Below are 115,343 nucleotides of genomic sequence, written 5' to 3'. Positions count from 1 at the left end.
CAGAACCTGGGCTGGCCGCTCAACGTGTTCACGACGGGCGACGCGAAGGTGTTCTACGGGGGCACCTACTCGCCGCCGGTGCCCGTTGACGGGCATCCGTCGTTCCGGCAGGTGCTCGACGCGGTGTGGGAGGCATGGACGGCTCGGCGCGGTGAGGTGGAGACTCTGGCGGGCGAGGTGGCGGCAGCGGTCGGAGCCGCGGGGGCGGCCGACACGGGCCCCGACGTCGCCCTCCCCGGCGCCGAGGCGCTCGCCGGAGCCGTCGGCGAGCTGCTCGAGTACGAAGACACGCAAGACGGCGGGTTCGGCGGAGCACCCAAGTTCCCGGTGGCACCCGTGCTGCGCTTCCTGCTCGCGTCGCCGGCACCGGGGGCGCGGGAGCTCGCCCACCGCACGTTGCGGGCGATGGCGGAGTCGCCGCTGCGCGACGCGGTGGAGGGCGGGTTCTTCCGGTACGCCACCCGCCGCGACTGGAGCGACCCGCACTACGAACGGATGCTCTACGACAACGCCCTGCTGCTCGACGCGTACACGATCGCGTGGGCGCAGGACGCCACGCCCGAGGGCAGCTGGGCCCGCGACACCGCCGCGGGGGTGGCCTCGTTCCTGGTCTCGGTGATGCAGTTGCCCGGGGGTGGTTTCGCGTCGGCGCAAGACTCCGAGAGCACCGTCGACGGGCGCCGCGTGGAGGGCGGGTACTACCTGCTCGACGCCGCCGGCCGCGCGCAGCAGAGCCCGCCGGCGCTCGACGAGAAGGTGCTCACCGGCTGGAACGGGCTCGCCATCTCGGCACTCGCCCGCGCCGGCCTCGCGCTCGACGACCCGGCGCTCATCGCCGCCGCCCGGCACGCCGCCGACTTCCTGCTCGCCGAGCACATGCGGGGCGAGGTGCTCGTGCGTGCCTCGGTCGACGGTGTGGCGTCGGAGGCGCGCGCCACCCTCGAAGACTACGGAATGCTCGCCGAGGGCCTGCTGCGGCTCGGTGCTGCGACCGGCTCGGTGCGGTACGCGGAGGCGGGGCGGATGCTCGTCGACGCGGTGCTCGACGCCGGCTTCTCGGTGCCGGGCGGGGGCGACCCGGTGCTCGGGGCACGGGGGCTCGCGGTGGAGCTCGACCCCTCGGAGGGGGCGTACCCCTCCGGGTCGAGCGCCGTGTGCTCGGCGGCCCTGCTGCTGCACGCGCTTACCGGTCGGCGCGAGTACCGGTCGGCGGTGATATCGGCGGTCTCGCGAGTGGCGCCCCTGGCCGTCACCCGCCCCATCTCGTTCGGCACCACCCTCGAGCTGCTCACCCGCCTCTCCACCCCCTTCGAAGAACTCGTGCTCATCGAGCCCGACGGCGACGCCGTCCCTGCAGGCGGCGGCGCGGGCCCAGACAGCGGCGGCGATGGCGACGGCGCCCGCGAGGAGCGCGCGCCGATGGTGTCTGAGGAGACGCGCATGGCGGCCGAGGGCCTCCGCGCGGCGGTGCGCATGGCGACGAGTGATCTCGTCGCGGTCGCGAGCGAGTCCGCGGCGGCGATGCTCGCCTCGGCGGGCTTCGAGCTCTTCGCCGGCCGCACGGCCCCGTCGGGCGTGCCCACCGCCTACCTCTGCCACGACGCGGTCTGCCGCCTCCCCGCCACCACCGCCTCGGCCCTCGCGGCCGCCCGCTGACCCACCCCGCGGGCAGTTTCTTACTGACAAAGTCCGTGAAGACTGCACTCTTCACGGACTTTCTCCGCAGAAAGTGGCGGGGATGGGGTGGGCCGGGCCGGCGGGCCCCGAGCCCATTTTCTTGCGGACAAAGTCCGTCCAAACCGCATTCCCGACGGACTTTGTCCGCAAGAAAGTGGGGTGGATAGGGGACCCGGATGCGCGGGGCGGATCAGCGGGCGGTGGCGAGAGCCGAGAGGGCGGTGGTAGGGGCTCGGGAAGCCGGATGCGCGGGGCCCGTCTGGGGGGGGGGCTTCGCGCCCACGTTCTCACGGACAAAGTCCGTGTAAACCGCAGTCTTCACGGACTTTGTACGGGAGAACGTGCGCGGGGCGGGGCCGCGCACGCGCCGCGTGTAAGCGGCGCGTCAGCGCCGGGTAAGAGGCCGGGAGGAGAGTCGTGGCAGAGCGAGACGCTCACCTCGAACCTCCCGAAAGGAGACCGCATGTCGACCATGAACCCGAACGCCCGCATCCACGGCGACTGGGCCGTCGAAGCCCACGGACTCGTCAAGGTCTTCGGCGACAACCGCGCCGTCGACGGCGTCGACCTCAGCGTGCGCACCGGCACCGTCTACGGCGTGCTCGGCCCGAACGGCGCCGGCAAGACCACCACCATCCGCATGCTCGCCACCCTGCTGAAGCCCGACGGGGGCGAAGCCACCGTCTTCGGCCACGACATCCGTCGCGAGCCGCAGGTGGTGCGGCAGCTCATCGGCGTCACCGGCCAGTACGCCAGCGTCGACGAGACGCTCAGCGCCACCGAGAACCTCGTGCTGTTCTCCCGCCTCAACGGGCTCAGCCGACGGGATGCGCGCAAGAAGTCCACAGAGCTCCTCGAGGAGTTCGGACTCACAGAAGCAGCCAAACGCCCCCTCAAGAAGTTCTCGGGTGGTATGCGCCGTCGCCTCGACCTCGCCGCCAGCCTCATCTCGCAGCCGCCGCTCATCTTCCTCGACGAGCCCACCACCGGCCTCGACCCGCGCACCCGCGCTCAGATGTGGGACACCATCCGGCGCCTCGTCTCCACCGGGTCGACGGTGCTCCTCACCACCCAGTACCTCGACGAGGCCGACCAGCTCGCCGACCGCATCGCCGTCATCGACCGCGGTGTCGTCGTGGCCGAGGGCACGGCGGATGAGCTGAAGGGCTCGGTCGGCCAGGCCTCGCTGCTGCTGCGCTTGGCCGACGCCGCGAACCTCGAGCGGGCGCGCTTCGCCATCCTCGACGTGCTCGGCGTCGAGTCGGTGCTGAGCCCCGAGGCCGGGCGCGTGACCGCCCCCATGACCGACCCCGACTCGGTCACCGACCTGCTCATCCGGCTGCGGGCCGACGGCATCGCCGTCGCCGAGCTCTCGGTGCAGCAGCCCACCCTCGACGAGGTGTTCCTCGCCCTCACCGGGCACACCGCCGGAGACGGAACGGATGCTGCCGACGCGAGTCGCGCATCCGGAACCGCCGAGGGTGCCGCCCCCGGCGACGCAGCCGCCGCATCCGAACTCGAACTGGAGACCAGCCGATGACCACGACCATCGCCCCCGCCACCATCGCCCCCGGGGCCAGCCGCACCCTCAAGAACCACGTCAGCATCGCGCAGACCGTGCAGAACTCGTTCAGCATGGCGGCTCGCGGGCTCATCAAGATCAGGCGCACGCCCGAGCAGCTCATCGACGTGACGCTGCAGCCGATCATCTTCACGCTGATGTTCACGTACATCTTCGGTGGGGCGATCGCGGGCAGCATCGCCGACTACCTGCCGCAGCTCATTCCGGGCATCCTCGTGCAGACCGTGATCACCACGTCGGTCGTGACCGGCATCCAGCTGCGCGAAGACATGGACAAGGGCGTGTTCGACCGCTTCAAGTCGCTGCCCATCGCCCGCATCGCACCGCTGGCCGGCGCGCTGCTCGCCGACACCGTGCGCTACGCCATCGCCACCACGCTCACCTTCACGATGGGCGTGATCATGGGATACCGCCCGGGCGGCGGCTTCGGGTTCGTGGTGCTGGCGGGGCTGCTCGTCATCGCCTGCTCGTGGGCGATCAGCTGGATCTTCGCGTTCTTCGGCGTCATCGCCCGCAGCGCGTCGAGTGTGCAGGGCATCTCGTTCCTGGTGCTGTTCCCGCTGACGTTCCTGTCGAACGCGTTCGTGCCCGTCGACACGCTGCCGACGTTCCTGCAGTGGTTCGTGAACATCAACCCGGTGTCGCACCTCGTGACGGCCGTGCGCGACCTCGCGAACAACGGCATGTGGACGAGCGACGCGTGGATCTCGCTGCTCGGCGCCGCGATCATCGTCGCGATCTTCGCGCCGCTCACGGTGCGGGCGTACATGAAGAAGGCGTGAGCGCGGGCCGCGCAGTGCGGGTGGCGCGTGCGCGGCGTGGGTGGCGCGTGCGCGGCGCGTGCGGGCGCGGTGGCGTCCGGGCCCCGCGGTGGGTGGCTTCGAGCCGGCCTGCCGCGGGGTTTCGCTGTTTCCGTGCGGGGTTCGGCGAGGGTGGAAGTCGTCTGCGGGCGGGGTCAGTGCCAGCCCCACGACCACGGGGCGGGGGTGGCGAGAAGTGCGGCGATGCGGGCGGGCCGCTCGGCGGCGGGCACAGCTGCGGCGGATGCGCGGGCAGCGGCGAGCGGGTCGGGGGCGGATGCGCGGGCCGAGTCGAGCAGGTGGGGGCCGGATGGGGCGGCGGATGCGCGGTCGGCGGCGAGCGGGTCGGGGGCGGATGCGCCGTCGGCGGGGGCGGCGGGATGGGGGTGGGCGAAGCGGGTGAGGAGGGCGTCGAGGTGGAGGGCGGGGGAGTCCTGGCGGGCGCCCATCGACTCGGCGAGGGCGAGGAGCTCGAGGGTGAGCTCGGGGTGGAGGGGGTGCACCCAGACGGCGAGTCCGATGACGGAGGCGCCGAGCACGGGGTGGTCGACACGTCCGCCCAGGCGGAGGGTCGCCAGGGTGCGCGAACGCAGACGGCGAGCCAGCGTGAGGCGCTCTGCGGCGAAGTGGGCGGCGGCCGTGCCGCGGGCGTCGGCCTCGGCGGCGGGCGCCCCGAGGTTCGAGATGGCCATCGGGGAGGACGTGACTGCCCCGTCCGCGGCACCGGCGGCCACCGCGCGGCCGGTGGCGGTGCTTGCGTCCACCGCGCCGGCCGCCGCACCACCCAAGCCACCCGCCGCGCCACCCAAGCCACCCGCGCACGCGTCCGTGAGCGCCGCGGCGAGCAGGTGCGGGGCGTCGAGGGTCTGGGCGACGAGGGCCGCCGAGAGCACGATGAGGTACCAGGGGGAGGCGCGCATGCGCGGGGCGGAGGCGAAGGTGTCGATGGCGCGGGCGTAGTACTCGCGGGCCTCGGCGAAGCGGCCCTCGGCGCGGGCGAGCTCGGCGAGGCCGGAGTTGCCTATCGCGGCGATGTCGACGCCGTCGCTCTCACCCGGGCTCACCACGAGCCGCTCGAACACTTCTCGCGCCGCCTCGAACTCGCCCGTGGCGATCTGGTTGCTGGCGATCACCCACTCGATCTGCCGCAGGTCGTCGGCGGCGCCGAGCCGTGCGAGACCGAGACGGGCCTGCTCGGCCCAGCGCAGCGCATCCGTCGGCTCGTTGCTCTGGCTGTGCAGGGCGCCGAGCATCTGCGCGGCCATCGCCCCGCCCCAGGTGTCGTCGAGCGACTCGGCGAGGCGGGCGGCAGCACGGGCGTAGGCCACCGCATCCGCCCGGCGCCCCTCGTTCTCGGCCCAGACGCTGCCCATGATCGTGCCGAGCAGCGCGGTGGGCCGGTGCGACGAGCCCATGGCCACCTCGACGCGCGAGCGCAGCAGGTTCTCGTCTCCCGACGCCAGCAGCACGCCCGCCATCGTCGCCAGGCGCTCGTCGGCCGGCGGATGCTCGCGTACCAGACGCCTCAGCTGCGACAGCGGCCGAACCGCGAAGCGCAGATCGATCAGCAGGTTCGTCGCCACGACCACCACGAGCCCGGTCGTGAGCAGGTCGCGCCGCGACGCCTCGGGCTTGTACCCCTGCAGCACCTCGTAGACGGGCCGGCTGAACGCCAGCACCTCACTGTGCGCGCTTCGCAGCGACCAATAGTAGCCGAGTAGCGCGAACACCGACGCGACGACCTCGTCGCGCCCGGCGTCGATGGCGCGGCGAAGGAGGTCGATGAGGTTGTCCTCCTCGACGGCGATCGCCGCGAAGGTCTCGACCTGCCGAGCACCGTCGGTGTCGGGCAGCAGGCGGAGCGCCAGCCCGTCGGCCCAGCCGAACAGGCCGTCGCGCACCGCGTCTCGCCGGCCTTCACGCTCGAGCTGCTGCTGTCCGAACTCGCGCACCGTCTCGAGCATGCGGTACCGCATGCCGACCGGCCCCTCGACCATCGATACGAGCGACTGCGATACCAGCGCGTCGAGAAGGTCGAGCGCGGCGAGCTCGTCGACGCCCAGCACCGCAGCCGCGCCTTCGAGGCCGAAACCGTCGGCGAACTCGGAGAGACTCGCGAGGGCGCGCTGCTCGTCGCGGCCGAGCAGGTTCCAGCTCCACTCGATCACCGCGAACAGCGTGCGGTGCCGCTCGGGCGCGGAACGATCGCCGCCCGCCAGCAGCACGAAGCGGTTCGACAGCCTGCGCTCGATCTCGTCGATCGACAGCGAACGGATGCGCGCCGCCGCCAGCTCGATGGCCAACGGCAGGCCGTCCAGGCGAGAGCACAGCCGCGCCACGGTATCGAGGGGGAGGAGCGCGTCGGGGCGGGCGGCCGTGGCCCGGTCGACGAAGAGCTGTACGGCGGGGTCGTCGAGCTGGGCGGGGGAGCCCGGCGGGAGGGAGCCGAGCGGGGCGACTGAGGAGACAGAGGAGACAGAGGTGACGGATGCTGCTGCCGCCGCACTCCCCGCTTCACCCGCACCGCCCGCTCTCGCATCCGCACCGCCCGCTGCACCCGCTGTCGCCCCCGCGGCGGCTGCGGCGGCTGCACCCGCCCCGCCCGCTGCCCCCGCGCCGCCCGCCCCGCCCGCGGCACGCCCGAGCGGCGGCAGCGCGTAGACCCGCTCGCTCGAGATGGCGAGCGGTGTGCGGCTCGTGGTGAGCACGGTCAGCTCGGGCAGCTCGCCCGTGAGCTCGGCGCACCACGCGGCGGCCGCCTCGACGAGGTGCTCGCAGTTGTCGACGACGAGCAGGGTGCGCCGTTCGCCGAGCCGGTTCAGGATGCGCGTGCGCAGATCGGCCCGCACCACCTGGTCTCCGATGCGTCGGCTCGTCGCCACCTCTCTGATGCCGAGGGCCGCAGCGAGCGCGAACACCACGTCGTCTCCCGACCGTACACCGGCGAGTTCGACGACGACGATCGACTCGAACGCTCCGGACGCCGCCGCACGCGCGGCGAGCTCGTGCACGATGCGGGTCTTGCCGAGTCCGCCGGGCCCGAGCACGGTGATGACGCGGGAGCGGTGAAGGAGCTGTTCGAGCGCGACGAGGTCGTCGTCGCGGCCGATGAGCTCGTTGGGTGCCGCCCGCACGCCCCGCACGATCGCGGCGGGGGCGGAGAGCGTGAGACGAGAGGAGATGAGGGCAGGTGCTTCAGGCGCCTCCGGCCCCGTCGCCGTCGCCGTCGCCGATCTTCCCGCCGGGCGAGGCACCGGGGCCGGCGACGATGCGAACGCCGGCGCCTCGCCCTCCCGCCCGAGCAGCTCGAGGTTCAAGGCCTGGAGTTCAGGGGACGGGCTCGTCCCGAAAGCCTCCTGCACAGCTGCCCGGAAGTCGGCGAACGCCTCGAGCGCCTCGGTCGGCCTGCCGAGCGCGTCGAGCGCCTGCATCAGCAGCAGCCGGGCGCTGTCATCGAAGGGCGCGAGCACGGTCAGCCGCTCGGCGAGCTCCTCCGCCTCGTGGGCTCGCCCGAGTCGCACAGCCGCCGTCGCCTGGGCCATCGTGAGACCGTGCGAGGCGACCGCCGCGCGGTGACGGAGGGCATCGGCCACCGCGGTCTCGCCGAGATCGGCACCGGGCTCTCCGCTCCACAGTGTGAGCGCGTCGCGTGCGAGTGCGTGCGCTCGGGCGTCGTCGCCGTCGTCGAGCGCTGCCCGCGCTCGATCGAGGCCGAGCTCGGCGGCACCGAGGTCGATCTCGTCGGGCTCGACGCCGAGTCGGTAGCCGGAGGGCAGCGACTCGACGACCTCGTCGCCGACCGCCGCGCGCAGGCGCGACACCAGGGTCTGCAGCGCTGCCTTCGCGCCTCCCGGTGGGGAGTCGCCCCAGACCTCGTCGATGAGCTGGGTCGGGGCCAGCGGTCGGGGAGCCGCGAGGGCGAGCGCCGCGACGAGCGTTCTCGCTCGCACGCCGGCCGGCTCCAGCCGTTCGCCGGCGGCGGCGAGCACCGCGACGGGCCCGAGCACGGTCACCCGCACGGGGCCCGTGTGCCCGGTGGCGCTCGAGTGCCTGGCATCGCTCACGCACAAAGCCTAGGCGGTGCCACCGACGCGCATCTGCTCCCGCACCCCGCGCATCCGCCCGTCCGCTCCTCCGTGCACAGGCGCTGAGCAGCCTCCCGTGCGACACTGGAGGCAAGGCCGCCGAGCGGCCTCCGGACGAGGGCGCAGTACCCGGCACGCGACAAGACTGACCATCCAGGGAGTGGACTGTCATGTCATGGATCGTGCTCATCGCATCCGGTGTTCTCGAGGCCGTCTGGGCCACCGCGCTCGGCAAGTCGCAGGGCTTCACGAAGCTGTGGCCGACCGTCGTCTTCGGCGTGGGACTGCTCGCTTCGATGGGCGGGCTCGCCTATGCGCTCCGCACCATCCCCGTCGGCACCGGCTACGCGGTGTGGGTCGGCATCGGGGCCTCGCTGACCGTCATCTACGGCATGACCTTCGGCGGCGAGGGCTTCTCGCTCGTGCGCGCGCTGCTCGTGCTCGGCATCGTCGCCTGCGTGATCGGCTTGAAGCTCACGCACTGAGCCGGTGGGCGACAGCGAGCGGATGCTCGATGCGGCTCACGCGTCGCAGCCCACGCCGCCGCCACCGCCACCGCTCACCGTGGCTGCCGCGCGCCGCCCGCGTGGTCGCCGCCGCCCGCCACCCACCGCCCCCGCGGCGGCCACCGCCCACGTGGTCGCCGTCGCCCGTCGCCCACCGCCCACGTGGTCGCCGCCGCGCCGCCCCCGCGGCGGCCGTCGCCCGCCGCTCACGTGGTCGCCGCCGCGCCGCCCCCGCGGCGGCCGTCGCCCGCCGCTCACCGGGCCGCCGCCGCGCGCCGCGCGCCGCTCACCGGGCCGCCCCCGCAGCTCACCGGGCCGCCGCCGCGCGCCGCCCGCAGCTCACGCGAGCAGATACACCGCCCCCAGCGACAGGGCGGCGATCAGGGCCCACGATGCGAGCCCCACGATGAGAGCCCGCCACCCGGTGCGGGCCAGGGCCCGGAAGCGGATGTTCGATCCCAGCGCGAACAGCGCCAGCGAGAACAGGATGGTCTGCACCACGTCGGCGACCTCGAGCACGGCGCCGGAGGCGGTGTCGTCGAGGAGGGGCACGACGACGGTACGGGCCAGCATGGCGAGGATGAAGCCCACGATGAACAGGGGCACGATGGGCGGCCGCTTCGTGGCCGGGCGGTCGACGATGTCGGGGTGGCCCGCGGGCAGCGCCGCGTTGCGGGCGTCTCGCCGCCGCTCCACCAGACCCACCACCGCCACCATCGGTGCGAGGGTCAGCACCCGGGTGAGTTTCACCACGACCGCCGCGGCCAGCGCCGCCGGCCCCGCGATCTGCGCGGTGGCGACGACCTGACCGACGTCGTGCACGCTGAGGCCCACCCATACGCCGAAGTCTTCGGTCGAGAGCCCGAGCGGGATGCGCAGTACCGGCAGCACGAAGATCGCCAGCGTGCCGCAGAGGGTGACAAGCGCGATGGGCGTGGCGGTGTCGTCGTCTTTGCTGCGGGTGACCGCGCTCATCGCCCCGACCGCCGAGGCGCCGCAGATGGAGAAGCCGGCCGCGACGAGGATCGGCTGGGTGCCGGGGAGGCCGAGCAGCTTTCCGAACCACAGCGTGGCGAGGAAGGTGATGGTGACGACCAGCACGATGACGACGATGGTCTCCCCGCCGAGACCGGCGATGTCGACGAGGCTGAGTTTCAGCCCGAGCAGCACGATGCCGATGCGCAGCAGCCGTCTCGCCGCCACTGCGATGCCGGGCTTCAGCGCGCCATCGAGGAGGCGCTGCACGGCCGGGACCTGCCCGGCCACCATGCCGAGCCCCACCGCCGCCGTGAGCTGCGGCACCACGGGGAACGCCAGATGGAGGCCGAAGGCGAGCGCGGCCGCGCCACCCGCCACGAGCAGCCCGGGAAGGGCGAGCCGAGCCGCCGTCCCGCGGCTCAGCGCCACGTGGGCAACCAGTAGTGGAGGCTGAGGAACCAGGACGGAATGGGCATCGCCGTCCACACCGGCAGGAACCAGGCCGACACGAGCACGCAGAGGGCGAGGAACGCGCCGACGACGAGCAGGGCCCTGGTGCGCTGCGGTCTCGGGTCGCCCCGTGAGCCGAGTGCGAGCCCGATGACGAAGGCGAGCCCGAGGATCATGTAGGGCTCGAAGGCGATCGTGTAGAACTGGAACACCGTGCGGTTGATGTAGAGCAGCCACGGCAGGTACCCGGCGACCATGCCCATGAGGATGAGCCCGACCTGCCACTCCCGCTTCACGACGAGGCGGTAGACGAGGTAGAACAGCGCTGCAGTGGCGCACCACCAGATGATGGGATTCGCGATCGAGGTGATGTTCTCGTAACAAGTCTGTCCGCCGCAGACGCTGTCGTCGACCTGGTTCACATACATCTGCGTGGGCCGCACGAGGAACAGCCAGCTCAGCGGGTTCGCCTGATACGGGTGAGGCGAGTGCTCGTTGACGTGGTAGTTGTACACCGCCGTCTCGAGGTGCCAGAAGTTCTGCACCGCGAGCGGCACCCACGACAGCGCACCCGTCCATTCGCCGTTGTTGCTCTGCGCCCAGGTGCGGTACATGCCGCCGGAGGTGGCGAACCAGCCGGCCCAGGTGATCAGGTAGCTCACCAGCGCGAGCGGCACGAGCAGCAGGAACGTGACGGGGCCCTGCTTCAGCACGGCCGAGCTGAACCAGAACGGGATGCCGAGCCGGCGCCGCGCCAGGGCGTCGACCACGATGAGGTACACGCCGAACGCGGCGAGGAAGTACAGGCCGGACCACTTCACCGAGGAGGCGAGCCCGAAGGCCACCGCGGCCGCGAGCACCCAGGGCCGGTTCCACAGCACCGGCCCCCACTCGGGCACGGCTCCCGTGCCCTTCTCCCGTGCCGCGACGGCGGCCGCCAACCTCGTGGCGTGCCACTGCCGGTCGAGCAGCACCGCGCCGAAGCCGAGCAGCAGGAACAGCGCCGAGATGCCGTCGAGGATGCCCACCCGGCTCATGACGATGGCGTGCCCGTCGATGGCGAGGAGGAACCCGGCGATGGTGCCGAGCAGCGTCGAGCGCAGCAGCATCGTGCCGATGAGGGCGGTGAGGAGCACGAGCAGGATGCCGCAGACCGCGACCGAGAACCGCCAGCCGAAGGAGTTGTCGGGCCCGAACAGCGCCATGCCGGCGCCGATCACCCACTTGCCGAGCGGCGGATGCACGGCGAACGACGGATCCGTCTTGAACAGGTCGGCGCCGCCCGCGGCGAACTGCGCGTCGACGTCGGCGGGCCAGCTCGCCTCGTAGCCGAGGTTCCAGGTCGACCAGCCGTCTTTGACGTAGAAGGTCTCGTCGAAGACCAGGGAGTGCGGGTGACCGAGGTTGACCAGCCGCAGCACGGCGGCGAGCAGCGTGACGGCGATCGGCCCGCCCCAGCGCCAGAGGCGCTCGCGTGCCGGGGTGGCCATGAGCCGCAGCCACCAGTCGTCGAGCCGCGACCCGGTGGGCCCGGTGTAGCCGGCCGCCTCGGGTGCGGGCGACGAATCGGCGTCGGTCGCCACCTCTGTGCTCACCCGGCCATGCTAACGGGCAGAGGGTGTGCGCATCCGTCACCCGGGCATCCTGTGGACGGTCTCGGGCTGATGGGAGACTGTGGAGATGTTAGTACTCGCGGCGACGCCCATCGGCAACCTCAAAGACGCCTCGCAGCGACTCGTCGAACTGCTGGAGTCGGCGGAGGTGGTCGCCGCCGAAGACACCAGGGTCACGGCCAAGCTGCTGCGCGCTCTCGGCATCGAGAACCGACCACGCCTCATCCCGGTGCACGAGCACAACGAGCGCGAGAAGGCGGCATCGCTCGTCGAGCTCGCACGCGACGGCGACCTCGTGCTGGTGAGCGACGCCGGGATGCCCGCGGTCTCCGACCCCGGGTACCAGCTCGTCGTCGCCGCGATCGACGCCGGAGTCGACGTGACCGTCGTGCCCGGGCCCTCCGCCGTCGTCACCGCACTCGCGCTGTCGGGACTGCCGACCGACCGCTTCACCTTCGAGGGATTTCTGCCGCGGAAGCAGGGGGAGCGGCTGGCGACGTTCCGCGAGCTCGCGCGCGAGCGCCGCACCATGGTGTTCTTCGAGTCCCCCAACCGCATCGCCGACGCGCTCGCCGATCTCGCCACCGTGCTCGGCCCCGACCGCCGGGTCGCCGTGGTGCGCGAGCTCACGAAGCTGTACGAGGAGGCGAAGCGGGGCACCGCATCCGAGCTCGCCGAATGGGCTGCGGCCGGGGTGAAGGGGGAGATCTGTCTCGTGGTGGCGGGTGCGGCCGCCCTCGAGATCGACCTCGCCACCGGGGTCGAGCAGGTGCTCGAACTCGTCGCCGACGGACAGCGGATGAAGGATGCCGCGGCCGCCATCGCAGAGGCCACCGGTCTCGGCCGTCGCGATCTCTACGAAGGAGCCCTGGAGGCCCGGCAGCGCTGAGGCGCCGCGTCGAGCTCTTTCGATTACTCACGCTATTCCGACTATAGGAATAGCGTGACAAATGATGAAATCCCACCCTAAGGTGGTGCGTGTCAGGGCCGACGGCGTGCGTCTCGCCCGGGAAGGACACGATGAAGCTGCTCCGGGTCGGTCGAGCGGGAGCCGAGAAGCCCGGCGTGCTCGCCGGAGACGATTCCTGGGTCGATCTCTCCGACGTCGTCGGCGACTTCGACGAGGAGTTCTTCGGTTTGGGCGGTCTCGACCGCATCCGTCCCGTGGTGGAGCGGCGCTTGGCCTCTGGCGAAGGCCGGCTCCCGCTCGAGGGTCTCCGCGTCGGAGCGCCGATCGCGCGCCCCCACCAGATCCTCTGCGTGGGCCTCAACTACGCCGACCACGCGGCCGAGACCGGGCAGGCCGTGCCGGCGGAGCCCATCCTCTTCACCAAGTCGCCCAACACGCTGGTGGGGCCCTTCGACGACGTGCGCCTGCCGCGCGGGGCGACGAAGGCCGACTGGGAGGTCGAGCTCGGCATCGTCATCGGCCGTCGCACGAGCTACCTCGACAGCACCGAGGATGCGCGCAACGCGATCGCGGGCTACACCCTGGTGAACGACGTGAGCGAACGCGCCTTCCAGCTCGAGCGCGGCGGCCAGTGGCTGAAGGGCAAGTCGGCCGAGACCTTCAACCCGGCCGGGCCGTGGCTCGTCACCCCCGACGAGATCGACGACGTGCTGGACCTCGCGATGTGGCTCGACGTGAACGGCGTGCGCCGGCAGGACGGGTCGAGCTCGACCATGATCTTCGACCCGCTCACGATCGTGCACTACGTGAGTCAGTTCCTCGTGCTCGAGCCGGGCGACCTCATCAACACCGGAACGCCCCCCGGCGTCGGGATGGGGCTGACCCCTCCCGTGTGGCTGCAGGAGGGCGACGTGATGGAGCTCGGCATCGCCGGGCTCGGCACCCAGCGCCAGACGGTGGTCGGTGCGCGATGAGGGCCCTCGTCATCACCGGCCCCGGTCGGGCCGAGGTGCAGGAGGTCGCCCCTCCCGTCGCCGTTCCCGGCGAGGTCGTCGTCGACGTGGCCCGCGCGGGCATCTGCGGCACCGACGTCGAGTTCTTCACCGGCGAGATGCAGTACCTGCACGACGGCAACGCGAGCTACCCCATCCGCATCGGCCACGAGTGGATGGGCACGGTGACCGACATCGGCGACGGCGTCGACCCTTCGTGGCTCGGCGCGCGCGTGACCGGCGACACCATGCTCGGCTGCGGCACCTGCCGTCGCTGCCGGAGCGGCTACCAGCGGGTGTGCGCCTCGCGCACCGAGCTGGGCGTGCGCGGCGGCCGACCGGGCGCCCTCGCCGACCAGGTCGCCGTGCCCGCCACCGCCCTCCACCGCCTTCCCGACGCCGTCGACGACGCGGCGGGCGCGCTCGTCGACGTCTCAGCCGTCGGCGTCCTCGGTGGCTCGCCGGGGCTCGACGGCACCATCGCCGCGGACGCCGCCGCCCCGGGCGCACCCGCCGCCCCTCACACCATCACCACCGCAGAAGGAGCACTCCGCCGATGAGAAGAGCACTGGTCACCGGAGGTATGAGCGGCCTCGGCGCGGCCTCGGCGACGCGGTTGCGCGCCGACGGCATCGAGGTCGTGACGGGCGACATCGCCCCGGGTGCCGACGTGCACCTCGACGTCTCCGACCCCGCCTCGATCGAACGGGCGGTCGCCGATGCGGGCCCCGTCGACATCCTCATCAACTCCGCAGGCATCGTGGGGCCGAACGCCCCGCTGCTCGACACCACGCCCGAGCAGTGGCACTCGGTGCTCGCCGTCAACGTCGTGGGGGTGGCGGGGATGATGCGCGCGGTCGTGCCCGGCATGGTGGAGCGCGGCTGGGGGCGCGTGGTGAACTTCGCGAGCATGGCCGGCAAGGACGGCAACCCGAATTTGTCCATCTACTCGGCCTCGAAGGCCGCGGTCATCGCGCTCACCAAGTCGTCGGGCAAGGAACTCGCGACCACGGGCGTGATCGTGAACGCCATCGCCCCGGCCGTGATCGCCACGCCGATGAACGACACGACGGCGCCCGAGGTGCTCGCGCACATCACCAGCCTCATCCCCATGAAGCGGGTGGGCCGTCCGGAGGAGGTCGCCGAGCTGGTCGCCTGGCTGAGCTCCGACGGCGTGAGCTTCTCGACCGGCGCCGTCTACGACATCAGCGGCGGGCGCGCGACCTACTGAGTCGCGGCGGGCGGCGGCCGCGGGCGGCGGGCGCCGGGGGCGGCGGGGAGCGGGCACGCCCTGTGCCCCGCACCGCGCGCCGCGGCCCGCGGTCGCGGCACTCAGCGCGCCGCGCCCACGATCTCCACGATCTCGGGCACCCGCTCGACGAGCTCGCCGAGCGGCAGCCTGAAGGCGAGCGCGCTCACGCTCACCGCCCCGGCGACCCGGCTCTCGCCGGCCGGATGCACGGGCACCGCCACGCAGTTCACCCCCGGCTCGTTCTCCTGGTCGTCGACGGCGAAGCCGCGCGCCCTGGTCTTCTGCAGCTCGGCCCAGAGGGCCGGCACGGTCGTGATGGTCTGGGGTGTGCGGGCCGGGAGGGGCGTCGAGGGGCCGGCTCCGAGCATCCGTCGGAGGTCGGACTCCGAGCCGACGGTCTGCGCGAGCAGCAGCTTGCCGACGGCCGTGCGGTAGGCCGGGTTCCGCCCGCCCACCATCGAAGTGAGCCGCACGGCTCCGCCGTCGGGGTCTTCCTTCGCGCGGTACACCACGTCGGTGCCGTCGAGCACCGCGTAGTGGGCGGTCTCGCCGAAGCGCTCTGTGAGGGCGCGGAGCACGGGCGCGATGCGCACCGTGTCGGGCCGCGCCTCGTGGTGCCGCAGCGCGAGTCTGATGAACTCGTCGCCCAGCACGTAGCGACCGCGCTCGCTCTGGTCGGCGAGCCCCGCGCGACGGAGCGCGGTCAGCGCGCGGTGGATGGTGGGCTTCGGGCTGGCGAGCCGCTGCGCGAGCTCGTCGAGCGACACGGCGGTCGGATGCTCGGCGAGCTCGAGCAGCACGGCCAGCACCCGGTCGGCACCGACCAGGCGCTCGGGGCTGTCGCTCGCGGGTGGCTCGACGCTCATCTGCGGCTCCGTTCGGTCGATGCTCACGACGCCGCCGCCGCTCGCTCCCTTCAGACTATCGGAACCGGATTCCGGAGCTCGGGCGAGCGAGTGATCCGGTCGGACGTCGATGTCGGCGAGCGGCGCAGCGGGCCCGACGGTGGTTGGCTTGAGGGGTAACGGATGCGGGAGGTCGCGATGACGAAGGCAGTGCGGTTCGAGGAGTACGGCGGCAGCGAGGTGCTGAAGGTCGTCGAGGTCGAACGACCCGAGCCCGGGCCGGGTGAGGTGCGGGTGTCGGTCGTGGCGTCGTCGGTGAACCCGGGGGAGGCGAAGATCCGGTCGGGGGAGCTGCACGAGATGTTCCCCACCACCTTCCCCTCCGGTGAGGGCAGCGACTTCGCCGGGCGCGTCGAGCGCCTGGGCGACGGGGTGACGGGAGTGAGTCTCGGCGACGAGGGGATCGGCTTCAGCGACACCAGGTCGGCGCACGCCACCGACGTGGTGGTACCGGTCGAGAACATCGTGCCGAAGCCCGACGCCGTCACCTGGGAGGAGGCGGCGACACTGTACGTCGCCGGCACCACCGCGGTCGCCGCGGTGCGCGCGGTCGAGGTCGAGCCGGGCGACGTGGTCGTGGTGGCAGGGGCGACCGGAGGCGTCGGCGCGTTCGCCGTGCAGCTCGCCAAGCACGCCGGGGCGACGGTGATCGGCACCGCCCGCGCCGATGACGCCGACGTGCTGCGGTCGTGGGGGATCGTGCCAGTGGAGTACGGAGACGGCGTGGCCGTGCGCATCCGTGATGCGGTCGCCGCGCTGCCGGGCGGCGGCGAGGCCGGGGGCGTCGACGCCTTCATCGACACGGTGGGCGCCGGCAACGTCGAGCTCGCCCTGGAACTCGGCGTCGCGCCCGAGCGCATCGACACGATCGCCGATTTCGACGCCGCCCGAACCCACGGGGTGAAGGCAGACGGCAATGCCGCAGGCGGCGGTGCCCGCACGCTCGCCGAGCTCGCCGCACTGATCGTCGAGGGCGCCCTCACGGTGCCCGTCGACACCATCTATCCGCTCGAGCGGGTTGCCGAGGCCTACGACCACCTCGCCGAGCGGCACGTGGTGGGCAAGGTCGTGCTGCGCATGGAGTGAGCGCGCGGGCGAGCCCGGGCCCGCCGCGCGCCCGGGCTGGCCCGCCCGTCACACAAGCCGGGCCCACCCGGCCCGACCTTTAGGATGGTGAGCATGTCCGACGGCTCCTCCTTCTACGTCACCACGCCGATCTTCTACGTGAACGACGTGCCCCACATCGGGCACGCCTACACCGAGGTCGCTGCCGACGTGCTGGCCCGCTGGCACCGACAGTCCGGCGACGACACCTGGTTCCTCACCGGCACCGACGAGCACGGGCAGAAGATCCTCCGCACCGCGACCGCCAACGGCGTCACCCCGAAGGAGTGGGCCGACAAGCTGGTGGCCGAGGCCTGGGAGCCGCTGCTTCAGACCATCGACATCTCGAACGACGACTTCATCCGCACCACCGAGCCGCGGCACGAGAAGAACGTTCAGCTGTTCCTGCAGCGCCTGCACGACGCCGGTCACATCTACACCGGCGAGTACGAGGGCTACTACTGCGTCGGCTGCGAGGAGTACAAGCAGCCCTCCGACCTCGTCGACGGCACCGGGCAGTACGAGGGCGTGCTGGTCTGCGCCATCCACTCGAAGCCGGTGGAGCTGCTCAAGGAGCGCAACTACTTCTTCCGCATGAGCGCCTTCCAAGACCAGCTGCTGGAGCTCTACAAGTCGCGCCCCGACTTCGTGCAGCCCGAGAGCGTGCGCAACGAGATCGTCTCGTTCGTCAGCCGCGGCCTCACAGACCTCTCCATCTCACGCCAGACCTTCGACTGGGGCATCAAGGTGCCGTGGGACGACTCGCACGTCGTCTACGTCTGGTTCGACGCCCTCCTCAACTACGCCACGGCCGCGGGTTACGGCTACGACGAGGAGAAGTTCGCCCGCCTCTGGCCCGCCACCCACATCGTGGGCAAAGACATCGCCCGGTTCCACGCCGTGATCTGGCCGGCCATGCTGATGGCCGCCGGGCTCGAGGTGCCGAAGCAGGTCTACGGCCACGGTTGGCTGCTGGTCGGCGGCGAGAAGATGTCGAAGTCGAAGCTCACGGGCATCGCCCCCGAGCAGATCACCGACACCTTCGGTTCCGACGCGTTCCGCTACTACTTCCTGCGCGCCATCAACTTCGGTCAAGACGGCTCCTTCTCCTGGGAAGACCTGTCGGCCCGCTACCAGGCCGAGCTCGCCAACGGCTTCGGCAACCTCGCCTCGCGCGTCGTCGCCATGGTCACCCGCTACTTCGACGGTGTCGTGCCTGCCCAGGTCGAGGGAGCGGTGACGGATGCGGAACGCAGCATCCGGGACACCGAGCGCCGCGTGACCGCCGCCGCCGACGAGGCCATCGAACGCCTCGCCGTGCACGAGGCGATCGCCCGCATCTGGGAGCTCGTCGACGAACTGAACGGCTACATCACCACGCAGGAGCCGTGGGCACTCGCGAAAGATCCGGCGAACGCCGATCGGCTCGCCACCGTGCTGAACACGGCGGTGCGCGGTCTCGGCACCCTCGCCGTGCTGCTCTCCCCGGTCGTGCCCGAGGCAGCGGCCAAACTGTGGACGGCCCTGTCGGGTTCCGGTACGGTGCAGGAGCAGCCCATCCGTGCCGCCTTCGACTGGACGGGCGGGCCGCGCGTTACCCCCCTCGAGGCGCTCTTCCCGCGCATCGAGGTCGAGGCCACCGCGTGAGTTCCGCGAGCGACGCCCAGCCCTCGAGCGCGCCGAGCCCGAGCGGCGAGGGGCAGCCCGCCTTCCTGCGTGAGCGCGAGCCCTCCGACCGCACCGAGCAGGCCTACCCGCCGCTGCCCGAGGCGCTCGTGGTGCCGGTCTACGACAACCACACGCACCTCGAGATCGCCCACGGCCTCGACCCCATCGACTACCACGAGCAGCTCGACCGGGCCTCCGCGGTCGGCGTGCGGGGTGTCGTGCAAGTCGGCACCGACCTCGAGACCTCGCGCTGGTCGGCCGAACAGGCCGCCAAGGAGCCCCGGATGCTCGCCGCCGTCGCCCTGCACCCCAACGAGGCTCCCGTGTACGACGAGGCGGGCGGGCTCGACGACGCGCTCGCCGAGATCGCCGAGCTCGCCTCCTGGCCGCGCGTGCGCGCGGTGGGGGAGACCGGGCTCGACTTCTACCGCACCGGAGACGAGGGGCGGGCCGCCCAGTACCGCTCGTTCGAGGCGCACATCGAGATCGCCAAAGAGAACGGCATCGCGCTGCAGATCCACGACCGCGACGCGCACGCGGAAGTCATCGCGACTCTGCAGCGGGTGGGTGCGCCCGAGCGCACGGTCTTCCACTGCTTCTCGGGCGACGCCGAGCTGGCCGAGATCTGCGCCGAGAACGGCTGGTACATGTCGTTCGCCGGCAACGTCACCTTCAAGAACGCGGGCAACCTGCGCGAGGCGCTCGAGGTGGCGCCGCGCTCGCTCCTCCTGGTCGAGACGGATGCCCCCTACCTCACGCCGATGCCCTACCGCGGGCGGCCCAACGCGCCCTATCTCGTGCCGCACACGCTGCGCGCCATGGCGGCGCACCTCGGCACCGACGTGTCGATGCTCGCCGCGCAGATCTCGTCGAACACCGAGCTGGTCTACGGCCGCTGGGAGGACGAACCGGTGCAGGCGTCGTGAGCGACGCATCCGTGAGTCTGCTGGGGCCGGCAGAGATCCGCGACCTGGCGGCGCTGCTCGACCTCACGCCCACGAAGAAGCTCGGTCAGAACTTCGTCATCGACGCCAACACGGTGCGCAAGATCGTGCGCGTGGCGCGGGTCGAGGCGGGTGACACGGTGGTGGAGATCGGGCCGGGGCTCGGCTCACTCACCTTCGGGCTGCTCGAGGCGGGCGCGTCGGTCGTCGCCGTCGAGATCGACGGGCGGCTCGCGGCGCAGCTGCCGCTGACCGCCGCGCAGCTCGCGCCCGACGCCCTGCTCACCGTCGTGCATGACGACGCGATGCGCATCCTGTCGCTCCCCGACGAGCCGTCGAGGCTCGTCGCCAACCTGCCGTACAACGTGTCGGTGCCGGTGCTGCTGCACTTCCTCGAGCACTTCCCGTCGATCCGCTCGGGGGTGGTGATGGTGCAGGCGGAGGTCGGGCACAGGCTGGCTGCTGCGCCGGGGTCGAAGGTGTACGGCTCGCCCAGCGTGAAGGCCGCCTGGTACGGCGAGTGGCGCACGGCGGGGCAGGTGAGCCGGCAGGTGTTCTGGCCCGTGCCGAACGTCGACTCGGTGCTCGTCGGCTTCGACCGCGTGGGCGAGGGACTCGACAGCGAAGAGCTGCGGGTGCGCACCTTCGAGATCGTCGACGCCGCGTTCGGGCAGCGGCGCAAGATGCTGCGGCAGGCGCTCTCGACGCTGTTCGGTGACTCGGCTGCGGCGACGCGGGTGCTGGAGGCGGCGGGGGTCGACCCGATGGCGCGGGGGGAGCAGCTCGACGTGCACGCCTTCCTCGCTATCGCGCGCGCCTGGGGCGCTGGCGCTGGCGCTGGCGCGGGCGCGGGCGCTTAGTCGCGGTTCGAAACTGCAAGAAAGACGACGACCGAGCCGTCTATGGGCTCGGTCTTCGTCATACGTGCGGTTTCGAACGCGGACGCGTCACACGGCGTCACGGTCTTACCTTGTGTGTCGGGCGCGGCGGCGCTCCGGTCGCGTCGCCCCTAGCGTCGAAGCGTGGCCAGGTACATCGACACGATCGTGATCGGCGCGAGCGCGACCGGTTCGGCCGCCGCCTGGCAGCTGGCGGGCCGGGGCACCGAGGTCGTCGTGTTCGAGCTCGAGGGTGCGGAGGTCGCCGAGAAAGCTCGGGGTGTCTGCTCGCTCGCTCCGTTCACTGCCGACGCGCTGACGCTCAGGCTCGCTGCGGAGGCGAGGGAGCACTGGGGTGTGCTCGAGTCGCTGCTGGGCCGGCGCCTGCTCGACAGCGGGTCTGCGCTCTGGATGCCGGGGTCGGAGCTGTCCGGTCGTGCGGTCGGGGCCGGGGGTTCGGCTGACGCGGAGATCCTCGCGGCGGAGACCGCGGCGGGGTTGTGGCCGGGGATCCGGTTCGCCGGGTCGGTGCTTCACGTTCCCGGGGCGGCTCGCATCGAGGCCGGCGCGGGAGTCGGAGCGCTGCGCGGCGCAGCCGTCGCCGTCGGTGTCGAGTTCCGGTATCGCGAACGGGTGACGCGCATCCGGGTGCTGGGCGACGAGCGCGCGCTGGTCGAGGTCTGCGCGGTCGGCGCGGCGGGTGAGGCGCTCGAGGAGGTGCGGGAGTTCGAGTGCCGCCGACTCGTGGTGGCGGTCGGAGCCCGCACGGCGAAGCTGGCCGGTGGGGTGCTCGTGCTGCCGCGCCTCGTGGTGAGCCAGCAGCAGCCCGCGCGCTTCGCGGCGCGCGCCGGCGCGGCCAGCCGTGGTGCGGAGAGCGGCGGCGCGCAGATTGGCGGTGGCGGCGCGGGGAGCGGCATCGCGAGAGCCGGGGATGCGAGGAGTGCCGGCGCAGGGAGCGCCGGCGCGGGGAGCGGCGGTGCTGGGAGCGGCGGTGCGGGGGACGGCGGGCCGGTGAGTTCGGGCGCCTGGCCGATCTGGAGGCACGATCCCGTGGTGGGTGATCGGCGCAGCGGGTACTGGCGGGGCTCGGCGTGGGGTGCCCCCGCGGGGGACGGTGCCGAGGTGGTCTGGTCGGCACCCGGGGCCGCAGCGGCTCCGGATGCGGGGGTGGGGTTCCGCTCCGAGCGCCGCCGCCGCACGGCGCTGCAGCACTACGTGCGCGAGTGGCTGCCCGGGCTCGATCACGAACAGGGTGCCGAGCGGGGTGAGGTCGCGGTGTCGACGCGGGACGGGCATCCGGTGATCGACCGCGTCGGTCCCGTCACCGTGGCCACGGCGCTGTCCGACCTCGGTACCGGCTTCGCGCCCGCCGTGGGCGTGCTCGTCGCCGACCTCGCCGACGGGGTGCGTGCGCCCGCCGCGCTCTCGCTGCGACCGGACCGCCGAGCCTCCGCCTCGGCATGGGCGGCGGCGACGTCACCGTCGGCCGGCGCGACCACGGGTCGGCGGGAGATCGGATGACCGCCCCGATGGCAGGATGGGATGTCATGACCGACGCGTCCGCCCCCAGCCCGCCCCCGGTGCCGGTGCGCCTCGCCACGCTCCACTGGGGCGTCGACGGCGCACGCGACAGCGGCGGCCCGCGAGTGCTCCTCCTGCACGGGCTGCCCTCCGCGGCGGGCACATGGTGGCGCATCGCCTCCGAGCTCGCCGACCGCGGCTGGAGCGTGACGGCCCCCGACCTCCGCGGCCACGGCCTCTCCCCACGATCGACCCGCTACCGCCTCACCGACTACGCCGCCGACGTCCTGGCCCTGGTGCCCGGCTCGGCCGGCTCCGACGGAGGCGCGCCGGGCGCGGCCGCGCCCACGGGCCGCCCGTGGGATCTCGTCGTCGGCCACTCCCTCGGCGGAGCCGTCGCCGTGGTCGCCGCTGCCTCCGACCCGGCCTGGGCGCGAAGGCTGCTGCTCATCGACCCCGTGCTCGCCCTCGGCGACGACGAGGCCGAGCAGATCCTCCCTGACCTGCTTGCCGACCTTCACGGCGACCGGCTCGACCCGGGTGCGTTGCTGCGCGAGCATCCGCTCTGGCACGTCGAAGACGCCGTGCAGAAGGTGAATGCCGCCCGGGTGGTGAGCCCGTTCGTGGTCGAGCGCACCCTGCGCGACAACGCCGGCACCTGGCAGCTCGAGGCGCCGGCGACGACCCTCGCCGCCCCTGTGCACGTGCTCGCTGCCGACCCGGCGCTCGGCGCCTCGTTCACGGCCGAGCAAGGCGAGCGGATGCACGCGGCGGCCTCCTCACTCAGCTACACCGTGGTCGACGGTGCGGGTCATTCGGTGCACCGCGACGACCCCGCACGGGTGATCGACGAGGCCGTCGCCCTCCTGGCGTAGCCCGCGCACCGCGGCCGAGACGGTGCCGCGACGGCTCGTGCCGGGCCGCCCGGCACCCTGTGAGGGGCCCGCTCGCGCGTGGGATAAGGTCGACGGTATGAGCAATCGGGGTGCCACGGACGCGGTTCACGTGCGGGCCCCGGGCAAGATCAACGTCTTCCTCAAGGTCGGCGCGGTGATGGGCGACGGCTACCACGACGTGGCCACCGCCTACCAGGCGGTCTCGCTCTACGAAGACGTCTACGCCTCCCCGGCGAGCGACTTCTCGGTGGAGTTCGGCGGCCACATCGACACCAGCCGGCTCGAGACCGACGGGTCGAACCTGGCCATCAGGGCGGCGCGCCTGCTCGCCCGCCGGGCCGGGTACCGCGAGGGCGTGCGGCTGCGCATCGAGAAGAACGTGCCCATCGCCGGCGGCATGGGCGGTGGCTCGGCCGACGCCGCGGCGACCCTGCTCGCCTGCGACACGCTGTGGGGCACCGACCTCGGCCGCGACGAACTGCTGTCGCTGGCGAGCGAGCTGGGCGCCGACGTGCCCTTCGCGTTCACCGGCGGAACCGCCATCGGCACCGGGCGCGGTGATCAGCTGAGCCCTGCGCTCGCCAAGGGTCAGTTCCAGTGGGTGCTCGTGCTGCCCGACCACGGGGTGAGCACGCCCGAGGTGTACCGCGAGCTCGATCGGCACCGCGAACGCCACGCCCAAGACATCTTCCCCGCGCAAGGGCAGCCCACCGTCGACGCCGACGTGCTGCAGGCGCTGCGCGCGGGCGACCCGCACATGCTCGCCGAGTCGCTGCACAACGACCTTCAGGCTCCGTCGTTGCACCTGAACCCCGGCCTCTCGACCGTGCTCGAGGTCGGCGAGGCGAACGGGGCGCTGGCCGGCATCGTGTCGGGCTCCGGTCCGACCATCGCCTTCCTCGCGCCCGACCTCGACGGCGCCCTCGAGCTGCAGATCGCGCTGAGCGCCGCGCGCTACCAGGTGGTGCGGGTGACGGGCCCGGTCGCGGGCGCGCGCGTCTACGGAGACTGAGCCCGCCTCCGCGCGTGCACGACGGTAACCCGCCGGGACGCACGATCGACCCGTCACGATCCGCCCTTCAGGGCTGACGAGAGGGCGGTTCGTGACGGGTGGATGACTGGGGTCAGAGCACGAGCAGCGGATGCACGGGTGCGTCGGTCTCGGCCGCCACCGCCGCGCGACCGCCGAGCCCGTCGAGCTCGATCACCACCGAGATGCCCGCCACCACCCAACCGGCGCGTTGCATGAGGCGCACCGTCGCCGCGACCGTGCCACCGGTGGCGAGAACGTCGTCGACGAGCAGCACGCGCGATCCGGTGGGGAGGGTCTCGGGGTGCACCTCGAGCGACGCGGTGCCGTACTCGAGCGCGTAGCTCTCGGTCAGCACCTCACCCGGCAGCTTGCCGGCCTTCCGCACGGCGAGCATGCCGAGCCCGCCGGCCATCGCCGCCGCCGTGCCGAGCACGAAGCCGCGCGCCTCGATGCCGACCACCGCATCCACTGCGCCGAACGGCGACGGCTCCGCATGGCGGCCGACCAGAGCGGCGCCCACGGCAGGCAGCCCCTCGGGGTCGGCGAACAAAGTGGAGAGGTCGCGGAACAGGATGCCCGGTTCGGGGAAGTCGGGGGTCTCGGTCATTCCGCAGCGGATGATGGCGTCGATCGGGGCTGCAGGCACCCGATCATCGTACTGACAGCTGAGTAGCAATTGCTCAGGGTGCGCGTCCCCCGCGCGGCTGTACCGTTCCCCTGTTCGACGTCCCGATCGAGAAAGGCACCGTCATGGGAACCCTTCCCCCCAAGCCGCGCCCGTAGCGCTGCGCAGCCCCCGTTTCGTGCGCGACCGGCGCTCAGTCGCCGCCGAAGCGGGGGTCATCGGGGGAGGGCGAGTCGGTGGCCGTGGCGTCGGTCATCTCGGGCACGCTGCCCACCCAGCTCTCGAGTGCGCCACCGTGCAGCACGAACGGCGGCTCGCCGGGCCCCTCGCCGGCTTCGGCGAAGAGCTCGGGCTGCGCCACGACGACCAGAGGCTCGTCGCTCGCCACGACGAGCACGTTGTCGAGCGGATCGCTCCCATCGGAGGTGGGCGATTCGGCGAGCACCACCGCGACGTGCCGGAACACCGCGGCGAGGGTCGCCGCCTGGCGCCGGGCGTACTCGAACCGCGCCCCGTCGAGGAGGTTCACGGCCACCACGGCCCCGGGCGCGAGCAGCCTCGACACCAGCGCGTAGAACTCGCGGCTCGCCACCCGAGCCCGCACGGTCGACGCCTCCCAGAGGTCGATCACCGCGAACTCGACGGGTGCGCCGAGTTCGGCCGGTGCCGCGCGCTCGGCGAGCTCCCTCGCGTCGCCGTACAGCATGCGCACCCCGTGCCGAGGCGGCAGCGGCAGCGCCGCGAGCACCGCCTCGCCGAGCTCACGCTCGTACTCCACCACGACCTGGGGCGACCCCGGCCGGCTGTGCTCGACGTAGCGGGGGAGCGTCAGGGCGCCCGCGCCGAGGTGCAGGCAGCGCAGGGGAGCACCCGCAGGCGCCGCGGCGTCGAGCAGCCTGCCGATCTGCCGCACATACGGCCAGTCGAGCAGCTCGGGGTGCGAGGTCGACACGATCGACTGCGGGATGCCGTCGACACTCAGTCGGTAGCTTCCGGTCTCGGCGTGGATGAGCTTCAACACCGCTTCGTGCCCGTCGAGCGCCAGGGTGAAGCTGCGGTCGGCGGCATCCATCGTCCCATCCTACCGGCCCGAGCCGAGCATTCGTCGACTTGCCGGGCGGGCCGTGCGGCTCGAGCGGGTAGCCTCGACGGGTGGCTCATCTTCTGGGCGCCGAGGCGCTCCACCTGGAATATCCGACGCGTGTCGTCTTCGACTCCGTGACCATCGGTCTCAACGAGGGCGACCGGGTGGGCATCGTGGGCCGCAACGGCGACGGCAAGTCGACGCTGCTGAAACTGCTCTCGGGCCGCATCGAACCCGACGGCGGCCGGGTCACCCGCCGCCGCGGCGTGACGCTCGGGATGCTCGACCAGGCCGACACCGTCGACCCGGCTCTCACAGTCGCCCAGGCGGTGGTCGGTGACCTCGACGAGCACGTCTGGGCCGGTGACGCGAAGGTGCGCGACGTCATCGCGGGCCTCCTCGGCGACCTCGACTGGCACGCGGTCGTCGGCACGCTCTCGGGAGGGCAGCGCCGCCGCGTGGCACTCGCGGCGCTGCTCGTCGGCGACTGGGACGTCGTCTTCCTCGACGAGCCCACGAACCACCTCGACGTCGAGGGCATCGCCTGGCTCGCCGAGCACCTCAAGCGCCGCTGGCCCGCTTCGCAGGGCGGACTCGCGGTGGTCACCCACGACCGGTGGTTCCTCGACGAGGTCTCCACCTCCACCTGGGAGGTGCACGATCGCATCATCGAGCCGTTCGAGGGCGGCTATGCCGCCTACATCCTGCAACGGGTGGAGCGCGACCGGATGGCAGCGGCAAGCGAGGCCAAGCGCCAGAACCTGCTGCGCAAAGAGCTCGCCTGGCTGCGCCGCGGCGCGCCCGCCCGCACCTCGAAGCCCACGTTCCGCATCGACGCCGCCGAGGAGCTGATCGCCGACGAACCGCCCGTGCGCGACACGGTGTCACTGACGCAGATGGCGACGGCGCGTCTCGGCAAAGACGTCGTCGACGTCATCGACGCCGGGGTGTCGTTCGGCGACAAGAAGGTGCTCGAGAGCGTGGAATGGCGCATCGCGCCGGGTGAGCGCACGGGCATCCTCGGCGTGAACGGGGCGGGCAAGTCGACGCTGCTCGGCTTGGTCACGGGCGCCGTGCAGCCGACGAGCGGCACGGTGAAGCGGGGCAAGACGGTGAAGATCGCCACGCTCACGCAACAGCTCGCCGAGCTCGACGACGTGAAGAACGACCGGGTCAGCGAGGTCATCGGGCGCTACCGCAGCTCGTACGTCGCCGGCGGCAAGGAACTCACCCCCGGCCAGTTGCTCGAGCGGCTCGGCTTCACCAGCGCCCAGCTCTCGACTCGTGTGAAAGACCTGTCGGGCGGGCAGAAGCGTCGGCTGCAGCTGCTGCTCATCCTGCTCGACGAGCCGAACGTGCTCATCCTCGACGAGCCCACCAACGACCTCGACACCGACATGCTCGCCGCCCTCGAAGACCTCCTCGACTCGTTCCCGGGCACGCTCCTCGTCGTGTCGCACGACCGGTACCTCGTCGAGCGCGTCACCGATCAGCAGTACGCCGTGCTCGACGGCCGCTTCCGGCACCTCCCCGGCGGGCTCGAGGAGTACCTGCGGCTGAGGGCCGCGGGAGTGGGGGCGGGCGGGCCCGCCGCCGTGCAGCCCGGTGGTTCCCCTGCATCCGGTTCCGCCGCATCCGGTGCCGCGTCGGGCCCCGCGCTCGCCGGGGCCGAGCTGCGCGCTGCCGAGAAGGAGCGCTCGTCGCTCGAGCGCAAGATCAACAAGCTCACGGGCGACATCGAGAAGCTGCACCGGCGCATCGCCGAGTTCGACCAGTCCGACTACCTCGGCCTCGGCACCCTCACCGCCGAGCTCACCGCACTGGAGACCCAGACTTCCGAGCTCGAGACCCGCTGGCTCGAGCTCTCGGAGCAGCTCGACGGCTGATGCCCGCACGTGCGGTATGAGAATCGAGGTGCCGAGCCGTGGACAGGCTCGATGGGCCGATTCTCATACCGCTTGGACGATCCGCCCCGCGGGCGTCAGGCGATGTCGAGGGAGAGGCGGCGGAGGAGCGCGGCGAGGCGGTCCTGCTCGGCGCGACTGAGGCCCGAGAGCAACTCGGTCTCGGCGGCGACGAGATGCGAGATGGCACGGTCGACGCGGTCGCGGCCCTCCGCCGTCATCGACACGAGCACGCCGCGGCCGTCGTTCGGGTCGGTGCGGCGCTCGACGAGGCCGCCCCGCACCATGCCGTCGATGCGGTTCGTCATGGTGCCGCTCGAGACGTAGGTCTGCTCGAGCAGCGCTTTCGGGCTCAGCTCGTTCGGTGCGCCCGCGCGCCTGAGTGCGGCGAGCACGTCGAACTCCCAGGGCTCGAGCCCTGCGGTGGCGAACGACGCGCGGCGCGTCTTCTCGAGCTGCTTCGCCAGCCGGGTCACGCGCGAGAGGATCTTGAGCGGCGAGAAGTCGAGCCCCGGATGCTCGCGCACCCACGCGTCGACGATCTCGTCGACGGTGTCGCGTGCGTCGCGGTTGGTCATTCCCCCATTATGCGCATCGGCCCAGGGCGCCGTGGTCCGCGCACCGCCAGGGTCTGGCAGACTTGACTACTGCATCGCCCGGCGATGTTCCGCGATGGTGTAATGGCAGCACGACAGCCTTTGGAGCTGTTAGGTCCAGGTTCGAGTCCTGGTCGCGGAGCTGCGCGCCGGAGCTATGGGAATCGCACCGCGATTCCGCGACGCCAGCGCCGAGTCAGCTGCGCTGGCTCGGTTACGAGGAAGATCTGAGGCAGCACCATGACCGACCCCCACCTCGCCATCGTCGTCCTCGCCGCGGGCCAGGGCACCCGCATGAAGTCGAGCACCCCGAAGCTCCTGCACGAGATCGCGGGCGTCCCCCTCATCGGCCACGTGCTCGCCACCGCGGGCGAGATGGATGCGGCGTACACCGTGAGCGTCGTGCGCCACGAGCGCGACCGCGTCGTCGAGGTCATCGAAGACCACTTCCCCTCCTCGATCATCGCCGACCAGGACGAGGTCGCGGGCACCGGCCGTGCGGTCGAGCAGGCCATCGCCGCACTCCCCGCCGACTTCGACGGCGACGTGCTCGTCGTCTCGGGCGACGTGCCCCTGCTCGACGCCGACACCCTCCGCGGTCTCGTCGCCGAGCACCGGGCGAGCGCCGCCTCCGCCACCCTGCTGAGCGCCGTGCTCGACGACGCCACGGGCTACGGCCGCATCGTGCGCGGCGACGGCGGTCTGCTCGACCGCATCGTCGAGCACAAAGACGCGAACGACTCCGAGCTCGCCATCCGCGAGATCAACGCCGGCGTCTACGTGTTCGGCCTGGCCGAGCTGCGCGACCAGCTCGCCCGGGTGAGCACCGACAACGCCCAGGGCGAGAAGTACCTCACCGACGTCATCGGCCTGCTGCGCCGGGCGGGGTCGGATGTCGCGGCCGTGCCGGTCTCCGAGCCGTGGCTCGTCGCCGGCATCAACGACCGCGCGCAGCTCAGCGAGGCCGCCGCCAAGCTCAACGCGCTCATCGTGCGCGGCTGGCAGCTGAACGGCGTCACCGTCGTCGACCCCGCGACCACCTGGATCGACCTCAAGGCGAGCTTCGAGCACGACGTCACCCTGCTCCCCGGCACCCAGATCAAGGGTGCGACGAGCATCGCCCGCGGCGCCGTCGTCGGCCCCGACACCACCCTGGTCGACTGCGAGGTGGGGGAGGGCGCCGTGGTGAAGCGCACCGACGCGACGCTCTCGGTGATCGGTGCCGGAGCATCCGTCGGTCCCTTCGCCTTCCTGCGGCCGAACACGGTGCTCGACGCCGACGGCAAGATCGGCACCTTCGTCGAGACGAAGAACGCGCACATCGGCGCGGGCTCCAAGGTGCCGCACCTGTCGTACATCGGCGACACCGAGGTGGGCACAGGCTCGAACGTGGGCGCCGGCACCATCACAGCCAACTACGACGGCGTGAACAAGCACCGCACCCAGGTGGGCTCGCACGTGCGCACCGGCTCGCACAACGTGTTCGTCGCCCCGGTTAGAATCGGAGACGGCGCCTACACGGGTGCCGGAACGGTGGTTCGCAAAGACGTGCCCGCCGGTTCGCTGGCGATCAACGTGGCCCCGCAGCGCAACCTGGCGGGGTGGGTCGAACAGAACCGGCCGGGTACGGATGCTGCTACCGCGGCCGCCGCCGCGCACGAGGCCTCGTCGGCCGAACAGATCGGAGAATAGGTGTCCGGAATCAAGGCCAGCACGGAGAAGAGCCTCGTCGTCGTCTCGGGACGAGCGCATCCGCAGCTGGCGGAGGACATCGCCGCCGAACTCGGCACCACCCTGGTGGAGACCGAGGCGCGCACCTTCGCGAACGGCGAGCTGTACATCCGCTACGGCGAGAGCGTGCGCGGCAGCGACGTGTTCGTCATCCAGTCGCACACCGCGCCCATCAACGAGTGGCTCATGGAGCAGCTCATCATGGTCGACGCCCTCAAGCGCGCGAGCGCGAAGCGCATCACCGTCGTCGCGCCGTTCTACCCCTACGCCCGGCAGGACAAGAAGGGCCGCGGGCGCGAGCCCATCTCGGCCCGTCTGGTCGCCGATCTGTTCAAGGCCGCGGGCGCCGACCGCATCATGTCGGTCGACCTGCACGCCGCGCAGATCCAGGGCTTCTTCGACGGCCCGGTCGACCACCTCTTCGCCATGCCCGTGCTGCTCGAACACATGCGCAAGTCGCTCGACCCGTCGACCCTCACGGTGGTCTCGCCCGACATGGGCCGCGTGCGCGTCGCCGACATCTGGAGCGACAAGCTGGGCGTGCCGCTCGCGATCATCCACAAGCGCCGCGACCCGCGGGTGCCGAACCAGGTGAGCGTTCACGAGATCGTCGGAGACGTGCGCGGCCGTGTGTGCCTTCTCGTCGACGACCTCATCGACACCGGCCGAACCATCGTCGCCGCTGCCGAAGCGCTGAAGGCCAACGGCGCCACCGGTGTCGTGGTGGCGGCGACTCACGCCGTGTTCTCCGACCCGGCCACGCAGATCCTCCAGTCGCCGTTCATCGACCAGGTCGTGGTCACCGACACCTTGCCGCTGCCGGCCGAGAAGCACTGGGACAGGCTCACCATCCTGCCCATCGCCCCGCTCATCGCGCGGGCCATCAACGAGGTCTTCAGCGACGGATCGGTCACCACCATGTTCGACGGAGATGCATGACATGAGCGCCCCTACCATCGACACCTACACGCCGGATGCCGGCAGCGTCACCATGTTCTCCACCAGCTGGTGCGGCTACTGCGCGCGCCTCAAGCAGCAGCTGAAAGCCCAGGGAATCGACTACACCGAGGTGAACATCGAGGAGGTCGAGGGCACCGCCGAGCTCGTCGCCTCGGTGAACGGCGGCAACCAGACGGTGCCGACCCTCGTCTTCCCCGATGGCTCCACCGCCACGAACCCCTCGGCACGAGAGGTCGCCGAGCGTCTTGGCTGAACGCAGCTGGTCGCTCTCGGGCGCGCTCCGCGGCATGTTCGCGAAGCGCACCATCGACGACGACACCTGGGACGACCTCGAGAGCGCTCTTCTCAAGGCCGACTTCGGCCCGACCGTCACGGAGGAGGTCGTCGACGACCTCCGGGCGAAGGTTCAGCGCTACTCCACCACCGACCCGCGCGACCTGCAACGGATGCTGCGCGAGACGATGGAGGAGCGGCTCTCGAAGTACGACCCCACCCTGAAGCTCACCGAGCGCCCCGCCGTGGTACTGGTGGTCGGCGTGAACGGCGTCGGCAAGACGACGACGATCGGCAAGTTCGCGCGGTTCCTCCGCACCTACGACCGCTCGGTCGTGGTGGGCGCGGCCGACACCTTCCGTGCCGCCGCGGTCGAGCAGCTCGCCACGTGGGCAACGCGTGCCGGCGTCGACATCGTGCGGCCGCAGCACGAGGGACAGGACCCGGCGTCGGTGGCGTTCCAGACCATCGAGCGGGCCACGGCGAACGGCACCGAGATCGTCATCATCGACACCGCCGGCCGACTGCAGACCAAGGGCGGGCTGATGGACGAGCTCGGCAAGATCCGCCGCGTCATCGAGAAGCAGGCGCCCGTGTCGGAGGTGCTGCTCGTGCTCGACGCCACCACCGGTCAGAACGGGCTCGCCCAGGCCGACGCGTTCGTGCAGCACGCCGGGGTCACGGGGCTCGTCATCACGAAACTCGACGGCTCGGCCAAGGCCGGTTTCGTGCTCGCGGTGCAGGAGAAGACGGGCATCCCCATCAAGCTCGTGGGCCAGGGCGAGGGCATCAACGACCTCACCGGATTCACCCCTCACGTCTTCGCGCAGAACCTCGTCGGCTGACGCGCGGCGCCGCGCCGCGCGCCTCGGCCCAACGACGGAAGCTCGGCGCGTGACGTCCTCACGACGGAGTCAGAGCCCGTCTCGCCGGGAGAACTCCGTCGTGTCGCGCGAGTCAGGCGGAGGCTGCTGCCGCGTCGACGGCGGCGAAGAACTCGCGGAGCGCCGGCGCGACCTCCGGCCGCCGCGGCGTGCTGCCGTGGTCGGCGCCCTCGACGAGCAGCAGCCGCGCCTCGGGCAGCAGCGCGCGCACGTGCTCGGCAGCGGTGAGCCGCGGCCGGTCGCGGGTGCCGGCGACGAGCAGCACCGGCATCGGGAGCGCGGCGATCGCCGCATCCTCCACCCGTTCGGCCTGCTCCGCCGCGCGCATGTAGGCGGCGAGGGCGGCGGCGTCGTTCGCGAGGAACGCTCCGCGGGTGGCGGGGTCGATGTCGTGTCCGGATGCTGCGGCCCACTCCTCGAGGAACAGCTCGACCCCGCCGCGCTCGAGGGCGGCGATGCTGTCCGGGAAGAACACCCGATCGAACACGCCTGAGCCCGTGCCGGGCGCCCCGGCGATGCTCGCGAAACTCGCCAGGCGCTGCGGATGCTCGGCGGCCAGCGAGAAGCCCAGCCGGCCGCCGAGGGAGTATCCGGCGTAGTGAACGCGGTCGAGCCCGAGGTGGTCGAGCAGCGCGATCACGTCGTCGACGAAGTGCTGCATCGCATAGTCATGGATACCGCGTGGCTTGTCGCTGCGCCCGTGGCCGCGCAGATCGACGGTGACGACGGGCCGGTCGGCGGCGAGCTCACGCAGATAGCCGAAGCCGCGCCAGATGGCCTGTGAGAGAGCGGTGCCGTGCACGAGCAGTGCGGGTGGTGCGGCGGTGACCGTCGGAGTCGTGGCCGCCGTCACGCGGTACGCGATCCGGGTGCCGCCGGTGGGAGAGGTGACGAAGTCCATCGCCGTCCACGCTACTGCGTGCCGCTGAGGCAGGGCACTCCACTGCTCGCATATTGGCATCTTGAAGTGGACCGCGAGGATCCGGGAGAGTAGAGCCAATCGGCGTCCAGCTCAGGTCGCCATCCGCTGATGCCATGCCAATCCCTCGGAGGTGCTCATGATTCTCATGCTGATCGTTCTCGCGCTCGCGGCTGTGCTCGGAATCGTCGCCACCGTCGTCGACCTTGCCCGAGACGGCTACCGGCCCCGTGCTGTGCGAGCCACCGATGGCGTGCGCGACCCGTTCGCCGAAGAGGCGCGGTTCTGAGAGGGCCCCTCGGTACGGCGAAGGCCGGCCGCACCGAGTAATCGGATGCGGCCGGCCTCCTCTGGTCGGGGAATCTCGGGTCGCGTGAACCCGAGAACCTACAGGCCCTGGGCGAGCCGGTAGTACGCCTGGTTCCAGCGCACCTCGTTGGCGAAGCCGCGCAGGGTGGTGTCGGCGTCGATGCGGAGGAGCTCGGTGCGGGCGATGGCGGCGAAGTCTTCGAAGACCTCGATGCCCACGGCCGTCGACATCACCGTGTGGTGCGCGGCGCCTGCCGTCAGCCAGGCCGCGGCCGAGGTGGCGAAGTCGGGCGCAGGGCGCCAGACGGCGCGGCCGACGGGGAGGTGGGGGAGCGCCGCCCGCGGCTCGACCACCTCGACGACGTTCGCCACGAGCCGGAAGCGGTCGCGCAGGTCGCTCATCGCCACCACGACGGCGGGGCCGGGGTCGGCGGTGAACACGAGGCGCACGGGGTCGTCTTTGCCGCCGATGCCGAGCGGGTGGATCTCGAGGCTCGGCTTGGCGGAGGTGAGCGACGGGCTCACCTCGAGCATGTGGGCGCCGAGGATGGTCTCGGCTCCGGGGACGAGGTCGTAGGTGTAGTCCTCCATGAGGCTCGCGCCGCCGGGGAGGCCTGCGCCCATCACGTTCGCGGCGCGCACGAGGATCGCCGTCTTCCAGTCACCCTCGGCGCCGAAGCCGTAGCCCTCGGCCATGAGGCGCTGCACCGCGAGGCCGGGCAGCTGCTTCAGCGCGCCCAGGTCTTCGAAGCTCGTGGTGAAGGCACCGAAGCCGCCCTCCTCGAGGAACGAGCGCAGACCGATCTCGATGGCGGCACCGTCGCGCAGCGACTGGTGGCGGTCGCCGCCCGCGCGGAGCTCGGGCACGACGTCGTAGAGCTCTTCGTACTCGGCCACCAGCGCGTCGATCTCCGACTCCGGAGCGGCGGCCACCGCATCCGCCAGCTCGTTGACGCCCCAGGTGTTCACCTGCACGCCGAACTTCAGCTCGGCCTCGGTCTTGTCGCCCTCGGTCACGGCGACGTAGCGCATGTTGTCGCCGAAGCGAGCGAGCTTCAGCGTCTTGACGGCCTGCCAGCCGGCGGCGGCGCGAGCCCACTCGCCGATCTTCGACTGCACCTCGGGGTTCGAGGCGTGACCCACGACGGTCTTGCGGGCCACGCCGAGGCGGGTCTGGATGTACCCGAACTCGCGGTCGCCGTGCGCCGCCTGGTTGAGGTTCATGAAGTCGAAGTCGATCTCGGCGTAGGGGAGTTCGACGTTGGCCTGGGTGTGCAGGTGCAGCAGCGGCTTCTGCAGGGCGTCGAGACCGGCGATCCACATCTTGGCGGGGCTGAAGGTGTGCATCCAGGCGATGACGCCGATCACCGAGTCGTCGGCGTTGACGTCGAGGGCGGCGCGGCGGATCGACTCGGAGTCTTTCAGCACGGGCTTCCAGACGATCTTCACGGGAATGCTGGAGGCGGCCTCGAGGGTCGCCGCGATCTCCTGCGACTGCTCGGCGACCTGGCGCAGGGTCTCCTCGCCGTAGAGGTTCTGGCTGCCGGTGAAGAACCAGATCTCGTAGGGGTCGAGGGAGGTGGAGAGAGGAGTGCGAGTGCTCAATTCAGTGATCCTGTCGGGTTCTGTCCGTAGACGTTCTGGTAGCGGTCGAAGAGGGCGTCGATGGCCTCGGGGGCGATCGGCTGCGGGGTGCCGAGCTGGCGGGAGAAGTGCACGGTGCGGGCCACGTCTTCGACCATCACCGCTGCTTTGACGGCGTCGCGTGCGTCTTTGCCGATGGTGAACGGGCCGTGGTTCTTCATCAGCACGGCGCGGGAGCGGTGGCCCTGGAGGGTCTCCACGATGCCGCGGCCGATGGAGTCGTCGCCGATGATGGCGAACGGGCCGATGGGCACCTCGCCGCCGAACTCGTCTGCCATCGCCGTGGTGACGCAGGGGATCGGCTCGCCGAGCGCCGCCCAGGCCACGGCGTAGGGCGAGTGGGTGTGCACGACACCGCCCACGTCGGGCATGTTGCGGTAGACGTAGGCGTGAGCGGCGGTGTCGCTCGAGGGGGAGCGGTCGGAACCGGGGGTTCCCGGAACGACGTTCCCGTCGAGGTCGCAGAGGATCATGTTGTCGGCGGCGAGGTCGTCGTAGTCGACGCCGGAGGGCTTGATGACGAAGAGGTCGGCTCCCGGCACACGGCCCGAGATGTTGCCACCCGTCCACACCACGAGGCCGTAGCGGGTGAGCTGGGCGTGCAGCGCGGCGACCTCGGTGCGCAGGCGCGCGATCGTCTCCTCGAGATGGGCGGGTACGGCGGGTGGCTCCGTGGTGGTCACGGTGTCGGTCCTTCCTGGTGGGGCGGATGCGGTGGAGCGGTCGGGGCGGGGCGGATGCGGTGCCCCGTCGGGGCGCGGGTGGTGCGGTGGTCGGTGGCTGGTGTGTGGCCTTGGTTCGCGCGGTGGCGGTGGTCGGGTGGCGGGGGCGGAGTGCGAGCGGAGTCGGACGGTGTGCGGCGGTCGGTGGGTCAGCCGAGGTTCTCGACGGCGGCGCGCTCGACGGCGAGGCCGGCGCGGTAGCGCTCGAGATAGGCGGCGAAGCCGGCGACGTCGCTCGCAAGCGGCTCGGCGGTCGAGAACTCCGCGCCCGCGAACACCGTGTCGTCGAGGTAGGCGCCGAGGTCGAGTGCCTGGCCCGCCCCGGCGGCCTGCGTGCGTGCCCTGAGGAACGACGCGAGCACGGCGATGCCCCAGGCCCCGCCCTCGGAGGCGGTGGCGGCGACCGCCACGGGGGCGTCGAGCGCGCCGGCGAGGAAGCGCTGCGCGACCCCTGCTGTGCGGAACATCCCTCCGTGCGCGAACATGCGGTCGAGCTCGACCCCCTCGTCGCTCAGCACGCGCATGCCCAGGCTGAGGGTGCCGAACACCCCGTAGAGTTGTGCCCGCACGAAGTTGGGGAGGGTGAGTCTGCTGTCGGGGCTCCGCACCACCAGCGGTCGGCCCTCGTCGAGCCCGGCGATGGGTTCGCCCGCGAGGTGGTTGTAGGCGAGGAGCCCGCCGGCGTCGGCCTCACCCTCGAGGGCTGCGCCGAAGAGGGCGTCGAACACCGCGTCGGAGCCGAGCGGGGTACCCGCAGCCGTCGAGAAGGCGCCGAACAGGCCGGCCCACGCGGCGAGCTCGCTCGCCCCGTTGTTGCAGTGCACCATCGCGACGGTGTCGCCGGCGGGTGTGGTGACCAGGTCGAGCTCGTGGTGGAGGCCGCCGAGAGGGCGTTCGAGCACCACCATGGCGAAGATGCTCGTGCCCGCGCTCACGTTGCCGGTGCGGGGAGCGACGGCGTCGGTGGCGACCATGCCCGTGCCGGCGTCGCCCTCCGGCGGACAGAACGGGATGCCGGGGGCGAGTGCCCCCGTGGGGTCGAGCAGCGCCGCCCCCTCCGCGGTGAGCTCGCCCGCGGCCTCGCCGGCCACGAGCACTTCGGGGAGCACGGCAGCGAGGTCGATGCCGGCCGCACGCGGGGCGGCGAGCCCGGCGTAGCGCTCGAGCAGCTCTGCGTCGTAGTCCCTCGTCGTGGAGTCGATCGGGAACATGCCGGAGGCATCGCCGACACCGAGCACACGGCGGCCGGTGAGCTTCCGGTGAACGTACCCGGCGAGGGTAGTGACGAAGTCGATCTCCGCCACGTGCGGCTCGGCGTCGACCACCGCCTGGTGCAGGTGGGCGATCGACCAGCGCAGCGGGATGTTCACGCCGAAGAGCTCGGTGAGCTCGGCCGCGGCCACGCCGGTGGTCGTGTTGCGCCAGGTGCGGAACGGCACGAGCAGTTCGCCGGCGGAGTCGAACGGCAGGTAGCCGTGCATCATGGCGGAGACGCCGATGGCACCGAAGCCCTCGGGCCGCACGCCGTGACGCTCCTCGGCGTCGGCGACGAGCGCCGCGTAGGCCGACTGGAGGCCTGTCCAGACCTCGTCGAGCGGATACGTCCAGAGGCGATCGACGAAGCTGTTCTCCCAGTCGTGCGACCCCACGGCGAGCACGGTGGCGTCGTCGTCGATCAGGCACGCCTTGATGCGGGTCGACCCGAACTCGATGCCGAGGGACGTGCGCCTGCCGAGGATGGCGGCGGCCTCGGGGCTCGTCGCCTCCGGGGGGACGGCTGACGTCATGGGAGCTCCTCACTCGAGCGGGGAGCGCGTTCTCCCGGCTCGCATCACGGCATTGTGATCGATCACAATTCGTCGATCAGTGTACGGCACGGGGGTGCCGAGGGGAACAACCAGCCCTTGATTGTGGATGACTTCTCAGAGCCGTCGGCTGGGGAAAACCGATCAGCGAGACGGCGACGAGGTCGAGTGCCGCACCACGAGGCGGGTCTCCGACGACCGGTCGCGCGCATCCGTCGCCCCGTCGAGAAGTCGGTCGACCGCGAGGCGCCCGATCTCGGCGAAGTCCTGGCGCACCGTGGTGAGCGGCGGCAGGTAGTGCGCGGCCTCGGGCGCGTCGTCGAAACCCACGACGCTGAGGTCGCGCGGAACGGCGAGCCCCGCGTCGTGCGCCGCGTGCAGCACGCCGAGCGCCATCTGGTCGTTCGACGAGAACACGGCGGTGACGTCGAACTCGGCGAGCTCGCCGAAGGCGCGGTAGCCCGACGCGGCGCTCCAGTCGCCGGTCGCCACGGCGGCGGCACTGAGCCCGCGGTCGGCGAGCTCCCGCTCGAACCCCACGCGGCGCGAGCGCGCATCGATCCAGTCGGCGGGGCCCGCGATGTGCCCGATGCGCCGGTGGCCGAGACCGGCGAGATGGGCCACCGCCCGCCGCGCTCCCGCGACCTGGTCGGGCGCCAGCCCGGCGCCGCCCGCCGCGCCTGCGCCACGGGCGCCGCCCGGCGAACCCGCCGCACCGGCGCCACCCGCCACGCCCGCGCCCGCCCCACCGGTGTCGTCCGCCGCACCGGCGCCACCCGCTGCGCCCGCCCCGCCCGCGCCCGCGCCACCCGCCGCGCCCGCACCCGCGCCACGGAACCCGCCGCGCGCGCCCCCCGCCAGCGCGAGCTCCTGCGTCGTCACGTACGGGATCGTGAACGAGGCGGCGACAAGCGCATCCATCACCCCCAGCTGCGGAGCCACGACGATGATGCCCTCCGCCGACAGGTTCCCGAGATGGTCGAGCGCCTCGGCCACCGAGGCGGGGTCGAGCCCGTCGGCGTTCGCGATGCTCACGCTGTAGCCCCGCCGTCGCGCCGCCGCCTCGACCGCGGCGATGGTCGAGGCCGGCCCGTACTCCCCGCTCGACGTCGACAGGATGCCGAGGATGCGCGACCGGCTCGACGACAGCGTCCGCGCCGCGAAGTTGGGCCGGTAGCTGAGCTCCGACATGGCGTCGAGCACCTTCTGCCGGGTCGAGGCGCGCACGTTCGGATGGTCGTTGAGCACCCGCGACACGGTCTGATGCGACACCCCGGCGACCTTCGCCACATCGAACACGCTCGCCGCCCGCGTGCCGGCCGGTCTGGTCGCCTCGGGCACCTCCCGCTCGTCGCCCGTCATGGTTCGATTATGGGGGCAGGCGAACGGATGCTCGCCACGCCACCGGAGACCGCGGCACTCGGCCGAGCGAAGGCCCGCCCCGGCACCCGAGACGGCCTCAGCCGGCGAAGCGCGAGGCCACCTCGACCAGCACCTCCTCCGACCCGGCGTAGATGCCGGAGTCGCGTGGCCAGTGGGCGATGACGTCGGTGAAGCCGAGCTCGGCGGCGTTGCCGACCGCGTCGTCCCACGCGCCGACGCTCGAGAGCGAGAAGAACGCCTCGGAGTCGAGCGAGAGGTACCGGTCGATCGAGCGCGGGTCGCGCCCTGCGGCGGCCAGCGCGTCGTCGAGCCTGCGGCAGAGCTCGGCGAGCAGTCGCCAGCGCTCCGCGCCCACGAGGTCGTCGTGCGCGGTGGTCACCCAGCCCTGGCCGTAGCGCGCCGCGAGCGCCAGACCCTTGGGCCCGTTGGCGGCCACGACGAAGGGGAGCCGCGGCGACTGTGCCGGAGTCCCCACCATGCGGGCGTCGCGCGCCGCGAACCACTTCCCGTCGAAGGAGAAGCCCGAGCGCGAGCCGCCCTCCTCGTACCGCAGCAGCGCATCCAGCTGCTCGACGAACTCCGCGAACCGCTCGTGGCGTTGGCGAGGCGTCAGCTGCGCCTGCCCCAGCACCGAGGCGTCGAACCCCGTGCCGCCTGACCCCACGCCGAGCACGAACCGCCCTCCCGACACGTCGTCGAGCGTGCCCAGCTCCTTCGCGAACGGCACCGGGTGCCGGAAGTTCGGCGACGCCACGAACAACCCGAGACGGATGCGCGACGTCACCACCGCCGCGGCGGTCAGCGTGGGAACGGATGCGCCCCACGGCTGATCGGCGAGCGACCGCCACGACAGGTGGTCGTAGGTCCAGGCATGGGCGAAGCCGAGTTCTTCGGCGAGCCGCCAGCGGCGCTCAGACTCGGGCCACGAGTGCTGGGGGAGGATGACGATTCCGTGCCTCATGACCTCACTGTCGCACGTCCCGGGCCCGGGACGCGCTTCAGGCCCGGCGCGCGTCGGCCTCCTCGGTCTCGAGGTCCTCCCGCAACTCCTCGGAGGCCGCCACCCCCGAGAACGACCCCGTCGCGGTGACCTGGTCGCGCATCCGGTCGCCCGGGCCGAACTCGAGCCGCAGCGGCACCCGCAGCCGCAGCGCCGCCCCGCCCGCCACGCGCTCCACCCACCGCAGCCGCGCGTCGCGGTACACCACGAGCCACACCGCACCGATGACGAACGCGACCACCCCGGCGAGCGCGGCGACGCCGAGTGCCCAGCGCGGCCCGAGCGTATTCGCCACCGCCCCCAGCACGGGCGCGCCGATCGGGGTGCCGCCCATGAAGATGGCCATGTACAGCGCCATGACGCGCCCGCGCATGGCCGGGTCGGTGGTGGTCTGCACCGTGCCGTTCGCCGTCGTCATGAGCACCTGGCCGGCGAATCCGATGGCGACGAGCGCCATCGCGAAGAACGCGTAGCCGGGCGAGAGCGCGGCGGCGAGTGCCGACAGGCCGAACCCCAGCGAGGCGGTCACCACGAGCCGCCCGCGCGGCTTGTCGCGGCTCGCGGAGAGCAGGGCGCCCGCCACCGAGCCCACCGCCATGATCGAGGTGAGCAGCCCGAAGCCCGCCGAGTCGAGTCCGAACTCCACGGTCGCCATGGTCGAGGTGAAGATGGCGTAGTTGAAGCCGAAGGTGCCGATGACGAACACGATGACGAAGATCACGAGGAGGTCGGGCCGGCCCCGCACGTAGCGGAAACCCTCGAGCAGCTGGCCCTTGCTGCGCGGCGCCCGCGTCACCGGAACGAGCCGCGAGGGGCGGATGAACCTCAGCGACACCAGCACGGCCACGAACGAGACGGCGTTGATGAGGAACACCCACCCCGCCCCGACCGCGACGACGAGCAGCCCCGCCACGGCGGGCCCGATGGTGCGCGCGGCGTTGAACGACGCCGAGTTGAGCGCGACGGCGTTGCCGAGGTTCGGCCCGGTCACGAGCTCCGATACGAAGGTCTGCCGCACCGGGGCGTCGATCGCCGACGCGATGCCGAGCAGCAGCGCGAACACGTAGACGATCCACAGCTGCGCGACCCCCGCCAGCACGATCGCGCCGAGGGCCGCGCCGAGCAGGCCCATCGCCAGCTGCGTGAGCATGAGCGTGCGGCGGCGGTCGAAGCGGTCGGCGATGAGGCCCGACAGCGGCACGAGCAGCAGTTGCGGCCCGAGCTGCAGCGCCGTCGTGATGCCGAGCGCGACGGCATCGTGGTCGCTCAGCTCGGTGAGCACGATCCAGTCCTGGGCCGTGCGCTGCATCCAGGTGCCCACATTCGACACCAGGGCGCCGGCGAACCAGATGCGGTAGTCGATCGTCGCCAGGGAACGGAAGACGGCGCTCACGCCTCCAACAGCTTCCGGATGATCGTCGCGGCCTCGGTGAGCGCGTGGCGCTCGTCGGCGCTCAGCTCGTCGAGTCGCTGCTCGAGCCAGGCGTCTCGTCGGCGGCGGGTCTCCTGCACGACGGCACGCCCCGCATCCGTCAACGACACCGACACCATGCGCCGGTCGTCGGAGCTCGGCGTGCGATCGACGTAACCTGCCTCCTGCAGGGCGTTGAGGGTGCGGTTCATCGACGGCGGGCTCACGTGCTCGAAGGCGCTGAGGGCGGCCGGCGACTGGGCCCCGCGACGTTCGAGGTAGGCGAGCACGCTGGTCTGACCGTCGCTCAGCTCGTCGTCGGCCTTCTCGAGCCGCAGCCGGCGGGCCAGCCGCAGCGTCGCCCCACGCAGCTCGGCGGCGAACGGATGCGCGGGTGCGGCGGGAAGGACAGCGGACATATCGTTAGCATACGCTAATTAGCATTGCTAACGAATCGAGTGTTCGCCCAGAGCACGCCGAGCTCCCGGCCCCGCACCGGTTAAACTGAGTGCACCATGGCTACTTTTGGAAATCTCTCGGACAGGCTCTCGGAAACCTTCAAGAACCTCCGCACGAAGGGCAAGCTGAGCCCGGCCGACGTCGACTCGACGGTCCGCGAGATCCGCCGCGCCCTGCTCGACGCCGACGTCGCGCTCGAGGTCGTGAAGGAGTTCACCGGCAAGGTGCGCGAGCGCGCCCTCGGCGACGAGGTGAACCGTGCGCTGAACCCCGCGCAGCAGGTCGTGCAGATCGTCAACGAGGAGCTCGTGCAGATCCTCGGCGGTCAGCAGCGGCGGCTCGAGTTCGCCAAGCGCCCGCCGACAATCATCATGCTCGCGGGCCTCCAGGGTGCCGGTAAGACGACCCTGGCCGGCAAGCTCGCCAAGTGGCTCGCCAAAGACAACCACACGCCGCTGCTCGTCGCCGCCGACCTGCAGCGCCCGAACGCCGTCAACCAGCTGCAGATCGTGGGTGGGCAGGCGGGGGTCGCGGTCTACGCGCCCGAGCCCGGCAACGGGGTGGGCAACCCGGTGCAGGTCGCGAAAGACTCCATCAAGTTCGCGGTCGACAAGCAGTACGACACGGTCATCATCGACACCGCAGGCCGGCTCGGCGTCGACGCTGACATGATGAAGCAGGCCGCCGACATCCGCCGTGCGACGAACCCCGACGAGGTGCTCTTCGTCATCGACTCCATCATGGGTCAAGACGCCGTGGCCACGGCCCGCGCCTTCCAGGAGGGCGTCGACTTCACAGGCGTCGTGCTCACGAAGCTCGACGGCGACTCCCGCGGTGGTGCCGCGCTCTCGGTGGCCTCGGTCACCGGCCGCCCCATCATCTTCGCCTCGACCGGTGAGACCCTCGACGACTTCGAGGCATTCCATCCCGACCGGATGGCGTCGCGCATCCTCGACCTCGGCGACATCCTCTCCCTCATCGAGCAGGCGCAGTCGGCCTTCGACGAGGAAGAGGCGCGCAAGGTCGCCGAGAAGTTCGCGACCGACAGCTTCACGCTCGACGACTTCCTGAAGCAGATGCAGCAGCTGCGCAACGTCGGCTCCATCAAGAAGATGATGGGCATGCTGCCCGGCGCAGGCGGTCTGAAGCAGCAGCTGGAGAACTTCGACGAGCGCGAGATCGTGCGCACCGAGGCGATCATCCAGTCGATGACCCCCGCCGAGCGCACGAACCCCAAGCTCCTGAACGGCTCACGGCGCCTGCGCATCGCGCGCGGCTCGGGCATGACGGTCACCGACGTCAACTCGCTCGTGCAGAGGTTCGAGCAGGCGGCGAAGATGATGAAGACGGTGGCCAAGGGCGGCGTGCCGAACGTTCCCGGCATGGGCCCCATCCCGGGCGCCGGCTTCGGGGGCGGGCGCGGCAAGCAGCAGGCGAAGAAGAAGAGCGGATCGCGCTCGGGCAACCCGGCGAAGCGCGCAGCTGAGAACGCGGCACGGGCGGCAGGCGAGAAGCCGGCGGTGACCGCTAGCACGAGCGGGGGCGCAGGTTTCGGGCTGGGCTCGAAGGCCGCGAACGGCTCCGCGAACCCCAGCCCCGAAGAGCTCGAGGCGTTGCAGCGGTTCCTCCGCTGACCACTCGGGGACTTCTCCGGAGGCGGCTGCCGCGCAGGGGGTCAGGGTGCCTAAGCTGACACTCATGACCACAACCTCCCGCCCTGTGCGCGTCGGCGTGCAGATCGCCCCCCAGCACTCCTCCTACGCCACCATCCGCGACACCCTCGCCGAGCTCGAAGACCTCGACGTCGACGTCGCCTTCAACTGGGACCACTTCTACCCGCTCTCGGGCGAGCCCGACGGCCTGCACTTCGAGGGGTGGACCATGCTCGCCGCCTGGGCCGAGCAGACCACGCGCATCCAGTTCGGCCCGCTGGTCACCTGCAACAGCTACCGCAACCCCGACCTGCTCGCCGACATGGCCCGCACCGTCGACCACATCAGTGCGAAGGACGGCGCGGAGGGCCGGCTCGTGTTCGGCATCGGCTCGGGCTGGTTCGAGCGCGACTACGACGAGTACGGCTACGAGTTCGGCACCGCAGGCCAGCGCCTCGACGCGCTCTCGGAGGCGATGCCGCGCATCGAGGCGCGCTGGGCGAAGCTCAACCCCGCGCCCACCCGCGACATCCCCGTGCTGATCGGCGGTGGCGGCGAGAAGAAGACGCTCCGCATCGTCGCCCAGCACGCCGACATCTGGCACTCCTTCTCCGACACCGAAACCCTCGAGCGGAAGCTCGGAGTGCTCGGCGAGTGGTGCGAGAAGGTCGAGCGCGACGTCTCCGACATCGAGATCTCGGTCGGCACCCGCTCGGCCGACAACTCCACCCTCCGCGACCGCGACCGTCAGCTCGAACTCGGCGTCACCCTCTTCACCCTCGGCGTCTCCGGCCCCGACATCGCCATGGACGAGGTGCGCGACCTCGTAAAGTGGCGCGACTCAGTGCGCTGACTGTGCTGGCTGCGGCCGGGGCCGTGCTGCGCGCGGCTCCGGCCGGCCGCGCCGGTCCTTGCCCGGCGCGGCGCGACATGTGAAGGGGTGGTCGCTGGCGCGGCCACCCCTTCACCTTGGGTTGTCTGGGAAGGGCCCGTTGCGGTGCGGCTCGCCTCCGAGTTGCGGGTGGGTGCGGGTGCCTTCTAGATGACGAAGTCTTCCTGGGGCTCCTCGGGTTTGGCGGGGAGGGGCTTCAGTCCGTGGCGGAGTTCCTTGGTGAGGGAGGAGACGACGGCGCGGAGGCTGCCGCCGTTCTGCTCGGCGACCCTGAGCTGGCGCTGGTAGCTGGCGCCGTTGTCGAGGATGAGGTTCACCTGGTCGAGCTCGGCCACGCAATCGAGCCGTTCGGCGACCGGGGCGAGGCGTTCCAGCTCGCGGCGGATCGCATCCGACACCGGCTCCTCGTCGCCGGCGGCGTTCAAGATGATCTCCGCATCCATGCCGTAGCGGGCCGCGCGCCATTTGTTCTCGCGCACGAACCACGGCTGCATCGTGGGAAGCACCTCGCCGGCGTCGAGCTTCTCCGACATGTCGTCGACGAGGCACTGGATGAACGCGGCCACCGCCCCGATCTCCTCCGGGCTCGACAGCCCGTCGCAGGCCCGCATCTCGACGGTTCCCCACTGCGGGCTCGGCCGCACGTCCCACCGCACCTCGGTGTGGTCGCTGATCACCCCGGTCTTCACCAGGTCGGCGACGTACTCCTCGTAGTTCGCCCAGCTGCCGAACTGGTAGGGGAGCCCCGCGGTGGGCAACTGCTGGAACATGAGCGCCCGGTTGCTGGCGTACCCCGTGTTCACGCCGCCCCAGAACGGGCTCGAGGCGCTGAGCGCCTGCAGGTGCGGGTAGTAGTCGAGCAGCGAGTTCGCCACCGGCAGCGCCTTCTCGCGATCGTCGATGCCCACGTGCACGTGGATGCCCCAGATCATCATGTTGCGACCCCACCACTGCGTGCGGTCGATGAGCTTGTGGTAGCGCTCCTTGTCGGTCACCGTCTGCTCGAACCACTGACCGAAGGGATGCGAGCCCGCGCACATGAGCTCCACGTCGAGCGGGTCGGTGATGGCGCGCACCTCGGCGAGCTGCCCCTGGAGGTCGTCGACCGCATCCGACACCGTGTGGTGCACGCCGCTGACGAGCTCGACCGTGTTGAGCAGCAGCTCCTCGGTGATGTGCGGATGCGGGGCGTCGCCCTCGCCCCGAAGGGCCGTGAGCACGACGTCGGCCGCCGAGACCAGATCGCCGGAGGATCGCTCCACCATGGCGACCTCCCACTCGATCCCGAGGGTCGAGCGCTCCGACTCGGCGAACTTGATCTCCATCTGCACCCCTCGAGAATTACCGCTTGTGCGGCGTTATCTGTCAGAATAGCCAGTCGAGTCCGTCTGCGCCCGACCCTCTAATCAGGCCGTGACGGAATCCCTCAGAGCTTGTGCCGAGTGTGCCCCCACGCTCACGGTCGTCAGTTCGCCCACCTCATAGATCACACAGGAGAATTGTGGCTGTCAAAATCCGTCTGAAGCGCCTCGGCAAGATCCGTGCGCCCTACTACCGCATCGTCGTCGCCGACTCGCGCACCAAGCGCGACGGTCGCGTCATCGAGGAGATCGGTCTGTACCACCCGACCGAGGAGCCCTCGCTCATCCAGGTCGACTCCGACCGCGCCCAGTACTGGCTCTCGGTCGGCGCGCAGCCCACCGAGCAGGTCGCCGCGCTGCTGAAGCTCACCGGCGACTGGGGCAAGTTCAAGGGCGACAAAGACGCCGTGTCGACCGTCAAGGTCAAGGGCGAGAAGGAAGCCTTCGTCGCCGACGAGAAGAAGAAGCCGGTGCTGAAGCCCAAGGCCGAGAAGCCCGCCGCAGTCGAGGCCGAGGCCGCCGCCGACGCCGAGGCCGCAGCAGCGACCGACTCCGAGGCGAACGAGGCGGCAGTCGAGTCCGCCGAAGACGCCGCGGACAAGGCGTAGCCTTGCTCGCTCCCGCACTCGAGCACCTCGTCAAGGGGATCGTCGACAACCCCGCCGAGGTGCGGGTCATCACGAAGAGCTCACCACGCGGCGAGGTTCTCGAGGTGCGTGTGCACCCCGACGACCTCGGCCGCGTGATCGGTCGTTCCGGGCGCACCGCCAAGGCGCTGCGCACCCTCGTGACCGCACTTGCCGACGGACGTCGGGTGCGGGTGGACGTGGTGGACACCGATTACTGAGAACGAGAAGACCCAGCTCCGAGTCGGTCGCCTCACCAAGGCCCACGGCCTGAAAGGCGCGATCAAGCTCGAACTGTTCACCGACGACCCGGAACGACGATTCGTTCCGGGCGCGGTGTTCACCCTCCAGGTGCCGACCTCGTCGCCCTGGCACGGGAAGACCCTCGAACTGGCCGAACTGCGCTGGTACAACGGGCATCCGGTGGGGTTCTTCAAGGGCGTGCCCGACCGCACGGCGGCGGAGGCGCTGGTGAAGGCGATCCTCTGGATCGACCTCGACGCCGACGCCACCTCCGACGAGGAGGACGCCTGGTACGACCACCAGCTCGTCGGGCTGCGTGTGCTGCGCGACGGCGAGCAGGTGGGCACCGTGAAGCTGGTGGAGCACCTGCCCGCGCAAGACCTGCTCGTGGTAAAGACGGCCGACGCCCGCGAGGTGATGGTGCCGTTCGTCAAGGCGATCGTGCCCGCCGTCGACCTGGCTGCCGGCACCGTCACGGTCACCCCGCCCGCCGGGCTCTTCGAGGAGCTGCCCGACGACGAGCCGCCGGCGCCTGCCGCGGCGTCGCCCGCCGCCGCGCCCCCCGACGGCGTTCATTAACGCAAGAATTTCGAAGACCGAGGCCATATGCGCCTCGGTCTTCGTCATTCGTGCGGTTTCGAACCGCCATCGGCCAGGTGCGCGTCTCGGCTACCGCGTGCGGCGGCTCAGTCTGAGCGGCGAAGCTACGCTGGGGGGATGCGCATCGACGTCGTCACGATCTTCCCCGAGTTCTTCGACGTGCTCGACATCTCGCTGCTCGGCAAGGCGCGCCAGTCGGGAATCCTCGAGGTGACGGCGCACTCGCTGCGCGACTTCACGCACGACCGCCACCGCACCGTCGACGACACGCCTTACGGCGGCGGCGCGGGCATGGTGATGAAACCCGAGCCGTGGGGGGAGGCACTCGACGCGGTGCTGGGCGATGCGCCCGAGGCCGGCCCGGCCGAGGGTCCCGACGCGCCCGTCGTCATCTTCCCCTCGCCCGCCGGCACCGTCTTCACCCAGGCGATGGCGCGCGAGCTTGCCACCCGCGAGCACCTGGTGTTCGGATGCGGTCGCTACGAGGGCATCGATCAGCGCGTCTTCGAGAACACCGCCGAGCGTGCCGAAGTGCGCCTCGTGAGCATCGGCGATTACGTGCTGAACGGCGGCGAGGTGGCCGTCATGGCGATGATCGAGGCGATCGGGCGGCTCATCCCCGGCGTCGTCGGCAACCCCGACAGTCTGGTCGAGGAGTCGCACGAAGACGGACTGCTGGAGTACCCGAGCTACACGAAGCCGGCGAGCTGGCGCGGGCTCGAGGTGCCTCCGGTGCTGCTGAGCGGCAACCACCGGGCGATCGCCGAGTGGCGCCGCGGGCAGCAGCTCGAGCGCACGCGGCGCGTGCGACCCGACCTGCTGCCGCCCGAGTAGCGCGGCGGGTGCGGCGCCGCGCCGCACCGCACGCGCGCCGCGGGATCGCAGCCGCTACCGCGCCGTCAGAACGAGCGGCCCGTCCTCCGTGATCGCCACCGTGTGCTCCATGTGCGCCCCCACCGACCCGTCGGCCGAGCGCAGCGTCCAGCCGTCCTTGTCGGTGTAGATCTTGTCGGTGGTCTCGAGGAACCACGGCTCGATCGCGATCACGAGCCCGGCCCGCAGCGGCAGTCCGCGCCCGGCACGCCCCTGGTTCGGTACGTGCGGGTCGCCGTGCATGGTGCGGCCCACCCCGTGGCCGCCGAAATCGGTGTTCACCCCGTAGCCCGCCTCGGTCGCGACAGCGCCGATCGCTGCCGAGATGTCGCCGAGACGCCCGCCCGGCTGCGCGGCGGCGATCCCCGCCTCGAGGGCCGCCGTCGTCACCTCGATCAGCCTGGTGTCCTCGGCGGAGCGCGGCGTGCCGACGACGACAGTGAGCGCCGAGTCGGCCACCCACCCGTTCACCGAGGCGGCGAAGTCGAGGCTCACGACGTCGCCGTCGCGGAGCGCGTAATCGAACGGCAGCCCGTGCAGCACGGCGTCGTTGACGCTCGTGCAGAGCACCTTGCCGAAGGGCGATGCGCCGAAGGACGGGTGGTAGTCGATGTAGCACGACTCCGCCCCGCGAGCCTTGATCATGTCGTGGGCGATGCGGTCGAGCTTCAGCAGGTTCACGCTCACCGCCGCCTGCCGCGAGAGCTCGGTGAGCACCTCGGCGACGAACGCGCCGGCGGGGCGCATCTCCTCGATCTCCGCGGGGGTCTTGAGCTCGATCATGCGGGTACCTTCCTTCGTGTCCATGAAGACCCTACCCACCCGGGACTCAGCGAACATCCGGAGAGGCTGCATACTCTTGACCTCGTGATCATCCGTCGGGCCTTCTTCTACTGGCAGTTCCCCGCTGCGGTGATCCTCCCCGCGTGGATCCTGGTGGGCTGGGGCATCTTTGCCGCCACCGGCTGGCAGATCATCGGCCTCATCGTCGGCGTCATGATGCTCACCGTCGCCATGCTCGCCACCGCCGCCCTCATCTTCGCGCGCAAAGACGTGCGGGCCGAGCGCGCCGTGTCGTGGCTCGACGTGGGGCTGCTCACCGTGCTGCACGGTCTCGTCATCGCCGTCGGCTTCTTCACCGAGGCGACGGGCCTTCTCGGCACCCTCGCCATCGTCGCCGTGATCGCCCTGTTCTGGTCGGGAATCATCCAGCTCGTCATGGAGACCAGGCGCCGCGTGCGCGAGGCGCTCTCGAACTACGAAGCACAGGCGGCGCGCATCACGAACACCCCGCGTCGTCCGCGCAACGACGGCGACTACATCGTCATCGAGACCAGCGACGGGCCGGCCTCACCGCGCATCTGAGCCCCGCGCATCCGCTCGTCGTCGACCAGGGCGACGGATGCTCGTGCCGGCTTTTGCGCCGCCCGCGATGCGTATGGCACAATTGACGATTGTGCCGCGGCCAGGCTCTGCCACAGGGGAGCCAGCATTTCTCGGGCACGACCTCGACCGACAATAAGCCGTAGTCGACCTGTGGCGGGTACAGATTGCGAACAACACCATGCACATCCTCGACTCCGTCGATGCAGCATCGCTCAAGAGCGACATCCCGAACTTCCGTGCCGGCGACACCGTCAAGGTGCACGTGAACATCATCGAAGGCACGCGCTCGCGTATCCAGGTCTTCCAGGGCGTCGTCATCGGCCGCTCGGGCGAAGGCGTGCGCGAGACCTTTACCGTGCGCAAGGTCAGCTTCCAGGTGGGCGTGGAGCGCACCTTCCCGGTGCACTCGCCGGTCATCGACCACATCGAGCTCGTCACCCGCGGTGACGTGCGTCGCGCGAAGCTGTACTACCTCCGCAACCTCCGTGGCAAGAAGGCCAAGATCAAGGAGAAGCGCGACGCGTAGTCGCTCCACCCAGCTATCCTGAGCTCCCGACCGTTACAGTTGGTCGGGAGCTCAGGCGGTTAAATGACAGATACATCAGTGCCCTCGTACGACACGAGCGACGACACCGCCCCCGAGCGGAGGCCCCGGCAGTCCAAGCGCTCCCGGAGCGCCTGGCTGTTCGCGCGCGACCTGCTCGTCATCTTCGTGATCGCGCTGCTCGCCTCGGTGCTCATCAAGACCTTCCTGGTGCGCTCGTTCTACATCCCCTCCGGGTCGATGGAGAACACGCTGCAGATCAACGACCGCATCCTGGTCAACCAGCTCGAGCCCTCGCTCATCCCGATCAGCCGTGGTGACGTCGTCGTGTTCAAAGACCCGGGCGGGTGGCTTCCGCCGACTGCGGAACCTCAGAAGAATCCCATCGCCGCCGCCGTCGACTGGGTGCTCGAGGGCGTCGGCCTCGCCGCCGACGACGCGAACGACCACCTCATCAAGCGGGTCATCGGCCTGCCGGGCGACACCGTCGCCTGCTGCAACGCGCTCGGGCAGATGACGGTGAACGACGTGCCACTCGACGAGTCGGCGTACCTCAAGCTGCCCGACGGCGTCTCTGCGGTCTCGCAGGAGCCGTTCGAGGTGACCGTTCCCGCCGACTCCCTCTGGGTGATGGGCGACAACCGCTACAACTCGGCCGACTCGCGTTTCAATCAGGACAAGCCCGGCAATGGATTCGTGCCCGTCCGAAACGTCGTGGGCCGAGCCATCCTCGTCACCTGGCCGATGGACCACTGGACGTGGCTCGACAATTACGCCACCGTCTTCGACGGAATCCCCACCGTGGCTCCGGCGGGTGTCCCGTCGGGTGGAACCGAGGGGTCGCCCGCTCCCACGCCCGCCTCCGCCCCTGCTGCCGCCGGGCCGGCTCCGGATGCCGTGGTCGGCGCCATCGCGGCCCCGGCGCTCCCGGGGGCGCGCTGATGGCACCCGTCGCCGACCCGACGCTCCGCTTCGAACGCTCGCTGCTGCCGGAGCGCACCGGGTTCGTGATCGGCTGCGACGAGGTGGGGCGCGGTGCGCTCGCCGGACCGGTCGCGGTCGGCCTCGCCGTGGTGCGGGTGACGAACGGCACGCGGGTGCCGAAGGGCTTGCGCGACTCGAAGATGCTGTCGGAGGCGCGCCGTGAGGAGCTCTCGCCCGTAGCTCGGCGCTGGAGCGTGGCTCATGCGGTGGGTTACGCCTCTGCCGAGGAAATCGACCGGCTCGGCATCAGCGCGTGCCTCGGTCTCGCGGGCGCCAGGGGCCTCGCCGAGCTCGCGACGGCCGGTATCGACGTGAGCGCCACGACGATCGTGCTCGACGGCCAGTGGGACTGGCTGTCGGCTGCGGTGCCCCACCCGGTGACGGTGCGCACGAAGATCAAGGCCGACCGTGACTGCGCGTCGGTCGCCGCAGCATCCGTCATCTCGAAGGTGGCCCGAGACCGGCTCATGATCGAGCACCACGGCAGCTACGACGGCTACGGCTGGGTGCGCAACAAAGGGTATGCGAGCGAGGAGCACCGCGACGCGATCCTGTCGCTCGGGCCGACGGAGCTGCACCGGCACACCTGGCTGTCGAAGATGCTCGCCGTCGCCGAGGCGGAGGCGAGCGCGGTCTCGTTGTTCGACCTCGAGGGGATGGACGGCCTCGACCGGGTCGGAGACCTCGCTGCCGGTGGGCCCGGCGCCGACGCTGCGGCGGAGACCGCCGACTCGGCGGCTTAGACTGGAGTCACGATGGACGAAGACGAATTCGAGGACTACGACCGCGAGGTCGAGCTTGCCCTGTACCGCGAGTACCGCGACGTTGTCTCCCAGTTCAAGTACGTGATCGAGACCGAGCGCCGTTTCTACCTCGCGAACGAGGTCGAGCTCAGCCGTCGTGACACCGAGCACGACTTCTACTTCGAGCTCACCATGAACGACGTCTGGGTGTGGGACGTGTACCGGTCCGACCGCTTCGTGAAATCGGTGCGGGTGCTGACCTTCAAAGACGTGAACGTCGAGGAGCTCTCGAGCAAGGACTTCGAGCTGCCGAAGGAGCTCGCGCTCGACGAGTAACGGGTTCTCCACAACCGTGCTTTTCTGACGCCCGTCCACAGATCCGTCTCCTGCGCCCTGCGCTCCGCCCTGCCTCCCCAGGCTGGTCGCGGAGGCAACGATGAAGGCGAAAGACGAACTGGGCCGGCGGGGCGAGAACCTGGCGGCGGCACACCTCGAGCAGAGCGGTTACCGGGTGGTGGAGCGCAACTGGCGCTGCCACGTCGGTGAGATCGACATCGTCGCGTACGACGCCGACTGCCTCGTCGTGGTGGAGGTGAAGACGAGGTCGTCGCCCGCCTACGGGCATCCCTTCGAGGCCATCACCGAGGCGAAGCTGCGGCGGCTCCACCTGCTCCTGCGGCAGTGGGTCGCCGAGCGAGAGGTGCACCGGCCCGCAGACGCGCGCGTCGACGTGGTGGGAATCGTGTGGCCCGAGTTCGGTGAGCCCCATGTCCGCCACCTCAAGGCGGTCGGCTGATGGTGGCGCGCACGGTCTCGGTCGCGCTGCTCGGGATGTCGGGTGCCGTCGTCGAGGTGGAGGCGCACATCGCGGATGCGATACCCGGCTTCCAGATCATCGGCCTGCCCGATGCCGCCCTCTCCGATTCGAAAGACCGCGTGAGGGCCGCTGCGGCCAATGACGGGTGCCCGCTCCCGACGAAGAAGATCGTGGTGAACCTGTCGCCGGCGTCGCTGCCGAAGCAGGGCTCCGCCTACGACCTCGCCATCGCGGTGGCCGTGCTCGCGGCCGAGGGTGCGGTCGATGCGTCGGCGATCGAGGGCGTCGTGCACCTCGGTGAGCTGAGCCTCGACGGGCGGGTGCGGCCCATGAGCGGGCTGCTCCCCGCCATGGTGGCGGCGCGCGCGGCCGGCTACTCGCGTTTCGTGGTGCCCCGGGGCAACGAGGCCGAGGCGGCGCTCGTGCCGGGCGTGAGGGTCACGGCGGTCACGTCGCTCCGCGACGCGCTCATCGCGCACGGTGCCGAGCTCGAGCCGAGGCTCGTCGAACCGCTGGTGCTCGCGTCGAGAGGCGCCGACGAGGCGCGTGCGGGCGACCTGTCCGACGTCGTCGGCAACGCCGACGCGGTCGAGGCGCTGGTCGTGGCCGCCGCCGGCGGCCACCACCTGTTGATGCTCGGCCCGCCCGGGGCGGGCAAGACGATGCTCGCTCAGCGCCTCCCGGCGCTGCTTCCCGATCTCGATGCGGAGCAGTCGCTCGTGGTCACGTCGGTGTCGTCGCTCGCGGGGCGCCCCGTGAGCGGGCTGATCACCCGGCCGCCGTTCGAGAGTCCGCACCACACGACGTCGGCGGCGGCTCTCGTGGGTGGCGGTTCGAAGATCATCCGTCCGGGCGCGGCCGCGCGGGCGGCCAACGGCGTGCTCTTCCTCGACGAGGCCCCCGAGTTCCCGGCGTCGGTACTCGACGCGCTCCGGCAGCCACTCGAATCGGGCAGCATCAGCATCCATCGCGCGCAGGCGGTCGCCGAGTTCCCCGCGCGGTTCCAGCTCGTGCTCGCGGCGAACCCCTGCCCCTGCGGGCAGTTCGGGGCGACCGACATCGCGTGCACCTGCACGCCGATCGCCCGTCGCCGCTACCTGGCCCGGCTGTCGGGTCCGCTGCTCGACCGGGTCGACCTGCAACTGAGGGTGAACCGGGTCACCTCCGCCGCGATGCGACTGGCTGCCGACGACGGTCCGGGGGCGGTGCCGCACACCACGACCGCGCTCGCGCGGGAGCGCGTGATGCGAGCTCGGGAGGTGAGCGCGGAGAGGCTTCGTGGGAGCGGGTGGAAGACGAACGCCGAGGTTCCCGGTGCCTGGTACAGATCGGGTGCTCAGCGTCTTCCCGCGTCCGTCACCGCGCCGATCGATCGTGCGCTCGAACGCGGAACTCTCACCATGCGCGGCTACGACCGTGTGCTGCGGGTCGCGTGGACGCTCGCTGATCTCGACGACGACGCCGGCGGCGCGGCCGGAGGGTCGCCCACAGGCCACCACATCGGGTGGGCGCTGTTCCTCCGCAAGTCGGTGGCCGTATGAGCGCCGGGGATGCGTCGCCGGTGCACCAGCTCGATGCGTCGCTCGTGAGGTCGCTCGTGGAGGGAGTTCGCGGTGGCAGACCGCGGAGAGAGGGCGGGATCGGCGAGGGTGCTCGAGGTGGAGGCGCTGGAGGCGAGGGGCCGCTCGGTGAGGGTGTGGGAGCTGCGGAACCGCTCGGTCATGGCCTGGTCGGTGGGGGTTCGCGCGGGGAGGGCGCGGGCGGAGCGGGGTCATATCGGGAAGGTGCGAGCGGCCCTGCCGTGGAGGACGAGGAGGTGGAGCGGTGCTTCGGAGTCGCCGCCTGGGGAACGCTGGCGGAGCCGGGTGACGCCGTGGCGGGAGCCGTGACGCAGGCGCTCGGTGCCGGCCGCGCCCTGGCGCTGCTGATCGAGCGCGAGCCGGCGGAGCGCTGGCATGCGGAGCTTCCCGCCGGTCTCACCGACGAGCTCACCACCGCCGACCTCGCTTCGGGCATCGAGCGGTGGGCGCCGCGGCTCTCCTCCTCGACCGTGGTCTCGGCTCTCCGTGCGTCGGCGCGGTTCGGGGCCACGCTCGTGATGCCGGGCGACCCGTGGTGGCCCCCGGGTCTTCTCGATCTCGGCGTGCATGCGCCCTTGGCGCTCTGGGTGCGCGGCGACCCGGAGCACCTCGCGCCCGGGGCCGGTTCCATCGCGGTCGTCGGGTCGCGCGACGCCACCTCTTACGGCGAGCACATGGCGGCCGAGATCGCCGCCGGCCTCGTCGACCGGGGCGTCACCGTCACCTCGGGTGCCGCTTACGGCATCGACGGGATGGTTCATCGCGCCGTGCTCGCGGCGGGCGGGCGCACCGTCGCGTTCCTCGCGGGTGGGGTCGATCGACTGTATCCCGCAGCGCATCATGACCTGCTCCTGCGGATCGCCGAGACGGGCGCCCTGGTGTCGGAGCTGCCCTGCGGTTCCTCTCCCACCAAATGGCGCTTCCTCCAGCGAAACCGTCTCATCGCGGCGGCGACCCTGGCCACCGTCGTGGTCGAGGCGGGCTTCCGCTCTGGCTCGCTCAACACGGCCGGGCACGCGGCGGCCCTCGGGCGACCTATCGGCGCGGTGCCCGGGCCGGTCACGAGTGCGACGTCGGCGGGCTGCCATCGACTGCTTCGCGAGTACGACGCGACCTGCGTCACCTCGGCCGAGGAGGTGGCCGAGCTCGTGGGTCCTTCGACGATGGATGCCGCGAGCGGCTGGGCGGCTGGAGACGCCGAGCGGAATGACGTGCGCCGCGGCAGCGGCGCGCGCGGGCCCGACGGCACGCGGCTGCTCGATGCCCTGAGCAGACGCAGTCCGCGCGGTGTCACCGAACTCGCCCGCCTCACCGGCCTCGCTCCGCGCTCCGTCGCCGCCGCTCTCGGGGTGCTGCTCCTCGAAGGCGCAGCCAGAGAGACGGAGTCCGGGTGGCTGAGAACGTGAGGGATGGAGGTCACGGGGTTTTGAGACACTGGGAGCATGAGCCAGTACGGGGAGCCCCTGCACACGATCGTCCACATCAGCGACACCCACTTCCTCGCCGGCGAGCGGCTCCTCTACGGCAAGGTCGACACCGATGCGACCCTGGCTCAGGCGTTCCGGCAGCTGGAGGCGGGCGGCATCCGCCCCGAGGCGATCGTGTTCACCGGCGACATCGCCGACCTCGGCGAAGGCGACGCGTATCGTCGGGTGCGCTCGATCGTCGATCCCGCCGCCGAGCGGCTCGGAGCGCGGGTCGTCTGGGTGATGGGCAACCACGACGACCGGGCATGGCTGCGCACCGAGCTCCTCGACGAGGATGCCTCGACCGAGCCCATCGACTCGACGATCATGCTAGGCGGACTGCGGCTCATCGCGCTCGACACGAGCGTGCCCGGGTTCCATCACGGTGAGCTGTCGCACAACCAGCTCCGGAGGTTGCAGGAAGAACTCGCCCAGCCAGCGCCCGAGGGCACGATCGTGGCCTTGCATCATCCGCCGGTGCCGACGAGCATCCCGCTCATGCCTGTGCTCGAACTGCAGCGGCAGCACGAGCTCGCCGCGGTCCTCGAGGGCAGCGACGTGCGAGCCATCCTGGGCGGACATCTCCACTACTCCACGACGAGCACCTTCGCGGGCGTGCCGGTGTCGGTGGCGGCGGCCACCTGCTACACCATGGACGTCGCCGCAGCCGGCGGCGGAGCCCTGGTCGGCCGCGACGGCGGGCAGTCGTTCAGCATCGTGCACGTCTACAGCGACCGCGTCGTGCACTCCATCGTGCCCATCGGCGACTTCCCCGTGGTGAGCGGCTTCGACCGCGATTTCGTGCAGACCCTCTACGCCCTTCCCGAGGCGGAGCAGCTCGAGCGCTTCTCCCGTCAGGTTCCGCCCATCTCCGAACCCCGCGCCGACTGACCTCGAGGCCCCCGCCTCCGATGGGCGCGGCGATCGAGGCGGCGGGGGTGGAGGAGGCATGCTGGTGGCATGGAGATCGGTGAGGCGCGGGCGGAGTACGACCGGCATCTGCGGCTCGAGCGGGGGTACTCCGAGCACACGGTGCGCTCGTACGCCTCCGATCTCGTCGATCTCGGGGCCTTCGCCGAGAAGCGTGGGGTGACCGGCGTGCACGGGCTCGATCTCGAGCTCTACCGCGACTGGCTCTGGGCCGCATCGCAGAAGTCGCTCGCGAAGTCGACGCTGGCGCGGAGGGCGGCTAGCGCGAAGGGGTTCTCGGCGTGGCTGCGACGGTCGGGGTACATCGAGGTCGACCAGGCCGCGCGTCTGCGGGCGCCGAAGCCCGACCGGGCGCTCCCGAGGGTGCTCTCGAACGACTCGGTCGACGTCGTGCTCGAGAGGCTGCGCTTACGCGCCACCGACGGTGAGGCCGTGCCGTTGCGCGACCTCGCGCTCGTCGAACTGCTCTATGCCTCGGCGCTGCGGGTCTCCGAGATCGTCGGTATCGACCTCACCGATGTCGACCTCGACCGCCGCACCGTGCGGGTGCTCGGCAAGGGCCAGAAGGAGCGGGTCGTGCCGTTCGGAGGCCCTGCCCACCTCGCCCTCACTGACTACCTCGCCCGAGGGAGGCTGGCCTTGGCGAGCCAACGTCCCGCACCGCCCACCGCTCTCTTCCTGGGTGCCCGCGGCGGACGGCTCGGCACCCGAGCCGTCTACGAACTCGTCGCCCAGCTGCTCCACGACGTGCCGGGCAGCGGCCCGGCCGGCCCCCATGCCTTCCGCCACACGGCAGCGACACACCTTCTCGACGGCGGGGCCGACCTGCGTGCGGTGCAGGAGATCCTGGGTCACGCCAGTCTCGGCACCACCCAGATCTACACCCACGTGACGGTCGAACGCCTGCGCAGCACCTACCTGCAGGCCCACCCGCGCGCCTGACCGCAGCACCGCCGCCTCACGGCGGCAGCAGCACCGCCCGCGGCACTCCTCCGTAGAGCAGGCGCGGGTTCAGGTACTCCCCGTCGAGCCTCACCCCGAGGTGCACGCAGCCCGCCGCGCAGTGCCCGCCCGCCGCCACGGTGCCGATCGGCTGCCCACGGGCCACGGCGTCGCCCACCGCCAGCGCCGCCGATGCTGCGACCGGTTCGAGACTCGAACGGTACCCGCCCGGATGCTCGATGGCGATCACCGGCCGGTCGCCCACCACGCCGGTATAGGCGACCACGCCCGACTCGGGTGCGACGACCACGCCGCCCGGCACCGCCAGGAGATCGAGACCCCGATGCCCCGCCGAGTACGGGGTGGCCGGCGCGCGGAACTCGGCGACGACGACCGTCGGCTCCACCGGCGACGCCCACAGAGGCCCGTCGACCCTCGGGGTCGCGAGCGAGATCACCACGCCCACCCCGGCAATCGCAGCCCGAAGACCGCGCCGCCCTTCACGTGCAAACCACGCCAAGCCCATCCGCATGCGACGACTCTCGTCACGAAACGCCCGCGGCACACGGCTCAACGACACGGATGTGGAGGAACCGTGCCAGTATCGGAGTTGTGGGGGAGTGGCAGTCGCATCGGATGCGCTCCTCGACCTGGTACGAAGGAGTGCGCCATGGCGTCGAATGACCCTGCCCGGAACACCGCCGGAACGACGGGAGCGGGCTCGGCCCCACGCACCGCCGACGACCATGCCGCCTCGAAGAAGCTGCGACGCAAGGTCATCGCCCTCTCCATCGCCGCGGCGCTCGGCGGCTTCCTCTTCGGCTTCGACTCCTCCGTCATCAACGGCGCGGTCAAGGCGATCGAAGAGGACTTCGACCTCGGCAGCCTCCCTCTTCTCAGCGGCTTCACCGTCGCATCCGCTCTTCTCGGCTGCGCCATCGGCGCCTACGTCGCCGGCCGCATCGCCGACCGCATCGGGCGCATCCCGGTGATGCTCATCGGCGCAGCCCTCTTCCTCGTCTCCTCGATCGGCTCGGGGCTCGCCTTCGCCGTCTGGGACCTCATCGCCTGGCGCGTCATCGGCGGTCTCGGCATCGGCATCGCGAGCGTCATCGCTCCCGCCTACATCGCCGAGATCGCGCCGAAGGCCGTGCGCGGCGCGCTCGCCAGCCTGCAACAGCTCGCCATCACCCTCGGCATCTTCGCCGCCCTGCTCTCCGACACCCTCCTGCAGGGTGCGGCGGGCGGCGCGAACGAGCCGCTCTGGTTCGGCGCCGACGCCTGGCGCTGGATGTTCATCGCCTGCGCCGTGCCGGCGATCGTCTACGGCCTGCTCGCCTGGCGCCTGCCCGAATCGCCCCGCTTCCTCGCCGGGAAGGACCGCCGCGACGACGCCCGCGAGGTGCTCGCCAGCGTGATGCCGCAGAGCGAGGTCGACTCCGCCCTCGAGGACATCGAGCGGGGCCTCAAGGAGGACCGCGAGAACGCCCGCACCGCGAGTCTTCGCGGCAAGATGCTCGGCCTCCTGCCGGTGGTCTGGGTGGGCATCCTGCTGTCGATGTTCCAGCAGCTGGTGGGCATCAACGTCATCTTCTACTACTCGCAGAGCCTCTGGGCGTCGGTCGGTTTCGACACCACCAATCAGAGCACGAGCTTCATCATCTCCGTCGTCACGAGCGTCATCAACGTGGCTGTCACCTTCATCGCCATCTTCTTCGTCGACAAGATCGGCCGCCGCCCGCTGCTGCTCACCGGCTCGGCGGGCATGGTGGTGTCGCTCGGCCTGATGGCGCTGTCGTTCTCGCAGGCCGTGGTGACCGACGGCGGCACCCCCCAGCTGCCGGGAGCCTGGGGCCCGCTGGCCCTCGTCGGTGCGAACCTGTTCGTCATCTTCTTCGGCGCCACCTGGGGTCCCATCGTCTGGGTGCTGCTCGGCGAGATCTTCCCGAACCGCATCCGCGGCAAGGCGCTCGGTGTCGCCGCCGCCGCACAGTGGCTCACGAACTTCGCCATCACGGAGACGTTCCCCGCTCTCTCCGGCTTCTCGCTCACCTTCACGTACGGTCTGTACACCTTCTTCGCGCTGGTGTCGTTCTTCTTCGTGTTCTTCGCGGTGCCCGAGACGAAGGGCCGCTCGCTCGAGAGCATGGACAGTCTGAAGGTCGTGCGCAAGAACAGCAGGCAGTCGGTCGACGCCCCGAGCTAGGCGCAGCACCCGGGTGATATAGTTCTCGGAGCACCCCGCCAGCCGGGGTGACTTCGCGTGCCCACCAGGCAGCAGCATCCGATCGGTCCCCGTCACCCTCGCGAGCGAGGCGAGACGAGGCCGGATGCGCGCCGGGCACCAGGATCCGCGGCCACCGTCGCGGAAGACAACCGAGAACAGAAGGAGTACGGCCATGGCCGTCGTCACCATCCGCCAGCTGCTCGACAGCGGCGTCCACTTCGGACACCAGACCCGTCGCTGGAACCCCAAGATGAAGCGCTTCATCTTCACCGAGCGCTCGGGCATCTACATCATCGACCTGCAGCAGTCGCTGGGCTACATCGACAAGGCCTACGACTTCGTCAAGGAGACCGTCGCGCACGGCGGCACCATCCTCTTCGTCGGCACCAAGAAGCAGGCGCAGGAGTCGATCGCCGAGCAGGCGACCCGCGTGGGCCAGCCCTACGTCAACCAGCGCTGGCTCGGTGGCCTCCTCACCAACTTCCAGACCGTCTCCAAGCGCCTCGCGCGCATGAAGGAACTCGAGGAGCTCGACTTCGAAGACACCGCGAAGAGCGGCTTCACGAAGAAGGAACTCCTCATCAAGAAGCGCGAGCTCGACAAGCTGCACAAGTCGCTCGGCGGCATCCGCAACCTGTCGAAGACCCCGTCGGCACTCTGGGTGGTCGACACCAAGAAGGAGCACCTGGCGATCGACGAGGCCAAGAAGCTCGGCATCCCCGTCATCGGCATCCTCGACACCAACTGCGACCCCGACGAGGTGCAGTACCCCATCCCGGGTAACGACGACGCCATCCGTTCGGTCGCGCTGCTCACCCGCATCGTCGCCGACGCCGCGGCGGAGGGTCTCATCCAGCGCCACCAGAAGCCCGAAGAGGGCGAGCAGGCCGAGCCCCTGGCCGAGTGGGAGCGCGAGCTCCTCCAGGCCTCGGAGAACCCGCAGTCGGAGGCTGAGAAGATCGAGGCCGTCGACGGGCTCGTCACCGGTACCGAGAACGCAGAGGCCGTCGCCGAGGTGATCGCCGCCGAGACCCCCACCGAGGAGAACGACGCCGACGCCGCCGCGCAGGCCGACCTCGCCGCCGTCACCGACGAGTCGCTCGTCGTGGAGCACCACGTGGTCTCCGACGCCGACGCCGAGGCGAAGATCGAAGCCGAGGCGACCGACGCCGAGAAGGCTCCCGCAGCCGAGTAGTCGCCCGCCGTTCATCTCTGAACGGCACGCTGACACCGACCACAACCTTTTCAAGGAGTACACAGAAACATGGCAAACATCAGCCTGGCCGACGTGAAGGCGCTGCGCGAGCAGCTCGGCACCGGCATGGTCGACACCAAGAACGCCCTGGTCGAGGCCGACGGCGACATGGAGAAGGCCGTCGAGATCCTGCGCCTGAAGGGCGCCAAGGGCAACGCGAAGCGCGCCGACCGCTCCACCAGCGAGGGCCTCGTCGCCGCGAAGCAGGGCGATGGCGCTGCGACGCTCATCGAGCTCGCCTGCGAGACCGACTTCGTGGCGAAGGGCGACAAGTTCATCGCCCTCGCCGACGCCGTTCTCGAGGCCGTCTTCGCCGCCGGTTCGACCACCGTCGAGGAGGCCCTGGCCGCCTCCGCCGGTGACAAGACCGTCGCCGACCTCATCAACGACGAGGCCGCGATCCTCGGCGAGAAGATCGAGCTGCGCCGCATCGCGCGCCTCACCGGCGACTCGTTCGAGATCTACCTGCACAAGACGAGCAAAGACCTGCCCCCGCAGGTCGGTGTCGTCGTGGCCTACTCCGGCTCCGACGCCGACACCGCCCGCTCCATCGCGCAGCACATCTCGTTCGCCGACCCGCAGTACCTCTCCCGCGACGACGTGCCCGCGGAGGCCGTCGAGAAGGAGCGTGCGATCGTCACCGAGATCTCGAAGAACGAGGGCAAGCCCGAGGCGGCTCTGCCGAAGATCGTCGAGGGTCGCGTCACCGCCTACTTCAAGCAGGTCGCCCTGCTCGAGCAGGACTACGCGAAGGACAACAAGCTCTCGGTCTCGAAGGTGCTCGCCGATGCGGGCATCCAGGTCACCGGCTTCGCCCGATTCAAGGTCGGCGCGTAACACCACCCCAGGAAGCGGGCTCGGGTCGAACGACCCGGGCCCGTTTTCTCTGTAGCCTGAACACGGACACGACGAAGGGACGCACGACGGATGTCAGAGCCGGACGGCAAGCGCAGGGTACTCCTCAAACTCTCCGGTGAGGCCTTCGGGGGTGGAGCGTTGGGCGTGAACCCCGACGTCGTCTCCGGTCTCGCCAAGGAGATCGCCGAGGCGGCGAAAGAGGTCGAGGTCGCGATCGTCGTGGGCGGCGGCAACTTCTTCCGCGGCGCCGAGCTCTCGCAGCGCGGGATGGACCGCGGGCGCGCCGACTACATGGGGATGCTCGGCACCGTCATGAACGCCCTGGCCCTGCAGGACTTCCTCGAGCAGGCGGGTGCCGACACCCGCGTGCAGTCGGCGATCTCGATGACCCAGGTCGCCGAGCCGTACATCCCGCTCCGGGCCATCAGGCACCTCGAGAAGGGGCGCGTCGTCATCTTCGGCGCGGGCGCCGGCCTGCCCTACTTCTCCACCGACACCGTGTCGGCGCAGCGTGCCCTCGAGATCCATGCCGACGAGGTGCTGGTGGCCAAGAACGGCGTCGACGGGGTCTACTCCGATGACCCCCGGGTGAACCCCGAGGCGATCAAGCTCGACACCCTCACCTACAACGACGCGCTCCTCCAGGGGCTCAAGGTCGTCGACTCGACGGCATTCAGCCTCTGCATGGACAACGGGATGCCCATGCACGTCTTCGGCATGGAGCCCGCGGGCAACGTGGCCAAGGCGATCCGAGGCGAACGCATCGGCACCCTGGTCGCCACGAGCCATTGAGCCGGTGAGCCCTCAGGCCCACTGACTACACTTGACAGCACTGATCCACCGAAGGAGCTCCCCGTGATCGCGGATGTACTGGCAGATGCCACCGAACGCATGAACAAGGCCGTCGAGGTCACCAAAGACGACTTCTCGAACGTGCGCACCGGCCGGGCGAACCCGGCCCTGTTCCAGAAGATCCTGGTGTCGTACTACGGCACGCCCACCCCGTTGGCCCAGCTCGCCTCGCTGCAGAACCCCGAGGCGCGCTCGCTCATCGTCACCCCCTACGACAAGGCCGCACTCCGCGACATCGAGCAGGCCATCCGCGACATGCCGAACCTGGGGGCCAACCCCACGAACGACGGCACGATCATCCGCGTCACCCTTCCCGAGCTCACCGAAGAGCGCCGCAAGGAGTACGTGAAGATCGTTCGAACCAAGGCCGAAGACGGCAAGGTGTCGGTGCGCAACATCCGCCGTAAGGCCAAGGACGACCTCGACGCGCTGAAGAGCGAGGTCGGCGACGACGAGGTGGCCCGGGGCGAGAAAGAACTCGAGCAGGTCACGAAGAGCCACGTCGACGCCATCGACGACGCCCTGAAACGCAAGGAAGCCGAGCTCCTCGAGGTCTGACCTCGACCGTCGACGCCGCATGAGCCACGACCAGGGAGTCCCACCGACGCCGAGGCCGTCGTCGGTGAAGCGCGCGCGCCCGCTCTCCCGAGCCGACATCCAGGCTCAGGTGAGGGCGCGCCGCGAGCAGTTCGAAGAGGCGAACGAGAAGATCACGGCGCGCTCGGGCCGCAACCTCATCTCGGCGATCCTCATCGGCGTGGTGCTCGCCGGCGTCGTGGTGCTCAGCCTCGTCGTCATCAAAGAGCTGTTCATGGTGTTCGCCGTGACCCTCGTGGTGTTCGGCACGCTCGAACTGGCGACGGCCCTCCGGCATGCCGGCATCACGGTGCCCCGCGTGCCCGCGGCCGTGGTGGGCGCGGCGATGGTACCCGCCGCCTACTACTGGCAGGCCGAGGGACAGTGGCTGGTGTTCATCGGCGGTGTCGTCGCCGTCGCGCTCTGGCGCCTCGTCGAGATCGCCGTCGCCCGTGAGCACCGCGGGGCGCTCGCCGCGCTGCGCGACCTCGGTGCGGGCGTGTTCGTCCAGGTGTACGTGTCGTTCCTCGGCAGCATCGCGGTGCTCCTGGTGTCGAAGGAGGGCGGCCAGTGGTGGGTGCTCTCCTTCATCGTCGTGACGGTGCTCGTCGATGTCGGGGCGTATGCGACGGGGCTCAACTTCGGCAAGCATCCGATGGCCCCCACCATCAGCCCGAAGAAGACCTGGGAGGGCCTCGCCGGAGCTGTGGCCGCGGCTCTCATCGGCGGCGTGCTGCTGGCGCTCTTCGTGCTCGGGCAGCCCTGGTGGGTGGGTCTCGTGTTCGGCGCCGTGATCGCCGCGACGGCGACGGCGGGCGACCTAGCGGAGTCGCTGCTGAAGCGCGACATCGGCATCAAAGACATGAGCTCCTGGCTCCCGGGCCACGGCGGTTTCCTCGACCGGCTCGACTCCATGCTGCCCTCGGCCGCGGCGGCGTACATGCTCTGGGTGATCTTCTCAGGCTGATCTTCGGCACAATAGACCCGTGAGCGTACCGTTTCCCCGCACCCGCAGCTCGAGCCTCGGCTACGACACCGAGGAGGTCGACGACTTCCTCGCGAAGGCGCGACTGGCGTACGACGAGCGCGCCGCCGGCCCCGAGGGCACCCCGGTGCTCACCAGCGAGATGGTGCGCAGCACCGCCTTCACCATGCAGAAGGGCGGCTACTACCCGCCCGCCGTCGACGCGGCACTCGAGCGCCTCGAAGACGCCTTCGCGCTCCGCGAGCGCGACGCCGCCTACCGCGAGGCCGGAGACGAGCGCTGGTACCAGCAGGCGCGTCAGCGCGCCGCCGAGATCCTCGCCCGCCTGGAACGACCCGAGGGCAAGCGCTTCACGAAGGCGGGCCCGCTGAGCATCGGCTACCACCCGAAAGACGTCGACGAGTTCGCCGACCACCTGGTGGAGTACTTCCGATCGGGGGCGGATGTGAGCGTCACGGATGTGCGCACCGTCGCCTTCCGCTCCCGCCGCGGCGGCTACAGCGAGGCGCAGGTCGATGCGGTACTCGACGCCGTGGTCGACGTCATGCTCGCCGTGCGCTGACGCGCTCCGCGACCCGTCATTGCAGGCTCCGTGCCCCGTCGGCAGACGCGCGCGAAACCGTCGTCGGGCGGCGATTATCCGCGTGAACATTTCGATCGGGTAAAGAAACCCTCTTGACCATGCCCCCCGGTTGGGTGACGATGACTCTTTGTGTTAGCTATGACTTCTCACAGCAACACACAACAGGAAGAGGTCATGACGGATATGTCATCCGCATTCACTCGCGCTCGGCGCGCCCTGGTCATCACCGCGAGCGGGGCGGCTTTCGCCCTCGTCCTCGCCGGTTGCTCGGCCGGATCCTCGAACGACGCACCCTCCGGTGGCGAAGCGCTCATCGTCGGCACCACCGACAAGGTCACCACGCTCGACCCGGCAGGCTCCTACGACAACGGCTCCTTCGCCGTCATGAACCAGGTGTTCCCGTTCATCATGAACACCCCCTACGGCAGCCCCGACGTCGAGCCCGACATCGCCGAGAGCGCCGAGTTCACCGCGCCCACGGAGTACACCGTGAAGCTCAAGGAGGGCCTCACCTTCGCCAACGGGCACGAGCTCACCTCCTCCGACGTGAAGTTCAGCTTCGACCGTCAGCTCGCCATCGCCGACCCGAACGGGCCGTCGTCGCTGCTGTACAACCTCGACTCGGTCGACACTCCCGACGATCTCACCGTCGTGTTCAACCTCAAGAGCGAGAACGACCAGGTCTTCCCGCAGATCCTGTCGAGCCCGGCAGGTCCGATCGTCGACGAGGAGGTCTTCGCCGCCGACGCGGTCACCCCCGACGAGGAGATCGTCGACGGCGAGGCGTTCGCGGGTCAGTACACGATCTCGAGCTACGACTTCAACAACCTCATCTCCTACGAGCCCTTCGACGGCTACAAGGGTGTGCTCCCGGCGGCGGAGTCGCCCATCAACGCGAAGTACTACGCCGACTCGTCGAATCTCAAGCTCGACGTGCAGGAGGGCAACATCGACGTGGCGTTCCGGAGCCTGTCCGCGACCGACGTCGAAGACCTCTCCTCCAACGACAAGGTGAAGGTCTACGACGGGCCCGGCGGCGAGATCCGCTACATCGTGTTTAACTTCGACACGCAGCCCTTCGGCGCCACCACCCCCGAGGCAGACGCCGCCAAGTCGCTCGCGGTGCGCCAGGCCGTCGCCGACCTGATCGACCGCGACGAGATCGCCGACCAGGTCTACAAGGGCACCTACACCCCGCTGTACTCCTTCGTGCCGGCCGGCCTCACCGGCGCCACCGAGGTGCTCAAGGAGACCTACGGCGACGGCAACGGCGGCCCCTCGGTCGACAAGGCCAAGGAGACGCTCACCGCGGCGGGCATCACCAGCCCGATCGAGCTGAACCTCCAGTACAGCCCCGACCACTACGGCCCCTCCTCGGGCGACGAGTACGCGCTCATCAAAGACCAGCTCGAGTCGTCTGGCCTGTTCACGGTGAACCTGCAGTCGACCGAATGGGTCCAGTACGCGAAAGACCGCACGGCCGACCTGTACCCGGCGTACCAGCTGGGCTGGTTCCCCGACTACTCCGACGCCGACAACTACCTGACGCCGTTCTTCCTCACCGAGAACTTCCTCGCCAACCACTACTCGAACCCCGAGGTGAACGACCTGATCCTCAAGCAGGCCACCACCACCGACCCGGCCGAGCGCCAGTCGATCATCGAGGAGATCCAGGCGAAGGAGGCACTCGACCTGTCGACGGTGCCCTACCTCCAGGGCGCTCAGGTCGCCGTCGCCGGAACCGGTGTCGACGGCGTCACGCTCGACGCCTCGTTCAAGTTCCGTTACGCACCGCTCACCAAGGGCTAGCACCGAGCTCCGCACGAGGGGCGGCCGGGTCGAACCGGTCGCCCCTCGTGCGGTCTGCACGATCCGACTGATTGGCAACGATGACGACAAGTCTGCTCCCGACCGACGCACCGTCGGTGGTGGCTCCGAAACCGAAGAGCGCGGGCGGTGGCCTCGGCCGCTACCTCCTGGTCAGGTTCCTCCTGATCTTCCCGACCATCTTCATCCTGGTCACCCTGGTGTTCCTCCTCATGCGCACGGTGGGCGACCCCATCACCGCTGCGCAGGGCGGCAGGCTCACCGCCGAGCAGCTGCAGGAGCGCATCCACGCCGCCGGCTACGACCGGCCCGTGCTGGTGCAGTACTTCGAGTACCTCGGGCAGGTGTTCACCGGCAACTTCGGCAACACCATCAGCGACAACCGGCCGGTCACCGAGGTGCTGCTCACCTACGGCGGCGCCACCCTCGAGCTCGCGTTCTACGCCCTCATCGTCGCCTTCATCGTCGGCATCCCGCTCGGGATGCTCGCGGCGGCCTTCCGCGACCGGGTTCCGGATGCTGTGCTGCGCGTGTTCGCCATCCTCTGCTACGCCACCCCGGTGTTCTTCGCCGGCATGCTGCTGAAGCTCGTCTTCTCGGTCTGGCTGCAGTGGTTCCCCGTCGCCGGCCGCGCGTCCACCCGCACCGAGCTGTCGATGCAGACCCTCGACAACAAGACCGGCATCTACCTGATCGACGCGATCTCGCTCGGCAGCCCCGCGGCCATCGGCGACGTGCTCTCGCACGCGGTGCTCCCGGGCATCGCACTCGGTCTCCTCACGGCGGGCGTGTTCCTCCGGCTGGTGCGCACGAACGTCATCGGCACGCTCGGCACCGATTACGTCGACGCTGCGCGCTCGCGGGGTGTGGGGGAGTTCCGGCTGGTGCGCAAGCACGCCTACAAGCCGGCCCTCATCCCGATCATCACCGTCATCGGGCTGCAGATCGCGTTGCTGCTCGGTGGGGCGGTGCTCACCGAGACCACCTTCGAGTGGAAGGGCCTCGGCTTCCAGCTCGCCGCCTACCTCGCCGCCCGCGACTTCGTGGCCGTGCAGGGCATCGTCGCCCTGCTCGCGGTGATCGTCGCCGTCACCAACTTCATCGTCGACGTCATAGCCGCGCTCATCGACCCGAGGGTGAGGTACTGACCATGAGCACCTCCCTCGACCGCGAACCGGTGGCCGCACTGCCCCCGGTCAAGAACGGCTTCCTCGGCCGGCTCCCCGTCGTGAAGCAGCTGCGTCAGAGCGTGGGCCTGCAGCGCGGCATGCTCATCGCCGGCCTCGTCATCACCGCGATCTTCGTGCTGGTCGCGATCTTCGCCCCGCTCATCGCCCCCTACGGCTTCGCCCAGCTGCGCGACGCCCAGGGCTCCTTCGGCGCGCAGCAGCCGCCGAGCGCAGCCCACATCATGGGCACCACCGTGGGTGGCTACGACGTGTTCTCCCGGGTCATCTGGGGTGCGCAGACGGCGCTGCTCGTCATCATCATCGCCGTGCTCTGCTCGATCTTCGTCGGCATCCTGCTCGGCCTCGTCTCGGGCTACATCGGAGGCTGGCTCGACCGGGTGCTCGTCGTCATCGGCGACGCCATCTACGCCTTCCCGTCGCTGCTGCTCGCGATCGTGCTCTCCATCGTCATCTCGGGTGGGCAGTCGAGCCTCTGGGGCGGCATCCTCGCCGCGGCACTCTCGATCACCGTGGTGTTCATCCCGCAGTACTACCGGGTGATCAGGGCCGAGACCATCCGCATCAAGGCGGAGCCCTACGTCGAGTCGGCCAAGATGCTCGGGGCCTCGGCACCGCGCATCATGTTCCGCCACGTGCTGCGCAACGCCACCCGCACGCTGCCGATCATCTTCACCCTCAACTCGTCGGAGGCGCTGCTCACTCTGGCCGGCCTCGGCTTCCTCGGCTTCGGCATCGAGCCGACGGCGGCGGCGGAGTGGGGCTACGACCTCAACAAGGCGCTCTCCGACGTCACGAGCGGCATCTGGTGGACAGCGCTCTACCCGGGTCTCGCCATCGTGCTCTCGGTGCTCGGCATCACCCTCGTGGGCGAGAGCCTCAACGACCTCGCCGATCCGCGACTCCGCGGCCGCAAGCGGGTGAAGGCGGCAGCGGGAACGGTGTCGATGACCTCGGTCGACAGCTCGCTGCCCTCCGACGTCGAGATCCGGGAGGAGAACTCATGAGCGACCGGATGCGCGCCACAGCCCCCCGCGCAAGCACGGCCCCCAGCGCAGGCACCGCCCCCAGCGAGGTGGTCGCGATCGACGACCTCACCATCTCCTTCGCCACCGACGCCGGGGCCGTCAAGGCCGTCGACGGGGTGAGCCTGAGGGTCGACCGCGGCGAGGTGCTCGCCATCGTCGGCGAGAGCGGCAGCGGCAAGACCGTCACCGCGAAGTCCATCCTCGGCCTCCTGCCCGAGACGGCCACGACCGGCGGCGCCGTACTGCTGTCGAACCGGGAGGGCACGGCGGTCAACGACGTGGTCGCCCTCGACGGCAAGCGTCTGCGCGCCCTCCGCGGCACCGACGTCTCGATGGTGTTCCAGGAGCCTTCGTCGGCACTCAACCCGGTCTACACCGTGGGCTGGCAGATCGCCGAGGGGCTGCGGGCCCACCGCAGGCTCTCCCGGGCCGAGGCCAAGCGCGAGGCCGTCGAGATACTCCGCAAGGTCGGCATCCCCCAGCCCGAGACCCGGGTCGACCACTACCCGCACCAGTTCTCGGGCGGTCAGAAGCAGCGCATCGTCATCGCTGCCGCTCTGGTGCTGAACCCCGGGCTCATCGTCGCCGACGAACCCACCACCGCCCTCGACGTGACGGTGCAGGCCGAGATCCTCGACCTGCTGCGGCGGCTCCGCGACGAGTTCGGCACGGCGATCGTGCTCATCACCCACAACATGGGCGTGGTCGCCGACCTCGCCGACCGGGTGGCGGTCATGTACCAGGGCAAGGTCGTCGAAGAAGCGGATGTGCGCACCCTCTTCGCGTCGCCGCAGAACGAGTACACGAAGCGGCTGCTCGCCGCGGTGCCGCGCATAGGCCAGGGCAGAGCCGGCACCGAGGAGCGTGCCAGGGTGGGTGCCGCGCGCACCGCCGCCGAGCCCGGCACGGGCGCCGCGCCGGTCGTCGAGGCGGCGCACCTCGTCATCGAGTACCCGGGGCGTCTCGGGCGCAAGCCGTTCCGCGCCGTGGACGACGTGTCGTTCCGCATCGCGCCGGGGGAGGTGCTCGGTCTCGTGGGCGAGAGCGGCTCGGGGAAGACCACCATCGGGCGCGCCATCGGCGGCCTCACGCGAGCCACCGGTGGTTCGCTCACGGTGCTCGGCCACGAGATGGTCGGCTTCTCGGAGCGCCGCTTCAAGCCGCTGCGCGCCGACATCGGCTTCGTCTTCCAAGACCCCGCCGCGAGCTTCAACCCGCTGCTCACCATCGCCGACGCCGTCGCCGAGCCCCTCGTCATCCACGGCCGGGCGAAGAACCCGGCGGCGGCGCGCCCGCGGGTCGACGAGCTGCTCGAGGCGGTGCAGCTGCCGCGCAGCTACGGCGACCGCTTCCCGCACGAGCTGTCGGGCGGCCAGCGGCAACGCGCCAGCCTCGCCCGCGGGCTCGCGCTCGACCCGACTCTGCTCATCGCCGACGAGCCCACCTCGGCCCTCGACGTCTCGGTGCAGGCGCGGGTGCTCGAGCTGTTCGCCGAGCTGCAGCGCGAGCTCGGCTTCGCGGCGCTGTTCATCAGCCACGACCTCGCTGTCGTCGACCTGCTCGCCGACCGCATCGCCGTGCTCTACCACGGGCGGCTGGTCGAGGAGGGAACGGGTGCCGAGGTGCTCGACGACCCGCGCGACCCGTATACGCGAAGGCTCCTGGCCTCGTTGCCCGTTCCCGACCCCGTGGAGCAGGCGGCCCGGCGCGCGACCCTCGCCGCGCTGACCGGAACGGCCGCATCGACCGGATCCGGATCGACGGAGGCGCCATCGGCCTGAGTGGGCTAAAATCGTTCGAATCGTGGCTAAGCACTCCCTGACCGAAGCGCGCCCGCAGCCCGCACCACGGGCTCGAGGTGCCGTCGGGCGCACCCCGAAGCGCGGGAGGGCCGTCCTCCAGGTCATCGGTCTCGCGGCAGTCACGGCGTGCGCCTTCGTCACGGTCGTGGCGCCGAACCTCCAGGTGCAGCCCGCCGTCGCATCGTTCGACGGCACCTTCGCCCAGGGCGACGTCGAGGTGCAGAACCTCGACGTGAGCGGCTCGGTCGCGGCCTCGGTGTTCCGCGACGGCTACTCCGTCACCGAGGCGCCGAAGCCCGTCATCGTCGAGGTGTCTGTGCCGAGGGGCTCGTCGGGGTCGTCCTCGTCGTCGGACGACTCCGGTTGTCCCGACCCGAACGCGGCGGTCGCCGACCCCGCCGGAGCGCAAGCCGTCGCCGCCGAACTCGCAGCGGCCCGTGGCTGGACGGGAGCGCAGTTCGACGCCCTCCTCGCGCTCTGGAGCCGCGAGTCGGGCTGGCGGGTGAACGCTCTCAACAAGTCGAGCTGCGCCTACGGCATCCCGCAGGCTCTTCCTGGCTCGAAGATGGCGGCCGCGGGAGCCGATTGGCTCACCAACCCCGCCACGCAGATCACCTGGGGCCTCGACTACATCCAGGGCCGTTACGGCGATCCGGCTTCGGCCCTTGCGCATTCCGACGCGAACCACTGGTATTGAACCGATGACACTGCTCCGAAAGTCGACCCCGCCCGCGCTCCGCGTCGGGCTGCAGGTGCTCGCCTTCGGCGTCGCAGCCTCGTTCGTGGCCCTGTTCGCCATGGAGCCCCACCTCACCGGCGCCAACGCCTCGGAGTCGTACGCGCCCGAGATCGTCGCCGCTGCCGTGTCTGCGCAGTCGTTCGCGGTGTCGGGAACCGCCGCAGCATCCGTTCAGCGCGACGACTACACGATCACCGATCCGCCACCTCCGCCCCCGCCGCCCGCACCCGAGCCGGTGGCGCAGCCCGTGGCGAAGAGCCCGTCGTCGGGTGGCGGCGGCGGTGGCGCCGCTGCAGGATGCTCGGCGAACGTCGTGCCCACGCCGGGTGAGCCCGACCCCTCGAGCTACCAGGGCATCGCCTGGACGGCGCTGCAGGGCTACGGCTTCGGCATCCAGGAGTACTACTACCTGCTCGCGCTCTGGAACAAGGAGTCGGGCTGGAATCCGCTCGCCCACAACGCCTCCTCCGGTGCCCACGGCATTCCGCAGGCGCTGCCGGGCAGCAAGATGGGCCCGGGGTGGGAGAGCGACCCCAACGTGCAGATCGACTGGGGTCTGCGTTACATCATGGGCGTCTACGGCTCGCCGTGCGAGGCATGGGCCTCGTCGGTGAACCGCGGCTGGTACTGAGCCACCGCCACGCGGCCCCGGCTCGCCCCGACACCGCTCGGCGCACTCGCTAGGCTGAGCGCATGAAGCCCGAGATCATCGCGGTGGTCTGCCTGATCATCCTGGTCGGGGTCTCGGCCCTCTCGCCGAAGCTCCGTCTCGCCACCCCCATCCTGCTGGTGGTCATCGGCATCGGCATCTCGCTCATCCCCGGGGTGCCGCCCGTGCACGTTCCCTCCGAGTGGATCCTCGCCGGCGTGCTGCCGCCGCTGCTGTACTCGTCCGCCATCAACCTGCCGCTCGTCGACTTCCGAAAGAACTTCGGCTCGATCGCGGTGCTCTCGGTGCTGCTGGTCATCGTGAGCGCCCTCGTCACCGGGTTCCTGCTGTTCATGATCCTCCCCGATCTGAACCTCGCCGCCGCCATCGCCCTCGGCGCGGTAATCAGCCCCACGGATGCCGTGGCTGCGACCTCGATCGGCAAGCGGCTCGGGCTGCCCCCCAGACTCATCGCCGTGCTGGAGGGGGAGAGCCTCGTGAACGACGCCTCCGCCCTGGTGCTGCTGCGCACGGCGATCGCGGCGTCTGCGGGAACCATCGCGCTCGGAGGCTTCGGCGGCGTGACCGTCGACTTCGCGTACTCGTCGGTGATCGCGGTGGCGGTCGGGCTCGTCGTCGGCTTCATCACCGTCTTCTTCAGGTCGAAGCTCCACGACCCCGTGCTCACCACAGCGATCTCGTTCGTCATCCCCTTCATCGCCTACATCCCTGCGGAGGCGATCGGCGCATCCGGGGTGCTCAGCGTGGTCGTCGCGGGCCTGTACACCGGGCACATGGGGGCGAAGCACTTCACCGCTCAGACGCGCATCAGCGAGCGGCTGAACTGGCGCACCATCCAGTTCCTGCTCGAGAACGGCGTGTTCTTCCTCATGGGGCTCGAGCTGAAGGACATCTTCCTCGACGCACTGAACCCGCGCGCCACGGCGGACGACCTCGACGCGATCGGTGCGGTCGGGCTCGGGCTGGGGGCGGCGGCGGCGCTGTTCGTCATCCGCTTCCTCTTCGTGGGGCCGCTGCTGGCGGCGCAGCGAGCCAGGGCGCACCGCAGAGACCCGCACTCCGACGACGCCAGGGAGGCCACCGGCTGGCGGGGCGGCCTCGTGCTCACCTGGGCCGGGATGCGCGGCGTGGTCACGGTCGCTGCCGCCCAATCGCTGCCGGAGGACATCCCGTACCGCAGCCAGCTCATCCTCATCGCCTTCACGGTGTCGGTCGTCACACTGCTGCTGCAGGGCGGAACGCTGCCGTGGATCATCAGGACACTGCGCATCCGCGGCGTCGACGAGGCAGCCGACCACGCCGAGTTCGCGACACTGGTCGACGAGCTGCGCGAGGCCGGGTTGCAGGTGCTCGAGACCCCCGAGCTCGTTCTCCCGGACGGCGAGGAGGTCGTCGAGGGCGTCGTCGAGCGCGTGCGCACCGACGCCGACCTGCGCAGCGAGTCGGCCTGGGAACGGGCGCGGTCGGCCGGGCCCGATTCGAGCGGAGACCAGGGAGCGCCCCACCGGCAGTACCGGGTGCTGAGGCTCGAAGTGCTGAGGGCCGAGCGTCTCGCGCTGCTGGATGCGCGAGGCAGGGCCAGCTACAGCTCGCGCATCCTGGTGCGGGCGCAGCTCATGCTCGATCAGGAGGAGTCGCGGCTGCAACCGAGCGACGGGTCCGACGCGCATTAGAGGCGGTGCTCGTCGGCTCATCGATGCACCGCTCCCCGCCCTCGTAGACTTGAGTCATGCCCCGCAGCAACCGCCCTCGCCGTCGCACCGGCGGGGGAGGCGACGAGGAGGAGACCGGCCTCGAGCGCATGATCTCGGGCTGGAAGCGCGTCGAGCAGCGCCGCGACGGCGAGTGGAATGTGCAGCCGGTGTCGGGTGCGGCGGCCGTGAAGGCCTACACCTGCCCCGGATGCGGTCAGCAGATCGCGCCGGGCACGGCGCACCTCGTCACCTGGCGTGCCGACGGCGTGCTCGGTGACACGAGCGACCTCGCCGCCCGGAGGCACTGGCACACGCACTGCTGGAGGATCGGAGCCTGAGATGACCGCAACCGAGATCCGCGCCGGCGTCGAGCTGCCCGCTCGGCGCGAGGAGATCGAACTGCACACCGACGACGGGCTCACCCTCGTGGGGGAGTTGGCGCTGCCGCTCTCGGGCGAGCCGGTGGCCACGCTCGTCACCCTGCATCCGCTGCCCACCCACGGTGGCTTCATGGACTCGCACGTGCTGCGGAAAGCCGCAGCACGCCTCCCCGCCCTCGCCGATCTCGCCGTGCTGCGCTTCAACCTGCGCGGCGTCACCTCGCCGCGTGGCACGAGCGAGGGCGAGTTCGACGGCGGAGACGCCGAGCGCTACGACGTGAAGGCGGCGATGGACTTCGTTGCGGAGCGGGGGCTGCCGCATCCGTGGCTCGTCGGCTGGTCGTTCGGCACCGAGCTCGCCCTCAAGTACGGCGCGCAGTACCCGATCGAGGGTGCCATCCTGCTCTCACCGCCGCTGCACCGTGCCACGGATGCCGAGGTCGCCGCCTGGGAGGGCAACGGCACGCAGCTCGTGGCCATCGTGCCCGAGCTCGACGACTACCTCCGGCCGCCCGAGGCGCGCGAGCGCTTCGCGAGCGTGCCGAGCCTCGACCTGGTCGAGGTGGAGGGCGGCAAGCACCTCTGGGTCGGCGAGGCCCAGGTGCGCCGCGTGCTCGACGAGATCGTCGCCCGCACCAACGCCCACGCCTACCCCCTCCCCACCACCTATGAGGTGGGCTGACGGGCGACTTCAGCGCTCGTTCTGGAGGGGGATGACGACCTGCTTGATGATGAGCAGGATGCTTGCGGCGATGGGGATGGCGATGAGGGCTCCGAGCACACCGAGCAGGGTGCCGCCGGCGAGCGCGGCGATGACGACGATGGCGCCGGGGACCGAGACAGCCCGGTTCATGATCTTCGGGCTGAGCAGGTACGCCTCCACCTGCATGTAGACGAGGTAGTAGATACCGGCCACCAGCGCCGTGAGGGGCGAACCGAGGCCGGGGATGAGGCACACCAGCACGATGATCGTCGACCCCGAGATGGTGCCCACCAGGGGGATGAGGGAGAGCATCCCGGCGAGGAAGGCGAGCACCGCAGAGAACGGCGCCTGGATGATCGACAGGAAGATGAAGCTCAGGATGCCGTTGCAGAGCGCAAGGCTGATCTGGCCGACGACGTAGCGGCCCACGGCCCCCGTCACCTGCTCGCTCAGGTCGGCGAAGCGCTCGCGCTTCGTGGCCGGCACCAGGCGGTACGCCGCGCGCTTCATGTGATTGAGCGACGCCGTGAAGTAGAGGGTGAGGATGAGCACGATGATGGTGCCGAACACCCCGCTGGCCACCCCGATGCCCACCTGCAGCGCGCCACCGGCGAGTGCGGTGACGTTGCCGGCGTCGGCGAAGTAGTTCACGACGGCGTTGTACACCTCGTTGACGTCGATGAACCCGCCGAGCTGATCGGTGAGGCTGTCGCGCCAGTTCTGGTCGAGCACCTGGTTGACGATGGTGGGCACCAGATCGATCAACTGGGATGTCTGCTCGACGATGATGGGCACCACGGCGAAGACCAGGCCTGTGAAGATGCCCAGAACAGCCACCAGTACGGTGAGGATGGCAAGCCACCTCGGCCAGCGCTTGCGTTCGAGCCAGGAGATGATCGGATCGAGGCCGAGAGCGATGAAGATCGCCACCCCGATGTAGGTGAGAATCGTGGCCAGGGACGCTACGGCCCCCAGGATCAACAGGCCCACGCCGACCCCGAGCGTGGCCACCAGACCGAGGGTGAACGCGTTCTGGATCTTCACAGGGTCTCCCTCAGGCGTCGTCGGGCGGGACGTTGCTCAATACTATGGGGGAGGCGGAGATCACGATCCGGTATCGACCCGAGCGTCGATCGTGTCGTGGTGAGTGACTCCTGAACGTTCGCTGTACGGGCGGGCGGGGCGAATCGGCTATCTTTTAATGTCTTTGTCAGGAGAATCCGTGCGCTTCATCTTCGCTATCCTCGCCTTCATCATCGCGACCGCGCTGATCGGCGCCGGCATCGCGCAGAGAACCGTGTTCCTCCCGCCCAACACCGTGTCGTCGTCGGTGGCGATCGAGGGTGCCGCGCCCTACGTCATGATCGACTCCGACGCGCTGCGCGCGCACGACGGCCGGCAGACCCTCGAGCTCAGCGGCAGCGACACCGTCTTCGCCGCCTACGGCCGCACCACCGACGTCAAGGCGTGGCTCGACGGCTCGTCGTACGACAGCGTCGGCTACGACGCCGAGACCGGCGACCTCGTCTCCACCGCGGTCGAGGCGAACCCCGACGGTGCCGACAACGTGGCCAGCGGCTCGGCGAACCCCGCCGGCAGCGACCTCTGGCTCGAGCAGTTCTCGGCCGACGGCGCCATGTTCCGCACCCTCAACCTGCCCGCCGGCTATTCGGTCATCGTCGCCTCCGACGGCACCCAGCCCGCGCCGAGCAACGTCAAGCTCTCCTGGCCGATCGCGAACGCCACCCCGTGGGTGGGCCCGCTGCTGGTCGCCGGCGTCGCCTTCCTGCTCGCCGGTCTCGTGCTGCTCGTGCTAGGCCTCCTCCACATGCGCCGCTCGCACCGCCCGCGCCGCAAGCCTCCCGCGCTGCCGAAGGGCAAGCGCTTCTCGCCGTCGCGCACCAACGCCATCGAGTCGGGGATGAAGCGGGGGCGCCGCTCCATCGCTCCGCTCGTCGCCGCGCCCGTCGTGCTGGCCTCGGTGCTGGCCGTGAGCGGATGCTCGGCCGACTACTGGCCGCAGGCCGCCGAGCCCGTCGCCACCGACGGTGCCACCGTGGCAGCCACCGCCACCCCCGACCCGTCGGCGACCCCGGGCGCCGAGACGGAGCCGACCACCGCCGTCGACGACGACACCCCGAGCCCCGCCGTCACCGAGGCGCAGCTCGAGGCGATCGTCGGCACGATCTCCACCGTCACCGCCGAGGCCGATGCCTCGTCGAACGCCGACACACTCGCCCAGCGCTTCTCGGGCCCCGCTCTCGAGCTGCGCACCGCCACCTACGCCATCCGCGGCGCCTACCCGGAGTACCCGGCGCCGCAGGCCATCCCGGCCGGCCCGCTTCAGGTGGCGCTCCCGCAGGCGTCGAACGTGTGGCCGAAGACCGTCTTCACGGTCGTGCAGGGCGACGACACCTCGGTGCCGCCTGTGGCGCTCATGCTCATGCAGGAGACCCCGCGCTCGAACTACAAGGTGTACTACGAGATCACCCTGGAGCCCGACACCAGCCTGCCGCCCGTCGCCGCCGCGAGTGTCGGCACCACGAAGCTCGCACCCGACACGAAGCTGCTGAAGATGACCCCCGACGAGCTCAAGACGGCCTACGCCGACATCCTGAGCGTGGGCGACGCGAGCCAGTACATCGATCTCATCGACCCCGACGGCGACACGCTGCGCACCCAGGTGGGCACCGACTACAAGAACACGAAGAAGGGCGCCCTCCCGGCCACCGCGTCGCTCGACTTCGCCCAGGTCGCCGCCGACGGGCAGAACATCGCGCTCGCGACGAGTGGCTCAGGGGCCCTCGTGGCTGTGGAGCTCCGCGAGTCGGAGACGGTGAAGCCGGTCGAGTCGGGCGCGACCGTGAGCCCCGAAGGTGCGGTCAAGGCGCTCTCGGGCGTCACCGAGACCGCCAAGGGCGCCGAGGCCGTCTACGACTACCAGCTGCTGTTCTACATCCCGCCGTCGGGTGACGCCGGCAAGGCGGAGCTCCTGGGCTTCACCCAGGGCCTCATCCAAGCGAAGGAGTTGCCGTGAGCATGCCCCCGCCCCCCGCAGGAAGCCTCCGCGGGGCAGTCGACCTGTCGTCGCTCGTGAACCGCGCCAACGCGCCGGCACCCGCGCCGGGCACCGGCGGAGGAGCGGCCGGCGGCACCGTGCCGTCGCTCGTCATCGAGGGCAGCGACGCGAACTTCACCCAGATCATCGAGCTGTCGAACTCGGTGCCCGTCATCGTCGACCTCAAGGCCGACTGGGCCGAGGCGAGCGTCGAACTCACCGCCGTGCTCACCAGGCTCGTCACCGACTACCGCGGCCGCCTCGTGCTGGTGGGGGTCGACGCCCAGGCGAACCCGCAGCTCGCCCAGGCCTTCCAGGCGCAGTCGGTGCCGACGGTGGCGGCGATCGTGGGCGGCCGGCCGGTGTCGCTGTTCCAGGGCTCCTACCCCGAAGACGAGGTGCGCGCCGTGCTCGAGCAGGTGCTTCAGCTCGCCGCCCAGAACGGTGTCACCGGCACCGTGCCCGTCGGCGACACGGATGCTGCCGACGGCGACGAGGCAGCCCCGGTCGAAGAACCCCTGCCCCCGCACCATGCCGAGGCCTACGAGGCCATCGAACGCGGCGACTACCAGGCCGCGATCGCCGAGTACCAGACGGCCATCGCCCAGAACCCGCGCGACACCCTCGCTGTGGCCGGGCTCGCCCAGGTGAGCCTCCTCGCCCGCCTCGACGGCAAGACCATGGACGAGGTGCGCTCCGCCGCCGCCGAGAACCCCACCGACCTCGACGCCCAGCTCCTCGTCGCCGACCTCGACCTCTCGGGCGGCCACATCGACGACGCCTTCGGCCGCCTGCTCGACCTCTTCCCCACCCAGACCCCCGACGGCAAGACCGCCATCCGCACCCGTCTCCTCGAGTACTTCGAGGTCGTCGGAGCCGAAGACCCGCGGGTGGCTGCGGCGCGCAGGCGTCTCGCGGCGTTGTTGTACTAGTTCCCGCCGGGCTGTGCTGGTTCCCGTCGGGGCCGTGCTGCGCGCGGCTCCGGCGGCCGGCGCCGGTCCTCGCCCGGCGCCGGGCGGCATGTTCGCGTGCGGTCGCTGGCGCGGCCGCGCGCTCACCTCGGGTCGTCGAGTACTGCCCGCAGCTTTCGGCCCCGTGCCTACGTTCGGCGCGAGGCGGCGACCTGAACTGCTAGCTCTTGCGGGGGCGGAGGTAGAGGGCGGCGAGGGGTGGGAGGGTGAGTTCGACGGAGGCGGGGCGGCCCGACCAGGGCACGTACTCGGCCTCGACCGAACCGTAGTTGCCGACGCCCGAGCCGCCGTACTCGACGGCGTCGGTGTTCACGAGTTCGTCCCAGCGGCCGCCGAACGGCAGGCCCACGCGGTAGGGTCCGACGGGCTGGCCCGAGAAGTTCATGAGCACCGCGATGGGGTTGCCGGAGGCGTCCCACCGCAGGAACGACACGAGGTTCTGCGACGAGGAGCCGCCGTCGATCCACTCGAAGCCCGCGGGCTCGTTGTCGAGCGACCACAGCGCCGGGTTCTCCTTGTAGACCGTGTTGAGCCGTGACACCAGACCGAGCAGCTGCTGGTGCACCGGCTGGTCGAGGATCCACCAGTCGAGCCCCCGCTCCTCGCTCCACTCCGACGGCTGCCCGAACTCCTGGCCCATGAACAGCAGCTGCTTGCCCGGGTGGGCCCACATGAACCCGAGGTAGGCCCGAAGGTTCGCGAGCTTCTGCCAGTGGTCACCCGGCATCTTGGCGAGCAGCGAGCCCTTTCCGTGCACGACCTCGTCGTGCGAGATCGGCAGCATGAAGTTCTCGCTGAACGCGTACAGGAACGAGAAGGTGATCTCCCCGTGGTGGTACTGCCGGTACATCGGGTCTTTCTCGATGTAATCGAGGGTGTCGTGCATCCACCCCATGTTCCACTTCATGCCGAAGCCGAGCCCACCGCGATCGGTCGGATGCGTGACGCCCGGCCAGGAGGTCGACTCCTCGGCGATCATGACGATGCCCGGATTGGTCTTGTACGCGGTGGCGGTGACCTCCTGCAGCAGGCTGATGGCCTCGAGGTTCTCGCGGCCGCCGTACTGGTTCGGAATCCACTCGCCCTCCTTGCGCGAGTAGTCGAGGTAGAGCATCGAGGCGACGGCGTCGACCCGGAGGCCGTCGATGTGGAACTCCTCGAGCCAGTACAGCGCGTTCGCCACGAGGAAGTTGCGCACCTTGCTGTTGCCGAAGTCGAACACGAGCGTGCCCCAGTCGGGCTGTTCGCCGCGACGCGGGTCGGGATGCTCGTACAGTGCCTCGCCGTCGAAGCGGGCGAGCGCCCACTCGTCTTTGGGGAAGTGCCCCGGCACCCAGTCCATCAGAACGCCGAAGCCCGCCTGGTGCAGCCGGTCGACGAGGTAACGCAGGTCGTCGGGGTGCCCGAACCGTGACGTGGGCGCGTAGTACGAGGTGACCTGGTAGCCCCACGATCCGCCGAACGGATGCTCGGCGAGCGGCATGAACTCGACATGGGTGAACCCGAGGTGCTGAAGGTACGGGATGAGCTCGTCGGCGAGCGAGCGGTAGTCGAGCCCCGGCTTCCACGAGCCGAGGTGCATCTCGTAGACACTCATCGGGTTGGTGTGGGGGTCGATCGTCGCGCGGGTGCGCATCCAGTCGCCGTCGGCCCACTCGTACGAGGACGTGCCGATGACGGAGGCCGTGAGCGGAGGCACCTCGGTGTACCGCGCCATGGGGTCGGCGCGCTGCACCCACCTGCCGTCCTGGGTGAGGATCTCGAACTTGTAGTTGCTGCCCGCCCCGAGGCCGGGGATGAACAGCTCCCACACTCCCGTGCCGCCGAGGCTGCGCATGGCGTGACGAACCCCGTCCCACCCGTTGAAGTCACCGATCACGCGTACAGCCTGCGCATGGGGCGCCCACACGGCGAAGGCGGTGCCGGCCGTGGCAGCGTCGACCCCCCACTTCTCCTCGACGCGTGATCCGAGCACCTCCCAGAGCTTCTCGTGCCTGCCCTCGCCGATGAGGTGCAGGTCGACCTCGCCGAGTGTGGGGGAGTAGCGATAGGGGTCGTCGGCGGTCCACACCGACCCGTCGGCGTAGCGCGCCTCGATCTGGTAGTCGTTGAGGCCGGTGAGGGTGAAGCCCTGCCAGATGCCGCCCCAGAGGTGGGTGAGCTGGGCACGCGCTCCGTTCGAGAGCACGGCGCTCACCTCCTCGGCAAGCGGCCTGAGGGTGCGGATGACCGTGATCGGGTCGCTCACTCCTTCGGCGTGCACGAGGTGCTGGCCGAGCACCGAGTGGGGGTCGTAGTACGACCCGGCGGCGACACGCTGGAGCACGTCGAGCGGAATCTCGGGGAGGGTCAGAGCGGTGGAGCCGTCGGGGCTGGGCATCAGGATGCGCCGCCTTCCTGGGGAGTGACGTGGAGGATGTGCGCGGGCCGGCTGAAGGAGTCGAGGCGCACGTAGTCGTGCTCCGACCATTCCCAGACGCCGTCGCCGAGCAGGTCGGTGACCGTGAAGGTCGAGCCAGGGGCGAGCCCCAGCTTCTCGAGGTCGAGGTGCACCGTCGTCTCGCGAGCCGAGTGCGGGTCGGTGTTCACCACGACGATGATCGTGTCGGCCACACCGGTGGGCGAGAACTCGGCGGCGAGGTGCTTGGAGTACACGACGATGGCGTCGTCGTCGCTGGCGTGCACGTGCAGGTTGCGCAGCTGCCCGAGGGCCGGATGCGCGCGCCTGATCTCGTTGAGCCGCGTGATGTCGCCCGCGATGGAGCGGCCCTCCGCCTCTGCGGCGGCGAAATCGCGCGCCTTGTATTCGTACTTCTCGTTGTCGATGTTCTCTTCGGCACCGGGTCGGGCGACGTTCTCGATGAGTTCGTAGCCGGAGTACACGCCCCAGGTGGGGGCGCCGGTGGCCGCGAGCACGGCACGGATGCGGTAGGCGGCGACCCCGCCGAACTGCAGGTACTCGGTGAGGATGTCGGGAGTGTTCACGAACAGGTTCGGGCGGAAGAACGCCGCGGTGTCGTGCGCGAGCTCGGTGAAGAACTCTTCGATCTCGGTCTTCGTGTTGCGCCAGGTGAAGTACGTGTACGACTGCTGGAAGCCCACCTTCGCGAGCCCCTGCATCGCCGCGGGCCGCGTGAACGCCTCGGCGAGGAAGACGACCTCGGGATGCGCGGTGTTCACCTCGTGGATGATCCACTCCCAGAAGTTCAGTGGCTTGGTGTGCGGGTTGTCGACCCGGAAGATCGTGACGCCGAGGGAGATCCAGTACTCCAGCACCCGCAGCGCCTCGGCGCGGATGCCCGCCGGGTCGTTGTCGAAGTTGATGGGGTAGATGTCCTGATACTTCTTCGGGGGGTTCTCGGCGTAGGCGATGGAGCCGTCGGGAAGGGTCGTGAACCATTCCGGGTGCGCCTTCACCCACGGGTGGTCGGGCGACGCCTGCAGCGCGAAGTCGAGGGCGAGCTCGAGCCCGTTCGCCCTCGTGGCGGAAAGGAACGCCTTGAAGTCGTCGACCGTGCCGAGGTCGGGGTGGATGGCGTCGTGGCCTCCGGCCTCGCCGCCGATCGCCCAGGGCGATCCCGGGTCGCCGGGCTTCGGGTCGAGGGTGTTGTTGCGCCCCTTGCGGTACGCCTCCCCGATGGGGTGGATGGGCGGCAGGTAGAGCACGTCGAAGCCCATCGCGGCGACGGCGGGCAGCCGGTCGATGGCCGTGCGGAAGGTGCCGCTCATCCAGCTGCCGTCGTCGTGCTGCACGGCGCCGACGGAGCGGGGGAAGAACTCGTACCAGGCGCCGACACCGGCGCGGGCCCGCTCGACGCGGAGCGGGTGCCAGGCCGAGTAGGTGACGAGGCTCTGTGCGGGGTGGCGGCGGAGCGCATGCGTCACCTCGGCCGAGTAGGCGGCGGCGAGACGCTCGGGCACGGGGCCCGCCGTCTGGCCGAGCGAGGTGGCGACCCGGGCGAACAGCTCGCGGTCGGCGGCGTCGCGCTCGGGCTCGGCTGCGAGGCGGGCGAACAGCTGCTCGCCGATGGCGAGCATGAGGTCGATGTCGATGCCGGCGGCGATCTTCACCGAGGCGTTGTGCTCCCAGGTGGCGTAGTCGTCGGAGTAGGCACGGATGCGGAACCGCCACGCGCCCTCCGAGGTCACCTGGGCGAGGGTCTTCCACTCGTCGGCCCAGCTGAAGGTGCGGGTGAGCGGGCGGTCGGTGACGGTGCCGTCGGGGGCCTCGAGCTCGAGGTGCGCACCGACGGCGTCGTGGCCTTCGCGGAAGACGGTGGCGCCGAAGGGGATGACCTCGCCCACGAAGCCCTTCGCGGCCCAGCGCCCGCCGTCGACCTGGGGGAACACGTCGATGACGGGAATGCGGCCGATCTCGGGCTCGAAGGCCTTCTCGGGCTCGAGGGCCTTCGTCGGCTCGAGGGCCGTCTCCGGCTCGACAGGCTGTGCGACCGGCTTCGTGACCGGGGCGGATGCAGGTTTCTTACGCGTAGCTGCCACAACTCAGACCCTACCCACTCTGCATCGGCCCGCAACGCGTCGCCGGATGCTGTTCACCCGGTCGAAACGCACCTGGCCTAGGCTGGCGGGGTCGATCGGGCACATCGTTCCTAGAGGAGTCACCAGCGTGAAGGCAATTCGCAGATTCACCGTCCGTTCCGTGCTTCCCGAGTCGCTGGGGGCACTCGGCGAGCTCGCGGCGAATCTCCGCTGGGCGTGGCACGAACCCACCCGGCAGATCTTCGCCCACATCTCGCCCGACGACTGGAAGGCGACCCTCGGCGACCCGGTCGCTCTTCTCGGCGCGGTGCGCCCCGAACGCCTCGAGCAGCTCGCCGCCGACCCCGGGTTCGTCGCCTGGGCCAACAGCCTCCGCGACGACCTGAACGCGTACCTCACCGAACCGCGCTGGTACCAGGGTCTCGAGGGCCCACGCCCCGGCAGCATCGGCTACTTCTCGCCCGAGTTCGGCATCGCCGCCGCGCTGCCTCAGTACTCCGGTGGTCTCGGCATCCTGGCGGGTGACCACCTCAAGGCCGCCTCCGACCTCGGCGTGCCCATCATCGGCGTCGGCCTGTTCTACCGCTCGGGCTACTTCTCGCAGGCGATCTCCCGCGACGGCTGGCAGGAGGAGAGCTACCCGGTGCTCGACCCCGACGGCCTGCCGCTGTCGGTGCTGCGCCAGGCCGACGGCACCGCCGCCCAGATCGTGCTCGCCCTCCCCGGCGGCCGAGCGCTCTACGCCCGCATCTGGCAGGCTCAGGTGGGCCGGGTGCGGCTGCTCATGCTCGACACCGACATCCCCGACAACGACGACGACCTCAGGAGCGTCACCGACCGGCTCTACGGCGGCGGCGGGGAGCACCGTCTGCTGCAGGAGCTGCTTCTCGGTATCGGTGGTGTGCGCGCCCTCGAAGTGCTCGCCGAGCTCACCGACTCGCCGATGCCCGAGGTCTACCACACCAACGAGGGCCACGCCGGGTTCCAGGGCCTCGAGCGCATCTCGAACCTCATCGGCGGCGGGCTCTCCTTCGACGAGGCGCTCCAGGTGGTGCGCGCCGGCACCGTGTTCACCACGCACACGCCGGTGCCCGCGGGCATCGACCGCTTCGAGCGCTCGCTCGTGGAGCGCTACTTCTCGACCGACATGCTGCCGGGGCTCGAGGTGGAGAGCGTGCTGGCCCTCGGCGCCGAGGACTATGAGGGCGGTTCGCCCGAGGTGTTCAACATGGCCGTGATGGGGCTGCGCCTCGGCCAGCGCGCCAACGGGGTGTCGAAGCTCCACGGGGAGGTGAGCCGGGGCATGTTCGCCGGGCTCTGGCCGGGCTTCGACAAGGCCGACGTGCCGATCACCTCGGTGACTAACGGCGTGCACGCCCCCACCTGGACCGACCCGCTGCTGCAGGAGCTCGCCCGCACGAAGCTCGGCACGGGCGACACCACGACCGCCGACTGGGCCTCCGACGCCGTCACCGACGCCGAGCTCTGGGCGGTGCGCGGTGACATGCGCCGCCAGCTGGTGCACGACGCACGCCGGCGGGTGACCGAGGCGTGGCGTGAGCAGAACCCCGACAGCATCCCGCCCGCCTGGTACCAGGGGCTGCTCGACCCGCAGGTGCTCACCATCGGCTTCGCGCGGCGTGTGCCCACCTACAAGCGGCTCACCCTCATGCTGCACGACCCCGTGCGGCTGAAGTCGATCCTGCTGAACCCCGAGCGACCGGTGCAGTTCGTGGTGGCCGGCAAGTCGCATCCGGCCGACGAGGAGGGCAAGCGGCTCATCCAGAAGTTCGTGCAGTTCGCCTCAGACCCCGAGGTGCGCCAGCGCATCGTCTTCCTGCCGAACTACGACATCGGCATGGCTCAGCTGCTCTACCCGGGAACCGACGTCTGGCTGAACAACCCGCTGCGGCCCCTCGAGGCCTGCGGCACCTCGGGGATGAAGGCGGCGCTGAACGGGGGGCTCAACCTCTCCATCCTCGACGGCTGGTGGGCCGAGTACTACGACGGGGAGGACGGCTGGGCCATCCCCACCGCCGACTCCGCGGGCGACGGCGAGGAGCGCGACGCCCTCGAGGCCGAGGCGCTCTACGACCTGCTCGAGAACCAGGTGGCGCCGCGCTTCTACGACCGCGACGCCGACGGCATCCCCGAACACTGGATGCAGTCGATCCGTCACACGCTCGCCGCCCTCTCGCCCGAGCTGAGCGCCGAGCGCATGGTGCGCGAGTACGTCGAGCGGCTGTACGTCCCGGCCGCCGAGGCCGAGCGTGCCATGACCGCCGACGACCACGAAGCTGCCCGCGAGCTGTCGCTGTGGAAGGAGCGCGTGCGCGCCGCCTGGTCGGGCGTGTCGGTGAACCACGTCGAGTCGGGCGGGCTCGACGACACCCCGCAGGTGGGCGACGTGCTGCACGTGCGGGCCCACGTCGGGCTCGACGGCCTCACCCCGCACGATGTCGCGGTCGAGGTGGTCTACGGGCACGCGGTGCACGGCGACGACATCTCCGACGCCGCGACGGTGGAGCTGACCACCTCGTCGACGCCGTCGTCTTCGGCGGAGGCGGGCGGGGAGTACGTCTACTCCGGCACGGTGGAGCTCTCGCGGGCGGGCTCGTTCGGGTACACGGTACGCGTCGTGCCGAAGCACGCAAACCTCGCGTCGCCTGCCGAGCTCGGGCTCATCGCGGTCGCGCGCTGAGCCGGCGCGTCAGCCGGCGCGCGGCGGTGCGCCGCTGCGCACGGGCGGGTGCGAGGCGCGCACGAGGTCGAGCTTCTCGGGAAAGACCGAGGTCATGAGCTCCCGCACGTCGGGGTCGGTGTCGAAGTCGTCGAACATGCGCACGCCGAGCACCACGTTGGCGAGCATGCCGCCCGCGAGAAACCCGTTCGCCTGCTCGGGGGTCATGCCGGCCTCGTCGCGCAGCAGGCGGTACACGTCGAGGAACCCGCAGCGGGCGGCGGGCCCGATCACGGCGTCGGCCCCCAGTGCGAACGCGTGCATGAGGCAGAGCAGGATGCCGCGGTCGGCGGTCAGCGCGAAGTAGGCGAGGCCGAGGCGGCGCTCGAGCGGCACCTCGGGGTCGCCGGCGATGGCCTCGCGGAAGGCGGCGAAGATGCGCTCGAGGCCCCGGCCCAGCACGTCGAGGAACAGCTGCTCCTTCGTGCCGAACATGCGCACGACGTAGGGCTGGCTGACGCCGGCGGCGCGGGCCACCGCATCCGTCGTCGCGCCGTAGTAGCCGGCATCGCCGAAGACGGCGGTCGCCGCGTCGAGGATGAGCTCCCGGCGCTCGTCGGCGGGCATCCTCGTCTTCGTCTCGCTCACGCTTGACATGGTATCAGTCGATTACTTATCGTGCTGCTAAGTAATCATCTGATTACCACAAGCTTCCGAAGGGATTCCCATGACTCTCGTCGATTCCTCGCTGCCGACAGCACCGGCACCTCAGCCCGCGGCCCGCGCCGGCGCTCGCCGCCGCGTGCCCGTCTGGCTCGCCGTCGTCGCCGCCTCGGTGCCCATGTTCATGGCCACCCTCGACAACCTGGTCGTCACGAGTGCGCTGCCCGTGCTCGGCCGCGAGCTCGGCGCGTCGGTCGAGCAGCTCCAGTGGTTCGTCAACGCCTACACGCTGAGCTTCGCGACCTTCATGCTGCTCGCCGTCGCGCTGGGCGACCGGCTGGGCCGCCGCAGCGTGTTCCTCGCCGGAATCACGGTGTTCACCCTGGCCTCGGCGCTGTGCGCGATGGCGATCGAGCCGTGGATGCTCATCGCCGCCCGCGCCGTGCAGGGGCTCGGTGCGGCAGCACTCATGCCGCTGTCGCTGACCCTCCTCGTCGGCTCGGTGAGCAAGCGGATGCGCCCCCTGGCGATCGGCATCTGGGGCGGCATCTCGGGGCTGGGTGTGGCACTCGGGCCGCTCATCGGGGGAGCGGTCATCCAGGGCTGGAGCTGGGACGCGATCTTCTGGCTCAACGTGCCGGTGGGAGTCGTCAGCATCCCGCTGGTGCTGCTGGCCCTGCCGAACTCTTTCGGGGCGCGACTGCGGGCCGACCTGCTCGGCGTGCTGCTCGCGGGCGGAGGCGTGCTCGCCGTGGTCTACGGCATCGTGCGGGGCAACGACGCGGGCTGGGGGAGCCTCGAGGTGATGGGGGCGCTCGTGCTCGGTGCGCTGCTGATCGGGGCGTTCATCCTGTGGGAGCGGCGCGTACCGAACCCGCTGCTGCCGCTGCGGCTGTTCCGCGACCGGAGCTTCTCGGTGGCGAACGTGGTGGGGCTGGTGTTCAGCTTCGGCATCTTCGGTTCGGTGTTCATCCTCATCCAGTACCTGCAGATCGTGGGCGGGGCGACGCCGCTCGAGGCCGGCGTGATGACCATGCCGTGGACGCTGGCGCCTATGGTGGTGGCGCCGCTCGCCGGTCTCGTCGCCTCCCGGGTGGGTACCCGCGCCCTCATCGTGGCGGGGCTGCTGCTGCAGGCGGCGGGCGTGGGCTGGATCGCGCTCATCCTGTCGACCACGCTCGACTACGGGGCACTGGTTCCGGCGTTCGTGTTCGCCGGGGTCGGGATGGGGCTCGTGTTCGCGCCGTCGTCGACGGCGGTGCTGGCCACCATGACCGCAGACGACAACGCGAAGGCCTCGGGCACCAACTCGACGCTCCGCGAGATCGGAGTCGCCCTCGGCATCGCGGTGCTCACCGCCGTCTTCACCGGCGCCGGTGGCAGCTTCACCCCCGACGGCTACGTCGACGCCGCCGTCCCCGCCATCTGGGTCGGCGCCGCCGCCCTCCTCGCCGCCGCCCTCACCGCCCTCGCCCTCCCCTCCGGCCGTGCAGCCTCGGCGTCGACAGGGCGGCGGTAGACGCGGCAAAGCTGCAGGCCGCGCTCAGACGACCCACGGTGAGTGGGCGGCCGCGCCAGCGACCGCCCACTCACATGCCGCGCCGCGCCGGGCGAGGACCGGCGCGGCCTGGCCGAGCCGCGCCGAAGGCACGGCCCGGCCAGCAATCACACAGCGCGATAGAGCTGCAGCGAGGCCGCCGCGACCGACACCACCTGGCCCGGCGAGAAGCGGGGCAGGGGGGCGTCGTGCTGGTGGGTCTCCGGCACGTCGACGGAGGAGTCCCAGAGCAGTTCGTAGGCCTCGACACCGTCGTGAACGGGGAGGGTGATGTCGATGGGCGACTCGACGCCGTGGATCACGGTGAGGATGCGGTTGAACTCCTCGTGCTCGGGTGTCGACGCCGCCACGTATTGCAGGGTTCGGTTCTCGGGCGAGTTCCAGTCGCTGATCGACATCGACTCGCCGGCGGCGTCGTACCAGTCCATCTGGCTCGAGCTCGGGGTGCGCTCCCCGAACACGCCGTAGCGCACCGGCCGCAGCGCCGGATTCTCGCGCCGCATCCGCAGGAGGTGCTGGGTGGTGCGCCAGAGGTCTTTCTGCCAGGTGCGCCTGTCCCAGCTGATCCAGGTGAGCTCGGAGTCGTGGCAGTAGGCGTTGTTGTTGCCCTTCTGCGACCGGCCGAACTCGTCTCCGGCGGTGATCATGGGCACACCGGCCGAGAGCAGCAAGGTGCCCATGAGGTTGCGCATGGCCCGCCGGCGGGCCTGTTCGATGCTTCGCGAGGTCGTGGGCCCCTCGATGCCGTGGTTGTACGACATGTTGTTGTCGGTGCCGTCGCGGTTGGCCTCGCCGTTGCCGACGTTGTGCTTGACGTTGTAGGCGGTGAGGTCGGCGAGGGTGAATCCGTCGTGTGCCGTCACGAAGTTGATCGAGGCCAGCGGGCCGCGCTGCTGGGCGAAGGTGTTCGACGATCCGGCGATGCGGGTGGCGAGCATCCCGACCCCGTCGCCGGGGTTGCCGTTCTCGCGGATCGACTTGATGTCGCGCAGCCAGAACTTGCGCATGCGGTCGCGGAAGCGGTCGTTCCACTCCGACCACCCGGGCGGGAAGTTGCCGGTCTGCCACCCGCCCATCCCCACGTCCCACGGCTCGGCGATCATCTTCACGCCCGCGAGCTCAGGGTCGTTCACGAGTGCGGTGAGCAGCGGATGCCGGTTGTCGTAGTAGTGGTCGGCGTTCCGCCCCAGCGTGGCGGCGAGGTCGAAGCGGAACCCGTCGATCTGCACCTCGTTCGCCCAGTACTTCACCGAGTCGAGCACGAGCCGCGCCACGGCCTCGACCGAGGTGTTCACCGAGTTGCCGCATCCTGTGACGTCGACGTAGTCGCCCTGCGCGGTCTGACGGTAGTAGTGGGAGTTGTCGATGCCGCGGAAGCTCGTGGTCGGGCCCATCCGGCCCTCTTCGGCGGTGTGGTTGTAGACCACGTCGAGCAGCACCTCGAGCCCGGCCTCGTGCAGCAGCTTCACCATGCCCTTGAACTCGCGCAGCACCGCGCTCGGCCCCTCGGCCTGCGCCGCCTTCGAGGCGTAGAGCGGATGCGGTGCGAAGAACCCGAGGGTGTTGTAGCCCCAGTAGTTGGTGAGCCCCTGCTTCTTCAGCCGCTGCTCGGAGACGAAGGCGTGAACGGGCAGCAGTTGCACGGCGGTGACGCCGAGGCTCTTCAGGTAGCCGATGCTCTTCTCGTGCGCGAGGCCCGCGTAGGTGCCGCGCAGGCCCTCCGGAATACGCGTGTTGATCTTCGACAGGCCCTTCACGTGGGCCTCGTAGACCACCGTGTGGTCGAGGGGTGTGTTCGGCTTCGCGACGCCGTTCCAGTTGAACTCCTCGTCGACGACGACGCTGCGCCACTGCTCGTGCCCGGTGCGTGCCAGCCCCCTCGCGTAGGGGTCGAGGAGGGCCAGGCTCGGGTCGAAGGCGTTCTGCGGGCCGGCGGGCCCGTCGACCCGCAGGCTGTAGCGGCGACCGGGAACGAGACTGCGGGTGCGGCAGGACCAGACGTCGTTCGCATCCTTCACCAGGGGAACGCTCTTGTAGACCCAGTTGGGGTCTTTGTGGTCGTACAGGCAGAGCTCGATGCTCGTCGCGGTCGCCGACCACACCCTGAGCTCCCCGCCGTTCGAGGTCTGACGGACACCGAGGCGGGCGAGGGGGTCGGCCTGAGTCATGAGACATAGAGTAGTTGCACCGTCGCACACGTCTGTAATCGGTTCCACACACCCCGTTCGCCGGAGGGGATCATGCCCGTCTACCTCGATCACGCGGCCACCACGCCGATGCTGCCGGTGGCGCGTGAGGCCTATGTCGATGCCCTGGGACTCGTGGGGAACCCGTCGTCGATCCACTCGCAGGGGCAGCAGGCGAAACGGATGCTCGAAGAATCCCGCGAGGTGGTCGCCGCCTCGCTCGGGGCCGAGCCGATCGAGGTCGTGTTCACCTCGGGCGGCACGGAGTCGATCAATCTCGGGGTGAAGGGGCTGTACTGGGCGAGGCAGAAGGATTCCGCGCGGCCCGTGGTGCTGCTGCCGGGCGGCGAGCACCACGCCACCGTCGACGCCGTCGAGTGGCTCGAGCGGCACGAGGGGGCGAACGTGATCGTGCTGCCCGTCGACGAGCTGGGGCGGCTGGCGCCCTCGGTGCTGGAGGAGGCGCTGTCGGTGCACGGAGCATCCGTCGCGCTGGTGACGCTGCTCTGGGCGAACAACGAGGTGGGCACGGTGCAGCCCGTGGCCGAGCTCGTGGCGGTCGCAGAGCGCTTCGGGGTGCCCGTGCACATCGACGCGGTGGCGGCCTACGGGTACGTGCCGATCGACTTCGGTGCGGTGGGGGCGGCGCTGCTCAGCGTGTCGGCGCACAAGATCGGCGGGCCGGTGGGCGTGGGGGCGCTCGTGGTGGCGCGGCGGAGCGAGGTGGAGCCGCTCATCCACGGAGGCAACCAGCAGCGGGTGCGCTCGGGCACGCAAGACGTGGCGGGGGCCACGGGGTTCGCTGCGGCGGCGCGTGGGGTGCCTGGCGCTTCCGGCGCTTCTGCCATGGGCGGTGCGGACACGTTCTTGGTCGGCCTTGCCGCCCTTCGCGACCGGCTCGTGGCCGGGGTGCGTGCGGCGGTGCCCGAGGCCGTGCTGCGCGGCGACCCGTCGCCCGAGGGGCGGCTGCCGGGCAACGCGCACTTCACCTTCCCGGGATGCGAGGGCGACTCGCTGCTGTTCCTGCTCGACATGGCGGGGTTCTCGGTCTCGACCGGGTCGGCCTGCCAGGCCGGGGTACCCGAGGTGTCGCACGTGCTCACAGCGATGGGCGTGCCCGAGGCGGAGGCGCGGGGAGCGCTCCGCTTCACGCTCGGGCACGGCACCACCGAGGCCGAGGTCGACGCGCTCGTGGCGGCGCTGCCGGCCGCGTATGCGGCGGCGCGCAAGGCGGGCTTCGCCGATCGCGTGGTGTGAACCCCTGCGGTCGTCGCGGTGTGGTTATCCGGCGGCGAGGTCGAGGGTGGTGACGAGCGCGAGGTGATCGGAGTCGCCGGCGGTCATGGTCTCGTTCGAGACGACCTGGAGGCCGCGCTGCAGCAGGTGGTCGGGGCGGGTGACGGGAGCCGAGGCGGGCCAGGTGAACCCGAAGCCGCCGCCGTTCTGGTTGGGCTCGCTCAGCTGGTCGGTGAGCGCCGTGAGGTGCCGGTCGGAGGAGCCGGCGTTGAAGTCGCCCACCATGATGAGCCGCTCGTTCTCGTCGCGCGGCACGAAGTCGGCGAGGTTCGCGAGCATCTCGTCGCGTGTCGCGTGGTCGCCCGGACGGGCCGAGGCGAGGTGCACCACGTAGATGCTCACCGCACCCGTCGGGGTGGCGAGGTCGGCGGCGATGCCGCGCTGCCAGCCGAGCCCGAGGTCGAGCGCCTGCGCGTTCTCGATGGGGTAGGTGCTCCACATGCCGACGGTGCCGATGCCGTAGGAGTAGGGGTGGCTCTCCGAGAGCACGGCCTCGACCTGGTCGCGGGCGTCGGCGTCCATCTCCTGCAGGGCGATCACCTGAGCGCCGGTCGCGGCGAGGGCCGTCGCCGACTCGGCTGCCGTGCCCGAGCCGTCCTCCACGTTCTGGCTCGCCACCGTGAGGGTGGTGGCGGATGCGGTGGGCGCGCTCCACGACAACGGCACGATCGCCGGCACGAAGAGCACGGCCCAGACGAGCGCCGAGGCGAGCGCCGAGCCGATCGCAGCCTTGCTGCGGCTCACCAGCGCGGCGATGAACAGAGCCGGCACCGCGAGCCCGAACCAGGGGAGGGCGGAGTCGACGAGGAGCCCGAGACCGAGCAGGTCGGGGAGGAAGCGGTGGAACGCCAGCAGCCCTGCCAGCAGCAGGGCGAGAACGGTCACCAGGATGGCGAGGCCGGTGCGCGCGCGGGGCCGGCGGCGCGCACTCTGCGGTGCGGCCCGACGGGGCGACTCGAGCAGTGCTGACATCGACATCATTGTGCACCCGGAGCTTGGGGAATCCCCTGACCGCGGTGTGAACAGGCCCCATCGGGTCGCTCGACGGTGCGCCCGGATCGGGCCCGTCCCGCTGTCGGTGGCCGCACGTATGCTGGACGGCATGAAGGTTCTCGCAGCGATGAGCGGCGGCGTCGACTCCGCCGTGGCGGCGGCCCGTGCCGTCGACGCAGGCCACGACGTGGTGGGTGTTCACCTGGCGCTCAGTCGCATGCCGGGCACGCTGCGCACCGGCAGCCGCGGCTGCTGCACCATCGAAGACTCGATGGATGCCCAGCGTGCCGCCAACAAGATCGGCATCCCCTATTACGTGTGGGATTTCTCGGAGCGCTTCAAGGCCGATGTGGTCGACGACTTCATCGCCGAGTACTCCGCCGGTCGCACCCCGAACCCGTGCATGCGCTGCAACGAGCGCATCAAGTTCGCCGCGCTGCTCGAGAAGGCCCTCGACCTCGGCTTCGACGCCGTGGCCACGGGTCACTACGCCACCCTCACGACCGATGAACAGGGCAACCGCGAACTGCACCGCGCTGCCGCATGGGCCAAAGACCAGTCCTATGTCTTGGGCGTGCTCACGGCCGAGCAGCTCGAGCACTGCCTGTTCCCGCTCGGTGCAACGCCGTCGAAGGCCGAGATCAGGGCCGAGGCTGCCGCTCGCGGGTTCTCGGTCGCGAACAAGCCCGACAGCCACGACATCTGCTTCATCCCCGACGGAGACACGAGCGGCTGGCTCGCCGACAAGGTGGGCACGGCCCCCGGCCCGATCCTCGATCGCGGGGGCGAGGTCGTGGGCTCGCACGAGGGGGCGCACGCGTTCACCGTGGGGCAGCGGCGCGGGCTGAAGCTCGGCACGCCTGCTCCCGACGGCAAGCCGCGCTTCGTGCTCGAGGTGCGCCCCGTCACGCGGGAGGTGGTGGTGGGCCCGAAGGAGGCGCTCGACATCGCAGAGATCGCCGGTTCGCGGTTCACCTGGGCGGGTCTCCCGCCCGAGCACCCCGAGCTCGAATTCGAGTGCGAGGTGCAGATCAGGGCGCACGCCGACCCGGTCGAGGCCGTCGCGCGGGTGCGTGAGGGTGCTGACGGCACCGAGCTCGTCGTCACCCCGTGCAGGCCGCTGAACGGGGTGGCCCCCGGTCAGACCGCCGTGGTCTATGTGGGCACTCGCGTGCTCGGCCAGTGCACCATCGACCGCACGGTGAGCGCCGTACCCGTCGGGGCGGCAGGCTGATGGCGCGCGGTGGTCGCGGTGCGGGCGCTGCATCGGCCGAGCAGGCGGGTACGTTGCCTGCGTCGGCCGACACTCTGCCGAGCGAGACGCCGAGCGATCTCGAGTCGGCGAAGGCCGAGGCCGAGCAGCTGACCTCGCGCATCCTCGAACTGCGCGACGAGTACTACGAGAACAACGCCTCCACGGTCTCCGACCAGGAGTACGACCTCATGGTGCGCCGTCTCGGCGAGCTCGAGCGCGCGCATCCGGAGCTGCAATCGCAGGACAGCCCCACGCAGACGGTGGGCGGCCGCGCCGTCACCACCATGTTCACCCCTGTCACGCACGCCGAGCGCATGCTGAGCCTCGACAACGTGTTCAGCGAGGAGGAGCTCGACGAGTGGGCGGCCAAGGTCGTGCGCGACTCGGGTTCATCAACGGTGCGCTTCCTCAGCGAGCTGAAGATCGACGGGCTCGCCATCAACCTGCGGTACGAGAACGGCGTGCTCGTCACGGCGGCCACTCGCGGCGACGGCGTGGTGGGTGAAGACGTCACCGACAACGTGCTGAAGATCGCGTCCATCCCCGCGAGGCTCGCGGGGTCAGGGCATCCGCCGCTGGTGGAGGTGCGCGGCGAGATCTTCTTCCCGGTGGCTGCCTTCGACGACCTCAACGCCGCCCAGGAGGCCGCGGGGGAGCGCGTGTTCGCGAACCCGCGCAACGCCGCGGCGGGGTCGCTCCGGCAGAAGAGCGAGGGCAAGAACGAGAAGCAGCTCGCTCTCGTGAACGCCCGCCTGTCGGCTCTGCGCATGCTCGTGCACGGCATCGGGGCGTGGCCGAACCCGCCCGTCTCGGCGCAGTCGGAGGTGTACGGGCTGCTCGCCGAGTGGGGGCTGCCCACCTCGAGCCACTTCAAGGTCTTCGACACCGTCGGCGAGGTTGCCGAGTTCATCCGGTACTACGGCGCCCACCGGGCCTCGGTCGAGCACCAGATCGACGGCATCGTGGTGAAGGTCGACGACCTCGCCCTGCACGAGGAGCTCGGTGCCACCAGCCGGGCGCCGCGCTGGGCGACCGCCTTCAAGTACCCGCCCGAAGAGGTGAACACGAAGCTGCTCGACATCGTCGTGAGCGTGGGGCGCACCGGTCGCGCCACGCCGTTCGCGGTGATGGAGAAGGTGGAGGTCGCGGGCTCCGAGGTGCGGCAGGCGACCCTGCACAACCAAGACGTGGTGAAGGCCAAGGGTGTGCTCATCGGCGACACCGTGGTGCTGCGGAAAGCCGGTGACGTCATCCCCGAGGTGCTCGGCCCGGTGGTCGAACTGCGAGACGGCAGCGAGTACGCCTTCGTCATGCCCGAGAACTGCCCCTCGTGCGGCACGAAGCTCGCGCCGGCGAAGGAGGGCGACGTCGACCTGCGCTGCCCCAACGCTCGCAGCTGCCCCGCCCAGGTGCGGGGGCGCGTCGAGCACGTCGGTTCGCGCGGGGCGATGGACATCGAGGTGCTCGGCGAGGTGAGTGCCGCGGCGCTCACGCAGCCGCTCGAGCCCGAGGTGCCGCCGCTCGTCACCGAGGCGGGGTTGTTCTCGCTGACGATGGAAGACCTGTTCCCCATCCGCGTGGTGGTGCGCGACTCCGAGACCGGGCTCGAGAAGCTCGACAAAGACGGGTCGTCGCCGAAGGTCGTCGCGCCGTTCCGGCGCAAGCGCCAGAAGTCCGACCCGCCCTACGACCCCGAGGCCACGGGGGCCGACTTCGCGGGCGACGAGGAGTTCGTACCGTCGTCGAACGCTGTGAAGCTCCTCGACGAGATCGAGAAGGCGAAGACCAAGCCGCTCTGGCGCATGCTCGTGTCGCTCAGCATCAGGCACGTGGGGCCGGTCGCCGCGCGCGCTCTCGCCGACTACTTCGGCTCGCTCGACGCCATCCGCGCCGCGAGCCGCGACGAGCTCGCCGCCGTCGACGGCGTGGGCGGCATCATCGCCGACGCCCTCATCGCTTGGTTCGAGGTTGACTGGCACGTCGAGATCATCGAGCGGTGGGCAGCGGCGGGTGTGCAGTTCGCGACGCCCGGCCACCCCGGTCCTGGCGCCGCGGTGGGCGCAGGTGGCGTGCTGGAGGGCGTCACCGTGGTGGCCACCGGGTCACTCGAGGGTTTCACCCGGGAGGGCGCGCTCGAGGCGATCATCCAGGCAGGCGGCAAGGCCGCCTCGAGCGTCAGCAAGAAGACCGACTTCGTCGCCGCCGGCCCGGGCGCGGGGTCGAAACTCACCAAGGCCGAAGCCCTCGGCCTCCGCATCATCGACGCCGCCGAGTTCGCGCTTCTCGTCACGCAGGGGCCCGCGGCTCTCGCCCCCACCGAGGAGGTCGAGACCGTCGAGGCCATCGAGGGCGACACCCCCGAGACCGGGACTGCCGACGCCACCGCGACCCCTGGGGGCGAAGCCCCTACGGGCGACGTTCCGGCCGACGAACCCACGACCTGACGGGCGGCACCTCCCCATGAGTGTGGTGAAGCGGCTCGCCGCCGCGGCCGGCGTCGTAGCTGCCGTCGCGGGTGGCGTCGCGATCGTGCTGCGGTCGACGCCGTGGCCGTCGGTGCTCGTGATCCGCAAGGCGTTCGAGCGGGGGGCGGTGAGGAACACCGCTGAGCTGCGGCGCCACCCGCCGGCCCGTCACATCGAGATCGCCACCCGCATCCCCTACACGCAAGCGGGAGCCCCCACCTTCGACCTCGTGCTGCCCGCCGCCCACCCCCGCGACGTACCGCTCCCCACGGTGGTGTGGATTCACGGCGGCGCCTGGATCTCCGGCGTCGCCGCTGACAACGTCCCCTACCTCGAACACGTCGCCGCAGCGGGCTTCGCGGCCGTCGCCCTCGACTACACCGTGGCGCCCGAAGCCACCTACCCCACAGCGGTGCGCCAGCTCGACGAGGCCCTCGGCCACCTCACCGTGCACGCGACCGAGCTCGGCATCGACCCCGAACGCCTCGTGCTCGCAGGCGACTCCGCCGGCGCCCAGTTGGCCAGCCAGCTCGCCGCCCTCACCGTCGATCCCGAGTACGCCAGGGCTCTCGGTCTCCGCGCCTCCCTCCGGCCCGAGCAGCTGCGCGGCGTCATCCTGCAGTGCGGCGTCTACGACATCGCCGCGATGGCCGACGTGCACGGCGTCGCCGGCTGGGGGTTCAAGACAGCGCTCTGGGCGCTCACCGGCGAGAAGGACTGGTCGCACAGCGGCGCCGCGCTCACCATGTCGACGATCGACGTGATCGGCCGTGACCCCGACGACCCCGGGCATCCGATCGCCCCCTTCCCTCCCGTCTTCATCTCGGGCGGCAACGGCGACGGTCTGACGAGCATCCAGTCGGTGCCGATGAGCGAACGGATGCGCGCTTCCGGCATCGACGTCACCACCCTGTTCTGGCCGCCCGATCACGAACCTCCGCTCCCGCACGAGTATCACCTGAAGCTCGACCGCCCTGAGGCCCAGGTGGCTCTGCGCCAGACCCTCGACTTCGTGCGCAGGGTCACCAGCGGAGCGAACGAATAGAATCGGGGAACACCCCTCGCGAACAGAACACCGGAGCACCATGTCCGAAATAACCCAGGAGCAGGTCGCGCACCTCGCGAACCTCGCCCGGATCGCCCTGACGCCCCAGGAGATCGAGAGCCTCACCACAGAGCTCGCCTCGATCGTCGACAACGTGGCGAAGGTGTCCGAGGTGGCGACCGCCGACGTGCCCGCCACCAGCCATCCCATCCCGCTGCAGAACGTCTACCGCGACGACGTTCCGGGGAACACGCTCACCCCCGAGCAGGCACTCGCCGGGGCGCCCGACCACGACGGCTCCCGCTTCCGCGTCACCGCCATCCTGGGGGAGGAGCAGTGAGCCACCACGAGCACGAAATCGTACGCCTCTCCGCCTCCGAGCTCGCCGCGAAGCTCACAGCGGGCGAGGTCACCTCGCACGAAGCGACCCGGGCCCACCTCGATCGCATCGACGCGGTCGACGCCGACGTTCACGCCTTCCTCCACACCGACGCCGAGCTGAGCCTCGCCGCCGCCGCTGCGGTCGACGCGCGCCGCGCCGCGGGGGAGGAGCTGCATCCGCTCGCCGGCGTGCCCATTGCCATCAAAGACGTGATCGTCACGAACGACATGCCGACGACGAGCGGCTCGAAGATCCTCGAGGGGTGGATACCGCCCTACGACGCCACCGTCATGAAGAAGCTGCGCGCGGCGGGCCTCGTGCCCATCGGCAAGACGAACATGGACGAGTTCGCCATGGGCTCCTCCACCGAGCACTCCGCCTACGGCCCCACCAGGAACCCCTGGGACCTCGAGCGCATCCCGGGCGGCTCCGGCGGCGGGTCGGCCGCAGCCGTCGCCGCCTTCGAGGCGCCGCTCGCTCTCGGCTCCGACACAGGCGGCTCCATCCGCCAGCCCGCGCACGTCACCGGCACCGTGGGCGTCAAGCCCACCTACGGCGGCGTGAGCCGCTACGGCGCCATCGCCCTCGCCTCGAGCCTCGACCAGATCGGCCCGGTGAGTCGCACCGTGCTCGACTCGGCGCTGCTGCACGACATCATCGGCGGGCACGACCCGCTCGACTCCACCTCGCTCACCGACAGCTGGCCGAGTATGGCCGAGGCCGTCAGACGAGCGGATGTCGCGGGCCTGAAGATCGGCGTCATCTCCGAGCTCGACGGCGACGGGTTCCAGCCCGGCGTGCTCGAGCGCTTCCGTGAGGCGCTCGAGCTGCTCGCCGCGAACGGCGCCGAGATCGTCGACGTGAGCCTGCCGAGCCTCGAGTACGCCATCTCGGCCTACTACCTCATCATGCCCGCCGAGGCCTCCTCCAACCTCGCCAAGTTCGACTCGGTGCGCTTCGGCCTCCGCGTCAACCCCCCGGGCGGCGGCACCGTCGAAGACGTCATGGCGGCAACCCGCGAGGTGGGCTTCGGCGCCGAGGCGAAGCGCCGCATCATCCTCGGCACCTACGCCCTGAGCGCCGGCTACTACGACGCCTACTACGGCAGCGCCCAGAAGGTGCGCACGCTCGTGCAGCGCGACTTCGCCGCCGCCTTCGCGGGCGTCGACGTGCTCGTCTCGCCCACCGCGCCCACCACGGCCTTCAAGCTCGGCGCCAACGACGGCGACCCGATGGCGATGTACCTCAACGACATCGCGACCATCCCCGCCAACCTCGCGGGCATCCCCGGCATCTCGCTGCCCGTCGGTCTCGCACGGGAGGACGGACTGCCCGTCGGCATCCAGTTCCTCGCCCCCGCCCGCGAAGACGCCCGTCTCTACACCGTCGGCGGCGCGCTCGAGCGACTGCTCGAGGAGAAGTGGGGTCACACGCTGATCAGTCAGGCACCCGATCTCGCCCCGGGCGAGATGAGCGCCGCGCAGGAAGGGGCCGTCTGATGGCCAAGGCCAAGCTGATGGACTACGACAAGGCCCTCGAGCTGTTCGAGCCGGTGCTCGGCTTCGAGGTGCACGTCGAGCTCTCGACGAAGACCAAGATGTTCTCCTCCGCCCCGAACTACTTCGGCGGCGAGCCCAACACGAACATCACCCCCACCTGCCTCGGGCTCCCCGGCTCGCTGCCGGTCGTGAACGGGCAGGCCGTGCGGTACTCGATCAGTCTCGGCCTAGCACTCGGCTGCTCCATCGCCGAATCGAGCCGCTTCGCGCGCAAGAACTACTTCTACCCCGACCTGGCGAAGAACTACCAGATCTCGCAGTACGACGAGCCCATCGCCTACGGCGGCTCGGTCGACGTCGAGCTGCCCGACGGCCGCATCTTCACGGTGCCGATCGAGCGCGCGCACATGGAGGAGGATGCGGGCAAGCTCACCCACGTCGGCGGCTCGACCGGCCGCATCCAGGGTGCCGAGTACTCGCTCGTCGACTACAACCGCGCGGGCGTGCCGCTCGTCGAGATCGTCACCGACATCATCTACGGCGCCGACAAGGATGCTCCGGAGCTCGCGAAGGCGTACGTGTCGACCATCCGCGACATCGTCATCGCCCTCGGCATCTCGGAGGCGCGCATGGAGCGCGGCAACCTGCGCTGCGACGCGAACATCTCGCTGCGCCGCCGCACCGCGCCCGGCGAGGAGCCGGCTCCGCTCGGCACCCGCACCGAGACGAAGAACGTGAACTCGCTGCGTTCGGTCGAGCGGGCGATCCGGTACGAGATCCAGCGCCAGGCGCAGATCCTCGCCGACGGCGGCACGATCATCCAGGAGACCCGCCACTGGCACGAAGACACCGGCACCACCTCCGCGGGTCGCCCGAAGTCGGATGCCGACGACTACCGCTACTTCCCCGAGCCCGACCTGCTGCCGGTCGTGCCCTCGCCCGAGCTGATCGAAGAGCTGCGGGCGGCGCTGCCGGAGGCGCCCGCCGCCCGCCGGCGCCGTCTGAAGGCGGAGTGGGGCTTCACCGACCTCGAGTTCCAGGACGTGCAGAACGCCGGTCTTCTCACCGAGGTCGCCGCCACGGTCGAGGCCGGTGCGTCGCCGCAGGCCGCACGCAAGTGGTGGTCGGGCGAGATCTCCCGCCTCGCCAACGCGCGCTCGGCAGAGGCATCAGCTCTCGTCGCGCCCGCCGACGTCGCGGCGCTCGTCGCCCTTGTCGACTCGGGTGCGCTCAACGACCGCCTGGCCCGCCAGGTGCTCGAGGGCGTCATCGACGGCGAGGGCACCCCGCAGGAGGTCGTGGATGCGCGTGGCCTCGCTGTCGTCTCCGACGACGGTGCGCTCATCGCCGCCATCGACGAGGCGCTGGCCGCTCAGCCCGACGTGCTCGCCAAGATCAAGGACGGCAAGGTGCAGGCCGCCGGAGCGGTGATCGGCGCGGTCATGAAGGCCATGAAGGGCCAGGCCGACGCCGCTCGCGTGCGCGAACTCGTGCTGGAGCGCGCCTCCGCGTCGTAGCTCGCGCCGGCCCGCGCGGGCCGGGGCAAGCTGGGGCCGCCGTCCGCTGGGGCTGGGGGCCGTACCATGCCCAGCCCCGGCCCGGCTCAGCGGCGGTCGTCGCGGCCGGTGAGGGCGAGCAGGCGCGACTGCAGCGGCGCATCCTCGGCCACGGGCACGGGGGAGGCGAACAGGCCACTTGCCTCGAGGGTGTCGCGCTGGGGTTCGAAGACCGTCCAGACCGCCGCCACGAGCTCCTCGTCGAGGGTCTCCTCCGCGCCGACGGCCCGGGCGAGGTCCCAGGTGTGGATGGTGACGTCGGCCACCTGCTCCTTGAGGTACTCGATCGTCGTCACCGTGTCCGACGCGAGGTTCACCTCGGCCTCGGGCCGGGCGTCGTGCCAGGCGGTGGTGGCGGCGAGGGAGTAGACGTGCCACTCGTGGTGCAGGTCGGCGGAGAGGGGGCGGAGCCTGCTCTTGGCCTGCCTCGTGCTGAGGCCCGAGAGCAGCCACGGCACCCACTGCTGCTCCTCGATGACGTGGCTGACGAGGTCGCGCACCGTCCACTCGGTGTCGGGCGTGGGTCCGTCCCAGTCGGAGACCGCGGCGACGCGGGCGGCGAAACCGCGGTGTGCGCGCTCCTGGAGTCGCAGCCAGGTGCTGGCTTCGACGAGGGGCAGGGTGGCGTCGGTCATCGGTGCTCCTTCACGATCTCTCATGACAAGGATGGCGTGCGCGTCGGCATTCCTCACCCGGCCGGCGGATGCGCATGGTCCGCGCACAGCGAACACAGCGCATCCGGGATCGCGCCCGCTAGGCTCTGGGCGTGAACCAGAGCGCACCCGACCTCGTCCTCCGCCCGCTGACGCCCGCCGACGTGCCGGGGCTGGTGCTCCTCAACCGGGCGAGCGTTCCCGCCGTGAACGACATCGACGAGCGTGAGATGGCCGAACTGCTCGCCTGGGCGTCGACGGCGGTCGGGGCCGTCGTCCCGACCCGTCCGGATGCGGTGCTCGGCTTCGTGATCGCCCTGCCGCCCGGTCTCGACTACGCCAGCGAGAACTACCGCTGGTTCAGCGAACGCGGCGGCGACTTCAGCTATGTCGACCGCATCGTGGTGGCCGAGGGGCAGCGCGGCGCGCGCCTCGGGGAGCGGCTCTACGGGGCGGTCTTCGAGGGTGCCCGCGAAGCGGGTGCGGCCGAGGTGGACTGCGAGGTCAACGTCGAGCCGCCGAACCCGGGTTCGCTGCGCTTTCACGGGCGGCTGGGGTTCGGCGAGGTGGGCCGGCAGGCGACGAAGGGCGGCAGCGTCGTGGTGGCGCTGCTCTCACGCCCGCTGTAGTCTCGGCCGACCGCGAGCCGCGGCGAGCCGCGCCAACCCGGCGCACCCCGAAAGCCGCGGCGAGCCGCGCCTACCCGGCGCACCCCGAAAGCCGCGGCGAGGCGTCGACCCGGCGCACCCCGCGAGGGGCGGCGGGTCACGCCGAGGCCGACGCGCCCCGCCCGAGCCTCAGGGGCGCGTCTCCGGCGACGTCGTGAGCGCCGGGTCGCGCTCGGCGAGACCCCCGAGCGCCTCGTCGATGCGGTCGAGCGCCTCCTGCGGCAGCGTCACGCCCGCGGCCTTCACGTTCGACTCCACCTGCTCGGGCCGGGAGGCGCCGATGATCGCCGAGGCGACGTTCTCGTTCGCGAGCACCCACGCGATGGCGAGCTGCGCGAGCGTGAGCCCGAGCTCGTCGGCGACCGGCGTGAGCCGCTGCACCCCTTCGAGCACGTCGTCGCGCAGGAAGCGCTTCACCATGTCGGCGCCGCCCTTCTCATCGGTGGCGCGGCTGCCCTCGGGCACTGGCTGACCGGGCTTGTACTTGCCGGTGAGCACGCCCTGCGCCACGGGCGACCAGACGATCTGCGAGATACCGAGCTCCTCCGAGGCCGGCACGACCTCGCCCTCGATCACGCGCCAGAGCATCGAGTACTGCGGCTGGTTCGAGATGAGCTGCACCCCGAGCTCGCGGGCGAGCGCGTGGCCGGCGCGCAGCTGCTCCGCGTTCCACTCGCTCACGCCGATGTAGAGCGCCTTGCCCTGCCGCACCACGTCGGCGAAGGCCTGCATGGTCTCTTCGAGCGGTGTCTCGTAGTCGTAGCGGTGCGCCTGGTAGAGGTCGACGTAGTCGGTCTTCAGCCGGCGCAGCGATCCGTCGATCGACTCGAGGATGTGCTTGCGCGAGAGCCCCGAGTCGTTCGGGCCCTTCGGGCCGGTGGGCCAGTAGACCTTCGTGAAGATCTCGAGCGACTCGCGCCGCTCGCCGGCGAGCGCGTCGCCGAGCACCACCTCGGCCGCCGTGTTCGCGTAGGCGTCGGCTGTGTCGAAGGTGGTGATGCCGTTCGAGAGCGCTGCCCGCACGCATTCCGTCGCGATGTCGTTCTCGACTTGCGAGCCGTGCGTCAGCCAGTTGCCGTAGGTGATCTCCGAGATCTTGAGTCCGCTGCGTCCGAGGTATCGAAATTCCATGCTCGCCACGCTACTCCCGCGCGGAGATTGCTCACCCCCTGCGGAGGGCGCACTCACCGCACACGGAGCGCGCGCACAGCCTGACGGGTCGAGGTGGTCGGGAGGTACGCCCGCCCGAGCGCGTACCCGATGCCGGGGAGGGCGAGCGGGTCGGGGCAGCAGAGGTGGAGCGGCCGGTGCTCGGGGCGGAACTTCGCCTTGAACCGCATGAGCGACCGGAACCCGTAGACCGGTTCGAGCACCCGGCTGAGGTAGCTCAGCACGCCGGGGGCGTCGTCTCCGCTCGTGGCCAGCGGCGCCGCCGACAGACTCACGAACGAGACCCCGTCGAGCTGCGCCTGCTGGATGGTGCGGGCGATGAGGAACTCCATCACCCCGTTCATGCCGTCGGGCCTGCGCCGCATGAAGTCGAGGGTCCACCCCGTCACCTCGCCCTGCTGGAAGGTGGGGAGCCAGCTCGTCACGCCCTGCACGCTCCCCTCGGCGTCGACGGCCACCATGAGCCGCACCTCGGGGTCGGTCAGCTCGTCGACCCCGCCGAGGGTGAAGCCCATCTCGGGCAGGCCCTTCTCCGCCACCCAGAACTCCGAGATCTCGGTGATCTGGGCGCGGGTGGCGGCGCCGAGCTCGCCGAAGCGCACCCACTCCGCGTGCACGCCCTCCCGGTCGGCCCGGTTGATGGAGCTGCGCAGGTCTTGCATCCGCTTGCCGTCGAGCGACCAGCCCGCCGTCGACACCACCGTGTCCTCCGCCACCTGCAGCGACGACCAGCCGGCCTCGCGCAGGGTGCGGCGCACCGCATCCGTCGCCGAGTAGAACACCGGCGTCCACCCGTGCTCGATGCAGTACGCGGCGAACCCGAGGGCGGTCGACGGATGCGCGGAGCGCGGCCCGATCGGGTCTCCGGTCGTGATCGCCACGGCGTTCACCACCCGGTACGCGACGGCGCCTCCCTCGGGGGAGAACCAGTAGTGGTGCCCGGGCCAGGTCGCCATCCAGCTGAGGGTCGACGGGGCGTCGGCGGCGGTCGCGCCGTCGCCGGTGTGGAGCAGCGACCGCACGCGCGAGTCGTCGCTCTCGCCGCCGCGGGGTCGGTGGGGTCGCATGCCGAGCACGGCCATGACGACGACGCCGATCCAGAACAGCGGACCCACCCACTGCGTGGCGATGACCGCGACCGGCCCCTCGGGCAGGATGTCGGCCGGCTCGAGGGCGAGGAACCCGGTCGGCACGAAGCGTTCGGGCAGGTCGAGCAGCAGGTCGCCGAGGCTCGCGGTCGGTGTGAACTGGTCGCGGGCGAGAGCTGCGACGACGAAGTAGACAGCGGCCACGACGACGAACAGGGCGGTCACCCTGGCGAGGAAGCGCAGCGCCCCGTCGCTGCCGTCGGAGCGGGCGGGGAGCAGCCACCGCGACGACACCAGGAGCACGGCGATGAGGAGCGGTACCGCCGCGCTCACCACCTCGAAGGCCAGATGGTCTTCGGCGAGGCGGGCAGGCAGCGACGAGCGCGAGTCGGAGGCGACGAGGGGGATGAACCCGAAGTAGACGGCGGCGAGGACGGCCGAGACCACGTTCACCCCGATGGCGAGCCACAGGGCGACCCGGTGGCCGCGCTGGATCCCCCACGCGGCGATGAGCAGGGCCAGCAGCGGCAGCAGCGTGAGCAGCACCGCGCCGGGGCCGTCCAGGCGCGAGAGCGCGACGACCTCGGCGCAGTGCTTCGTGAGCGTGGCGGTCTCGCAGCGCACCGCGGCAGCCGCATAGTCGCGCAGCGGGTCGCGGAACAGCACCCCCAGCGGGTTGAGGATGCCGGGACCGGAGGGCGACACGATCGACACCAGCGGCCCCAGCGCGGTGACCGCCACCACCGCCGCGAGGAGGGTGCGGGTCTCGCGGCGGGTGGCGCGCGGCACGACACCCGGAGCCCCGGCCGAGGCGCGGCCCGTCGCCGCGCGATGCATCAGCATGCCGAGCACGAGCCCCACGATGGCCGCGAACAGCCGGTACAGGTCGGAGGGGTGCCCGGAGTACAGCACGAACACGAGCACCGCGAGGAACAGCACGACCCGCACCCGGCGGCGCAGCAGCGGCCCGGCGAAGGCGCTCGCAGCCATCACCACCCCGACGACGGCGATCACGGGGTCGACGGTGCGGTAGGTGCGCGTCACCTCGGCGGCGTAGAGGTCGAGCCCGAGGCCGAGGGCCTGCACGCCGAGCCCGAGGAGGATCCCCACCACAGTCACCACGACGAAGGCGACGATCGTGCGCAGATGACCGAAGCGCCGCTCGGCCCAGCCCACACCGACGAGCACGACGATCGCGATCACGGGGAGCGCAGGCAGAGCCCGCACGAAGAAGACCGAGGTGAGCGTCGACGCCCAGTCGTGGTGCACGAACACGGCGTCGTAGCCGGTCGCCACGAAGGCGTCGATGCCGCCGCGGGCCCGCCCGGGCTTCAACGCCAGACGGGTGACGCTGGCCGCGACGACGAGCGCGGTGACCACCCAGGCCACGGGGATGCTGCGTGCCAGGCGCAGCATCCGTCTGGCCAGGCGCAGCACTCGGGTCACGGCCGGGCGGCGCTCGCGAACGACCTCGTGAGCGACCCGGCCACCGGGTGCCGCGGTCACCGGTCGAGACCCCAGTGGTCGGCGACGATGCCGAGACCCTGCTGGAACACCGACGACCAGGTGGTGGCGTCATGGGCGCTGCCGGGAACCTCGATGTAGGTGGCGTCCATGCCCGCGGCCTTCGCGTCGGCGTACAGGCGCTGCACGCCCGGCTTGAAGGCGTCGTCGGCGCTGCCCACACCGAACACCGCGATGGTGCCGGTGTAGGGGGCCTTCGCCGCCATGATGGCCGCGGGATGCGCGGCGGCGTACGCGGCCGCGTCCCCTCCGAAGCCTTGGTCGATGGTCTTCTGCTCGTCGCCGAGGGTGGGGAACTCCTCGCCCGAGGCGTCGATGATGGCGCTGAACAGCTCCGGATGCGCGGCCCCGAGCTGGATGGAGCAGGTGCCGCCCTGGGATAGCCCGCCGATTCCCCAGTAGGTGGGGGAGGGGAGCACCGGGAGGTTGGCGCGGATCCAGTTCGGCACGTCGACGGTGAGGTAGGTCGCCGAGTTGCCGATCGGCGAGTCGACGCACATCGGGTTCACGGCCGGGTCGGTGAGCTGGTCGGGCGAGACCACGATCGGGGCGAGACCCTTGTGGGCCGCGGCGTAGGCGTCGAGGCTCTGCTGCAGGTGATCGGTGGTCAGCGGGTCGTCGGGGGTGCCGGGCTGCCCCGACATCATGATGAGCACGGGCAGCTTCGGCGGGTTGGCGGTGAGCGCCGCCGGCGGCAGGTAGACCACGGCGGGGCGGGCCTTGAAGCCGGATGCGGTGGCCGGGATGGTCACCGAGCTCACCGAGCCCTGCGCGGGCATGCCGGCCGGCGGTGTCCAGTCGGCGAGGGCAGCCGTCGAGTCGGCCCCGCCGCCCGAGGCGGAGTCGGTGGGCGAGCCGTCGGGGCCGAAGCTCGGCAGCGCGTTGCCCGCGAAGGCGCTGAGGCCGAGTGCGCTGCGCACCGTCGGGTACTGCCCGAAGTCGATGTTGATCGACATGGCCGTCGTGGCGGCGAAGAGCACGATGGCGAGCGACGCGGCGACGCCGCGGAGCGGCCGGGGGTGCCAGAGCGAGGCCGCGGCGACGGCGATGGCGGCGAAGCCCACCGCGATCCAGGTGCGCACGACCGGCGTGAGCACGGCGCCGAACAGGTCGAGCTGATCGGAGAGCAGCCAGGTCAGCCCGAGGCCGAGGAGTGCCCCGACGACCGCGGCGACGGCAGCCGTGACCAGCCACGCGCGGCGGGTCCAGCGCGGGCCGGGTCGGCGCACGACGAGCAGCACGCACGCCGCGGCCGCGAGCAGGTAGACGGCGATGACGAGCGGCCCGGAGAGGATGCCGAGGTCGAGGAGAGCGTTCACGGGTGACTTTCGGATCCGGGGGCAGCGAGCGCGGCCACCGCACAGTCTTTTCTTGTCGTCTGTGTGAATTCTGAGCGCATCCGGTGGGCGGGCCGAGAGCGGGTGCCCACGATGTCGGTGGCGCGGCTTAGGCTCTCAGCATGGAGCCCAGTCCGCCCATCCTGCACGTCGACATGGATGCGTTCTTCGCCTCCGTCGAACTGCTCGAGCGGCCCGAGCTCATGGGCAAGCCGGTGATCGTCGGGGGGCGCTCGGCGCGCGCCGTGGTGACGAGCGCCACCTACGAGGCGCGCGCGTACGGCGTGCACTCCGCGATGCCCGTCGGCGCCGCACTGAGGCTGTGCCCGAAGGCCGTCGTGCTCGAGCCGCACATGGAGCGCTACCGCGACGCGTCGCGCCAGGTGATGGCGCTGTTCCGCGAGGTCACGCCGCTCGTCGAGCCGCTCAGCATCGACGAGGCCTTCCTCGACGTGTCGGGTGCCAGGCGGCTGCTCGGCGAGTCCGACGTCATCGCTACGGCCTTGCGGGCGCGGGTGCTCGCCGAGACCGGGCTCACCTGCTCGGTGGGCGTGGCCCCCACGAAGTACATGGCGAAGCTCGCCTCCGGGAGGGCGAAGCCCGACGGCATGCTCGTCATCCGCCCGTCGGAGGTGCTGGCGTACCTGCATCCGCTTCCCGTGCGGGCGCTCTGGGGTGTGGGCGGTAAGACCGCCGAGCACCTCGAGCGTTACGGCCTCATGACGGTCGGCGAGCTCGCCGCCGCCCCGCTCGGCACGGTGGTGGCCGCCGTCGGCGAGGCCGCCGGCACGCGACTGCACGAGCTGGCGAACGGCATCGACCCGCGCGAGGTCGTGACCACCTCGCAGGAGAAGAGCGTCGGGCACGAGCGCACCTTCGACGTCGACGAGCGCTCGCCCGAGGTGCTGCGCCGCGAACTGCTGCACCAGTCGAACCGGGTCGCCGCGCGGCTGCGTGCCGCCGGGCTCGTGGGCAAGACGGTGGCGCTGAAGCTCCGCTTCTCCGACTTCACCACCATTTCGCGCTCGCGCACCCTCGGCGAGCACACCGACCTCGGCAAGCGCATCTACGACGAGGTGTCGAGCGTGTTCGAGGCCGCCTGGAAGGACGGCGCCCCCGTCAGGCTCATCGGCGTGCGCGTCGAGCAGCTCACCGAGGCGGGCGAGACGCTCCACCAACCCTCGCTCTGGGCCGATGAGACGGTGCCCTCCGAAGGGTGGCACGACGCCGAGCGCACCATCGACAAGGTGGCCGCGCGCTTCGGCACCGACATCCTGCGCCCCGCCTCCCTCATGCGCTCACCCGCCTCCGGCGAGACCGCGGAGCGCAACGGCACCCGCCGCTAGGGGAGGGCCGTGACGATCACGCTGTGGGGGGCGACGTCGAGGGGGCGCCCGGCGTGCCGCGACGGAGGAGCGGGGTGCAGGAGGGCATGGGTGTCGACGAGCACCTCGCCGGTGCCCGGAGCGATGGTCTCGAGGGCGCGCGGTTCGTCGGAGAAGTTCACCACGAGGGTGATGGCGGGCCGCGTCAGCACCAGCCAGCGCTCCTCCTCACTGAACTCCACCGAGATCTCCGCCAGCCGCACTTCGTCGCCGGGTGGAAGCGTCGCACGCACCCGCGCGAGTGCCCGGTAGACCTCGAGCATCGCCCGGTGCTCCGGATGCGCGGGGTCGTCGAGCTCGTGCCAGTCGAGCTTCGAACGAGCGAAGGTCTCGGGGTCTTGCGGGTCGGGAACGACACTCTCGTCCCAGCCCATGCGCGCGAACTCGGCGATGCGGCCCTTCGCCGTGGCCTCGCCGAGCTCGGGCTCCGGATGCGAGGTGAAGAACTGCCACGGGGTCGACGCCGCCCACTCCTCGCCCATGAAGAGCATGGGCGTGAACGGGCCGAGCAGGGTGAGCGCTGCCGCGATGGCGAGGTCGTCGAGACCGAGGGTCGCCGTCAGCCGGTCACCGATCGCCCGGTTGCCGATCTGGTCGTGGTTCTGCGACGCGACCACGAGCCGCCAGGGCGCCGTCGCCGCCCGGTCGAGCTCGACGCCGTGGTCGCGCTCACGGAAGCTGGAGTAGGTGCCGTCGTGGAAGAACCCCTTCGTGAGCACCTTGGCGAGGGCCCCCACCGAGTCGAAGTCGGCGTAGTAGCCCGTGGTCTCCCCGGTGAGGTTGACGTGCACGGCGTGGTGGAAGTCGTCGCTCCACTGCCCGTCGAGTCCGTATCCGTCGTCGTCGCGCGCCCGGAACATCACCGGGTCGTTGAGATCCGACTCGGCGATGAGCATCCGCGGCACCCCGGTCGAGGCCGACAGCTCCTCCACCTCGGCCGAGAGCTCGGCCAGCAGGTGCACGGGGCCGTCGTCGACCAGCGCGTGCACCGCATCCAGCCGCAGGCCGTCGACGTGGTAGTCGCGCAGCCACATCAGCGCGTTGTCGAGGATGAAGCGGCGCACCTCCGCGCTGCCGTCGTGGTCGAGGTTGACGCTGGTGCCCCAGGTGTTGCTCGAGCCGTCGTCGAGGTAGGGGCCGAAGAGCGGGAGGTAGTTGCCGCTCGGGCCGAGGTGGTTGTACACGACGTCTTGGATGACGCCGAGCCCCGCCGCGTGGCAGGCGTCGACGAAGGTGCGGTACCCCTCCGGGCCGCCGTAGGCCTCATGCACCGTGAACCAGGCGACACCGTCGTACCCCCAGTTGTGCACGCCGTTGAAGCCGTTCACGGGCAGCAGTTCGACGTGGGTGACCCCGATCGAGCGCAAGTGGTCGAGACGCTTGCGCGCCGAGCCGAGGGTTCCCTTCGGGGTGAAGGTGCCGACGTGCAGCTCGTAGATGACTGCACGGTCGGCGGGGAGGCCCGCCCACGAGTCGTCGCGCCACTCGAACACCGAGGGGTCGTCGGTGCGCGAGAGGCCGTGAACGCCCTCGGGCTGCCGGCGCGAGCGTGGGTCGGGGTAGGGACCCTTGCCGTCGAGCAGGTAGCCGTAGTCGAGACCCGCCTTCCACGTCACGGTGCCCGCCTCCGGCCGCCACCATCCGTCGTCGCTCTTCTGCAGAGGCACGGTGCGGATGCGCGCGGCTCCCGCGCCCACACCGCTGCCCGCTTCGCGCAGCAGCAGCTCCACCCGCGCCGGTCGGGGCGCCCACACGGCGAAGTCGTTCTCGGTCATCTCGTTCAGTCCTCGTCGTCGATGCGCTGCAGCAGCGCGACCGGATAATGGAACAGCAGGTCGCTCACACTGACGGGCCCGGCGCCCACGAGCCTGCCGGTGAGGGCGTCGACGTACCCGTTGCGTGCCGTCGGCAGGTCGAGCGTGGTGTCGCGCCAGCCGCCGCTTCGGGCGAGCCCGATCGGCAAGCGGGTGGCGACCGTGATCGCGCCGCCGCGATCGAAGGCGATGAGGTGCGATGCGGCCGGGCCCGCGGCCTCGAGCCCGCGGTAACCGGTGAACAGCTCCGGCCGGTCGCGGCGCAGCCGCAGAGCGACCGACACCACGAGCAGCTTGGCGGCACCGAGCTCGTCGACGGCAGGCGCCTCCCCGGCGTCCTGGTGCTCGAGCAGGTCGGAGCGCTCACCGAAGTCGACGGGTCTGCGGTTGTCGGGGTCGACCAGGGAGAAGTCCCAGAGCTCGCTGCCCTGATAGACGTCGGGCACGCCGGTCGTGGTGAGCTGCACCAGCTTGGCGGACAGCGAATTGCAGCGTCCCGCATCCGTGATCGTGGCCACCACGCTCTCGACCAGACCCCGCGCCACCGGGTCGGAGTACACCTGCTCGATCGCCGCTTCGAATCGGCGCTCGAACTCGTCGGAAGGGTCGAGCCACCCGGTCGAGACGCCCGCCTCGCGAGAGGCCTTCACCGCGTAGGCCTTCGCCCGCTGCTCGGAGATGGGCCAGGTGCCCACGATCGCCTGCCAGAGCAGGTTCTCGAACGGGCCGTCGCCGAGCGGGAGCTGAGAACGGATCTTCGCCAGAGCCCCGCCCCAGCCTTCGGCCAGCTCAGCCAGCACCGAGATGCGGGCCCTGGCATCCTCCGCCCGCTTCGTGTCGTGGGTCGACAGCGTCGTCATGCTGCCGGGTAGTGTCTCGAGCCGGCGCCTCTGCGCCTCGTGGAACTCGGGCACGGTCACGGCGAAGTGGTCGGGGTCGGCCCCCACCTCGGTGAGGGAGGTGAGCCGCGTGTAGCGGTAGAAGGCGGTGTCTTCGACGCCCTTCGCCATCACCATGCCCGAGGTCTGCTGGAACCGGATGCTCGGAGCCGTGCCCGTGCGACCGAGCGCCTCCGCGGTCTCCCGCAGCACGCCCTCGAGCTCTGGCCGGTGCCCGAGAGCGAGCTCGAGCGCCTCGTCGAGCTTCTCGCGCCCCTCGGGGAGGTAGGAGCGGTAGACGGGGAAGCAGGCGAGCAGCTCGGCCACCGCATCGCGGACCACGGCGGTGTCGGTGGCGGTGGGCAGGCCGCCCGCTCGTTCGAGGTCGCGCACGATGCGCCTCACCTCGGCCTGCAGGATGCCGTCGGCGATGCCGCGCTTGGTGCCGTGGATCATCTCGGCATAGCTCTCGACCGGCAGGCCGCTCGCGAGCCGCAGCTCGCGGTCGAGGGCGTCGAGCGCCGCTTCGCCCTCGGGGTCGACGAACACCCGGTCGATCACGGCGAGGGCGTCGTAGCCGGTGGTGCCGGCCGATGGCCAGTCGGGTTCGAGCGGCTCGTCGCCCTCGAGGATCTTCTCGATGAGCACGTAGGCGCCGCCGGTGAGCTCCGCGAGCCGCTCGAGGTACCCGCCCGGGTCGGCGAGACCGTCGGGGTGGTCGACGCGGAGCCCGTCGACGAGGCCCTCGTCGAACCAGCGCTTGATCTCGGCGTGCGACTCGTCGAACACCCACGGCTCCTCCACCCGCACGGCGGCGAGGGAGGAGACCGCGAAGAAACGGCGGTAGTTGAGGTCGGTGCTCTCCCGCCGCCAGTTCATCAGCTCGTAGTGCTGCCTGGAGTGCACCGTCTCGGCGTCGGCGCCGTCGTCGGCGGTGCCGGGCGCGATCGGATAGCGGTGGTCGTAGTAGGCGAGCACCGGCTCGCCGCCGGCGCCGGCGCCGGCGCGCTCGAGGGTGAGCGCGTCGAGCGAGTCGTCGCCGAGCACCGGGATGCGCAGCCTCCCGCCTCCGGCATCCCAGTCCACGTCGAAGGCTTCGGCGTAGCGGGATCCCCTTCCGTGCTTCAGCAGGTCCCACCACCAGGGGTTCTGCGACGGCGTCGCCACTCCCACATGGTTCGGGACGATGTCGACCAGCACCCCGAGGCCCGCCTCGTGGGCCGCTGTCGAGAGGGCGCGGAGCCCGTCGGGGCCGCCGCGCTCCTCGTCGACGCGGGAGTGGTCCGTCACGTCGTATCCGTGCTGCGAGCCGTGCTCGGCCTGCAGGATGGGCGAGAGATACACCCAGTCGGCGCCGAGGCGCTTCAGGTAGGGAACCAGTCGCGCCGCATCCCAGAGGGTGAAGTCGGCGGTGAGCTGGAGGCGATAGGTCGACCGGGGCATGCGCATCCGGTGGTCTCCTGTTCGGTAGAGGTCAGCCGACCGACGGTGTGGTGGGGATGACGATGGTGGTGGTGTCCGCCTGCGCCGACAGCGAGGCCGCGACGGAGTGGTCGGGTTCGACCTCGGGTTCGCGGTGGGCGCGGAGCACGACGAGCGACCTGCCGCCGACCGAGAGGGTCGAGGAGGCTTCGAGCGCCGTCGCGTCGGCCGCGCCGCCCGCCGTGTCGATCACGATGTCCCAGCTCTCGCCGTACTCGATCGACGGGAGCGTGAACTCCTGGTCTTCGTCGTGAGCGTTGAAGTAGATGAGGAAGTGCACGTCGGTGAGCTGCTGCCCCCGCGCATCCCGTGCCCTGATGCCGTTTCCGTTGAGGAACACCCCGACGGCGCGCGAGAGCGGCGAATCCCACTCCTCGGGCTGCATCTCGCTGGCGTCGGAGTTCAGCCAGACGATGTCGGGCAGGGGCTCGCCGGCGCCGCGCTTGACGGGGCGGCCGTCGAAGAAGCGGCTGCGCCGGAAGGTCGGATGCTCCTTCCGCAGACGCAGCACCGCCGCGGTGAACTCGATGAGCGGCAGGTCTTCGCTGTCCCAGTGCACCCACGACAGCGGCGAGTCCTGCGCGTAGGTGTTGTTGTTGCCCTCCTGGGTGCGACCGAGCTCGTCGCCGTGGAGGATCATCGGCACACCCTGCGAGAGCACGAGCGTCGCGATGAAGTTGCGCTGCTGCCGTGCCCGCAGTGCGAGCACCTCGGGGTCGTCGGTGGGGCCCTCCGCGCCGGAGTTCCACGAGCGGTTGTGCGATTCGCCGTCATTGTTGTCTTCGCCGTTGGCGTCGTTGTGCTTCTCGTTGTACGAGACCAGGTCGCGCAGCGTGAAGCCGTCGTGGGCGGTGACGAAGTTGATCGACGCCACCGGACGGCGGCCGGAGTGCTCGTAGAGGTCGGCCGAGCCGGTGAAGCGGCTGGCGAACTCACCGAGCGTCGACGGTTCGCCGCGCCAGAAGTCGCGCACGGTGTCGCGGTACTTGCCGTTCCACTCCGTCCACTGCGGGGGGAAGTTGCCCACCTGGTAGCCGCCGGGGCCGACGTCCCACGGTTCGGCGATGAGCTTCACCTGCGACACCACCGGGTCTTGCTGCACGAGCTCGAAGAAGGTAGAGAGGCGGTCGACGTCGTAGAACTCCCGCGCCAGCGCACTGGCGAGGTCGAAGCGGAAGCCGTCGACGTGCATCTCGGTCACCCAGTAGCGCAGCGAGTCCATGATGAGCTGCAGCGAGTGCGGGTGGCGCACGTTGAGGGTGTTCCCCGTGCCGGTGTAGTCCATGTAGTACCGCTGGTCGTCTTCCACCAGGCGGTAGTAGGCGGCGTTGTCGATGCCGCGGAAACTGATGGTCGGGCCGAGGTGGTTGCCTTCCGCGGTGTGGTTGTAGACCACGTCGAGGATGACCTCGATGCCCGCCGCGTGAAGCGACTTCACCATGCCCTTGAACTCCTGCACCTGCTGCCCGCGGTCGCCCGCCGACGCGTAGGTCGACTGAGGAGCGAAGAAGCCGATGGTGTTGTAGCCCCAGTAGTTGCTGAGTCCCTTGTCGATGAGCGTCGAGTCGTTCACGAACTGATGCACGGGCATGAGCTCGATCGCCGTGATGCCGAGCTTCAGCAGATGCTCGATGACCTTCGGATGCGCGAGGCCCGCGTAGGTGCCCCGCTGCTCTTCGGGGACATCGGGGTGCAGCTCGGTGAGGCCCTTGACGTGGGCTTCGTAGATGACGCTCTGGCTGTAGGGGATGCGGAGCTTGCGGTCACCCGCCCAGTCGAAGAACGGGTTGATGACCACCCCGTAGGTCATGTGCGACGCGGAGTCGTCGTCGTTGCGGGAGTCGGGGTCTCCGAAGGTGTAGGAGAACAGCGACTGGTCCCAGTCGATCTCACCGCTCGTCGCCTTCGCGTAGGGGTCGAGGAGCAGCTTGTTGGGGTTGCAGCGCAGCCCGTTCTCGGGGTCGTACGGGCCGTGCACGCGGTAGCCGTAGCGCTGGCCGGGCTGCACCAGGGGCAGGTAGGCGTGCCAGACGAAGGCGTCGACCTCCGTCAGATCGACGCAGGTCTCGTTCCCGTCGTCGTCGAAGAGACAGAGTTGCACGCGCTCGGCCACCTCGCTGAAGAGGGCGAAGTTGGTGCCGCTGCCGTCGTAGGTGGCGCCGAGCGGGTAGGCCGATCCTGGCCACGATTCCATGGGTTCTCCTGTCGATTCTCCGATCACCGTACCCGGTTACCGCCCCGCGGCCATCGGCTGGCGACAGGGCTCGTGCGGGACTGTTCAGGGGGGCCCGATCGCGGTAGCGTGTCGCCATGGCCAACCTCGTGGAAACACTCACCGACGCCACCAAGTCCATCGGCGTGAACGCCGCCTACGGAGCACCCGTCGAGATCGACGGCGCGAGCTTCGTTCCGGTCGCCCTGGTGTGGGCGGGCTTCGGCGGCGGCAATGGCACCGCATCCTCTCCCGGCGCCACCGAGAAGAAGCTCGGTGCGGGCGACGCCGGCGGCGAGGGCTTCGGTGGTGGCGGATTGAGCGTACCGATCGGCGCGTACGTCACCGGCCCCGACGGCAAGGCCACCTTCGAGCCCAACCTCATCGCGCTGCTCGCGGTCTCCCTGCCCGTGGTCGTGGCCACCGGGTGGTCGCTCGCGAAGTTCGTGCGGGCGCTGAAGAAGTAGGCGTTCGCGGGCGTATACTCGCTCCTACACGGGAGTCCGGTGAGCCGGGC

Annotated in this window: 98 protein-coding genes, 1 tRNA gene and 2 riboswitches (2 of these 101 only partly in view); of the genes, 68 read left to right on the top strand and 31 right to left on the bottom strand. The window is 70.7% G+C overall.

The genetic code is table 11. The features are described 5' to 3' along the window. From ABFY20_RS13985 to ABFY20_RS13975, 3 genes are all read left to right on the top strand, one after another. Nucleotides 1–1,656, top strand: partial view of a thioredoxin domain-containing protein gene (locus ABFY20_RS13985; protein ID WP_368496832.1) — the 3' portion only. The gene continues 297 nt to the left of window position 1, outside the view; 1,656 of the gene's 1,953 nt are visible here — the last part of the coding sequence; the start codon falls outside the window, past its left edge; it ends in the stop codon at nt 1,654–1,656. 493 nt (nt 1,657–2,149) lie between these two features. Beyond that, nucleotides 2,150–3,217 (top strand): ATP-binding cassette domain-containing protein, encoded by a 1,068-nt coding sequence (locus ABFY20_RS13980; protein WP_368499800.1) that lies wholly within the window; start codon nt 2,150–2,152, stop codon nt 3,215–3,217. Then, nucleotides 3,214–4,041 (top strand): ABC transporter permease, encoded by an 828-nt coding sequence (locus ABFY20_RS13975; RefSeq protein ID WP_368496831.1) that lies wholly within the window; start codon nt 3,214–3,216, stop codon nt 4,039–4,041. The genes ABFY20_RS13980 and ABFY20_RS13975 overlap by 4 nt, the downstream gene beginning before the upstream one ends. Before the next feature lie 173 nt (nt 4,042–4,214). Here the strand turns inward: ABFY20_RS13975 and ABFY20_RS13970 are convergent, their stop codons facing one another. Next, nucleotides 4,215–8,123, bottom strand: coding sequence for a BTAD domain-containing putative transcriptional regulator (locus ABFY20_RS13970; protein WP_368496830.1), 3,909 nt, complete (start codon nt 8,121–8,123; stop codon nt 4,215–4,217). Between the two features lie 111 nt (nt 8,124–8,234). Further along, nucleotides 8,235–8,298, top strand: a riboswitch (guanidine-III (ykkC-III) riboswitch). A 16-nt stretch (nt 8,299–8,314) separates the two neighbouring features. On the opposite strand from ABFY20_RS13970, the gene ABFY20_RS13965 reads away from it, so the two are divergent. Continuing rightward, nucleotides 8,315–8,629, top strand: coding sequence for a multidrug efflux SMR transporter (locus ABFY20_RS13965; protein ID WP_368496829.1), 315 nt, complete (start codon nt 8,315–8,317; stop codon nt 8,627–8,629). 360 nt (nt 8,630–8,989) lie between these two features. Here ABFY20_RS13965 and ABFY20_RS13960 read toward each other — a convergent pair whose 3' ends face one another. Both ABFY20_RS13960 and ABFY20_RS13955 read right to left on the bottom strand, forming a co-directional pair. Beyond that, nucleotides 8,990–10,057 carry a YeiH family protein gene (locus ABFY20_RS13960; RefSeq protein WP_368496828.1) on the bottom strand — a complete coding sequence of 356 codons (1,068 nt, stop codon included), beginning with the start codon at nt 10,055–10,057 and terminating at the stop codon, nt 8,990–8,992. After that, a complete protein-coding gene (locus ABFY20_RS13955; protein WP_368496827.1) occupies nt 10,048–11,673 on the bottom strand; it encodes a dolichyl-phosphate-mannose--protein mannosyltransferase in 1,626 nt (541 codons plus the stop codon). The genes ABFY20_RS13960 and ABFY20_RS13955 overlap by 10 nt, the downstream gene beginning before the upstream one ends. Before the next feature lie 85 nt (nt 11,674–11,758). Here ABFY20_RS13955 and rsmI point away from each other — a divergent pair, with 85 nt between their 5' ends. The 4 genes from rsmI (at nt 11,759) to ABFY20_RS13935 (ending at nt 14,824) form a co-directional block, all read left to right on the top strand. Continuing rightward, nucleotides 11,759–12,580: a 16S rRNA (cytidine(1402)-2'-O)-methyltransferase gene (gene rsmI / locus ABFY20_RS13950; RefSeq protein ID WP_368496826.1), complete on the top strand. Its 822-nt coding sequence runs from the start codon at nt 11,759–11,761 to the stop codon at nt 12,578–12,580. Between the two features lie 131 nt (nt 12,581–12,711). Then, nucleotides 12,712–13,575 (top strand): fumarylacetoacetate hydrolase family protein, encoded by an 864-nt coding sequence (locus tag ABFY20_RS13945; protein ID WP_368496825.1) that lies wholly within the window; start codon nt 12,712–12,714, stop codon nt 13,573–13,575. Beyond that, on the top strand, nt 13,572–14,153 hold the full coding sequence (locus ABFY20_RS13940) for an alcohol dehydrogenase catalytic domain-containing protein (protein WP_368496824.1): 582 nt from the start codon (nt 13,572–13,574) through the stop codon (nt 14,151–14,153). The genes ABFY20_RS13945 and ABFY20_RS13940 overlap by 4 nt, the downstream gene beginning before the upstream one ends. Further along, a complete protein-coding gene (locus ABFY20_RS13935) occupies nt 14,150–14,824 on the top strand; it encodes an SDR family NAD(P)-dependent oxidoreductase (protein WP_368496823.1) in 675 nt (224 codons plus the stop codon). Before ABFY20_RS13940 ends, ABFY20_RS13935 begins: the two co-directional genes overlap by 4 nt. Before the next feature lie 101 nt (nt 14,825–14,925). Here the strand turns inward: ABFY20_RS13935 and ABFY20_RS13930 are convergent, their stop codons facing one another. Then, entirely contained in the window at nt 14,926–15,711 is a 786-nt protein-coding gene (locus ABFY20_RS13930) for an IclR family transcriptional regulator (protein ID WP_368496822.1), read from the bottom strand. 177 nt (nt 15,712–15,888) lie between these two features. Here ABFY20_RS13930 and ABFY20_RS13925 point away from each other — a divergent pair, with 177 nt between their 5' ends. The 7 genes from ABFY20_RS13925 to ABFY20_RS13895 all read left to right on the top strand — a co-directional run bounded on the left by ABFY20_RS13925 (nt 15,889) and on the right by ABFY20_RS13895 (nt 23,773). Further along, nucleotides 15,889–16,836 (top strand): NADP-dependent oxidoreductase, encoded by a 948-nt coding sequence (locus tag ABFY20_RS13925; RefSeq protein WP_368496821.1) that lies wholly within the window; start codon nt 15,889–15,891, stop codon nt 16,834–16,836. Between the two features lie 93 nt (nt 16,837–16,929). Continuing rightward, the gene (gene metG / locus ABFY20_RS13920) at nt 16,930–18,501 is read left to right on the top strand and encodes a methionine--tRNA ligase (RefSeq protein ID WP_368496820.1); all 1,572 of its coding nucleotides are present in this window, start codon (nt 16,930–16,932) and stop codon (nt 18,499–18,501) included. Between the two features lie 65 nt (nt 18,502–18,566). Further along, complete coding sequence (locus ABFY20_RS13915) at nt 18,567–19,448, top strand: TatD family hydrolase (RefSeq protein WP_368499799.1); 882 nt, start codon at nt 18,567–18,569, stop codon at nt 19,446–19,448. Continuing rightward, nucleotides 19,445–20,326 carry a 16S rRNA (adenine(1518)-N(6)/adenine(1519)-N(6))-dimethyltransferase RsmA gene (gene rsmA, locus ABFY20_RS13910; protein WP_368496819.1) on the top strand — a complete coding sequence of 294 codons (882 nt, stop codon included), beginning with the start codon at nt 19,445–19,447 and terminating at the stop codon, nt 20,324–20,326. Before ABFY20_RS13915 ends, rsmA begins: the two co-directional genes overlap by 4 nt. 162 nt (nt 20,327–20,488) lie before the next feature. Continuing rightward, nucleotides 20,489–21,865, top strand: coding sequence for an FAD-dependent oxidoreductase (locus ABFY20_RS13905; protein ID WP_368496818.1), 1,377 nt, complete (start codon nt 20,489–20,491; stop codon nt 21,863–21,865). A 26-nt stretch (nt 21,866–21,891) separates the two neighbouring features. Beyond that, nucleotides 21,892–22,740 carry an alpha/beta fold hydrolase gene (locus ABFY20_RS13900; RefSeq protein WP_368496817.1) on the top strand — a complete coding sequence of 283 codons (849 nt, stop codon included), beginning with the start codon at nt 21,892–21,894 and terminating at the stop codon, nt 22,738–22,740. A 97-nt stretch (nt 22,741–22,837) separates the two neighbouring features. Continuing rightward, nucleotides 22,838–23,773 carry a 4-(cytidine 5'-diphospho)-2-C-methyl-D-erythritol kinase gene (locus tag ABFY20_RS13895; RefSeq protein WP_368496816.1) on the top strand — a complete coding sequence of 312 codons (936 nt, stop codon included), beginning with the start codon at nt 22,838–22,840 and terminating at the stop codon, nt 23,771–23,773. A gap of 112 nt (nt 23,774–23,885) precedes the next feature. On the opposite strand, the gene ABFY20_RS13890 is transcribed toward ABFY20_RS13895, so the two are convergent. Further along, nucleotides 23,886–24,401, bottom strand: coding sequence for an adenine phosphoribosyltransferase (locus ABFY20_RS13890; protein WP_368499798.1), 516 nt, complete (start codon nt 24,399–24,401; stop codon nt 23,886–23,888). Between the two features lie 211 nt (nt 24,402–24,612). Then, a complete protein-coding gene (locus ABFY20_RS13885) occupies nt 24,613–25,491 on the bottom strand; it encodes a spermidine synthase (RefSeq protein WP_368496815.1) in 879 nt (292 codons plus the stop codon). 80 nt (nt 25,492–25,571) lie between these two features. On the opposite strand from ABFY20_RS13885, the gene ABFY20_RS13880 reads away from it, so the two are divergent. Beyond that, nucleotides 25,572–27,389, top strand: a complete 1,818-nt coding sequence (locus ABFY20_RS13880) for an ABC-F family ATP-binding cassette domain-containing protein (RefSeq protein WP_368496814.1) — start codon at nt 25,572–25,574, stop codon at nt 27,387–27,389. A 95-nt stretch (nt 27,390–27,484) separates the two neighbouring features. Here the strand turns inward: ABFY20_RS13880 and ABFY20_RS13875 are convergent, their stop codons facing one another. After that, the gene (locus ABFY20_RS13875; protein ID WP_368496813.1) at nt 27,485–27,985 is read right to left on the bottom strand and encodes a MarR family winged helix-turn-helix transcriptional regulator; all 501 of its coding nucleotides are present in this window, start codon (nt 27,983–27,985) and stop codon (nt 27,485–27,487) included. Nucleotides 27,986–28,073: 88 nt separating this feature from the next. On the opposite strand from ABFY20_RS13875, the gene ABFY20_RS13870 reads away from it, so the two are divergent. From ABFY20_RS13870 to ftsY, 5 genes are all read left to right on the top strand, one after another. Then, a tRNA-Gln gene (locus tag ABFY20_RS13870) sits at nt 28,074–28,145 on the top strand. Nucleotides 28,146–28,243: 98 nt separating this feature from the next. Beyond that, a complete protein-coding gene (gene glmU / locus ABFY20_RS13865; RefSeq protein WP_368496812.1) occupies nt 28,244–29,695 on the top strand; it encodes a bifunctional UDP-N-acetylglucosamine diphosphorylase/glucosamine-1-phosphate N-acetyltransferase GlmU in 1,452 nt (483 codons plus the stop codon). Continuing rightward, the gene (locus ABFY20_RS13860; RefSeq protein ID WP_368496811.1) at nt 29,696–30,673 is read left to right on the top strand and encodes a ribose-phosphate diphosphokinase; all 978 of its coding nucleotides are present in this window, start codon (nt 29,696–29,698) and stop codon (nt 30,671–30,673) included. A 1-nt stretch (nt 30,674) separates the two neighbouring features. After that, entirely contained in the window at nt 30,675–30,947 is a 273-nt protein-coding gene (locus ABFY20_RS13855) for a mycoredoxin (protein WP_368496810.1), read from the top strand. After that, a complete protein-coding gene (gene ftsY / locus ABFY20_RS13850) occupies nt 30,940–31,812 on the top strand; it encodes a signal recognition particle-docking protein FtsY (RefSeq protein ID WP_368496809.1) in 873 nt (290 codons plus the stop codon). The genes ABFY20_RS13855 and ftsY overlap by 8 nt, the downstream gene beginning before the upstream one ends. Nucleotides 31,813–31,924: 112 nt before the next feature. Here ftsY and ABFY20_RS13845 read toward each other — a convergent pair whose 3' ends face one another. Further along, complete coding sequence (locus ABFY20_RS13845; protein WP_368496808.1) at nt 31,925–32,752, bottom strand: alpha/beta fold hydrolase; 828 nt, start codon at nt 32,750–32,752, stop codon at nt 31,925–31,927. A 157-nt stretch (nt 32,753–32,909) separates the two neighbouring features. Here ABFY20_RS13845 and ABFY20_RS13840 point away from each other — a divergent pair, with 157 nt between their 5' ends. Next, nucleotides 32,910–33,059, top strand: coding sequence for a hypothetical protein (locus ABFY20_RS13840; protein WP_368496807.1), 150 nt, complete (start codon nt 32,910–32,912; stop codon nt 33,057–33,059). Between the two features lie 98 nt (nt 33,060–33,157). On the opposite strand, the gene araA is transcribed toward ABFY20_RS13840, so the two are convergent. The 7 genes from araA to ABFY20_RS13805 form a co-directional block, all read right to left on the bottom strand. Continuing rightward, nucleotides 33,158–34,684: an L-arabinose isomerase gene (gene araA, locus ABFY20_RS13835; RefSeq protein ID WP_368496806.1), complete on the bottom strand. Its 1,527-nt coding sequence runs from the start codon at nt 34,682–34,684 to the stop codon at nt 33,158–33,160. Further along, nucleotides 34,681–35,406 (bottom strand): L-ribulose-5-phosphate 4-epimerase, encoded by a 726-nt coding sequence (locus ABFY20_RS13830; protein ID WP_368496805.1) that lies wholly within the window; start codon nt 35,404–35,406, stop codon nt 34,681–34,683. Before ABFY20_RS13830 ends, araA begins: the two co-directional genes overlap by 4 nt. A gap of 188 nt (nt 35,407–35,594) precedes the next feature. Beyond that, the gene (locus ABFY20_RS13825; protein ID WP_368496804.1) at nt 35,595–37,232 is read right to left on the bottom strand and encodes a xylulokinase; all 1,638 of its coding nucleotides are present in this window, start codon (nt 37,230–37,232) and stop codon (nt 35,595–35,597) included. Nucleotides 37,233–37,394: 162 nt separating this feature from the next. Beyond that, the gene (locus ABFY20_RS13820) at nt 37,395–38,612 is read right to left on the bottom strand and encodes a LacI family DNA-binding transcriptional regulator (protein ID WP_368496803.1); all 1,218 of its coding nucleotides are present in this window, start codon (nt 38,610–38,612) and stop codon (nt 37,395–37,397) included. A 97-nt stretch (nt 38,613–38,709) separates the two neighbouring features. Further along, nucleotides 38,710–39,594, bottom strand: a complete 885-nt coding sequence (locus ABFY20_RS13815; RefSeq protein ID WP_368496802.1) for an LLM class flavin-dependent oxidoreductase — start codon at nt 39,592–39,594, stop codon at nt 38,710–38,712. Nucleotides 39,595–39,631: 37 nt separating this feature from the next. Continuing rightward, nucleotides 39,632–41,026 carry an MFS transporter gene (locus ABFY20_RS13810; protein WP_368496801.1) on the bottom strand — a complete coding sequence of 465 codons (1,395 nt, stop codon included), beginning with the start codon at nt 41,024–41,026 and terminating at the stop codon, nt 39,632–39,634. Further along, nucleotides 41,023–41,463 (bottom strand): MarR family transcriptional regulator, encoded by a 441-nt coding sequence (locus tag ABFY20_RS13805; protein ID WP_368496800.1) that lies wholly within the window; start codon nt 41,461–41,463, stop codon nt 41,023–41,025. The genes ABFY20_RS13810 and ABFY20_RS13805 overlap by 4 nt, the downstream gene beginning before the upstream one ends. Before the next feature lie 96 nt (nt 41,464–41,559). On the opposite strand from ABFY20_RS13805, the gene ffh reads away from it, so the two are divergent. Continuing rightward, nucleotides 41,560–43,137 (top strand): signal recognition particle protein, encoded by a 1,578-nt coding sequence (ffh, locus tag ABFY20_RS13800; protein WP_368496799.1) that lies wholly within the window; start codon nt 41,560–41,562, stop codon nt 43,135–43,137. Nucleotides 43,138–43,201: 64 nt separating this feature from the next. Continuing rightward, nucleotides 43,202–44,008, top strand: coding sequence for an LLM class F420-dependent oxidoreductase (locus tag ABFY20_RS13795; RefSeq protein WP_368496798.1), 807 nt, complete (start codon nt 43,202–43,204; stop codon nt 44,006–44,008). Nucleotides 44,009–44,193: 185 nt separating this feature from the next. Here ABFY20_RS13795 and ABFY20_RS13790 read toward each other — a convergent pair whose 3' ends face one another. Further along, nucleotides 44,194–45,372 carry a glutamate--cysteine ligase gene (locus ABFY20_RS13790; RefSeq protein ID WP_368496797.1) on the bottom strand — a complete coding sequence of 393 codons (1,179 nt, stop codon included), beginning with the start codon at nt 45,370–45,372 and terminating at the stop codon, nt 44,194–44,196. 176 nt (nt 45,373–45,548) lie between these two features. Between ABFY20_RS13790 and rpsP the strand changes: the two genes are divergently transcribed. From rpsP to trmD, 4 genes are all read left to right on the top strand, one after another. Next, nucleotides 45,549–46,016, top strand: coding sequence for a 30S ribosomal protein S16 (gene rpsP, locus ABFY20_RS13785; protein WP_368496796.1), 468 nt, complete (start codon nt 45,549–45,551; stop codon nt 46,014–46,016). A 2-nt stretch (nt 46,017–46,018) separates the two neighbouring features. Further along, entirely contained in the window at nt 46,019–46,255 is a 237-nt protein-coding gene (locus tag ABFY20_RS13780) for an RNA-binding protein (protein ID WP_171704072.1), read from the top strand. Next, nucleotides 46,206–46,856: a ribosome maturation factor RimM gene (rimM, locus tag ABFY20_RS13775; RefSeq protein ID WP_368496795.1), complete on the top strand. Its 651-nt coding sequence runs from the start codon at nt 46,206–46,208 to the stop codon at nt 46,854–46,856. Before ABFY20_RS13780 ends, rimM begins: the two co-directional genes overlap by 50 nt. Nucleotides 46,857–46,994: 138 nt before the next feature. Beyond that, nucleotides 46,995–47,711 (top strand): tRNA (guanosine(37)-N1)-methyltransferase TrmD, encoded by a 717-nt coding sequence (trmD, locus tag ABFY20_RS13770; RefSeq protein WP_368496794.1) that lies wholly within the window; start codon nt 46,995–46,997, stop codon nt 47,709–47,711. Between the two features lie 54 nt (nt 47,712–47,765). Here trmD and map read toward each other — a convergent pair whose 3' ends face one another. Beyond that, nucleotides 47,766–48,533 (bottom strand): type I methionyl aminopeptidase, encoded by a 768-nt coding sequence (gene map, locus ABFY20_RS13765; RefSeq protein WP_368499797.1) that lies wholly within the window; start codon nt 48,531–48,533, stop codon nt 47,766–47,768. An 84-nt stretch (nt 48,534–48,617) separates the two neighbouring features. On the opposite strand from map, the gene ABFY20_RS13760 reads away from it, so the two are divergent. The 10 genes from ABFY20_RS13760 (at nt 48,618) to ABFY20_RS13715 (ending at nt 57,142) form a co-directional block, all read left to right on the top strand. Next, nucleotides 48,618–49,115 (top strand): hypothetical protein, encoded by a 498-nt coding sequence (locus ABFY20_RS13760; protein ID WP_368496793.1) that lies wholly within the window; start codon nt 48,618–48,620, stop codon nt 49,113–49,115. Between the two features lie 199 nt (nt 49,116–49,314). After that, a complete protein-coding gene (rplS, locus tag ABFY20_RS13755; protein ID WP_171704076.1) occupies nt 49,315–49,662 on the top strand; it encodes a 50S ribosomal protein L19 in 348 nt (115 codons plus the stop codon). A gap of 63 nt (nt 49,663–49,725) precedes the next feature. Beyond that, nucleotides 49,726–50,622: a signal peptidase I gene (gene lepB, locus ABFY20_RS13750; protein WP_368496792.1), complete on the top strand. Its 897-nt coding sequence runs from the start codon at nt 49,726–49,728 to the stop codon at nt 50,620–50,622. Beyond that, nucleotides 50,622–51,407: a ribonuclease HII gene (locus tag ABFY20_RS13745; RefSeq protein WP_368496791.1), complete on the top strand. Its 786-nt coding sequence runs from the start codon at nt 50,622–50,624 to the stop codon at nt 51,405–51,407. The genes lepB and ABFY20_RS13745 overlap by 1 nt, the downstream gene beginning before the upstream one ends. Before the next feature lie 12 nt (nt 51,408–51,419). Beyond that, nucleotides 51,420–51,743 (top strand): DUF2469 domain-containing protein, encoded by a 324-nt coding sequence (locus ABFY20_RS13740; protein ID WP_171704079.1) that lies wholly within the window; start codon nt 51,420–51,422, stop codon nt 51,741–51,743. Between the two features lie 100 nt (nt 51,744–51,843). After that, nucleotides 51,844–52,203, top strand: a complete 360-nt coding sequence (locus ABFY20_RS13735) for a YraN family protein (RefSeq protein WP_368496790.1) — start codon at nt 51,844–51,846, stop codon at nt 52,201–52,203. Continuing rightward, nucleotides 52,200–53,765 carry a YifB family Mg chelatase-like AAA ATPase gene (locus tag ABFY20_RS13730; RefSeq protein WP_368499796.1) on the top strand — a complete coding sequence of 522 codons (1,566 nt, stop codon included), beginning with the start codon at nt 52,200–52,202 and terminating at the stop codon, nt 53,763–53,765. Before ABFY20_RS13735 ends, ABFY20_RS13730 begins: the two co-directional genes overlap by 4 nt. A 260-nt stretch (nt 53,766–54,025) precedes the next feature. Beyond that, the gene (gene dprA, locus ABFY20_RS13725) at nt 54,026–55,210 is read left to right on the top strand and encodes a DNA-processing protein DprA (RefSeq protein WP_368496789.1); all 1,185 of its coding nucleotides are present in this window, start codon (nt 54,026–54,028) and stop codon (nt 55,208–55,210) included. A 36-nt stretch (nt 55,211–55,246) separates the two neighbouring features. Further along, nucleotides 55,247–56,161, top strand: a complete 915-nt coding sequence (locus ABFY20_RS13720) for a phosphodiesterase (protein WP_368496788.1) — start codon at nt 55,247–55,249, stop codon at nt 56,159–56,161. Between the two features lie 69 nt (nt 56,162–56,230). Next, nucleotides 56,231–57,142 (top strand): tyrosine recombinase XerC, encoded by a 912-nt coding sequence (locus ABFY20_RS13715; RefSeq protein ID WP_368496787.1) that lies wholly within the window; start codon nt 56,231–56,233, stop codon nt 57,140–57,142. A gap of 16 nt (nt 57,143–57,158) precedes the next feature. On the opposite strand, the gene ABFY20_RS13710 is transcribed toward ABFY20_RS13715, so the two are convergent. Further along, nucleotides 57,159–57,602 (bottom strand): peptidoglycan DD-metalloendopeptidase family protein, encoded by a 444-nt coding sequence (locus tag ABFY20_RS13710; RefSeq protein ID WP_368496786.1) that lies wholly within the window; start codon nt 57,600–57,602, stop codon nt 57,159–57,161. Nucleotides 57,603–57,812: 210 nt separating this feature from the next. Between ABFY20_RS13710 and ABFY20_RS13705 the strand changes: the two genes are divergently transcribed. From ABFY20_RS13705 to ABFY20_RS13630, 16 genes are all read left to right on the top strand, one after another. Continuing rightward, on the top strand, nt 57,813–59,348 hold the full coding sequence (locus ABFY20_RS13705; protein ID WP_368496785.1) for a sugar porter family MFS transporter: 1,536 nt from the start codon (nt 57,813–57,815) through the stop codon (nt 59,346–59,348). Nucleotides 59,349–59,541: 193 nt separating this feature from the next. Next, nucleotides 59,542–60,564 carry a 30S ribosomal protein S2 gene (gene rpsB / locus ABFY20_RS13700; RefSeq protein WP_368496784.1) on the top strand — a complete coding sequence of 341 codons (1,023 nt, stop codon included), beginning with the start codon at nt 59,542–59,544 and terminating at the stop codon, nt 60,562–60,564. Nucleotides 60,565–60,633: 69 nt separating this feature from the next. Next, on the top strand, nt 60,634–61,461 hold the full coding sequence (tsf, locus tag ABFY20_RS13695; protein ID WP_368496783.1) for a translation elongation factor Ts: 828 nt from the start codon (nt 60,634–60,636) through the stop codon (nt 61,459–61,461). Nucleotides 61,462–61,551: 90 nt separating this feature from the next. Next, nucleotides 61,552–62,274, top strand: a complete 723-nt coding sequence (gene pyrH / locus ABFY20_RS13690) for a UMP kinase (protein ID WP_368496782.1) — start codon at nt 61,552–61,554, stop codon at nt 62,272–62,274. 63 nt (nt 62,275–62,337) lie between these two features. Next, entirely contained in the window at nt 62,338–62,892 is a 555-nt protein-coding gene (gene frr / locus ABFY20_RS13685) for a ribosome recycling factor (RefSeq protein WP_171704088.1), read from the top strand. A gap of 19 nt (nt 62,893–62,911) precedes the next feature. Continuing rightward, nucleotides 62,912–63,877: a phosphatidate cytidylyltransferase gene (locus ABFY20_RS13680; RefSeq protein WP_368496781.1), complete on the top strand. Its 966-nt coding sequence runs from the start codon at nt 62,912–62,914 to the stop codon at nt 63,875–63,877. 19 nt (nt 63,878–63,896) lie between these two features. Then, nucleotides 63,897–64,457, top strand: a complete 561-nt coding sequence (locus ABFY20_RS13675) for a DivIVA domain-containing protein (protein WP_368496780.1) — start codon at nt 63,897–63,899, stop codon at nt 64,455–64,457. A gap of 204 nt (nt 64,458–64,661) precedes the next feature. Next, nucleotides 64,662–66,287, top strand: coding sequence for an ABC transporter substrate-binding protein (locus ABFY20_RS13670; protein WP_368499795.1), 1,626 nt, complete (start codon nt 64,662–64,664; stop codon nt 66,285–66,287). A gap of 80 nt (nt 66,288–66,367) precedes the next feature. Further along, entirely contained in the window at nt 66,368–67,453 is a 1,086-nt protein-coding gene (locus tag ABFY20_RS13665) for an ABC transporter permease (RefSeq protein WP_368496779.1), read from the top strand. Between the two features lie 2 nt (nt 67,454–67,455). After that, nucleotides 67,456–68,499 carry an ABC transporter permease gene (locus ABFY20_RS13660; RefSeq protein WP_368496778.1) on the top strand — a complete coding sequence of 348 codons (1,044 nt, stop codon included), beginning with the start codon at nt 67,456–67,458 and terminating at the stop codon, nt 68,497–68,499. A gap of 8 nt (nt 68,500–68,507) precedes the next feature. Next, nucleotides 68,508–70,301: a dipeptide ABC transporter ATP-binding protein gene (locus ABFY20_RS13655; RefSeq protein WP_368499794.1), complete on the top strand. Its 1,794-nt coding sequence runs from the start codon at nt 68,508–68,510 to the stop codon at nt 70,299–70,301. A 22-nt stretch (nt 70,302–70,323) separates the two neighbouring features. Beyond that, nucleotides 70,324–71,019: a lytic transglycosylase domain-containing protein gene (locus ABFY20_RS13650; protein ID WP_368496777.1), complete on the top strand. Its 696-nt coding sequence runs from the start codon at nt 70,324–70,326 to the stop codon at nt 71,017–71,019. 4 nt (nt 71,020–71,023) lie between these two features. Further along, nucleotides 71,024–71,692, top strand: coding sequence for a lytic transglycosylase domain-containing protein (locus ABFY20_RS13645; protein ID WP_368496776.1), 669 nt, complete (start codon nt 71,024–71,026; stop codon nt 71,690–71,692). A 62-nt stretch (nt 71,693–71,754) separates the two neighbouring features. After that, nucleotides 71,755–73,404 carry a cation:proton antiporter gene (locus ABFY20_RS13640; RefSeq protein WP_368496775.1) on the top strand — a complete coding sequence of 550 codons (1,650 nt, stop codon included), beginning with the start codon at nt 71,755–71,757 and terminating at the stop codon, nt 73,402–73,404. Nucleotides 73,405–73,460: 56 nt separating this feature from the next. Continuing rightward, entirely contained in the window at nt 73,461–73,763 is a 303-nt protein-coding gene (locus tag ABFY20_RS13635) for a hypothetical protein (protein WP_368496774.1), read from the top strand. A gap of 1 nt (nt 73,764) precedes the next feature. Continuing rightward, a complete protein-coding gene (locus ABFY20_RS13630) occupies nt 73,765–74,487 on the top strand; it encodes an alpha/beta hydrolase (RefSeq protein ID WP_368496773.1) in 723 nt (240 codons plus the stop codon). Nucleotides 74,488–74,496: 9 nt separating this feature from the next. Here the strand turns inward: ABFY20_RS13630 and ABFY20_RS13625 are convergent, their stop codons facing one another. Beyond that, a complete protein-coding gene (locus ABFY20_RS13625; protein ID WP_368496772.1) occupies nt 74,497–75,552 on the bottom strand; it encodes an AI-2E family transporter in 1,056 nt (351 codons plus the stop codon). Between the two features lie 178 nt (nt 75,553–75,730). Between ABFY20_RS13625 and ABFY20_RS13620 the strand changes: the two genes are divergently transcribed. Continuing rightward, nucleotides 75,731–77,545, top strand: a complete 1,815-nt coding sequence (locus ABFY20_RS13620; protein WP_368496771.1) for a hypothetical protein — start codon at nt 75,731–75,733, stop codon at nt 77,543–77,545. Between the two features lie 2 nt (nt 77,546–77,547). Next, nucleotides 77,548–78,498, top strand: coding sequence for a co-chaperone YbbN (locus tag ABFY20_RS13615; protein ID WP_368496770.1), 951 nt, complete (start codon nt 77,548–77,550; stop codon nt 78,496–78,498). A gap of 199 nt (nt 78,499–78,697) precedes the next feature. Here the strand turns inward: ABFY20_RS13615 and glgB are convergent, their stop codons facing one another. Next, nucleotides 78,698–80,920: a 1,4-alpha-glucan branching protein GlgB gene (glgB, locus tag ABFY20_RS13610; protein WP_368499793.1), complete on the bottom strand. Its 2,223-nt coding sequence runs from the start codon at nt 80,918–80,920 to the stop codon at nt 78,698–78,700. Beyond that, complete coding sequence (locus tag ABFY20_RS13605; protein ID WP_368499792.1) at nt 80,917–82,911, bottom strand: alpha-1,4-glucan--maltose-1-phosphate maltosyltransferase; 1,995 nt, start codon at nt 82,909–82,911, stop codon at nt 80,917–80,919. The genes glgB and ABFY20_RS13605 overlap by 4 nt, the downstream gene beginning before the upstream one ends. A 253-nt stretch (nt 82,912–83,164) precedes the next feature. On the opposite strand from ABFY20_RS13605, the gene glgP reads away from it, so the two are divergent. Next, on the top strand, nt 83,165–85,738 hold the full coding sequence (gene glgP, locus ABFY20_RS13600; RefSeq protein ID WP_368496769.1) for an alpha-glucan family phosphorylase: 2,574 nt from the start codon (nt 83,165–83,167) through the stop codon (nt 85,736–85,738). Nucleotides 85,739–85,747: 9 nt separating this feature from the next. Here the strand turns inward: glgP and ABFY20_RS13595 are convergent, their stop codons facing one another. Further along, entirely contained in the window at nt 85,748–86,365 is a 618-nt protein-coding gene (locus tag ABFY20_RS13595; RefSeq protein WP_368496768.1) for a TetR/AcrR family transcriptional regulator, read from the bottom strand. A gap of 79 nt (nt 86,366–86,444) precedes the next feature. Here ABFY20_RS13595 and ABFY20_RS13590 point away from each other — a divergent pair, with 79 nt between their 5' ends. Next, complete coding sequence (locus ABFY20_RS13590) at nt 86,445–87,899, top strand: DHA2 family efflux MFS transporter permease subunit (protein ID WP_368496767.1); 1,455 nt, start codon at nt 86,445–86,447, stop codon at nt 87,897–87,899. 146 nt (nt 87,900–88,045) lie between these two features. On the opposite strand, the gene glgX (ABFY20_RS13585) is transcribed toward ABFY20_RS13590, so the two are convergent. Next, a complete protein-coding gene (glgX, locus tag ABFY20_RS13585; protein WP_368496766.1) occupies nt 88,046–90,106 on the bottom strand; it encodes a glycogen debranching protein GlgX in 2,061 nt (686 codons plus the stop codon). Between the two features lie 72 nt (nt 90,107–90,178). Here glgX (ABFY20_RS13585) and ABFY20_RS13580 point away from each other — a divergent pair, with 72 nt between their 5' ends. Then, entirely contained in the window at nt 90,179–91,381 is a 1,203-nt protein-coding gene (locus ABFY20_RS13580; RefSeq protein WP_368496765.1) for a cysteine desulfurase family protein, read from the top strand. 24 nt (nt 91,382–91,405) lie between these two features. On the opposite strand, the gene ABFY20_RS13575 is transcribed toward ABFY20_RS13580, so the two are convergent. Further along, nucleotides 91,406–92,392 (bottom strand): endonuclease/exonuclease/phosphatase family protein, encoded by a 987-nt coding sequence (locus tag ABFY20_RS13575; RefSeq protein WP_368496764.1) that lies wholly within the window; start codon nt 92,390–92,392, stop codon nt 91,406–91,408. A 130-nt stretch (nt 92,393–92,522) separates the two neighbouring features. Between ABFY20_RS13575 and mnmA the strand changes: the two genes are divergently transcribed. Genes mnmA through gatB form a run of 6 tightly spaced genes read left to right on the top strand, consistent with a single transcriptional unit; the run spans nt 92,523 to nt 100,576 of the window. Next, nucleotides 92,523–93,647 carry a tRNA 2-thiouridine(34) synthase MnmA gene (gene mnmA / locus ABFY20_RS13570; RefSeq protein WP_368496763.1) on the top strand — a complete coding sequence of 375 codons (1,125 nt, stop codon included), beginning with the start codon at nt 92,523–92,525 and terminating at the stop codon, nt 93,645–93,647. Then, on the top strand, nt 93,647–96,112 hold the full coding sequence (gene ligA, locus ABFY20_RS13565; protein ID WP_368496762.1) for an NAD-dependent DNA ligase LigA: 2,466 nt from the start codon (nt 93,647–93,649) through the stop codon (nt 96,110–96,112). Before mnmA ends, ligA begins: the two co-directional genes overlap by 1 nt. 16 nt (nt 96,113–96,128) lie before the next feature. Then, nucleotides 96,129–97,178: an alpha/beta hydrolase gene (locus ABFY20_RS13560; protein WP_368496761.1), complete on the top strand. Its 1,050-nt coding sequence runs from the start codon at nt 96,129–96,131 to the stop codon at nt 97,176–97,178. Nucleotides 97,179–97,218: 40 nt separating this feature from the next. Continuing rightward, nucleotides 97,219–97,518: an Asp-tRNA(Asn)/Glu-tRNA(Gln) amidotransferase subunit GatC gene (gene gatC / locus ABFY20_RS13555; RefSeq protein WP_368496760.1), complete on the top strand. Its 300-nt coding sequence runs from the start codon at nt 97,219–97,221 to the stop codon at nt 97,516–97,518. Continuing rightward, on the top strand, nt 97,515–99,059 hold the full coding sequence (gene gatA, locus ABFY20_RS13550; protein ID WP_368496759.1) for an Asp-tRNA(Asn)/Glu-tRNA(Gln) amidotransferase subunit GatA: 1,545 nt from the start codon (nt 97,515–97,517) through the stop codon (nt 99,057–99,059). The genes gatC and gatA overlap by 4 nt, the downstream gene beginning before the upstream one ends. After that, a complete protein-coding gene (gene gatB, locus ABFY20_RS13545) occupies nt 99,059–100,576 on the top strand; it encodes an Asp-tRNA(Asn)/Glu-tRNA(Gln) amidotransferase subunit GatB (RefSeq protein ID WP_368496758.1) in 1,518 nt (505 codons plus the stop codon). The genes gatA and gatB overlap by 1 nt, the downstream gene beginning before the upstream one ends. An 86-nt stretch (nt 100,577–100,662) precedes the next feature. Here the strand turns inward: gatB and ABFY20_RS13540 are convergent, their stop codons facing one another. After that, nucleotides 100,663–101,250, bottom strand: a complete 588-nt coding sequence (locus tag ABFY20_RS13540; RefSeq protein ID WP_368496757.1) for a TIGR03086 family metal-binding protein — start codon at nt 101,248–101,250, stop codon at nt 100,663–100,665. Nucleotides 101,251–101,381: 131 nt separating this feature from the next. On the opposite strand from ABFY20_RS13540, the gene ABFY20_RS13535 reads away from it, so the two are divergent. After that, nucleotides 101,382–101,897, top strand: a complete 516-nt coding sequence (locus ABFY20_RS13535; RefSeq protein ID WP_368496756.1) for a GNAT family N-acetyltransferase — start codon at nt 101,382–101,384, stop codon at nt 101,895–101,897. Between the two features lie 168 nt (nt 101,898–102,065). Here ABFY20_RS13535 and ABFY20_RS13530 read toward each other — a convergent pair whose 3' ends face one another. From ABFY20_RS13530 to ABFY20_RS13520, 3 genes are read right to left on the bottom strand one after another with little or no spacing between them, the layout of a single operon-like run. Then, complete coding sequence (locus ABFY20_RS13530; protein ID WP_368496755.1) at nt 102,066–103,067, bottom strand: aldo/keto reductase family protein; 1,002 nt, start codon at nt 103,065–103,067, stop codon at nt 102,066–102,068. Between the two features lie 53 nt (nt 103,068–103,120). Continuing rightward, complete coding sequence (locus ABFY20_RS13525; RefSeq protein WP_368496754.1) at nt 103,121–105,700, bottom strand: bifunctional lysylphosphatidylglycerol flippase/synthetase MprF; 2,580 nt, start codon at nt 105,698–105,700, stop codon at nt 103,121–103,123. Further along, entirely contained in the window at nt 105,697–107,037 is a 1,341-nt protein-coding gene (locus tag ABFY20_RS13520) for an alpha/beta hydrolase (protein ID WP_368496753.1), read from the bottom strand. Before ABFY20_RS13520 ends, ABFY20_RS13525 begins: the two co-directional genes overlap by 4 nt. Before the next feature lie 140 nt (nt 107,038–107,177). Between ABFY20_RS13520 and dinB the strand changes: the two genes are divergently transcribed. Continuing rightward, nucleotides 107,178–108,401 carry a DNA polymerase IV gene (gene dinB, locus ABFY20_RS13515; protein WP_368496752.1) on the top strand — a complete coding sequence of 408 codons (1,224 nt, stop codon included), beginning with the start codon at nt 107,178–107,180 and terminating at the stop codon, nt 108,399–108,401. Here the strand turns inward: dinB and treZ are convergent. Genes treZ through glgX (ABFY20_RS13500) form a run of 3 tightly spaced genes read right to left on the bottom strand, consistent with a single transcriptional unit; the run spans nt 108,398 to nt 114,808 of the window. Further along, nucleotides 108,398–110,215 carry a malto-oligosyltrehalose trehalohydrolase gene (gene treZ, locus ABFY20_RS13510; protein ID WP_368496751.1) on the bottom strand — a complete coding sequence of 606 codons (1,818 nt, stop codon included), beginning with the start codon at nt 110,213–110,215 and terminating at the stop codon, nt 108,398–108,400. The two genes, dinB and treZ, sit on opposite strands and share 4 nt — an antisense overlap. Nucleotides 110,216–110,220: 5 nt before the next feature. After that, nucleotides 110,221–112,581 (bottom strand): malto-oligosyltrehalose synthase, encoded by a 2,361-nt coding sequence (treY, locus tag ABFY20_RS13505; RefSeq protein WP_368496750.1) that lies wholly within the window; start codon nt 112,579–112,581, stop codon nt 110,221–110,223. Nucleotides 112,582–112,606: 25 nt separating this feature from the next. Continuing rightward, a complete protein-coding gene (gene glgX, locus ABFY20_RS13500; protein ID WP_368496749.1) occupies nt 112,607–114,808 on the bottom strand; it encodes a glycogen debranching protein GlgX in 2,202 nt (733 codons plus the stop codon). Between the two features lie 116 nt (nt 114,809–114,924). Between glgX (ABFY20_RS13500) and ABFY20_RS13495 the strand changes: the two genes are divergently transcribed. Beyond that, complete coding sequence (locus ABFY20_RS13495; RefSeq protein WP_368496748.1) at nt 114,925–115,293, top strand: hypothetical protein; 369 nt, start codon at nt 114,925–114,927, stop codon at nt 115,291–115,293. Between the two features lie 18 nt (nt 115,294–115,311). Beyond that, a riboswitch (TPP riboswitch) is annotated at nt 115,312–115,343 on the top strand; it runs 76 nt beyond the window's last position.

Source organism: Herbiconiux sp. A18JL235 (assembly GCF_040939305.1).
Taxonomy (GTDB): Bacteria; Actinomycetota; Actinomycetes; order Actinomycetales; family Microbacteriaceae; genus Herbiconiux.
Note: the sequence above shows the minus strand (reverse complement) of the source record. Positions and strands in the feature narration are given on the sequence as shown.

Excerpts from the sequence above, each read along its gene's own strand:
- ABFY20_RS13980 (WP_368499800.1), top strand. The coding sequence starts at position 2,150 with ATGAACCCGAACGCCCGCATCCACGGCGACTGGGCCGTCGAAGCCCAC.
- ABFY20_RS13975 (WP_368496831.1), top strand. The coding sequence starts at position 3,214 with ATGACCACGACCATCGCCCCCGCCACCATCGCCCCCGGGGCCAGCCGC.
- ABFY20_RS13965 (WP_368496829.1), top strand. The coding sequence starts at position 8,315 with ATGTCATGGATCGTGCTCATCGCATCCGGTGTTCTCGAGGCCGTCTGG.
- rsmI (WP_368496826.1), top strand. The coding sequence starts at position 11,759 with ATGTTAGTACTCGCGGCGACGCCCATCGGCAACCTCAAAGACGCCTCG.
- ABFY20_RS13945 (WP_368496825.1), top strand. The coding sequence starts at position 12,712 with ATGAAGCTGCTCCGGGTCGGTCGAGCGGGAGCCGAGAAGCCCGGCGTG.
- ABFY20_RS13940 (WP_368496824.1), top strand. The coding sequence starts at position 13,572 with ATGAGGGCCCTCGTCATCACCGGCCCCGGTCGGGCCGAGGTGCAGGAG.
- ABFY20_RS13935 (WP_368496823.1), top strand. The coding sequence starts at position 14,150 with ATGAGAAGAGCACTGGTCACCGGAGGTATGAGCGGCCTCGGCGCGGCC.
- ABFY20_RS13930 (WP_368496822.1), bottom strand. The coding sequence starts at position 15,711 with ATGAGCGTCGAGCCACCCGCGAGCGACAGCCCCGAGCGCCTGGTCGGT.
- ABFY20_RS13925 (WP_368496821.1), top strand. The coding sequence starts at position 15,889 with ATGACGAAGGCAGTGCGGTTCGAGGAGTACGGCGGCAGCGAGGTGCTG.
- metG (WP_368496820.1), top strand. The coding sequence starts at position 16,930 with ATGTCCGACGGCTCCTCCTTCTACGTCACCACGCCGATCTTCTACGTG.
- ABFY20_RS13900 (WP_368496817.1), top strand. The coding sequence starts at position 21,892 with ATGACCGACGCGTCCGCCCCCAGCCCGCCCCCGGTGCCGGTGCGCCTC.
- ABFY20_RS13895 (WP_368496816.1), top strand. The coding sequence starts at position 22,838 with ATGAGCAATCGGGGTGCCACGGACGCGGTTCACGTGCGGGCCCCGGGC.
- ABFY20_RS13890 (WP_368499798.1), bottom strand. The coding sequence starts at position 24,401 with ATGACCGAGACCCCCGACTTCCCCGAACCGGGCATCCTGTTCCGCGAC.
- ABFY20_RS13885 (WP_368496815.1), bottom strand. The coding sequence starts at position 25,491 with ATGGATGCCGCCGACCGCAGCTTCACCCTGGCGCTCGACGGGCACGAA.
- ABFY20_RS13875 (WP_368496813.1), bottom strand. The coding sequence starts at position 27,985 with ATGACCAACCGCGACGCACGCGACACCGTCGACGAGATCGTCGACGCG.
- glmU (WP_368496812.1), top strand. The coding sequence starts at position 28,244 with ATGACCGACCCCCACCTCGCCATCGTCGTCCTCGCCGCGGGCCAGGGC.
- ABFY20_RS13855 (WP_368496810.1), top strand. The coding sequence starts at position 30,675 with ATGAGCGCCCCTACCATCGACACCTACACGCCGGATGCCGGCAGCGTC.
- ABFY20_RS13845 (WP_368496808.1), bottom strand. The coding sequence starts at position 32,752 with ATGGACTTCGTCACCTCTCCCACCGGCGGCACCCGGATCGCGTACCGC.
- ABFY20_RS13840 (WP_368496807.1), top strand. The coding sequence starts at position 32,910 with ATGATTCTCATGCTGATCGTTCTCGCGCTCGCGGCTGTGCTCGGAATC.
- ABFY20_RS13825 (WP_368496804.1), bottom strand. The coding sequence starts at position 37,232 with ATGACGTCAGCCGTCCCCCCGGAGGCGACGAGCCCCGAGGCCGCCGCC.
- ABFY20_RS13820 (WP_368496803.1), bottom strand. The coding sequence starts at position 38,612 with ATGACGGGCGACGAGCGGGAGGTGCCCGAGGCGACCAGACCGGCCGGC.
- ABFY20_RS13815 (WP_368496802.1), bottom strand. The coding sequence starts at position 39,594 with ATGAGGCACGGAATCGTCATCCTCCCCCAGCACTCGTGGCCCGAGTCT.
- ABFY20_RS13805 (WP_368496800.1), bottom strand. The coding sequence starts at position 41,463 with ATGTCCGCTGTCCTTCCCGCCGCACCCGCGCATCCGTTCGCCGCCGAG.
- ffh (WP_368496799.1), top strand. The coding sequence starts at position 41,560 with ATGGCTACTTTTGGAAATCTCTCGGACAGGCTCTCGGAAACCTTCAAG.
- ABFY20_RS13795 (WP_368496798.1), top strand. The coding sequence starts at position 43,202 with ATGACCACAACCTCCCGCCCTGTGCGCGTCGGCGTGCAGATCGCCCCC.
- ABFY20_RS13790 (WP_368496797.1), bottom strand. The coding sequence starts at position 45,372 with ATGGAGATCAAGTTCGCCGAGTCGGAGCGCTCGACCCTCGGGATCGAG.
- trmD (WP_368496794.1), top strand. The coding sequence starts at position 46,995 with ATGCGCATCGACGTCGTCACGATCTTCCCCGAGTTCTTCGACGTGCTC.
- map (WP_368499797.1), bottom strand. The coding sequence starts at position 48,533 with ATGATCGAGCTCAAGACCCCCGCGGAGATCGAGGAGATGCGCCCCGCC.
- rplS (WP_171704076.1), top strand. The coding sequence starts at position 49,315 with ATGCACATCCTCGACTCCGTCGATGCAGCATCGCTCAAGAGCGACATC.
- lepB (WP_368496792.1), top strand. The coding sequence starts at position 49,726 with ATGACAGATACATCAGTGCCCTCGTACGACACGAGCGACGACACCGCC.
- ABFY20_RS13745 (WP_368496791.1), top strand. The coding sequence starts at position 50,622 with ATGGCACCCGTCGCCGACCCGACGCTCCGCTTCGAACGCTCGCTGCTG.
- ABFY20_RS13740 (WP_171704079.1), top strand. The coding sequence starts at position 51,420 with ATGGACGAAGACGAATTCGAGGACTACGACCGCGAGGTCGAGCTTGCC.
- ABFY20_RS13735 (WP_368496790.1), top strand. The coding sequence starts at position 51,844 with ATGAAGGCGAAAGACGAACTGGGCCGGCGGGGCGAGAACCTGGCGGCG.
- ABFY20_RS13720 (WP_368496788.1), top strand. The coding sequence starts at position 55,247 with ATGAGCCAGTACGGGGAGCCCCTGCACACGATCGTCCACATCAGCGAC.
- ABFY20_RS13715 (WP_368496787.1), top strand. The coding sequence starts at position 56,231 with ATGGAGATCGGTGAGGCGCGGGCGGAGTACGACCGGCATCTGCGGCTC.
- ABFY20_RS13705 (WP_368496785.1), top strand. The coding sequence starts at position 57,813 with ATGGCGTCGAATGACCCTGCCCGGAACACCGCCGGAACGACGGGAGCG.
- rpsB (WP_368496784.1), top strand. The coding sequence starts at position 59,542 with ATGGCCGTCGTCACCATCCGCCAGCTGCTCGACAGCGGCGTCCACTTC.
- tsf (WP_368496783.1), top strand. The coding sequence starts at position 60,634 with ATGGCAAACATCAGCCTGGCCGACGTGAAGGCGCTGCGCGAGCAGCTC.
- pyrH (WP_368496782.1), top strand. The coding sequence starts at position 61,552 with ATGTCAGAGCCGGACGGCAAGCGCAGGGTACTCCTCAAACTCTCCGGT.
- ABFY20_RS13680 (WP_368496781.1), top strand. The coding sequence starts at position 62,912 with ATGAGCCACGACCAGGGAGTCCCACCGACGCCGAGGCCGTCGTCGGTG.
- ABFY20_RS13670 (WP_368499795.1), top strand. The coding sequence starts at position 64,662 with ATGTCATCCGCATTCACTCGCGCTCGGCGCGCCCTGGTCATCACCGCG.
- ABFY20_RS13665 (WP_368496779.1), top strand. The coding sequence starts at position 66,368 with ATGACGACAAGTCTGCTCCCGACCGACGCACCGTCGGTGGTGGCTCCG.
- ABFY20_RS13660 (WP_368496778.1), top strand. The coding sequence starts at position 67,456 with ATGAGCACCTCCCTCGACCGCGAACCGGTGGCCGCACTGCCCCCGGTC.
- ABFY20_RS13655 (WP_368499794.1), top strand. The coding sequence starts at position 68,508 with ATGCGCGCCACAGCCCCCCGCGCAAGCACGGCCCCCAGCGCAGGCACC.
- ABFY20_RS13645 (WP_368496776.1), top strand. The coding sequence starts at position 71,024 with ATGACACTGCTCCGAAAGTCGACCCCGCCCGCGCTCCGCGTCGGGCTG.
- ABFY20_RS13640 (WP_368496775.1), top strand. The coding sequence starts at position 71,755 with ATGAAGCCCGAGATCATCGCGGTGGTCTGCCTGATCATCCTGGTCGGG.
- ABFY20_RS13635 (WP_368496774.1), top strand. The coding sequence starts at position 73,461 with ATGCCCCGCAGCAACCGCCCTCGCCGTCGCACCGGCGGGGGAGGCGAC.
- ABFY20_RS13630 (WP_368496773.1), top strand. The coding sequence starts at position 73,765 with ATGACCGCAACCGAGATCCGCGCCGGCGTCGAGCTGCCCGCTCGGCGC.
- ABFY20_RS13615 (WP_368496770.1), top strand. The coding sequence starts at position 77,548 with ATGCCCCCGCCCCCCGCAGGAAGCCTCCGCGGGGCAGTCGACCTGTCG.
- ABFY20_RS13590 (WP_368496767.1), top strand. The coding sequence starts at position 86,445 with ATGACTCTCGTCGATTCCTCGCTGCCGACAGCACCGGCACCTCAGCCC.
- glgX (WP_368496766.1), bottom strand. The coding sequence starts at position 90,106 with ATGACTCAGGCCGACCCCCTCGCCCGCCTCGGTGTCCGTCAGACCTCG.
- ABFY20_RS13580 (WP_368496765.1), top strand. The coding sequence starts at position 90,179 with ATGCCCGTCTACCTCGATCACGCGGCCACCACGCCGATGCTGCCGGTG.
- ABFY20_RS13575 (WP_368496764.1), bottom strand. The coding sequence starts at position 92,392 with ATGTCAGCACTGCTCGAGTCGCCCCGTCGGGCCGCACCGCAGAGTGCG.
- mnmA (WP_368496763.1), top strand. The coding sequence starts at position 92,523 with ATGAAGGTTCTCGCAGCGATGAGCGGCGGCGTCGACTCCGCCGTGGCG.
- ligA (WP_368496762.1), top strand. The coding sequence starts at position 93,647 with ATGGCGCGCGGTGGTCGCGGTGCGGGCGCTGCATCGGCCGAGCAGGCG.
- ABFY20_RS13560 (WP_368496761.1), top strand. The coding sequence starts at position 96,129 with ATGAGTGTGGTGAAGCGGCTCGCCGCCGCGGCCGGCGTCGTAGCTGCC.
- gatC (WP_368496760.1), top strand. The coding sequence starts at position 97,219 with ATGTCCGAAATAACCCAGGAGCAGGTCGCGCACCTCGCGAACCTCGCC.
- gatB (WP_368496758.1), top strand. The coding sequence starts at position 99,059 with ATGGCCAAGGCCAAGCTGATGGACTACGACAAGGCCCTCGAGCTGTTC.
- ABFY20_RS13540 (WP_368496757.1), bottom strand. The coding sequence starts at position 101,250 with ATGACCGACGCCACCCTGCCCCTCGTCGAAGCCAGCACCTGGCTGCGA.
- ABFY20_RS13530 (WP_368496755.1), bottom strand. The coding sequence starts at position 103,067 with ATGGAATTTCGATACCTCGGACGCAGCGGACTCAAGATCTCGGAGATC.
- dinB (WP_368496752.1), top strand. The coding sequence starts at position 107,178 with ATGGAGCCCAGTCCGCCCATCCTGCACGTCGACATGGATGCGTTCTTC.
- treZ (WP_368496751.1), bottom strand. The coding sequence starts at position 110,215 with ATGACCGAGAACGACTTCGCCGTGTGGGCGCCCCGACCGGCGCGGGTG.
- treY (WP_368496750.1), bottom strand. The coding sequence starts at position 112,581 with ATGCGCATGCCCCGGTCGACCTATCGCCTCCAGCTCACCGCCGACTTC.
- glgX (WP_368496749.1), bottom strand. The coding sequence starts at position 114,808 with ATGGAATCGTGGCCAGGATCGGCCTACCCGCTCGGCGCCACCTACGAC.
- ABFY20_RS13495 (WP_368496748.1), top strand. The coding sequence starts at position 114,925 with ATGGCCAACCTCGTGGAAACACTCACCGACGCCACCAAGTCCATCGGC.